Here is a 110,329-nt window from a genome sequence, read left to right on the forward strand (position 1 = left end):
AGCACCAGCGGCCCGGCGGCCGGCCCCGACCGGCGGCCCGGCGCCGCGGGCGCACCGCACCGTGCAGGTGGGCTCCGGCCCAGCCCCGCAGCCGAGTGCGGCAACCACCGCGACCGGGAGTGTCCGCCTCGTCCTCAGGAACCGGCAGCGCGGCGAGCGGGGCCTCCTCGGCCTCGGCGGGTTCGGGTTCGGCGCACAGCGGCCCGTCTTCGCGGTCGTTCATGTGGCCTCCTCTCCTCGCCGGTTGCCCGGTTCCATCGGCACGCTCGGGGCGGTCATGAAGCCTGCCGCCCTGTGATTCAGGTCGACACTGTGCCAGCTCACCGACCGGAATCGCGGCACAGACCCACTGCAATAACGGTCAGATGGTGCAAAAGTTCCCAAACGACACAGCCATCGCGGATAACCGCCGCCCATCCTTGCTCGCTCACTCCATGGTCACCAAATACCAATACGCTCCGTGACGGCCTCCATGAAGCCACCCATGGCACGAAGAAGCATGCTGCCGTGATCGACTACTCCCGCGCAACCCGCGAACGTCTGATTCGCCCGTTACTTCCCCAGCTCAACCGCTATGCACCGTGCGAGATCAGGAAATCCGTCGAGCCGGGGACGTCCTACGGGATCTGGCACGGTCAACATCACCGAGCGTGTCGGCACGGTCATGAAGATCGCGGAAAAAGGATCTTCATCGGCTCGGCCGCAGCTCAGATCCCGCGAAAGGGCACAGGCAGACGCACGTGCACGGCCGCGTCCCGAGCTGTGGGTAAGCCTGTGGATAACTTCGGAAATCGTCGTTCCGGGGCGCTAACGTGACGGCCCACCCAGTGCCGGGGTGGGGGAGGCGGCGGGCGCAGGCGAGGGGGGCCGGCGCGACGCAGGCAACGCAGGCAACGCAGGCAACCCAGTGGTAGCCCTGAGCGGCATCCAAGGCCCGGATGCCGCTCAGGGCTACCACTGGGTTGGGACGCAGGCGACGCAAAATGATGCACCGATCGAGCAGGGGCCGCCGAGAGATCAGCGGGGACGAGCCCGGCCGGCCGGGCTCAGAGGGACCCATCCCCCGGCCAACACCGGCACCACCGCCGCGGAAAGCAGCACCCCACCGATCACCTGAGATGGGTAGTGCGCCAGAAGCAGGACGCGGCTCATCCCGACGAAGACGACGAAGCCGATCGCGCAGCCACGAACGAGCCGGCGTGAACCCAGGAGCCGGACGGCCACGAGGGCGGCCGCGGTGGCGTTGGCGGTGTGGCCGCTCGGGAAACCATAGGAGGTCAGGTGGATGAAGCCGTCCGGTGGGCGGGAGTGCGGCACCAGCCAGTGGGACAGCGACCAGAGGATCGGGATCAGCACGGTGACCGACAGCGTCAGGCCGGCTTCGCGGCGTTTACGGCGTACCAGCAAGGTCGCACCCAGCGTGAGCCCGACGGCGAGGAACGGGATCGTCGAGCCCGCGTCGGTCAGGACCCGGATGATGTCGATCAAAGTCTGATGGGTACGCCCGAAGGTGCGCAGGGCGTCGGACACGGCCCGGTCGGGGGTGCGCGGCCAGCCGAGCAGCACCGCGACGGTGAGCAGGGCGTAGAGGATGGCGGCGATGGCCGGGCAGCGGAGGCGCACACTGATGATCGTCACACGCGAGGCACTTCGGTCGGGGCGGTGCGCCGTGCGAGGCTGGACCCGTGGACGCGGCGCGGGACGGCAAGCCTGACGGCAGGCCCCAAGACGAGCCCGACGACAACGAGCCCGGCGAAAGGCCCGAAGGCCAGCAGCGCGAAGGCAAGCAACCCGAGAGCGAGCAGCCCACGAGCGAGCAGCGCGAAGGCGAGCCGGCGGCGAAGCCGGAGGACAGGACCGCGCGCCCTCGGGCCGGCAAGCGTGAGGCCAGCCCGGACATCAAGCCGCCCCTCGCCGCCACTCTGCGCCGGATCGAGCGGCACGCCGGGAAGCTGGCCACCGCGGCCGTGGCCAAGATGGATGAGACGCTGCCGTGGTTCCGGGCACTGCCGGCCGATCAGCGGTCGTGGGTGATGCTGGTGGCCCAGGCCGGTGTGCGGTCGCTGGTGGAGTGGCTGCGGTCGGGCGGGACGATCGGCGGGGATTCGCAGGAGATCTCGGACGAGGTGTTCGCGGCGGCGCCGCGGGCGCTGGCCCGGTCGATCACGCTGACGCAGACGGTGGCGCTGATCAAGGTGACCATCGATGTGGCCGAGGCCGAGGTGAACGCGCTGGCGGCGGCCGGTGAGGAGGAGGCGCTCAACTCGGCCATCCTCAAGTTCTCGCGGGAGATCGCGTTCTCGGCGGCCCGGGTGTACGCGCGGGCGGCCGAGTCGCGCGGGGCCTGGGACGCGCGGCTGCAGGCGCTGCTGATGGACGCGCTGCTGCGGGGGGACGCACCGGACAGCGTGGCCAGCCGGGCGTCGGCGCTGGGCTGGACCGACAAACCTCCCGTCTCGGTGGTGGTGGGGCGGTCGCCGGGTGGGGACATCACCGCGGTGATGCACGGGGTCTATCGGGCCGCGCGGCGGGCGCGGGTCGAGGTCATCTGCGGCGTACACGGTGAGCGTCTGGTCGTTGTCGTGGGGGGTACGGACGATCCGAAGCTGACCGCGGACCAGTTGCGGGCCTGTTTCGGCGAGGGACCGGTAGTGGTCGGGCCGGCCGTGCCGTCGCTGGATCAGGCGTCCGAGTCGGCGCGGGCGGCGCTGGCGGGGTTCCGCGCGGCGCCGGCCTGGCCGGGGGCGCCGACCCCGGTGGCGGCCGACGATCTTCTGCCCGAGCGGGCGTTGGCCGGTGATCCGGAGGCGCGGCGGGTGCTGCGCCACGACGCGTACGGCGCCCTGGTCAAGGCGGGCGGCGGGTTGCTGGAGACGTTGGACGCGTTCTTCACCACCGGTGGGGTGCTGGAGAGCACGGCCCGCGAGTTGTACGTGCATCCGAACACGGTCCGATACCGGCTGAAGCGGGTGGCCGAGTTGACCGGCCTGTCGCCGCTGGACGGGCGGGAGGGGTTCGCCCTGCGGATGGCGCTGAGCCTGGGGCGGCTCGATCCTGCGACGTGAATCACTCGCAGCTTTGAGAGAACGTTCAGGCGATAAATCACCCTTTTACCGGCGAGTCCGCCTAGCCCTTGTAGGAATCCTCCAACGTCCGTCGTAGGGTTTCGTACAGTGCAGCAGCCGCGCAACGCACCAACATCCGGGAGAGTCAAGACCGTGCTCGCCGTACTCTCCCCCGGCCAAGGCTCCCAGAAGCCCGGCTTCCTCGCCCCCTGGCTCGCGCTCCCCGGCGCCGAGTCCCGCCTCCGCTGGTGGTCCGTCGCCGCCGGGGTCGACCTGATCCACCTGGGCACCGAAGCCGACGCCGAGGAGATCAAAGACACCGCGCGTACGCAACCCCTTCTCGTCGCGGCCGCCCTGCTCGCCGCCGCGCACCTGCCGATGACCGGCGTCGACCTGGTCGCCGGGCACAGCGTCGGCGAGCTCGGAGCCGCCGCCCTGGCCGGGGTGCTCACCCCCGAATCGGCAGTCACCCTGGCCGGTCTGCGCGGCCGCGAGATGGCCGCCGCCTGCGCCCTCGAACCGACCGGGATGAGCGCGGTGCTGGGCGGCGACGCCGACACCGTGGTCGCCGCGATCGAGGAGGCCAAGCTCTACCCGGCCAACCGCAACGGCGCCGGCCAGATCGTCGCCGCCGGCGCCCTGGACGCCCTGGCGCAGCTCGCGCCCGACGGTGCCCGGGTGCGGCCGCTGCCGGTGGCGGGCGCCTTCCACACGCCGTACATGTCCCCGGCCGAGGCCGCCCTGGCGGCGGTGGCGGACGGCGTGACCACGAGCGACCCGGCCCGGACGCTGCTGTCCAACCTCGACGGCACGGCGGTCGGCGACGGGCGCGAGATGCTGGGGCGCCTGGTGCGTCAGGTGACCGCTCCGGTGCGCTGGGACCTGTGCATGCGTACGCTGCGCGACCTCGGCGTGACGGCGATCATCGAACTGCCGCCGGCCGGCACGCTCGCCGGCCTGGTCAAGCGGGAGCTCAAGGGCGACGGCGCCCCCGAGATCCTGACCCTCAACACCCCCGATGACCTGCCCGCCGCCCGCGACCTGGTCGCCCGGCACGGCACGGCGCAGTGACCGCCCCGACCGGCACCGCGAACGAAGGAGCTGCCCGATGAACGCTGGTTCCCGCATCGTCGCGATGGGCCATTACCAACCGTCCCGGATCGTCACCAACAACGACCTGGCCCAGGTCGTCGACACCAACGACGCCTGGATCCGCGACCGGGTCGGCATCGCCGAGCGCCGGCTCGCGGTCAACGAGACGGTCGCCGACATGGCCACCTTCGCCGCCGAGAAGGCACTGGCCAACTCCGGCCTGACCGCGGCCGACATCGACATGGTCGCCGTGGCCACCTGCACCTCGGTCGACCGGTGCCCGAACGTCGCCACCCGGGTCGCGTCCCGGCTCGGCATCGCCGCGCCGGCCGCCTTCGACCTGAACACGGCCTGCTCCGGCTTCTCGTACGCGCTGGGCACGGCCGACCACGCGATCCGGGCCGGCGCCGCGCGCAACGCGATAGTGATCGGCGCCGAGAAGCTCTCCGACTTCACCGACTGGAACGACCGCTCGACCGCGGTGCTGTTCGGCGACGGGGCCGGCGCGGCCGTGGTGACCGGGGTGCCCGAGGGCGAGCAGCCGGGCGTCGGCCCGGTGCTCTGGGGATCCGCCCCGGACAAGGGCGACGTGCTGCGGATCGAGGGCTGGCGCCCGTACATCGAGCAGGAGGGCCAGATCGTCTTCCGCTGGGCCACCACCGCGCTCGCCCCGTTCGCCATCGAGACCTGCGAGCGGGCCGGCATCAAGCCGAGCGAGCTCGCCGCCTTCGTGCCCCACCAGGCCAACACCCGGATCATCGACGGCATCGTGAAGCGGCTCGGGCTCGGCCCCGAGGTCGTCGTGGCCAAGGACCTGGTCGAGTCGGGCAACACCTCCGCGGCGAGCATGCCGCTGGCCCTGTCCAAGCTGATCGAGCGCCGGGAGGTGCCGTCCGGCGCCCCGGTGCTGCTGTTCGGCTTCGGCGGCGGCCTCACCTACGCCGGACAGGTCATCCGCTGTCCGTGAGCGACCCCAACCGATGGAAGGAAACCTTTAACGATGGCAACCCGCGCTGAGATCACCTCCGGCCTCGCCGAGATCCTCGAGGAGGTCGCCGGCGTGAACCCGGACGACGTCGCCGAGGAGAAGTCCTTCACCGACGACCTGGACGTCGACTCGCTCTCCATGGTGGAGGTCGTGGTCGCCGCCGAGGAGAAGTTCGGTGTGAAGATCCCCGACAACGAGGTCCAGAACCTGAAGACCGTCGGCGACGCCGTTTCGTTCATCGAGGCGAACCACTGACATGAGCAACACGGACGTCGTCGTCACCGGGCTCGGCGCGACCACCCCGTTGGGCGGGGACGTCGCGTCCACCTGGGACGCCATGCTCGCCGGCCGCTCCGGGGTGAGTGCTCTCACTCAGGAGTGGGCCGCGCAGCTCACCGTACGCATCGCCGCCCAGCTGGCGGTCGAACCGTCCGAGGTCCTCGAGCGGGTCAAGCTCCGCCGGCTCGACCGGTCCGAGGCGATCGCGCTGATCGCCGCGCACCAGGCCTGGGCCGATTCCGGCCTGGCCGACTCGGGGTTGGACGGGGAGCGGCTGGCGGTCAGCTTCGGCAGCGGCATCGGGGGCGCGCAGACCCTGCTCATCCAGGACGACATCCTGGAGGCCTCCGGGCCACGCAAGGTCAGCCCGCACACCGTGCCGATGCTCATGCCCAACGGCCCGGCCGCGTACGTCGGCATCGAACTGGGCGCCAAGGCCGGCGTGCACTCGATGGCCAGCGCCTGCGCCACCGGCGCCGAGGCCATGTCCCTGGGCCTGGACATCATCCGCTCCGGCCGCGCCGACGTGGTGGTGACCGGCGGCACCGAGGCCGTCGTGCACCCGCTGCCGATGGCCGGCTTCGCCGCGATGCGGGCCATGTCGACACGCAACGACGACCCCGAGCGCGCGTCCCGTCCGTGGGACAAGGGCCGGGACGGGTTCGTGCTCGGCGAGGGCGCCGGGTCGCTGATCCTCGAACGGGCCGACCACGCCGTCGCCCGCGGCGCCAAGATCTACGCCCGGCTCGCCGGGGCCGGCATCACCTCGGACGGCTACGACATCGTCCAGCCGCACCCCAAGGGTGAGGGCGGCATCCGGGCGATGACCCGGGCGATCCAGGACGCCGGCCTGACCAAGGCCGACATCGTGCACATCAACGCCCATGCCACGTCCACCCCGGTCGGTGACATGACCGAGGTGCACGGCATCCGTGCCGCCATCGGTGACCACCCGGTGCTCACCTCGACCAAGAGCATGTCCGGCCACCTGCTGGGTGCGGCGGGCGCGCTCGAGTCGATCGCCACGGTCCTGGCCATCCGCGAGGGTGTCGTCCCGCCCACCATCAACCTGGACGACCCGGACGACGCTCTGGATCTCGATGTGGCGGCCCACAAGGCCCGGCACATGGACATCCCGGCGGCGATCAACAACTCGTTCGGGTTCGGTGGGCACAACGTGGCGCTGGTGTTCACTCGAGTTTGAGGTTGAGCTGGTTGAGGTGGTTGAGCTGGTTGCATACGGCTGCTGAGTTTGCTGGCCTCGCTCCGCTCGGCGGCGATTGCCCCGTTTGAGCAAATGAGATGAGCCGCGTTTTTCGTCGCCCGCAAACCCCGCGGGTGGCGAAAAACGCGGCTCATCTCATTTGCGGGGCAATCGCGGGGACGGAGTCCCGTGGCGGCCTGAGAGTCGGGACGGGAATCCCGTGGCGGCCTGAGAGTCGGGACGGGAATCCCGTGGCAGCCCGAGAGTCGGGACGGGAATCCCGTGGCAGCCCGAGAGTCGGGACGGGAATCCCGTGGCAGCCCGAGAGTCGGGACGGGAATCCCGTGGCAGCCCGAGAGTCGGGACGGGAATCCCGTGGCGGCCTGAGAGTCGGGACGGGAATGCCGTGGCTCTTTGTAGTTGGGTCATCCCACTCGAGTGAGCAGGGTTACCGGGGCGCCGTCGCCGGCGTAGCGGTACGGCTCCAGCTCGGCGTCCCAGGCCGTGCCCAGGGCCTTCTCCAGGGCGTGCGAGAGCGCCTCGGGGGCCCGCGCCGACGCCATGATCGAGCGGAGATGATCCTCGCCGATCTGGATGTCGCCGGACGCGCCCATCGTCCCTCGGAACAGGCCGCGGCCGGGCACGTGCATGAAGCGCTCACCGTCGACGCCCGGGCTGGGCTCCTCGGTGACCTCGAAACGGATCATGGGCCACTGTCTGAGGGCAGCAGCCAGCTCGGCGCCAGTCCCCTGTCGTCCCGACCAGGAACACTGCGCCCGGCGCATGGCCGGATCGACCGGCTGCGCCGTCCAGTGCAGGGTGACCGGCGCGGTGAGGACGCGCGCGATCGCCCACTCGACGTGCTGGCACACGGCGAGTGGGGTCGAGTGGACGTATACGACGCCACACGTTTGCACGGTGACCTCCCGGAGACGAGGTGCGTCTTCCCCTACGACCTCGACCTCGGTTGATCGTGTCCCATGATGCCCAATGCCACGGATGGTGCGCCAGAGAAACCGCAATATCGACTATGGGAACGACCACAGGGGCACACCGGGCCTAACGCCCGGACCTGCTCCGACGGCACGGCGCCGCCGCCCTCGTGTAGGATTACTCCGGACTTTTTTCTGCTCTCGCTTTTCCCTTAGGAGTACCGCCGTGGCGAGCAACACCTCAAAGACCGCCCGCGCATCAGTCCGCGCCGGTGCGGGTTCAGGCGGCGCGCTCAGCGTTCTTGGTGAGTACAAGTACCTGATCCCGCTGGCCGACGGCCGTTTCGCCTACGTGCGCAACCTGACCAACGGCCGCACCAACCACCTCAAGACCGACTCCGACGCCTTCGTCGAGGAGATCCGTGGCCTGGCCGCGGCCGGTCACGGTCCGAAGATCCGCTCGGAGCTCGAGGCCCTCGACGCCGCCAACCCGGGCCATGGCTGGGCCGACACCGAGAAGCGCCTCGCCGCCGCCGGCGTCTTCGAGAGCTGATCCACCCGCACCACGCGCGACGCCCATCCTCCCGCCGAGGGAAGGATGGGCGTTTTCGCATTTCCTGAAGATCAAGACCATTTCCGGGTACGGCCGACGCACGGTCCCGTGGCCCACCCGCCGGCCAGTCGCCGCTCCCCCTCCCTGCCCCACCGCCGGGTCGTCCTGCCCCCTCACCCCATCCGCTCCGCGGATACAACCCGGCCCAGCATCGACAGTGGCCGGCTCACCGGGCTGCCGTCCTTCCCGCTGCGCCACTTCCGCTACGTCACCACCAACGCGGTCGTGGTAGCCCCAGGCGGCTCTTGCCCCGCCCAGGGCGCCCAGGCCTCAGGCACGCCCGGCCACAACTGGGGTTCGCGGTGGTAGGAACGGGCGGTGCTCGCCGGGCCGAAGGCGCGCCGGCTACCACTGGGGTGGGAGGGGCGGGGGCGGTCAGGTGAGAAGTTCGACCCAGCCGGTGTCCAGGTCGTAGACGGCGCCGGCCACGTCTACACGACCGGCGGCGATCGCCTCGGGGATGCCGGGCAGGGTGCGCATCCGCTCGACGGTGGCGGCCACGTGGGCGCGCATCGCCTTGTCGGGAGCATCGGGGTCGTCGGCGCCGACCGCGCGTACCGCAGGGGTGATCTCGTCGACCAGGTAGCCGACGTCACCGCCGGGGTGCTCGCCGGCCCGAAGCGCCTCGACCGTGGCGGTCACCGCGCCGCAGCGGACGTGGCCGAGCACCACGATCAGCGGGACACCGAGGGCGTCCACCGCGAAGCTGACCGAGCCGGCCACCGCCCGGTCGACCACGTGCCCGCCCGAGCGGACCACGCAGATCGAGCCGAACGTCTGGTCGAAGATCGCCTCCAGCGGCACACGGGAGTCGATGCAGCCCAGCACGACGGCGTGCGGCTGCTGGCCACCGGACACGGAGGCGGCGGCGGAGACGTCGTGACCGTTCTGGGGGCGGCCGCCGACGAAGCGGCGGTTGCCGGCGACCAGGGCGGCCAGCGCGCTGGCAGGGGTGACCGTTGCGGAGGGCGAAGGGGCCGTCATACAGGCATTCTCGCCGAGTGAAACGACTCAGACACGTGGTGCGACGCAGGTCACGTCGGTCGGGAAACCGCCTTTGCAATTTGCAGCTGCAGGCGTGATGCTTATTACCCGTGGGTACGACGGGGGTGTGCGACTCACGGAGGTGCCCATGCCCGAGCGCTCGGAAGTGACCCTTCCGGACGGCGTACGGCTGCATGTCGAGACGTCCGGCCCGGCCGACGCACCGGTGACCGTCATCCTGCTGCACGGCTGGTGCCTCGACCGCCGCATCTGGCACCGCCAGCTCGAAGCGCTCGGTGACGTGCGGATGGTCGCCTACGACGCCCGGGGCCACGGCCGCTCCTCGTCCACCGTTCTCGAGTCCGCCACCCTGCCGCAGCTCGGCGCCGACCTGGCCGAGGTGATCCGGGTGACCGCCCCGGACGGGCCGATCGTGCTGGCCGGGCACTCCCTCGGTGGCATGACGATCATGGAGTACGCCGCCGGCCACCCGGACGAGTTCGCCGACCGGGTCGCCGGGCTGGTCCTGGTCTCGACCACCGCTGAGGGTCACACGCACACCCGCTACGGGCTGCCGGCCCAGGTGGCGTCGCTGTTCCGGTACTACGAGACGATCGGTGCGGGCGTGCTGGCCCGCTGCGGCACGTGGCGGCCGCACCGGATGATGACGCCGGTGCTGCGGCCGACCGTCCGCTGGCTGCTGTTCGGCGACGAGTGCGACGACGCCGCGCTGACCGTGACGATGAGCGGGGTGGGACGCGCCTCGCTGCGGTCGATCGGTGCCTTCCGGTCGTCGATCGGGGCCCAGCAGCGGTTGGAGACGCTGGCCGCCTGGCACGGCGTACCCACCGCGGTTCTGGTCGGTGACAGTGACCGGCTCACTCCCCCGGCCTGCGCGGAGTCGATCGCCGGGGCCATTCCGGGCGCGGAGCTGAGCCTCCTGCCGGGCGCCGGGCACATGCTGATGCTGGAGCGGCCGCGCGCGGTGACCAAGGCGATCCGCGACGTGACCGCCCGGGCGGCCGGCGCGACGCGGCTGAAGCATGGCCGCCGCGGGCCGGCAAACGGTCTCGGCGAAGCCGCTTAGCGTGCCGTAATCGACGCGGGGCGTTGCTCAGGAGTAGGTTCGACTGTCCCTCTTTCGCAGCCGCTCGCGGTCGCGGTGAGGTCGCGGCCGGTCGTTGGCCGCGGCGGAACCGCAGCCGCACGCGCGCCGGCGGTGAGGTCGCGGCCGGTCGCCGGTCGCGGCGGAACCGACGCCGCACGCGGTCGCGGGGAGGGGACGGACCACGAGGGAGCAGAACGAACTTGAGCGACGCCACCATCCTTCAGCAGGAGATCGCCGTCGAGCAGGAGCACGTCGACCGGGTCTACGCCCGGCTCGCGGAGCTGCGGCGGAACGCCTCCCGGGCGGAGAAGGAGGGCTACCGCCTGGCCGGGGTCGGCACGTACGGCGCGCTGGTCGAGCGGGACGCGATGGTGTTCCACGCGGCCCGGCGGCGGCACGCGCTGGACACCGAGTACGAGGGCCTGGTCTTCGGCCGCCTCGACCTGAACACCGGCGCGGTGCATTACGTGGGCCGGATGGGCATCCGCGACGACGACTCGCAGCCGCTGGTGGTCGACTGGCGGGCGCCGGCCGCGGCCGCGTTCTACCGGGCCACCCCGGCCGACCCGATGGGCGTGGTCCGGCGACGGATGATCCAGTCCAGCCGCGAGAAGGTCACCGGCATCGAGGACGACCTGCTCGACCCGGACGCGGCGCCGGCGGACATGCGCGTCGTCGGTGACGGCGCCCTGCTGGCCAGCCTGTCCAAGGCGACCGGGGCGGGCATGCGCGACATCGTCGCCACCATCCAGCGCGAGCAGGACGAGGCGATCCGCTCCCCCGCCTCCGGTGTGACGATCGTGACCGGCGGGCCGGGCACCGGCAAGACCGCGGTGGCGCTGCACCGGGCGGCGTACCTGCTGTACTCGGACCGGAGCCGGTTCGCCGGGGGCGGCATCCTGGTCGTCGGGCCGTCGGGGGTGTTCGTCAACTACATCGCCACGGTGCTGCCGTCGCTGGGCGAGGACACGGCCACCCTGCGGTCGCTGGGGTCGCTGGTGGCGGGGTATTCGGCCGAGCGCACCGACCCGACCGACGTGGCCGCGATCAAGGGCTCGCTGCGGATGCGCAAGGTGCTGGAGCGAGCCTCGCACGACGCGGTGCCGGGCGCGCCGGAGGAGTTGCGGCTGCTCTACCGGGGGACGCTGCTGCGGCTGGGGCAGGCCGATCTGGAGAAGGTCCGGCGGCGGGCGCTGCCGCGGGGGGCCCGGCGCAACGAGGTACGCGGGGCGGGCTTCGACGGCATCTTCGACGCGTTGTGGGCGCAGGCGCGGCAGCTCAAGGTGACCGGCCTGCCGGAGAAGAGGGACTTCGAGGCCGAGCTGGCCGACCGGGGCGACTTCCGGGACTTCCTCAAGGCGTGGTGGCCCCGGCTCACCCCGGCGCGCGTCCTGAGCTGGCTGCGGGAGGCGGCGCGGCTCCGGGCGTACGCGACGGGGATCTTGAGTCGCACCGAGATCGCGACCTTGGAGGGCAGCTTCGGCGCCGAGCCCACGATCGCCGACGTGGCCCTGCTGGACGAGCTGGACGAGCTGATGGGCCGGCCCCGCAAGCCGCAGCGGAAGAAGGTCAACCCGTTCCACGTACGCGACGGCATCCAGGAGGTCACCACCCAGTCGGACCGGATGGCCGCGGCCCGGGCTCAGGCGGTCGAGCGGGACGAGGACTACCGCGACTACGCCCACGTGGTGGTGGACGAGTCGCAGGACGTGTCGCCGATGCAGTGGCGGATGATCGGCCGCCGCGGGCAGTACGCGTCCTGGACGGTGGTCGGTGACCCGGCGCAGACGGCCTGGTCGGGTGACCCGGCCGAGCTGGACCGGGCCCGGGAGAAGGCGCTGGGCTCGCGCAAGCGCAACACGTACGCGCTGACCACGAACTACCGCAACTCGTCGGAGATCTTCGCGGTGGCCGCCTCGGTGATCCGCACGATCATGCCGGATCTGCCGCTGCCGACCGCGGTCCGCAGCACCGGCGTGGAGCCGGTCGACCTGGTGGTGGCGGCCGCGCAGCTGCCCGACGCGGTCCGTGATCTGGCCGAGAAGCAGCTCAGCGAGGTGGATGGCACGATCGGGGTGATCGCCCCGGTGCCACGCCGCGACGAGGTGGCGTCCTGGCTGCCCGGTCTGCCCGAGCGGGTGCAGGTGGTGACCGCTCTGGAGGCCAAGGGCATGGAGTACGACGCGGTGGTGCTGGTCGGCCCGGGAGAGATCGCGGTCGACCCGTCCGGCGTACGGACGCTCTATGTCGCGCTCTCCCGGGCCACTCAGCGCCTCACCACCGTGGGCACCGATCCGGGCTGGCTGCCGTCACGGAATGCGGACTGAGGTGACGTTGTAGGGCGTGGTCGGCTCGGCCGGCGTGGTGAATCGGGCGTTGGGCAGGTAGAGCCGCCCGGCGTACTCGGCGATCGTGGTCGGCACGTCGAAGGCGTCCGAGGTCGTGGTCGACACGACGGTGCCCCGGGTGGCCGCGCTGTCCAGCTTGATCTCGGTGATCTTGTTGTCGCGGTTCTGCACGACGTACAGCGACCGGCCGCGCAGCCACAGCCCGTCGCCGTTGGTGACCAGCACGCCGCCGGTGTCGATCTTCCGGGTGACGCCGGTCCAGCTGGTCCGGAAGAGCAGGCCGGTGTTGGACTGGACGATGATCAGCCCGCGGCCGTCCGGTGTCGGCGCGATGCCGTTGGCGTTGTTGCCGGTCTGGTAGACGATGTCGCCGGTCAGCGGCACCGCTTTGGCCACGCCGGGCAGTGCGCCGTGCCGGCCGAACTTGACCCGGTGCAGGTTGGGGTTGGCCGAGTCGGTGAACCAGGCCGAGCCGCCGGCCAGCGTGACGTCGTTGATGAAGGCGGTGCCGGTCTGCAGCGTGTACGACTTGAGCACGCGGCCGCTGCGTGAGTCGATGACGCGGGCGTCGCCGCCGGTGCCGCCGGCCACGAAGAGCCGGCCGTCCCGGTCGAGTTTGAAGCCGAGCGACGGGGTGCCCGGGCCCTCCGAGACGACCTTGCCGCGGCCCGACTCGAGGTTCACGCGGTAGATGTCGCCGTCGGCCCGGGAGCCGAGGTACGCGTACGGAGCCTTACCGATCGCGATGCCTTCGGGCTGGAACCCGGCGGGCAGGTCGAAGGCGGTCCGGAGATGTCCCTGCGACGCCGAGGCGGGTACGGCGCCCGCGGTGACGGCCAGGGCGGCCATGGTCGCGATCGCGAGAGTTCGCTTGAACACTGGTGACGTTCCTTCCCGATGGGAGCGGTGGTCATCCGGGCGTACCCCGGCAATGGCAATCAGGTTCAAATTGCACACATAGCAATACGAACATATATTGGTTGGGGTCTGCCGCCGCGTCGGAGGGTTGTGTCATGGGAGCCGGTCACGACCACGGGAGCGCGGTCCAGCACGCCGGTGGGCGGCACCGCACCCGGCTGTGGTGGGCGGGCGGCCTGCTGGCGGCGTTCATGCTGGTCGAGGCCGCGGCCGCCTGGGCCACCGGGTCCCTCGCCCTGCTCTCCGACGCCGGCCACATGTTCACCGACGTGCTCGGCATCGGGATGGCCCTGGCCGCGATCACCGCCGCCGCCCGGCCGCCGGGCGCCGACTCGCAACGCACCTTCGGGCTCTACCGCCTCGAGGTGCTCGCCGCGCTGGCCAACGCGCTGCTGCTCACCGGCGTCTCGATCTACGTGCTGATCGAGGCGGTCCGCCGGTTCACCGACCCGCCCGACGTGCCGGCCGGCTGGATGTTCCTGGTCGCCACCGGCGGGCTGATCGTCAACATCGTGGCGTTCCTGCTGCTCCGGGCGGGCGCGGCCGAGAGCATCAACGTGCGCGGGGCGTACCTCGAGGTGATCGGTGACCTGCTCGGCTCGGCCGGGGTGATCGTCGCCGCCGTGGTGATCGCACTGACCGGGTGGTCGTACGCCGACCCGATCGTCGCCGTGCTGGTGGCGCTGATGATCCTGCCGCGGACCCTGGCGCTGGCCCGGTCGGCCGTACGCATCCTGGTCCAGGCCGCGCCCAAACACCTGGACGTGACCGTCGTGCGCGACCGGCTCGCCGCCGTGCCCGGCGTCTGCGACGTGCACGACCTGCACGTCTGGACGCTGACCTCGGGCATGGACGTGGCGTCGGCCCACCTCAGCCTGGAACCCGCCGCCGAACTGGGCCAGGTGCTGGCCGGGGCGCGCGAGGCGCTGCACGACGACTTCGCCATCGAGCACGCCACGCTGCAGGTCGAGCCGGTGGGCGCCGGGGGCGGGTGCACACCGGCCGGCTGGTGACCCTTCCAGTGGTACACATATCGGGCCTCCGCCACGCGGATGCCCGATATGCCGACCACTGAGGTCACCCGGTTGTGGCGGCCGTCACAGCGGGCGCATCATGAGGGGCATGACCACGGTCACGCACCAGCCCCGCGTCATCTGGAACGCGGCCCGGGCCTTCGTCGTCATGGCGGAGGCGCCCTACTACCAGGACTTCGCCGAGCAGGTGAGGCGGCGGCTCGGCCCGGACGTGCACGACGCGCTGTCCACGACCCGGGAACGGCTGCTGGACAACCAGGTACGCACCGGCGGCGACCGGCGGGTGGCCGACATCGAGCGCGGCGCCTGGCGCGTACGGCTGGAAGAGCTGTTGCGGTCCCGCCCCGATCTCGCCGACGTGCTCCTCGAACTCTCCACCACGGTGCTGCGTTACTGATCTTCCGTTCGCCCGGCGCTCCGCACGGACATCCGTGACAATTGGGGCATGAGCCGGGTCATGGTGTTCGACACATGAGCGAACGCATCCTGATCACCAACGACGACGGCATCGACGCGCCCGGCCTCCGCTGGCTGGCCAAGGCCGCGCAGCGGGCCGGGCACGACGTCGTGGTGGCCGCGCCGATGACCGAGGCCAGCGGCAGCAGCGCGTCGATGACCGCGATCGAGGAGGACGGCAAGATCGTCGTCGAGCCGCGTGAGCTGGCCGGCGCCCGGAACGTGCCCGCGTACGGGGTGGCCGCCTCGCCCGCCTTCATCGTGCTGCTGGCGCTGCGCGACGCCTTCGGCGCGGCGCCCGCGGTGGTGCTCTCCGGGATCAACCGCGGCGCCAACGCGGGGGCGGCCGTCGTGCACTCGGGCACGGTCGGGGCCACGCTCACCGCGGCTCACGCCGGTCTGCGCGGGCTGGCCGTCTCGCTCGACGTGCTCACCCCGGCGGCGGCCGGCGGCGGCGCACCCGACGCGATCGACCAGGCCGACGACGAGAAGCGACACTGGGGCAGCGCGGCCGGCCTGGCCGTGCAGCTGCTGCCGGTGCTGGCCCACACGCCGGCCGGCACGATCCTCAACCTCAACGTGCCCGACCTGCACGTCGACGGGATCCGGGGGCTGCGGCGGACGGCGCTGGCCCGGTTCGGGCAGGTGCAGGTGAGCATCGCGGAGCGGTCCGAGGGTTTCGTGCGCACGGCGGTGCAGGCGGCGCAGGAAAACCTCGAGCCGGGTACGGATCTGGCCGCGCTGGCCGAGGGGTACGCCTCCGTGACGCCGCTGCGGTCCCCCTCGGAAAATCGTGACGTGCGACTCAACCTCGAGTCGATCCGCGTCCAGACTCCCGCCTTCTGACCCACCACCCACCGCCCCGTCCCACTAGAGGCGGGGGTGCTAGGGCCGGGCGGTGGCGCGGGGCGGGACGGCGCGCGGGGCTACCACTGGGTTTAGGCAAGGGGGGCGGTTTTGGGGGTGTCGAGGAGGGACCAGAGGTCGCGGGCCGCCTCGCGGGCCGTGGGGCGCAGGCGCGGCGTCTTGGCCATGCAGTCGCGGACCAGGTCGCGCAGGCGGGACGGCAGCCCGGGCACGGCCAGGACCGGCGTCGGCGCCAGGTGGGCGGTCCGGCCGGCGACCCGGATGGTGGCGGCCACGGCCGGCGGGTACGGCGAACGCCCGGTCACCATCTCGTAGAGGAGCACGCCCAGCGTGTAGACGTCGTCGGCGACCGGGCCGGGCCAGTCGCCCAGCCGGGTCCGCCCGAACCCGTCGGCGACCGGGTCGGGCCAGTCGACCGGCCCGACCCGCCCTGACCCGTCGGTAGCCGGGCCGGGTGAGTCGACCGGCCGGGCCAGCCCGAAGTCGATGATCTTGGGGCCGGTGGGGGTCAGCATCACGTTGCGGGCCGAGAGGTCGCGATGGGCCACGCCGCGGCGGTGGGCCACGGCCAGGACGTCGGCGGTGGCGGCGGCGATCCGGGCGGCGCTCCGCCATGGCAGCGGGCCGCCGGTCAGGCGTTCGGTCAACGGCCGGCCGCGCAGCAGTTCGAGCACGAGGTAGGGGGCCACGGTGCCGTCCGGCAGCGGTGCCTGGCCGTAGGCGAAGACCCGGGGCACGCTCGGGTGCCGCAGCCGGTCGGTGAGCACGGCCTCGCGGCGGGCGTCGCTGCCGGATCCGAGGATCTTGACGGCGCGCTCACGGCCGTCGGCGGCGTCCACCGCGGCATAGACGGTGGAGACGCCGCCCTGGCCGATGGCGCGGACGAGCACGTACCGCCGGTCGATGCTCGTCCCAAACAGAAGTCGCGCCACGGGAGCGGATCTTTCCGCAACTCCTGTGGCGCGACCACGGTGCAAAAGGAAGCTTAAAGGTGTCAGGTTCCCGACACCGCTGGGTGGCTCGCCCCCTCGCCGTGCGGAGCCGGGTTGCCGAACAACCCCAGCAGCCCGGTCACCCACAGTTGTCGATGGGCGAACCGGCTCGGCCGCGTGACCACGACCTTTACCCCCGAGATGCCGGCCACCTGATGTGCGCTCACCAGAGCGCTGATTCCCACCGAGTCGATGAACGTCACATCCTGCATGTTGAGCTCGATGCGCTTCGGCGTCCCCTCCGCCATCGCGGCCGCCACCGCGTCTTTGATCATGTACGCGTTCTCCACGTCGATCTCCCCCGCGGGTGCCACCTCGACCGTCTGGTCGGTGGCCGTCCGTGTTATCGACAGCGTCACGCCTCAACCTCCACCCACCCGGGTTGCCCGCGGGCGTCTGCTCCAAAAGCCGGGGTCGGTTACCCCCGAAGAGTCCGGTGAAACTGCCCCGCCAGGCTATGCACCGAACCTGTTAGCCACCTGAGTGCCGGCCATGCAAACGCGTCCAACCCTACTCAGCCCGGTCCAGTTCTTTTCCGGTGGTGACGATCTATTGACAACATCACTGCGGAGGGTTGCCACCGCTGCCTGATGCAGCATGCAGAAGATCGTGCCGGTTGCGAGGACGTGGCATGTTTGCGCGGGCGTGACGCGCGTGGTGTTTGCCCGCCGCGCGCGTTGGGCACGGTGGGATGAACCTGGCGGACCGGAAGGCGGGACAGGCGATGTCGAGGAAGAACAAGGCTGAGCAGACGGCTGCTCAGGCGTGGGAATATCTGTCGTCCGCGGTCGCCACGGCCGGTGACGCGGGCGTGCACGCGGTCGATGTGACCAGCTCCGGGGCGTCCAAGCTGGCGCACCGGGCGGCGAAGAAGTCGTCCAAGCTGGCCGACAAGGCCGCGCGGCGATCGGCCAAGTTCGCCGACCGGGCGTCGCGCACGTCCTCGCGGGTCGCCGACCGGGCGGCGCAGAAATCAGCGCGGTTCGCCGACCAGGCGGCCGAGTTCGCGGCCCAGGCCCAGAGCTCGGGGCTCAAGCTGGCCGGCACCGCCGGTGACCGGGTCGCGGCGGCCAAGGACGAGGCCTGGACCAGGGCCGCGCTGGCCGCCGACGCCCTGGCCGGGCGGCGTCGGGGCCTGCCCTGGGGGCTGCTGATCGGGGCCGGCCTGATCGGCGTGGCGGTCGGCTGGGCGGCGGCCAACGCGGCCCGGGCGGCGGCCGAGCGGCAGGCCTTCGAGGAGGAGCAGGAACTGGCCGACTCGGCGGCGATCGTGACACCCGAGACGCGCGGCTACCACGAGTCCTGAGCGACCCGCCGCCGGTCGGAGCGCCGTTCCGCCCGGCGGCCTTACGCTGTGCTGACGAGTGGTTCTCGGCACAGTCCCCGGGTCACCACCGGCCGGCGATCCGGCGGGTGGTCGTCACCGAACGGGAAGACACCAGGTCAGGGCGTCGGGCCGAGCTGATCGCCGGCACGGCGGCGGGCCGCCGCGTACCACCGCTGGTCCGTCGTCGATCGCGCGGGCCGGTTAGCATGGTCCGTCGGTCACACCTGCCCCACCTGCACCGCGTCCCCTCCACCACCCCACACAGATAGGTCCGCCTGGTGCTCGATGTCGGTCATCTCCTCGACAACCGTTACCGGTTGGACGAGCGCATCGCCACGGGCGGGATGGGTGACGTCTGGAAGGGCACCGACGTCGTGCTCGGCCGGACCATCGCGGTCAAGGTGCTCCGCGACAGCATGATGTCCGACCCGGAGTTCTCGGCCCGGTTCTACGGCGAGGCCCGGATGATGGCGGCGTTCCGGCACCCGGGCGTGGTCGAGGTGTTCGACTACGCCAGCTCCACCGGCGACGGCGACGACCAGTGCGCCTACCTGGTCATGGCCTATGTCGAGGGCGAGCCGTTGTCCACCCGGCTCAAGGAGGTCGGCCGCCTCGACGTCACCGAGACCATGTCGATCGTGTCCCAGGCGGCCGACGCCCTGCACGCCGCGCACGAGAACGGCACCGTCCACCGCGACGTGAAGCCGGGCAACCTGATGATCCGGCCGACCGGCGCGGTCATCCTGGTCGACTTCGGCGTGGCCCGGTCCAACGCGGTGACCAGCGTGACCGGGGTCAACTCGATCGTCGGCACCGCCCTCTACATGGCCCCCGAGCAGGTCGCCAAGGGCAAGGTGAGCCCGGCCACCGACATCTACGCGCTCGGCGCGGTGGCCTACCACTGCCTGGCCGGCCGGCCCCCGTTCGACGGCGACAACGCCCTCCAGGTCGCGCTGATGCACCTCGAGGACGAGCCGCCGCCACTGCCCGACGACGTGCCCGGGCCGGTCCGCGAGCTGATCAGCCGCGCGATGGCCAAGCACCCGGACGACCGTTTCACCAGCGCCGCCGAGTTCGCCGAGGCCGCCCTGGCCGCGACGCGCCCGCTCGACTACCGGGCGCTGACCGGCACCTCACTGACCGGCACGTCGCTGACCGCGCCGATGAGCCCGGCGGCGATGGCCTCCGCTCCCCCGACCCGGGCGGTGCCGACGCCGCGCGACATCCCGATGGCCCCGCCCCCGCCACCGCGCCGCAAGGGCTCGCGCGGGCAGCTGGCCGTGCTCGTCATGGTCATCGCCCTCGGGCTGGCCGCGGCCGGCCTGGCGCTGGCGCTGGCACTGCGGCCCACCAACGGTGAGACCGCCGAACTCAAGCCCACGCCGACGCCGTCGGTCAAGGACACCGAGAGCGAGGAGCCAGAGGCTCCGGCCACGCCGGTCGAGACCCGCAACGCCGACGACAATGACGACAGCGGTCCCAACCTCCCGCAGCTGCCGACCAAGAAGGCGACGCCGAGCAAGTCGTCCTCGCCGACCCCGTCGAAGACGACCAAGCCGCCGGTGGAGGACAGCAAGCCACCGGACACCCCGCCGGACGACGGCGATCCCCCGCCCGGCGACGGCGAGAGCACCCCGCCCGGCGGCGGCGAGAACCCGGGCGGCGGCACCGAGGGTGGCACCAACCAGGGGCAGGGTGCCGGCGCCGGCGGCACGCAGCCCTGACCCGTCGTGTTCGGCATCGGGGAGTTCGCCAACCTCGGCCGGGTGTCGGTGCGGATGCTGCGGCACTACGACGCCATCGGGCTGCTGCGGCCGGCCCGGGTCGACCGGTCCAGCGGCTACCGCTACTACACCGCGGCCCAGCTCAACCCCCTCAACCGGATCGTCGCGCTGAAAGAGCTGGGCTTCACGCTGGAGCAGGTCCAGACCATGATCGGTGAGAAGGTGGACCCGGCCGAGCTGCGCGGCATGCTGCGGTTGCGGCGGGCCCAGCTGGCCGAGCAGGTGGCCGCCGACAACACGCGCCTGGCCCAGGTGGACGCACGGCTGCGGATGATCGAGACGGCCGGGGTGCTGGACACCGCTGAGGTCGTACTCAAATCCGTGCCCGCGCAGCGTGTCGCCCAGCTGAGCGCACCCATCGCCAACTACCTGGCGGCCGACATCGCGCCGGCCCTCACACCGCTCTATCCGCAGCTGATAAACCGGATGGAGCAGGCCGGGGTACGCATGACCGGCGCGCCACTGGCCTGGTACGAGCGTGATTTCAGCGCGGCCCGGGACGAGGCGGCCATCGTGTACGCCGCGTTCCCGATCGCCGGCGAGCCGCCACCCGACCCCGGTTTCGAGGTGTACGAGCTGCCGGCGCTGGACCATGCGGCCACGTTGCTGCACCACGGGCACATGGATCTCTCGTTCCGCACCGGTCAGACGATCGCCGCCTGGATCGACGCCAACGGCTACCGCACGGTCGGCGAGGGTTACGCCCGCGAGATCTACCTCGACTGCCCGCCCGGCGAGTACGCCGCCTGGGTGACCGAGCTCCAGGTGGAGATCGCCGTTCCTCGAATGTGACGGGGAGTGGCTCAGGTCCCGGCATCGGCCGCCGATGACTGCTACCGAGCCGAAACCGGAAAGGCCCCCGCCAATGACGACTCAACTCCCGTACCCGCCGCAGCAGCCGCACCAGCAGCAGAGCCCGCCGGCGTACCCGACCGCCCCGCCGTGGGCCAGCCCGCCGCCGGCGGCCGCCGCGGAGCCGCCGCCCGCCCCGGGAACGCCGTGGGAGGCGCCCTACCCGCAGACCGGGCAGCTGCTGGTGCCCTACCCGGAGGAGATGCGCAACGCCGCCCGGCCCACCCCGCCGGCGTGGTGGCCGGTCGCGATCTGGACCTTCTTCTTCGGCATCCTCGGCACGATCTCGGCGGCCCGCCGCGCCGACCAGGCCCGGCGCGGCGGCAACGGCACGGCGCCGTACTGGATCACCTGGGCGGCGACCATGGCGTTGTCGGCGGTGCTGACGGCAATCCTGGTGTTCGTCGCCTACCCGGCGATCTACAGCGGCGCCGAGCAGAAGGTCACCACCGAGGTCGAGGCCAAGATGCGCACCGACGGCCAGCTCAAGACCATGCTCGGCGTCGGCGCGACCGCGGTGAACTGTGACCCGATCGGCTCGCGGGACCGCACCGGGATCCGGACCTACGACTGTGCGCTGACCCTGGAGGACGAGCGGACCGGCACGCTGACCGTCACCGCGGACACCAACGCCAACTGGAGCGTCGTCCGCCGGAAGTGAGACCCGCGGCGCACCCCCCGGCGGGGAGGGGTGCGCCGCGTACTTCACTCAGGCCGGGAAGACCGGCTCGCCCGCCCGGACCAGCCGCCAGTTGGGCTCGAAGAAGTCGGCCGGGTCGATCACGCCGCGCTGCTGCGCCCGGTCGATGAGCAACTGCCGGATCTCCTGCTGGGCGTTGTAGACCTGGGCCTTCACGATGCCCGGGAAGTTGCCGCCGCCGCTGCGCCGGTAGTTGTTGACGGCCACCACGAACCGCGCGGCCGGGTCGATGTCCAGCACGATCCGCTGCCCCACCGGCCGGCTGATGTCGATGTCGTAGCCGACACCGGAGATCACGTCGTAGTTGTAGTCCGGTACGGCCGGGTCGCTGATCGTGGCCGGGTCGACCGGCGCGCCCGGGGCGAGCGTGACGAAGTACTTGGCTGAATACTCCAGGTAGGCCTTCACCTCAGCGCCGGTGAGGACCACCGCCTCCAGGGTGTTGTCGTAGATGTAGAGCCCGGCCACATCCTTGATCTTCACGTCGCCGCGCGGGAAGACGGCGGTCCGGCTGAACGGCGCCGCGATGGAGAGCACCGGCAGGGCGGCGTACTCGGTCCCGGCCAGCGCGGCGGTCACCGTGTCGGTCTGCACGCGGTTGATGAAGTCCAGGATCGGGGTGTCCCGGTACCGCGACTCGGCCGCGCTCAGCTCCACCGTCGAGGTGGCGACGACCTGGTTCACGTACGCCACGGTCGTGTTGTGCTGTTTGCGGACGGCCTTGAGCACCGCCGGGTCCTCGGCCACCGTGTTGGTGTTGAGCGTGGTCGCCTGCTTGCCGGTGATCGACCAGCGGCCGCGCTCCCGGGTCAGCGTGAAGTCCATCCGGGTCAGCCGCTGCCCCCACTTCGACGGCTCGGACAGCAGCACCTGGTCGCCGGTCGCGCGGTTGGTCACGAAGCGCTGCGGCACGTCGTTGTGGGCGTGGCCGAACAGGATCGCGTCGATGCCCGGCACCTGCTCGGCGATCAGCGCGCTCGGGTTCTCGTTGGGCAGCTCGGGCCCGTAGCTGGAGGTGCCGCTGTCCCCGCCGTGCGCCGACACGAGCACGATGTCGGCCCCGTTACGGCGCATGATCGGCACATACCGGGCCGCGGTCGTGACCAGGTCCTCGAAGCGCAGCAGCCCCTCGACGTTGGCCCGGTCCCAGATGGCCACGCCCGGGTTGGTCAGGCCGAGGATCCCCACCCGCAGCGTCGCGCCACCCACGATCAACTTCTTGATGTGGTACGGGCGGAAGGCCGGCCGCCCCGTCGCCACGTTCACCGCGTTGGCCGCCAGCGCCGGAAACCCCAGCTGATCGATCCACAGATTGAGCAGCGGCAACCCGTAGTTGAACTCGTGATTGCCCAGCGTGACGGCGTCGTAGTGCAGCACGTTCATAGCTCTGGCCATCGGATGCTTGGCACCGGTCTCGGTGATCGGCTCCTGCTTGGCGTAGTAGGTCGCCAGGGGCGTCCCCTGGATCGTGTCACCGGCGTCGAGCACCAGCGTGGTGGTGCCGCGCTCGCCCCGGATCTGGTTGATCAGGGCGGCCAGCTTGGCCACCCCCACATCGTTGTGGGCGCTGTCGTCGTACTCCGCGTCCCGGTAGTAGTCCCAGTTGTAGACGTTGCCGTGGGTGTCCGAGGTGCCGAGCACGGAAAACTTGAACGAGCGGGCGGCGGCGGTGGCCGGCCCACCCGTACCGAACGGCACCACGGCCGCGGCGGCGGTGGCCGCCGAGGCGGTGAGCACGCCGCGCCGAGTCATGCGATAGGTCACCTGAGCACCATAACCATCGATGGGCCAGGGACGCGGCGGCGGCCGGTGACGGGGTGAAATAGGATTCGCCGCATGTCTGGGCAGCCGGAGCTTCCGCTGCGCCCGATGACGCTCGGCGAGCTGCTGGACGCGGCTGTGGCGCTGTTGCGGCGCCGGGCGCTGCCGCTGTTCGGCGCCGCGCTGGTGCTGGCGGCGGCCGAGCAGGCCGGGCTCGGGCTGTTGCGGGCCTGGGCCCACCTCGAACCGCCCTGGTACGGGCCGGCGCAGGAATACCTCATCCCGTGGTGGATCACCGTCGCCGCCGGGTTCGGTACCGAGCTGTTCATTCTCACGCTGCTCGGGGCGTACGCCGCGGCCGCCGCCGGGCCGGCCCTGCTCGGGCAGGAGGTGCGGCACCGGGAGCTGTGGCGGCGGGCCCGCCTGCCGGCCGCGCTCGGGCTGGCGTTCTGGCTGGGGGCGGTCGGCGCGGTGGGCGCGCTGATCGTGGTCATCCCCTGGGCCGTGTTCTACGGGTTCTTCGTGATGACCGCGCCGGCGCTGGTCATCGACCGGGCGCGCAATCCGCTCGGGCGGGCGATGCGGCTGGCCGGGCGGCAGACCGCGCGCGGCTTCTGGATCCTGATCGTCGCCTACCTGAGCTGGGCCGCGGTGCGGGGGGCGCTGGGTGTGGGCTGGACCGAGCTGGTCCGGCTGGTCAGCGGCGCGGAACCGGAATATCAGACCTGGGTGGTGCCGGCGGCGCGGGCGGTCGGCAACGCGGTCGCGTACGCGGCTCTGGCCTGCGTCTCGGCGGTGCTGCTGCTGGACGTACGCATCCGCACCGAAGGTCTCGACATCCTGATCAACCGGACCCGGAGCCTCGGCGGCGACACCGGCACGACCCTGGTGCACGTGCCGTGAGCCGCGCCTGGGACGAGGCCGCCGCCGGCCTCTTCGACGTGATTCCGGCCGGCACCGCGATCCTGCTGCTGCTCTTCCTCGGGGCGCTGGCCGGTGCGCTGTGGTATTTCTGGCCCCGCTGGCTGCCCCGACGTCTCGCCTGGCCCGATTGGCTGCGCCGCCGGCCCCGCAACGAGAAGAAGCCGAAGCCGGTCCCGGTGGCCGACGACGAGGCCCCCGCGCCGGTGATCACGCCGGCCGAACCCGAGAGGGTGGTCGCCGACCTCACGCTGGCCGACCGGCTGGCCGCCGAGGGCCGGTACGCCGAAGCGCTCCGCCAGCGCCTGCGGGTGACGTTGAGCGAGCTGGTGGCCGCCCGCCTGGTCCCGTCCCAGCCGGGCTGGACGGCGGCCGAGCTGGCCGCGATGGCCGGCGGGCAGCGGCCGTCGGTGGCCGGCCCGCTGGGTGGCGCGACCGAGCTGTTCGCCGAGGTCTGGTACGGCCGCCGCACCGCCGCCCAGGCCCACGACCAGCACATGCGCGCCCTGACCGAGCAGATCCGGGCGGCGATATGAGGACGAGGTGGCTGAGGGCGGCGGTCCCCCCGGCCGTGGCGGTGGCGATCGTGGCCACCACGCTGATCACGCACGCCGTACAACAGCCGGATCCGTCCGAACCCACGTACCTCTCGCCCGTGGCCCGCACCGGCGACGGCGCCGCCACCCTGGCCGACCGCCTGACCCAGCAGGGTGTGAAGGTGGAACGGCGGACCAGCACACCGGAGGCGATCGCCGCGGCCACCGCCTCGGGCAGCGCCACCATCTTCGTGCCCGCCCCGGAACTGATGCAGCCGCGCTACCTGAACGACTTCCGGATCATTCCGCAGACGGTACGGCTGGTGCTGGTCGCGCCCAACCGGGCGGTGCTGTCGCGGCTCGGCGCGTACGTGCCGCAGGCCGGCCCACGGTGGACGGCCGCCGCGCCCGGGCCGGGCTGCGACCAGAAGTTCGCCACCGGGCGGGCCGCGGTGCTGCGCTGGCAGTACGCCCCGGTCGAGGGCGAGCTGCTGCGCTGCTACGACGGCGCGGTGGTCGAGGTCGACCGCGAAGGTCCGGCGATCACGCTGGTCGGCGCGCCCGACGCGTTCCGCAACGACCGGCAGGACGAGTGGTCGAACAGCGACTTCGCGGCCGGGCTGCTCGGCCGCGGCAACCGGGTGGTGTGGCTCGACCTGCACGAGCCCGAACCCGAACCGCCACCGGACCCGGTGCAGGAGCAGGCACCGGACGACCCCGACGACACGGACCGGGGCCAGACCGGCAGCGGCGACCAGACCGGCGAGGACAGCGGGTCCGACCAGGGGTCGAGCGACGACAACGGCGGCGGCCAGGCCCAGGCGCCGCAAGAAAAGACGGTCCTCGACGCGTTCCCGCAGTCGTTCTGGGCGGCGGTGCTGCTGCTGATCCTGGCGCTGATCGCGTTCGCGGCCGCGTCCGCGCGCCGGCTCGGGGCGCCGGTCAGCGAGCCGCTGCCGGCCCGGGTGCGCGCGGCTGAGACCGTACGCGGGCTGGGTGGCCTCTATCGCCGGTCCGCCGCGCGCGACGCCTCGCTGGCCACCGTCCAGGCCGCGGCCCTGCGCCGGCTGGCCGCGCATTTCGACCTGCCGCCGAACGACCTCGACGCGGTGTCCGAGCGGGTCGCCGCGCAGCTGAACCTGCCGCCGCACGAGGTGCGGGCAACCCTCGGTGGCGGCACCGACGACACGGACGAGGACATGGCCGCGCGAGCCGCCGCCGTGCAGAGAATGACGCGAGCGGTGCTCGGGGATAGCAAGGGGATGATGTGACGTCTTCGGTGGAGGCGCTCGGCCGGCTGCGCGCCGAGGTCGGCAAGGCCGTGGTCGGCCAGGACGCGGTGGTCGGCGGGGTGGTGATCGCGCTGCTCTGCGGCGGCCACGTGCTGCTCGAGGGCGTACCCGGGGTGGCCAAGACGCTGCTGGTGCGGGCCCTGGCGGCCTCGCTCGACCTGCAGACCAAGCGGGTGCAGTTCACGCCCGACCTGATGCCCGGCGACGTGACCGGCTCGCTGGTGTACGACGCCCGGACGGCCGCGTTCAACTTCCGGGCCGGCCCGATCTTCACCAACCTGCTGCTCGCCGACGAGATCAACCGCACGCCGCCGAAGACGCAGGCCGCCCTGTTGGAGGCCATGGAGGAGCGGACGGTCAGCATCGACGGCGAGTCCCGCCGGCTGCCCGAGCCGTTCATCGTGGCGGCCACCCAGAACCCGATCGAGTACGAGGGCACCTACCCGCTGCCGGAGGCGCAACTGGACCGCTTCCTGCTCAAACTCTCGGTGCCGCTGCCCGAACGGCACGACGAGCTGAACGTGCTGCGCGCCCACCACCACGGTTTCGACCCGCGCGACCTGAAGGCGGCCGGGGTGAGCGCGGTCGCCACCGCCGAAGATCTGGCCGCCGGCCGGGCCGCGGTCCGCCGGGTCGGGGTGACCGACCAGGTCCTGGAGTACATAGTGGACCTGACCCGGGCCACCCGGCAGGCGCCGTCGCTGGAGCTGGGCGCGTCCCCGCGCGGCACCACCGCCCTGCTCGCGGTGGCCAAGGCGCGGGCCTGGCTGAGCGGCCGCGACTACGTGACACCGGACGACGTGAAGGCGTTCGCCCTGCCCACACTCAGGCATCGGGTCCGGTTGAAGGCGGAGGCCGAACTGGACGGCATCACCGTCGACGCGGTGCTGCGCCAGGTGCTGTCGGCCGTGCCCGCGCCGCGCTGATGGTCACTCGCCGGTTCGCGCTGCTGGTCGCCGCGGGTGCGGTCGTCGTCGCGGTGGTGCCCGCGCCGTGGCTGGTGCTGGGCGGCGTGCTGGTGCTGCTGGCCGGCATCGCCGTGCTGGACGCGCTGGCGGCCGGGCCGCTGACCGGCGTCCGGCTCGGCCGCGAGGGTGACACCACGGTGTGGCTGGGCCGGTCGGCGACGGTCACGCTGACCGTCGGCAATGCCTCCGGCAAGCCGATGCGCCTCTCGCTGCGGGACACCTGGGTGCCGTCGGCGGGTGCCGGCCACGAGGAGCACAAACTCTTTCTGGAGCCGGGTACGCAGCAGAGCGTCGTGACCGCGCTGGTGCCGACCCGGCACGGTGACCGGCCGGCCGTGCGCGTGACGCTGCGGTCGTACGGGCCGCTGCACCTCGCCTACCGTCAGCGCCCGGCCGCGTGGAACTCGGCCAACACCCCGGGTTGGACGCTGCGGGTCCTCCCCCGCTTCCCGTCCCGTCGCCTGTTGCCCGAGAAGCTGGCCAAGCTGCGCGTTTTCGACGGCGCGGTGGTGACCCGCGGGCGCGGCCAGGGCACCGAGTTCGACAACCTGCGCGAGTACGTGATCGGTGACGACGTCCGCTCGATCGACTGGCGGGCCAGCGCCCGCGCCCAGGACGTGGTCGTGCGAACCTGGCGCCCCGAACGCGACCGCCGCGTGCTGTGCCTGCTGGACACCGGCCGGACGGCGGCGGCCCGGATCGGCGACGAGCCCCGGCTGGACGCCTGCATCGACGCCGCCCTGCTGCTGTCGGTGCTGGCCACCCGGGCCGACGACCGGGTCGACCTGCTGGCCGTGGACACGGCCGTGCGGGCCCGGGTCGAGGGTGGCGGCCACCGCACCAAGCTGGCCCGCCTGATCGCCGGCCTCGCCGCGCTGGAACCGGCCCTGGTCGAGACCGACTTCGGCCTGGCCGTGGCCGAGCTGCTGCGCCGCGACCACAAGCGCGCCCTGGTGGTCATCTTCACCGCCCTCGACCCGGCCCCGATCATCGAGGGCCTGCTCCCGGTGATGGCCAAGCTGGCCACCCGCCACCGCGTGGTCGTCGCCGGCGTCCGCGACCCCGAGACCGCCCGCCTGGCCCGCCTCCCCGACACCGGCGTGACGGCCGACGACGTCCACGTGGCGGCGGCCGCCGAACTGGCCCTCGACGAACGCGACCGGGTCCGTGCGGTGCTGTCCCAGCTCGGCGTGACGGTCATCGACGAGACCCGCGACCAGTTCGCCTCGAAGGTCGCCGACGTCTACCTGACCCTCAAGGCCGCCGGCCGCCTCTGACGGTTCCCCGCGATCCTGGGAGGCTCTCGCAGTACCTGTATCGCCAGGCTCTCCCCGACATCCGAAACGCCTGCCAGCGTGGTGGAGTCGGAACTCGTCGGAGACGGAGAAAAATGGCGGACAACCAATTCACCCCGCACACCGGACTTTTCGATCTGAGTGGGAAGTACGCCCTGGTCACCGGGGGCACCAAGGGCATCGGAATGATGATCGCGCGCGGCCTTCTCCAGGCGGGCGCCCGCGTCGTCGTCAGCTCACGCGGGGCCGACACGTGCGCGGAGGCACAGCGCCGCTTGTCCGAATTCGGCGACGTCCGGGCGATCCCCGCCGACCTGTCCCGGCACGACGAGTGCCGGCGCCTCGCCGACCTTGTCACGGCCGGCTCGGAACGCCTGGACATCCTGGTCAACAACGCCGGGGCGATGTGGCGCGAGCCGCTGGCGACGTTCCCCGACGAGGCCTGGGACACGGTGCTCGACCTCAACCTCAAGTCGCCGTTCTGGCTGGTGCAGGCCCTGCTTCCGGCACTGCGCCGGGCGGCCACCGCCGACGATCCGGCGCGGGTCATCAACATCGGCAGCATCGCCGCCATCCACGTCGCCCAGGCGCCCAACTATTCGTACGCGAGCAGCAAAGCGGCCCTCCATCAGCTCACCCGGGTGCTGGCCCGGGAACTAGGCCCCCAGCACGTCACCGTGAACGCGGTCGCACCGGGAGTGTTCCCGTCTCGGATGATGGCGTCCACGCTCGACGCCATCGGCGACACGATCGCGGCGGCGGCCCCGCTACGCCGGCTCGGCCGCGACGACGACATGGCCGGTGCGGCGGTGTTTCTCGCCAGCCGGGCCGGGTCCTACCTCACGGGCGCCGTCATCCCGGTGGACGGCGGCATCGCGACGACGGCGACGGGTACCCCCTGAGTCGTGTTCTTGGTGGCCGGGCCGGGCTGCGGCCTCGCCTCGCTCCCGGCCCGGCCACCTCGCAAGGCTCCCTCCCTACCTACCGGGGGAGGGCTTACGGTGAGGGGATGGCGTCGATGGATCTACGCACCGAGATTCGGGAGTTTCTCAGCTCGCGTCGCGCCCGCATCGCACCCGAGCAGGCGGGTCTGCCCGCTTACGGCGGTAATCGTCGGGTCAAGGGTCTGCGCCGCGAGGAGGTGGCGCTGCTGGCCGGAGTGTCAGTCGACTACTACGTACGCCTGGAGCGCGGCAGCCTCGCCGGTGCCTCCGACGGCGTACTCGACGCCCTGGCCTCGGCCCTGCGACTCGACGAGGCCGAACGCGATCACCTGTTCCACCTCGCGCGCCGATCCGGGACGCCCGGCGGCCCACGCCGGCGCAGACCCGCTGCGACGGTGCGTTCGACACTGCGGCAGGTGCTCGACGCCATCTCCGACGCACCGGCCTGGATCTGCAACGGACGCTACGACGTACTCGCCACGAACCAACTCGCCCGTGCGCTGTTCTCGCCGGTGCTGGCCGACCCGCGAAGGCCCGCGAACACGGCACGGTTCGTCTACCTGACTCCCGAGGTGGCCAGAGAATTCTTCGTCGACTATGCGCGGATCGCCGGGGACGTGGCCGCGAAGCTACGCATGGAAGCCGGCCGCGATCCACACGACGAGGAGCTGATCGCCCTGGTCGGCGAACTGTCGACCCGCAGCGAGCTGTTCCGGCAGCGGTGGGCTTCCCGGGACGTGCGGCTGCGCCGATCCGGGCGCAAACGGCTGCACCATCCGATCGTCGGCCGCCTCGACCTGGACGTCGAGTCCCTCGAACTGCCGGCCGAACCCGGCCTGCACCTCACCGTCTACACCGCACCCCCCGGCACGCCGACCGCCGACAATCTGTCGCTCCTGGCGTCGTGGGCCGCGACCCGGCAAACCCCGGCGCCCGACCTCGAAGCCCGCAACGGGTAGCCCACCCCGCGCCGAAAACACTTCCGGACAACCTCACCATCGCGTACGGTCGCACCGTGATCCCCGCCGCCGCCTTCGCCGCGTGGATCACCCCTGACCTGCCGCTGTACGGCAACGATCACGACCGCGGCGACTTCGCTCCCTGAGTTCGTACCTTCCCCCGCGTCCGCGAACGGGAACGTCCGAAACAGGGAAGGGCCATGATTCGTGCTGTCCTGCGTACCCCGCAGGTTCTTCGTGTTCTGATCTCCAGCCAGGTCGGGCGCCTGCCGATGGCGTCGGCCCCGCTGGCACTGCTGATCTTCGCCCGGCAGGCGCACAGCCTCGCGCTGGCCGGGCTCATCGTCGCCACCTACACCGCCGGGATGGCGATCAGCGCGCCGCTGCTGGCCCGGGCCGTCGACCGACGGCGGCAACCTCCGGTGCTGTGGGGCTCGGCCGGGCTGTCAGCGATCGGTTTCGTGCTGGTCGCGTACGGCGGAGACGCTCTCGGCCCGACAGTGGTGGGCGCCCTGGTCGCCGGTCTGGGCTGCCCGCCCCTGGAGGCCTGCCTGCGCGCGCTATGGCCGGCCCTGGTGCGGCCGGCGCTGGTCCCGGTGGCGTACACGCTGGACATCGCCGTACAGGAGATCATCTTCGTCGTGGGGCCGCTGATCACGCTGGCCGCGGTGGCCGTCGCCGGACCGCCGGCGGGGCTGCTGGCCGCGGCGGTGCTGCAGCTGACCGGGGTGGCCGCGTTCGCGACGGCCCCGGTCGTACGCGAATGGCGTGGCATCCCGGCCCGCCGGCACTGGGCCGGACCACTGCGGGTGCGGCGCTTCGCGATCATGGTCGCGGGCGTGGTCTGTGCGGGCGCGGCGGTCGGCAGCCTCCCGGTGGGTCTGACCGGGTACGCCGAAGCCGCCGGCGATCGGTCACTGACCGGCTGGCTGCTCGCCGCGCAGGCCGGCGGCGCGCTGATCGGGGGCCTGCTCTACACCCGTGCGACGCCCGGTGACGCCCGCCGGCTGCCTCGGCTCGCGGCCGCGTTCACGGTGGTCTACCTGCCGCTGCTGACGATGCCGGGCCCGGCGTTGATGGCCGTGCTGGTGGCGGTCAGCGGGCTCGCGTTGCCACCGCTGCTGACCGCGGTGTTCCTGGCCGCCGACCGGCTGGCGCCGCGCGGGACGGCGGTCGAGGCCTTCGCGTGGATCATGACCGCGTTCACCGTCGGTAGCGCGCTCGGTGCGGCGCTGACCGGCCCGTTGGTGCAGAGCCAGCTGCGGTACGGGTTCGCCTTCGCGCCCGCGATCGGCCTGGTCGCGGTGCTCTGCATGGCCCTGGTGTCCGGGCGCCGGACACCGGTGGAGGCGGCCCGATGATCGAGTGTCGCCTCGTCCTCGACCGACCTGTTCACCGCGTGGGTCGTGACGTCCAGGGTGCGGCCGGTGGAGCAGACGAGGTGACCTATTCGCCGTGGGACAGGAAACCCAGCAACGCCTCGGCCACCGCTGCGGGCGCCTGCTCCGCCTGATGGTGCCCGGAGTCGATGACGCGGTGGCGAAGGGAGTTGGCGATCCAGGGGGCCCAGATCGCCGCCGGGTCCCCGTGGAGATCCAGGTCGTCGTGTGCGGATTCCAGAAGCAACGTGGGGCACATGACCTGCCGTCCGGCGGACCGGTCGGCGTCTTCGTGGTCTCGGTCGATGCCCAGGCCGGCCCGGTAGTCCTCACACATTCCGTGTACGACCGCCGGGTCGTGCAGGGCCGTCACGACGTCGGCGTGATTGCCCTCTCCCAGTGCGGCTGGCTCGCCGATGCGGTACCAGGCGTCGGGGTCGGCGCAGATCACCCGCTCCGGTGTGTCGGCCTGCGCGAGGAACCACCAGTGCCAATAGGCCAGGGCGAAGGTGGCGTCGGTACGCTCGAGTTGCTCGATGACCGGCAGGCCGTCCATGACGATCAGGTGCGACACCAGCTCGGGGTGGTCCATGGCCGTGCGAAACGCGACCAGGGCGCCTCGATCGTGCCCGGCCACGGCGAAGCGGTCGTGGCCGAGGTGCGCCATCAGGCGCACCACGTCACCGGCCATCGCTCGCTTGCTCGACTGGGCGTGCCCGGCCGCGTCCGGGGGAAGGGCCGACCCGCCGTACCCGCGCAGGTCGGGAGCCACCACGAAGTGATGCTCGGCGAGCCTCGGGGCGACCGCGTGCCACGTCGTGTGGGTGCGCGGGTGACCGTGCAACAGCACAATCGGCGTGCCGGCGCCCGCGTACCTGACCCGTGTGGTCACCTCACCGACGTCGATGTGGTCGAGCTGGAAGCCGTCGAACATCGAACGGACGCTACCAGCTGACAGCCGGGAGAGGCCCCGGAGCGGTGGACGAGGGGCCGTGGTCACCAGGGGGCGACGGTGCCGTCCCAGGAGAAGAAGGTGCCGGTCGGGCCGTCGGGTGGGAGCAGGGCCAGGCGGACCACCCCGGTGGCGGCCTCGGCCGGGTCCTCGCCGAGTTCGGCCGCGCGCGGGTTGAGGTTGGTGGCGCGCAGGCCGGGGGCCAGGGCGTTGACCTTGATGTTGTCGTCGGCCAGGGCCTGGGCGTAGTAGACGGTCAGGGCGTTCAGGGCGGTCTTGGACGAGCGGTACGCCGCGGCCGCGCCGCCGCCCAGGCGGAAGTCGAACTGCGGGTTGGGGCCGGTGCTCCAGCCCAGCGACCCGGTGCCGCTGGAGACGTTGACGATGCGCGGGCGGGCCGAGTGGCGCAGCACGGGCAGGAACGCGTTGGTGACGGCGACGACGCCGAAGACGTTGGTCTCGTAGACCCGGCGCAGGGTGTCGGCGTCGAGGTCGGGTGCGCGGTGGCCGGCGTCGCTGATGCCGGCGTTGTTGACGAGGATATCGAGCTGGTCGACGTGCTCGGCCGCGGCCGCTATCGACTTCTCGTCGGTGACGTCGAGGACCAGCATCCGTGCGCCGGGGCCGAGTTCGTCCACGGCGGCCTGGCCGCGGGCGGCGTCGCGGGCGCCGACGTGGACGACGAACCCTTCCGCCAGCAGCTGCCGGGCCACCTCTTTACCGATTCCGCTGTTCGCCCCGGTGATGAGGGCGTGTCCCAGCTCTGCCATAGCGGCCTCCCAAACTCCAACGCTTCCGTTGGAATGAGACTACAACGCCTCCGTTGGAATTTGGTAATGTCGGCCATGGCCTGGGACACCGAGGGAACGCGACGCCGGCTCAAGGAGGCGGCGACGGCCGAGTTCGCCGAGTACGGGCTGGACGGCACCAACATGACGCGCATCGCCGCGCGGGCCGGCATCAACAAGGAACGGCTGTACTCGTACTTCGGCGACAAGAACGCCCTCTGGGATGTCGTCCTGGCCGACGAGCTCGACCGGCTGGCCGCGAGCGTCGGCACGGCCGGCACGATGACCGAGAAGATGGGCGACATCGGCGAGTTCGCCGGCGCGACCTACGACTATCACGCCACGCACCCCGAGCTGGGCCGCCTGCTGCAGTGGGAAGGCCTGACCCGCAGGCCCGCCGCCCTGGCCGAGCAGCGGTCGGCGCACTACCGCGAAAAGGTCGACCGCGTCCGGGCGGCCCAGCGCTCCGGCCTGCTCGACGACGGCCTCGACGCCGCCATGCTGATCTTCTCGATGATCGCCCTGGCGGCCTGGTGGCAGACGGTTCCCCAGCTCGCCGAGATGATCACCGGCGGCAACGGCGACGACCAGGCCGAACGCGCCCGCCGCCGGGAGTTCGTGGTGGCCGCCGCCCGCCGCCTGGCCGCACCCCGCTGAGGCTCACGGGGCCGGGGCGTCACGGCTTGCGGCCGACGCCTCCGTAGAGCCAGCCGGTCGGTGCCGGCGTCGGGTCCTGGGCGTCCGGGCGCCAGGTGTCGATCGTCACCAGGCCCGGCTCGACCAGGTCGAAACCGGTGAAGAAGGGCGCGATCTCGGCGTGCGTACGGAAGAAGATCGGGGTCGGCGTACGACGATAGGCGGCCTCGACCCCCTCGGAGGCCTCGCGCGGGTGGTTGTCCACCGTGACGTGCGTGGCGGCGAGGAAGCTGCCGGCCGCGATCCGGTCGCGGAGCACCCGCATGACCGGCTCCTGCTCGTCGTCGCGCAGGAAGTGGGTCATGGCGATCAGCAGGACACCGACCGGGCGGCTGAAGTCGATCAGCTTGCGGACGTCGTCGTGGGCGAAGACGCTCTCGGGGTCGCGCAGGTCGGCGGTGACGACGGTGGTCAGGTCGTCGGTGGCCAGCAGGGCGCGGCCGTGGGTGAGCACGATCGGATCGTTGTCGACGTACGCGACCCGCGCGTCGGGCGCCGCCTTCTGCGCGACCTCGTGGGTGTTGCCGGCGGTCGGCAGCCCGGCGCCGATGTCGACGAACTGGCGGATGCCCTGGCCGACCATGAACCGCACGGCCCGCCGGAGGAAGGCGCGGTTTTCCAGGGCCAGCTGCCGGACCTCGGGCATGGCCTGCTCGACGGCGGCGACGGCCTCCCGGTCGACGGCGAAATTGTCCTTGCCGCCCAGGTAGAAGTCGTACATGCGCGCGACGTGCGGCCGGGTGGTGTCGATACCGAGATCGCTCACAGTGGTACCCCCGAAACCGAAAAGTCCTCTTTGGAGTGATCGTACGTCCGAGCTCCTCAATCAATAACGGCGGGATCCCACCAAGGTTCATGACGTAGGCTGGCCGTCGTGAACAGCGTGCGACGTGACCGACGCCGGGCTCGCCCCGACCGTCCGCGCTGACCCATGTCTCCCGCCGGCGGGTTCGTCCTCGCCGGTCGCGTTGGCTGAACCCTCGGCTCTCTATCCCGAGGATCGCCATGAATCTGGAAGCACTGCTCGCCGATCGGCTGGCCGCCGCGTTCGCCGCGGTCGCCGGGCACCCGCTGGACCCGGCGGTACGCCGCTCGCCGCACGCCGACTTCGCCACCGGCGCCGCCCTCCAGCTGGCCCGCGACCTCGGACGCGATCCCCGCGCGGTCGCGGCGGCCGTACGGGAAAAGGCCGACCTGACCGGCATCGCCACCGCCGAGATCTCGGGTCCTGGGTTCATCAACCTGACAGTGGACGACCGGCTGCTGACCGACGCGAAGCCGGCCATCGGCACGGCCGAGCCACGCACCGTCGTGATCGACTACTCGGCACCCAACGTCGCCAAGGAACTGCAGGTCCACCATCTGCGGTCGACAGTGATCGGGGACGCGGTGGCCCGGCTGCTGACCCGGCTCGGCCATGACGTGCGGCGAGCCAACCACCTCGGCGACTGGGGTACGCCGTTCGGCCTGCTGGTCGAGCACCTGCTCGACGGCGGCGAGCTGAGCATGGACGACCTGACCGGCTTCTATCAGGCGGCGCGGGCCCGGTTCGACAACGACGACGACTTCAAGCGGCGGGCCCGGCTGCGGGTGGTGGCGCTGCAGAACGGGGACGAGCGGACGCTGGCCACCTGGCGGCAGCTGGTCGACGTGTCCGAGAAGCACTTCATGGAGGTGTACGCGCGGCTGGGCGTCACGCTGACCGAGGGCGACTTCGCCGGCGAGAGCTCGTACAACGACGACCTGCCCCGGATCGTCGAGGAACTGGACGCCAAGGGGCTGCTGCGGGTCAGCGACGGCGCCCTGTGCGCGTTCCCGGAGGGTTTCACCGGCCGGGACGGCGAACCGGTCCCGTTGATCGTGCGCAAGAGCGACGGCGGTTTCGGGTACGCGGCCACCGACCTGGCCGCCGTCCGGCACCGGGTGGGCGTGCTCGGGGCCGACCGGCTGCTCTACGTGGTCGGCGCGCCGCAGCGTACCCACTTCCAGATGGTCTGGGCGGTGGCCCGGGCGGCGGGCTGGCTACCCGATCACGTCGAGGTCGAGCACGTCGCGTTCGGGTCGATCCTGGGCACCGACGGCAAGATGCTCAAGAGCCGGTCGGGCGGCACGTTGCGGCTGTCGGCGCTGCTCGATGAGGCTCACCGGCGGGCGGCCGAGCTGACCGGCGGCGACGAGAACGCGGACGCGGTCGGTATCGGCGCGATCAAGTACGCCGACCTGTCCACCGATCGGCGGTCGGACTACGTGTTCGACTGGGACCGGATGCTCGCGCTGACCGGCAACAGCGGACCCTACCTGCAGATGGCGTACGCGCGGATCCGCTCGATCCTGGCCAAGGCCGGCGACTCCGAGCCGGGTCCGGTGACCATCGGGCACCCGAGGGAGCGGGCGCTGGCGCTGGAACTGGCCGCCTTCGAACCCGCCGTCGCCACTGTCGCCGGCACGCTCGAGTTCCACCGGCTCACCGCCTACCTGTACGGGCTGGCCAGCGCCTTCTCCAGCTTCTCGGAGGCCTGCCCGGTGCTGCGGGCCGAGCCCGGCGTACGCGCGAGCCGTCTTGCTCTGTGTGAGCGGACCGCCGAGACGTTACGGCAGGGGCTGGACCTCCTGGGTATCCGCACTCCCGAGCGCCTGTGAGCGGGTGAAACGCTCGATCCGGCCGAAGCCGGGCCAGATTCGCTCGGTCAGCGCGCGGGTGGTCAGCTGCTGGCCGCTCGCGCGCCGGCGCCGCTCGGCCAGCACCGCCGCCAGCAGCATCCACGACGGCGTGCCGGACGGTGGCGGCTGCGGGATCCGGGCCGTCATCTCGTCGGCCAGGCCGTCGGCGAAGCGGTGCGCGTACACCGGCAGAATGTCGCGCGACCGGGCCAGGAAGTGCCGGGCGGCCAGGGCCAGATCGTCGTCGACGCTGTTCAGGTCGGCGGTGGACGCCCACCCGGCCAGCGGCGTCGGCATCGCCGGCATCCAGCCCCACTCGGCCGCCGACCGCTCGTGCACCACGAACGTGCCCGCGGCCAGGTCACCGAGCCGCCGGCCGTGCGGCGACAGGATCATCGTGGTCATGCTGACCACCCACGTGACGAACGGCATGATCAGCCCCGGCCACTCCAGGGTCAGCCCGACCAGCGCGCGGGTCAGCGCGTGCCGCAGCCGGATCGGCCCGCCGTCGGCGCGGACCACCCGCAGGCCGAGGGCGCGTTTGCCCGGGCTTCGGCCGTTGGTCACGGTTTCCACCACCGTCGGGTACGCCAGGACGACGACCACCACGATGACGACCGACATGGCCTGGGTCAGCGCCCCGTCGGCCAGGTCACCGAACGCGAACGGCGCGATCGAGAACACCACCAGGAAGAGGAAGAACGCCAGCACCACCTGGATCGCGGCGTCGATCAGCAGGGCCAGCGCGCGCGAGCCCAGCCGGGCGTACCGGATGTCGACCTCGACGGCTTCACCGTTGACGAGGCGGTCCGGGGTGCTCTGTTCGGTGCCGGGCACGCACCCAGTCAACACCACGGCGGATAACATGCGGCGGTGGACCTCGATGCCTACGTCGCCGAGCGTCGCGGCGAGTGGAATCGCCTCGAGGCGCTGACCCGCCGGCGCAAGCTGCGGCCCGACGAGGCCGACGAGCTGGTGCTGCTCTATCAGCGCGCGGCCACCCATCTGTCGGTGGTGCGCAGCCGCTCCCCCGACCCGGTGCTGGTGGCCGGCCTGTCCCGGCTGGTGCTCGCGGCCCGCGCCACGATCACCGGCACCCGGAAGTTCTCGTGGACGCCGGTGGCCCGGTTCTTCACCACCACGCTGCCCGGTGAGCTCTACCGCACCCGGTGGTGGTGGATCACCGTCGGCGTGCTCTTCATGGTGGCCGCCACGGCGATGGTCCAGTACGTCGCCGGGCATCCCGAGGTGGCCGGCGTCTTCATGAGCGACACCGAGATGAACGACCTGGTCAGCAAGGACTTCGTCAGCTACTACAGCGAGTACCAGGCCCAGAACTTCGCGGCCCGGGTGTGGACGAACAATGCCTGGCTGACGGCACAGTGCCTGGCTTCCGGCGTACTCATCGTGCCGGTCTTCTATCTCCTCGTGCAGAACCTGCTCAACCTGGGCGTGATCGGCGGCGTGATGGTCGGCTCGGGCGCCGGCGACACCTTCCTGACCTATCTCGCCCCGCACGGCTTCCTCGAACTGACCTGCGTCTTCGTCGGCGCCGGGGTGGGCCTGCGGATCGGCTGGGCATGGATCGCGCCGGGCCCGCACCGCACCCGCGCGCAGGCGCTGGGCGAACGCGCCCGCAGCGGCATGCTGGTCGCGCTCGGCCTGGCCCTCGCGCTGTTCGTGTCCGGCCTGCTCGAGGCCTACCTGACCCCGTCGCCGCTGCCCGCCGCCGTGCGCATCGCCATCGGCGTGCTGGTCTGGCTCGGCTTCCTGGCCTACGCCCTCCTTCTCGGCCACTTCGCGCACCACCGGCAGGGGTCGGCCGACCTCGACGAGGACCTGGGCGAAGCGGCGGTGCCGACCCGATGAGCACCTGGGATCCGTCCGGCGCCGGGGTGGTGACGCTGCCGTCCGGGCTGCTGGTCCGCGGCCGGGGCCTGCGCGAGCCGATGCCCGGCGGCCACCCGCCGACGTTCGGGGCCTACCTGCTGGGTCGCCCGCCACCGGAGTTCGGCTGGCCGAGCCGGTGGGTGACCTGGCCCGACTTCCGGTTGCCGCGCGATCCGGCGTACCTCCGGACGGTCCTACGAGAGATCCTCGACCACGCGCGTTCCGGCCGCGCCGAGCTGGCCTGCGGCGGCGGTCGTGGCCGGACCGGCACGGCGCTGGCCTGCCTGGCCATCCTCGACGGCGTCCCTTCGTCACAAGCGGTGCGCTGGGTACGCGAGAACTATCACCCCCGAGCTGTGGAGACCCCGTGGCAGAAGCGTTTCGCCGCCCGATGGACCTCCGGCGCCGCCTGACCGCCCTGGCCGCGGTGGCCGCCTGCCTGGCCGCCGCCCTGGGCATCCGCCTGCTGGCCGGCACGAGCGTCCTGGACAGCGCGGGCACGCTCGCCCAATACTCCGGCACCGCGCTCTACGCCTCGATGATCTACGCGGGCCTGTTCGTGCTGGCTCCCGCACTGCGCCCGGCGATGGCGGCCGCCGTGGCGATCGCGTTCTGCTGGGCGGTCGAACTGTTCCAGCTGACCGGCGTCCCGGCCGGCCTCTCCGCGCACAGCGTCCTGGCCCGCCTCGCCCTTGGCGTCGCCTTCGACCCCGCCGACCTGCTCTGGTACCCCGTCGGAGTCCTCCCCCTCCTGGCCGCCCACGCCTATTTCTCCCATCACTGCCGGCTGATCCGGGGAACCAGCCCGCGGAGGTAGGCGGCCTGGCCGACGTGCTGGGCGCTGTCGTTGAAGACGCTGATCAGGCGCACACCCAGGGTCACCGGCGGATCCCAGCGGGTGTCCACGACCCGGTCCAGATCACCGTCGGACAGCGGCGAGATCCAGCCGATCGCCCGGTCGTGCACGGCCGTGAAGTAGTCGAGGAGCGCCCGCCCATCGCGCGGCCGTACCGCGGCGACATCGTCGGGGCCGTGCCCGAAGCCGGAGTTGCCGTGGTCCGGGGCCAGGCCGAACGTCTCGGCGAAGGCGCCGGTCACCCACAGCTGTTCGGTGTCCATCGATTCGGCCAGGTGGTCCTCGATCCGGCTCAGGTGCCACACCAGCCACCCGACGCTGTTCGCCCCCTCGGCCGGAGCCCAGCGCAACTCCTCCGGTGTCAGCCCGTCGACCGCGGCCTCGACCAGCGCGGGCAGCCGTCCGTACGCATCCAACAGCACATCAGTGGCACGCATGACCGTAACGACGTGCGAATGGCCGGCGGGTTCAGGAGTCCCGGGCGTCGTGATCGGCCCGGGCCGCGTCGATGGCCGGCAGGGTCTCGGCACCCCATTCCGACAATGGCCGGGCCGCGGCCAGCGGGCCCTTTCCGGTCGGCGTGAGCTGGTAGCTGACGCTCGGCGGCATGACGTCGGGCACGGTCCGGGGTGGGCGATCAGCCGGTCAGGGAGGCGATGTGGTCCTCGATCTTCCGGGCCTGCTCGTCGTCGGCGAAGAGGAACTGCAGGCCCAGCTGCTCGCCCTCCATGTTGGCCAGCCTGGTCCGCACCGGGAACCCGGCCACCGTCGTGTCGATCACGTCGCCCAGTCCGACGCCGCTCAGGTGGGCCGGATCCACCTGGACGCGCACGCCACCCACGCCCACGTTGATCAGCGTGGCCGGGATCGGCTCGGGCCGGCCGGCCTGGCGCAGCTCGATCGAGCCGGTGGCGGCGACCCGGTCGGACCGGCGGCGTTCCAGCTGCGCCGCCAGCCCGGACATCTCCTCGACCTTCTCGATCGTGGTCGACATCCGGTCGGCCAGCCGGGTCACCACCGCGCCCTGGTCGGACGCGGTCGCCCGCAGGGAGGTGGCGGCGTCGCCGACGCTGCCGATGCCGGTCACCATGGCCGAGATCGTGCCGGACATCTCGGACGTGGCCCGTTCGAGCTCCTCGATGGTCTCGGCGATCTGCTCGGTGGACTGGGTGGTCGTGGTGGCCAGTTCCTTCACTTCGTCGGCGACGACGGTGAAGCCGAGGCCGAGTTCCCCCGCCCGGGCCGCCTCGATGGTGGCGTTCAGGGCGAGCAGCCGGGTCTGGCCGGCGATGCCCTTGACCAGGGCCGCGGTGGCCGCCACCCGGCGCAGTGACCCTTCCAGGGTGGAGATCACCTCCTCGGCGTGGCGGGCGTGTTCGACCACCGCGTTGGTTGCGGCGTCGGTGGCCGAGATCTCCGAGTCGATCGTGTCGGAGGCGTGGCGTACGTCGCCGACCTGGGCGGTCACCTGGCGCAGTTCCTCGGCGATCACGGTGGTCGACTCGTCGATGATCGCCTGGGCCCGGTCGCGCAGCCGCATCTCGGCCTGCCGCTGGTGCAGGAAGCTGACCCGCAGCTGCTCCTCGCGCACCGACTGGGCCACTCTGAGCTCCTCCTCCTGCTGGATCAGCCGGTCGCGGGCGATGGTCAGGGCCTGGCCGATGTCGCCGAGCTCGTCCCGCCCGGAGGGCAGGGGGCGGCCGGTGAAGTCGCCGTCGGCGATCGCGCGCACCCCGGTCACGGCCAGAGCGACATCATGGCGGGTACGCCAGAGCACGCCGGCCGCGAACCAGGCCGCGAGCACGAACCCGCCGAGCGTCACGATCAGCACGATCAGCCGGCTCGAGGTGAAGCCGCCGATCCGGGTGGCGAGCAGTCCACGCAGCGCGTCGACCAGCGCCGGGGTGGCCGCCTTGATCGCGTCGGCGGGTGCCGTGACGTCGGCCGGCCCGGGACTCTCCAGGGCGCCGGTCAGGGTGTCGGCCAGGGCGCCGGTGGCGTCGGCGGCCGCGCTCAGCGTGGTGAGCTCGCCGGCCAGCCCGTCCCGGGCGGTGCTGTCGACGGCGGTCTTGATGTCGGTCCGCAGGCTGTCCGCCGCCCCGGCCAGGGTGCCAGCCCGCACGGCCTGGGCGGCGACCGCGTCGCTGCTGCCGGCCCGTTCCGCGGTAGCCGCCTCGTACGCCGCCAGCAGCGCCTTGGGCAGCTGCACGATCTGCGCGTCCATCACATAGAAGGAGTCGAGGTCGGGGTCGAGGATCAGGTTGGAGGTGTTGCCGGTCTCGGTGATCAGGGCGCCGAGCGCGGCGACCAGACCGGCCCGGTCGGTGGCGGCGGGCAGTCGCGTGGTCAGCTTCAGGTCGGGGTGGTCGGCCATCGCGGCCTCCACCGGCTTCAGGTCGGGGGCACGCCCGGCGACCGTGTCGGCCAGCGCGACCAGCGCCGCCTCGACCACGTCGGTGCCCTGCTCCTCCATCGTGCTGAACTCGATCTTCGAGTTGACCTCGCCGGTGTACGCCCACGTGGCTACCGCCCCGGGCACCATCAACACCAGGACGAGCGCGCCGAGGCGCAGACTGGTCCGCATCCGGTCGGCGGCGACCAGGACGGGACGCAGCAGCACCGGAGCGTGAGCGGCCGACATGTCCCGATTCCACCACGTTGCGGCGGGTTGTGAGTCCGATCTGGCGAGGACCGCGATCAGACGTATTCATGAACGACGGCCGGCGACCGGACCGTACCCTTGGGCGATGAGCATCGTCGTCGTGCGGTCCTTCGGCGTGAGTGCGACGGCTGAGGCGGTGCTCGACTATCTCCGCGACTTCGGCCACACCGAGGAGTGGGACCCGGCGACCCGGCGCAGCGAACGGATCGACTCCGGCCCGATCGCGGTCGGCAGCGCCTGGCGCAACGAGTCGCGGGTGCTGGGCCTGACCGCCGAACTCACCTACACCCTGTGCCGGGCCGAGACAGACCGGCTGGTCTTCGTCGGCCGCAGCGAGACCGCCACCGCGACCGGCACGTTCACGGTGATCCCGATCCCGCCGGGCAGCCAGGTCACCTACCACCTCGACGTGGAGATGCACGGTGTGGCCAAGCTGGCCACCCCGGTGATGAAGGCGGAGTTCGAGAAGCTGGGCACGCAGAGCGCGGCCCGCCTGGCCGAGGTGCTCCAGCCCGCCCTGGAGATTTAGTCAGTATCCGGGTGCGGCGTGCGTAGTTAGGCCCTGCGTGAGAATGCGACCCGGCTGGCGGCTGACCGGTCCGCGCCGGCGCACCGGGGGCCGGCCGCACGCCTACTATCTGGCCATCGGTTTCCCGCCGGCGGCCAAGAGCTGCGCGTACCGGATGCGGGAGACGGCCAACCAGCTGTACGCGCACGGCTGGGACGTCACCGTGATCACGATCCGGCAGGAGTCCTGGGAGCGCGAGTTCGGGCTGGACCACACGCTGTCCGAGGCGGTGCACCCGGCGGTCCGGATCGTCGAGCTGCCGCTGGTCCGTGACGACCTGCTGACCGACGTCCGGCGGTACTCCGAGGCCCGGTCGCTGGATCCGGCCCGCTGGATCCGGGAGTCGCGGGCGGCCGACCTGAGGAGCTTCCCGGAGCCGGTGTTCGGCGGCTGGCGCCCGGTGCTGGAGGACGCGCTGCTGCGCCTGCACCGCATGGACCCGGCCGATCTGCTGGTCACCACCTGCGTCCCGTACGTGAACCTGGCCGCCACCGGTCGCCTGCACGAGGTGGCCGGCGTCCCGTACGCGGTGGACTTCCGGGACGGCTGGTCGATCGATGTGATCGGGGGCGGCGAGGCGTTCCCGCCCGACTCGGAGGCCGGGCGCTGGGAGTCCCGGCTGCTGCGCGGCGCGGTCCGGTTCTGGTGCGTGAACGAGCCGATCGCCGAGCACTACCGGCGGCGCTATCCGGACCTGGTGGACCGGATCGAGGTGGTGCGCAACGGGTTCGACGCGGACAGCGTGCCGGCTGCCGCGCGTACCCCGGACCCGAAGAATTTGATCTTCGGCTATCTGGGGTCGGTCAACTTCAAGGCCGACTTCCTGGCCGAGATGCTGGACGCGTGGCGGGCCGCGCGGGCCGTCGACGAGCTGATCGCCCGGGCCACGCTGGACTTCCGCGGGCACATCGGCGCGGGCGCGACCCGGGAGGACACCACGCACGTCGAGCTGTTGCGGGCGGCCGCGGGCGACGGGGTCCGGTTCGGCGGCGCGGTGCCCAAGGCGCGGGTGGCGGAGACCTACGGCGGCTGGGACGTGTCGGTGCTGATGCTGGTCGGCGGCCGGTTCGTCACCTCCGGCAAGGTGTACGAGGTGCTGGCCAGCGGCCTGCCGGTGCTGTCGGTGCACGAGCCCGACCACGACGCGTGCACGGTGCTGGCCGGCAACCCGCTGTGGACCGGCACTGATACATCGGTGTGCTCAGAGCGCTCTGAGCACACCGATGCATCAGTGGGCGGCTCGCTTGTCGACCGGATCCGGCGGGCGGCGCGGCTGGCCCTGGCGGCCACCCCGGACCAGCGGGCCGCGGCCCGGGAGCTCGGCGCCCGCTACGCCCGCGCGGCCCAGATCGCGCCCGCGGTGGCCCGCCTGACCGAGGCCGTACGCGGACCGGCCGCCGCATGATCATGTCACGGACGTCGGACGCCGCCATGGGTGCCGAGGTGATCAACGTGCTGGTGGTGGCCGCGACCACGCCGGGGCGCCCGGCCGCCTTCGCCGAGTCGATGCGCCGGCTGGCCGACGCGGGCGCGGACGTCACGCTCATCGTCGGCGACGAGTTCCCGTTGTCCCGGCGGTACCGCGCGATGACCGGCACCAAGGGCCAGAAGCTGTGGTGGCGGGCCGCGGCCGACGCCCGGTTGCGGACGGCCGCGGCCCGGGCCGACGTGCTGGTGGCGCTGGACGCGGCCGCGGTGCACACGGTGTGGCAGCTGGCCCGCCGGCACCGGGGTACGGACGCGGTGCTCGGCCTCACCCCGGCGCTGCGCCGGGTCGAGGCCCTCGCGGCCCAGGGGATGCGCCTGCGGGTGCGGCGGTTGCTGGTGCGCGGGCCGTCCTTCGGGTACGCCCGGGAGGCGGTCCTCCGGCGGATCAAGGGGTACGGCCGGGCCGCCGCCCGCCACGCCACCGGCGCCTCCGTGCAGGGCACCCGGCTCGGCCGCGCGGCCTGGCAGAGCGCCCTGGCCGGCCTGCCGATGCCCGCCCGGGCCCGGTTGCCGCTGGCCCGCCGGGTGGCCGACGGGATGGCCCGGGCCGGGTACGCCGCCGAGGCCGGCAGCACGCTGACCGCCGCCGTCCGCCGGGTCCCGCAGCCGCGGCGCCGGGCCCGGTTCCTCAGCACCCCGGCCCTGACCGAGCTGACCGCCGGGCGCATCCCCCCGTACCTGGAGGAGGCCGCCGCCGCCGAACTCGCCTGCGCCGACGCCCAGCTGGCGCACAGCCCGGGACCGGCCGCGGCGGCCGCGCACCGGGCCGCCAAGCTGTTGTTCCACCGGGTCCTGCACTACGACTCGCTGACCTCGCCGGCCGCGCCGGACCCGGGTGCGTTCTTCGCACCGTGGCACCGCAGCGCCACCGGCCGCGCGCTGGCCGCACCCCGGGGCCGGTCGGTCCCGGCCGCTCCCCCACCGGCCGGGCGCCCGGTCCGCCTGCTGTTCCTGTACCGCATCAACGACAACTTCCTCAGCGTGCTGCGGGACCGTTACGCCGCCCGGGACGACGTCGAGGTGCGGTCGGTCAACGTCCACGACGACGACCGGCTGGAGAGCGCGGCGATCGAGCCGCAGCACTACACCGAGCATGTGCTGGGCGGCTCGCCGGACTACGCCGGGCCGGTCGCCGAGGTGCTGCGGCCGCACCTGGACTGGGCCGACACCGTGTTCGTGGACTGGTTCTCGCCCGCCGCCGGGCTGCTCACGCTGCTCGACCCGGGCCGCACCCGGGTGGTGGTGCGGCTGCACAGCTTCGAGGTGTTCGACATCTGGCCGCACCTGGCCGACCTGAGCCGGGTCGACGACCTGGTCTTCGTCTCCGAGCATCTGCGGGCCTACGCGCGGGCGATCCTGCCGGGGCTGGGCGGGCCGGGCCGGCCGCGTACCCATGTGCTGCCGCACCCGGCCGACCTGAGCGGCTTCGACCGGCCCAAGCCGCCGGAGGCCCGGTTCGCGCTGGGCCTGATCGGGGTGAGCGCGGTGGCCAAGGACCCGCGCTGGGCGTTCGAGGTGCTGCGGTTGCTGCGGGCCGGGGACGAGCGCTACCACCTGCGGCTGATCGGGGCCGACGTACGCGGGGACACGAGCGCGGCGGCCCGGCGCTACCGGCGGGCGTACGAGGAGGATCTGGCCGCGTTCCCACCCGGTGCGGTGCGGCGGCTGGGGCAGACCGACGACGTGCCGGCGGCGCTGACCGCGGTGGGGACGATCCTGAGCAGTTCGGTGCGGGAGAGCTTCCACTGGGGACTGGCCGAGGGCGCGGCCAGTCACGCCGTACCCGTGGTCCGGGACTGGCCGTTCTTCCCGGGCGCGGCGGCCCAGCTCTTCCCGCCGGAGTGGGTGGTGAGCGACCCGGCCGCGGCGGCGGCCCGGATTGTGGCGGCCACCGCGACCGAGGAGGTGTGGCGCAAGGCCGGGGCCGAGGCGGCGGCGCACGCACGGGTCACCTGGGACCACGCGGTGGCGGCCGAGCCCTACGACCGGCTGTTCGGGATCAGGTCGCGGTAGACCTGGTCGAGGACGGCGGCCTGGGCGCGCCAGGTCCACTGCTCGAGCAGGCCCGGTCGCGCGTACGCGGCCCGGTACCGCGCCGGGTCGGCCAGCACGGCACCGGCCGCCCGGACGTAGTCGTGCACGTCGTCGGCCGCGTACACCTCGCCCTGGCCGGTCGCCCGGACCGTGGCCGCCATCGCCCGCACGTCGCTGACCACCAGCGGCAGCCGCGCCTGGGAGTACTCGAAGAACTTGTTGCTCAGCGCGATCTCGTGGTTGGGCAGGTGGCGCAGCGGGCTGACGGCCGCGTCGGCCGCGCTCAGGTAGGACACCAGTTCGTCGTGGGGCACGTACGGCAGCAGGTGCACCCGGTCGCGTACCCCCAACCGGGTGGCCAGGTCCTCGATCGGGTCGGCGCCGCCCCGGTTCCCGTTGGGGTGCAGCGAGATCAGGGCCAGGTGCAGCTCGGGCAGGAACGGCAGGGCCTCGACGATCAGGTCGACGCCGCGGACCGGGGTGATGCCGCCGCAGTAGGCCATCAGCGGTGTGCCCGGGCCGACGCCGCAGTCGGCCCGCAGCTTCCCGCCGCCGGTGGCCGGGGCGTCGGGAGCGTTGAGCACCACGGCCGGTTTCCGGGCCAGACCGTGCCGCTCCTGGAGCCGGTCGGCCAGCATCGGTGACACCGTGACGACGGCGTCGGCGTACCGGGCGAACTCCCGCTCGTGCGCGATCTGGGCCGGCAGCCAGCGCGGGACGCCCGGCCGGCCCGGCATCCCGGCCACGTCCTCGTGCGCGTCCCAGACCAGCGCGACAGTGCGGCCGCGGGCGGCGGCGCGCAGCTTGGCCCGGGCGCCGACGCCGATCATCCGGTAGTCGTTGGCGTGGATCAGGTCGGGGTCGAGCGCGTCCACGACCGGTCCGAGGGACAACTCGTAGTCCCAGAGCGCCGGGTCGAGCCGCCGCCAGGCGCGCCGCCCGCGGGTCGCGGTCCACCAGCGCACGTTGGCGCGGGTCCAGAACGAGCGCTCGTTCTCCCGGGCCGCGGTCAGCCGGACCAGCTCGGCGTTCCGGAACCGGGTCCAGCGCTTGGCCACCCGCAGCGCCGCCTGGCCGGGCAGCAGACCGGCCCGCCGGGCGAGCAGCCGCCACCTCGGCACGCCGGCGCGGCGGGCGGCGGCCAGCTCACCGAAGCGGGCGATCAGCTCGGCCCGCCGGGCCCGGACCAGCTGCAGCCGGTAGCCCGCGGCGCGACCGGGCGGGTACGCGAGCGGCCGGCGCAGCGAGCGCTGGAACGTCGACCGGTGGTGCCGCAGCGGCGAGCGGATCCCGTACAGCCGTACCTGGGCCGGGCCGATCGACCAGGCCTCGCGCGGGCTGCCGGGGGTCAGCAGCCCGATCAGCGTGACGTCCCAGCCCGCCGCGGCCATCGAGCGGGCCTGTTTCTGCACCCGGGAGTCGCCGACCACACCGTTGTCGACGAGCATCACCACCCGGGTCACCTACCTCTCAACTGGCGGACCCCGGGCGAAGTTGCGTGCCGATCGGCATCCGGGCCCGCGGTGGCGCCGGGGCGACCGGCAGCACGGAGTCGTAGACGGTGTCGAGCACCGCCGCCTGGCGTTCCCAGGTCCACTCGTCGAGCCGGCCCGGCCGGTCGTAGGCGGACCGGTAGCGATCCGGGTCGGAGAGCACCGCGCGCACCGCCCGCAGGTAGCCGTCGAGGTCGCCGGCCGGGTACACCTCACCCTGCCCGGTCTCGGTGACCGTGGCCGCCATCGTGCGCGTGTCGCTGACCACGATCGGCAGCCGGGCCTGGGCGTACTCGAAGAACTTGTTGCTCAGCGCGATCTCGTGGTTGGGCAGGTGCAGCAGCGGGCTGACGGCCACGTCGGCCGCCGACAGGTAGCTCACCACCTGGTCGTGCGGGACGTAGGGCAGCACGTGGACCCGGTCGGCCACGCCCAGTTCGCGCGCGCGGGCGAGGTGCTCGTCGGCGGCGGCGCGGCGTTCGCTCGGCGGCACACAGACCAGGGCCAGATGTACGCCGGGCAGCTCGGTCAGCGCCTCGACCAGCAGGATCGTGTTCCGGGCGACGGACAGCCCGCCCCCGTACGCGATCAGCGGGGTGGCCCGGTCGATCTCGCAGTCGGCGCGCAGTTCCCGCGGCGGCTCGTCGTCCACCGCGGACTGCACCGGAATCATGGTCGGGCAGTTCATCACCACGGCCGGCAGCTCGCGCAGCCGGTGCTCCGCCCGCAGCAGCTCGGCCAGCGCGGGCGAGACCGTGACGACGGCGTCGGCGTGCGGCGCGTACTCCCGCTCGTAGCCGACCTGGGCCGGCAGCCAGCCCGGCCAGCCCGGGAACGGCGCCAGCCCGGGCACGTACTCGTGGGCGTCCCAGACCAGCTTGACCGTGCGGCCGCGGGCGGCGGCGCGCACCTTGGCCCGGGCGCCGACGCCGAGCATCTTGTAGTCGTGGGCATGGATGATGTCCGGTTCCAGGCCGTCGATCACCGCCGACATGGACAGCTCGAAGTCCCAGAGGCTCGGGTCCAGCCGGCGCCACGAGCGGCGGCCGCGCAGGATCCGCCAGATGCCGTTGCCGGCCCAGGTCAGCGGGGCGTGCGGGTTGCCCCGGGCCTCGGTCAGGCGCCGCAGCTCGCCGGTGCGCAGGCGTACCCACCGGCTCTGGATCTTGAGTAGGGCCCGGCCCGGCAGCAACCGCAGCAGACCGGCCAGCTCGGCCCCGCGCCCGGCCCCGGCCCGCCGCGCCGCCGCCAGCTCGGCGATCCGGAAGTGGACGTCGTTGTAGCGGCCGGCGACGGTCTGCCGGCGGTTGGCGGCCAGCGCGGTGCTCGAGTAGGCCAGTGGCCGGCGCGGCGACCAGCGCAGCTTGGAGTGGTGGGTGAACAGTGGGCGCCTGGTCCGGACCAGCTTGACCTCGGCCTGGCCGAGCCGCCAGGAGACCCGCCGCGCGTTCGGGTGGGCCACGCCGAGCAGCGTCACTTCCCAGCCCGCGGCGGCGGCCGACCGGGCCGCCTTCTGCACCCGGGAGTCCCCGTCGACGCCGTTGTCGACCAGCATGACGACCCGGCCGCGCGTCGCCTCGGGCGGATCGCTGATCCCGCCGAGGGGCTCGTCCATCGTCACCGTCATTGCTCACTCCCAGGGATCGGTGGCCCACGGTTCAGCAGGCATGCTCATCCCAACGGGTTCAACCGATCACAGGAAACGCCGCAAATCACCTCATCGTGGCTGTGTCGCCCGGCCGCTCGCATCGTCGTCCGCGGCGTGACGGGCAGCCACCACCCGCGCAGCGAACCGGCCGAGACGAGGACCGCGAACCGGCCGTCGATCCAGCCCACCTTGGCCACGCCGGTCTGGCTGGCCGCCGACACCTGGGCCACGCTCGGCCCGCTGATGGCATAGACCAGGTGCGACCCCTTGGCCAGGATCACGCTGCGCCGGCCGAAGTACGGCACGACCGAGACCGGCGTGGTGGTGGACTGCCGGCCCGGGTACTCCCGCACCCAGAACCCGGCCAGCGCACCCTTGGTGACGTGGTACCAGAAGCCCGGCTGCCCGCTGATCCGCCGCCGCTGGTCGACCGGGGCCGAGGACGCCGCGCTCAGCGTGACCGTGCGCCGGGCCCGCACCCGCCCGTCGGTGACAGCGCGGAAGGTCACGCCGACGTGCGCGCCGCGGTTGAACCGGATCGTGGCGGTGACCTTGGGCATGGTGAAGTCGCCGTGCAGGATCTCGGCCATCCCGGCGAAGACCGGCTGACCGGAGAGCGCCTGCAGATGCAGCAGCTGATTGACGTGGATGTTGTGGTATTTCTCGCTGGGCACGTCGCCACGCAGGCTGTAACTGGAGGCCCAGCCCGGGTTCCGGAAATACCGCAGCAGGTAGGTGTAGACGGTCAGGGTGGCCTGGCCGAAGAGCGCGGCGGCGGCCGGCGAGCGGGTCGCGTTCCAGTAGTCCCAGACGCCGTAGAGCGCGAAGATGTGCCCGTTCAGCACCCGGGCCGAGGTGGCCGGGGCCGGGCCCGGGTACTCCTCCAGCCACAGCCGCCCGGCGGCGTCCTTGTGGGTCACCCACGGCACGCCCGGCGCGTAGTCCAGCCGCAGCGACGCGAACGACCGGTCGGCCGCCCGCCGCCACTCGGCCGAGCCGGTCGCCTTGGCCAGCCGGATGAACAGCGACGTGGCCTGCCCCTGGGCCATGCCCGAGTACCACGGCGCCCGCATGGTCAGATTGATGCCGGAGCTGAGCGGGAAGTCGAAGCGGTACGGGAAGAACCAGGCGCCGCGCGACTCGACGTGGGTGTCGACCAGCCGCCGGGCCTGGCGCTGGGCCAGGTCGAGATACCAGGTGTCGTGGGTCCGCCGGTAGTTGTTGACCAGGGCCAGGCCGTACTGCGCCTGGGCCACCGGGTGGTTCATCTTCCGGCCGCCGGTGATCTGCGGGCTGCTGAACATCCGCACGCCCTGCCCGTCGATCACCCCGGTGTTCCGCTTGGGCAGGTCACCGCCGTCGTGGTAGGGCCACGAGTTGACCGCGACCACCCGCGGACCGAACGCCGCGGTGGCCGCCTCCGCCGGCGCCGGGCTGATCAACATCGACAGAACGGCCACCAGCGCCACGATTGGTCTCACCCGTACAAACTCGTGGCCTCCGGCGTTTTAAACCGGCGAACGAGACGCGGTAATCCGTTAGAGGGACGGCCCGGCCGCCCGGTCCCATTCGATCTCGCGGATGCGCGATCATCACTCCAGAGTGGACCCGGGGCGGGCCGGTAGGGCCAGCCCTACCCGACTCCACCATCCAGGCCCAGTGCGTCGAAGTCAGCCGATTTCTACCGTCGATGCCATGCCAACTCTCGCCGCCGTTCTACTGACCGTCGTGTCGCTCTTCTCGCCGCCGGCCCCGGCCCCGCTCGCCTGGGGGTCCTGCGTGCAGGGTCCGGACGACGTCCTCGGCGCCTACCTCGACCAGGCCGGGGCCACCTGCGCCACGCTGCAGGTGCCGGTCGACTACGCGCATCCGTCGGCCCGGACGTCGGTCGCGGTGACCCGGCTCAAGGCGACCGATCCGGCCCACCGGCGCGGTTCGCTGCTGCTCAACCCGGGCGGCCCGGGTACGAGCGGGCTCGAACTGGCCGCGGCGGCACCGCAGTACTTCGGCGAGCTGCTGGCCCGGTACGACATCATCGGGATGGACCCGCGCTTCACCGGGCGCAGCGACCCGATCGAGTGCGACTGGACGACCAACACCTTTCTGCGCTCGGCCGGGCCCGATCGGCGGACGTTCGACCGGAACGCCGCTCTGATGCGTACCCTCGCCGACGGTTGTGTCAAAGCCGGCCGCGACCGCCTCCCGCACGCCACCACCCGCAACACCGCGCGCGACATCGACCGCCTCCGGATCGCCCTCGGCGAAGACAAGATCAACTACTTGGGCTACTCGTACGGGACCTACCTCGGCGCCGTCTACCTGCAGATGTTCGGTGACCGCGCCGGCCGGTTCGTGCTCGACAGCGCGGTCGACCCGGACTTCTACGGCCCCCGGCTCTTCACCCGCAACGCGCCCGCCATGGAGGACGCCCTGCTGCGGTTCGCCGGCTGGGCCGCGGAGCGCGACGCCACCTACCACCTCGGCGCCTCCCCGGCCGCGGTCCTGGCCACCGTCGACCGCCGGCAGCGGGAACAGTCGATCGGCTCGTACCGGGTGGACGCCGGCTTCCTGCCCGGCTACCTGTTCAAACGGCTGGCCACGGCCGAGTACGAGACGATGGCCACCGAGCTCGGCTTCTTCGGCCAGGCCGGCCCGCTCCCGGAGTCGCTCGAGAACTACCTGCGCGGGCTGTTCACCGGCGACTACGACGCCTCCGACCGGTCCGGGACGCCGATCCTGTGCGCGGACCGGCCGGTCACCGGCGACGCGTCGTCCTACTACCGCGACATCGAGCGGCACCGCCGCGACGAACCGCTGTTCGGGCCGTTCACCCGCAACATCTCGCCGTGCGCCTACTGGCCGGTCCGAGGCACCGAGGCGCCGACCGAGATCGGCAACGACCGGCCGGTGCTGGTCGTCGGGGCCGACCACGACCCGATCACGCCGTACGCGGGCCAGCTGGCCATGCGGAAGCGGCTGACCGGCTCGTCGTCGGTCACCGCCCACGACACCTACCGGCACACGGTCTACAAGGCCGCCGGTAACCCCTGCGTCGACCGTGTGGTCACGAAGTACCTGCTGGGGGAGACCGTCCCGGTCACGACCGACTGTCCGGTTTCGTGAACCACTCCGTCGGAGGCCGCGCCTGCCGATAGGGAGGAGGTGAAGCGCCTGCCGACCGCCGCGGTGCCCGCGATCGCCGTGATCGCGGGCCTGCCGACGGTGCTGGGCTCCGGGCTGGCCGAGGCGGCGTACACCCTCGCCTTCGTCTTCTTCGTGGTGCTGGCCTGGCTGGGCGTGCGGCGGCAGACCGGGCCGGCCCGGGCCGCGTACGCCCTGATCGCCTCGGCCCTGACCAGCTGGCTGGCCGGTGACCTGCTCCACTCGGTCCTGGACCGGGTCTTCGACCGGCCCGCCGAACTCACCGCGGCCGACGTCTTCTGGGTCGCCGGCTACCCGCTGCTCACCGTCGGCTTGCTCCAGCTGGTCCGGCTGCGTGCGCCCGGCCGGCTGCGCGAGGCGGTGCTGGACGGGCTGGCCATGACCGTCGTGGTCACCGCGCTGTTCTGGCAGTTCCTGATCAGCCCGGCCGTCGCCGACCACGAGTTCGGCCTGCCCGAGCTGTTCGGCATCCTCTACCCCTTCGGCGACGTGCTGTTCTTCGTCGCCGGGGCGCTGCTCGTCCTCGCTCCCGGCCGCCGCAGCGGGCCGATCCGCTACCTCATCGCCGCGATGGCGCTGACCTTCGGCGGCGACGTCACCATCTCGCTCACGCCGTACTGGTTCCCCGGCTTCGACGACACCCGGCTGGACGCGCTGCTCCTGCTGGCCAACAGCCTGATCGCCGCGGCATTGTGGCATCCCCGGGCGGCTCGCCTGGCCGAACCGGCCGGCGCCCACCACGACGAACGGCTGCACCCCGGCCGCGTCGTCTTCCTCGGCATCGCGCTGCTGGCCCTGCCCGCCCTGGCCGACACCCAGGTCAACGACGTGACCCTGGGCCGGGCGACCATCCTGATCGCGATGGTGCTGCTGACCATGATCGTGCTGACCCGCTTCACGCTGGTCGTCCGGGCCCAGGAACGTGGCCGCTCGATCCTGGCCCACCGCGCCGCCCATGACCAGCTGACCGGGCTGGTCAACCGGCAGGAGCTGCACCACCGTCTGACCGCGGCCCTGGCCCGGGGCAGCGACGGGGGCCCGGTCGTGCACTTCCTCGACCTCAACGGCTTCAAGCCCATCAACGACCGGTACGGCCACGCGGCCGGCGACCAGGTGCTGGTGGAGGTGGCGGGCCGGCTGCGGGCGACGGTGCGCGCCACCGAGACGGTGGCCCGGCTCGGCGGCGACGAGTTCGTGGTGGTGTCGCCGACGGTCGCCGACGCGGCCGGCCTGACGGAACGTCTGCGGACGACGATCGGCGAACCCATCGCGCTGGATCAGGAGAGCTCGGTCCAGGTCGCGGTGAGCATCGGGGTGGCCTTCGCCGGGGCGCTGGAGCAGCCGACGTCCGACGCGCTGCTCGCCGCCGCCGACGCGGCGATGTACTACGAGAAGGCGTTGACCTCGACATATTGATGGGCTTGACATTTACAACGTTGGACGCGGATGCTCGGGAAAGCTCCTCCCGGATCCCCCACGCCACCGTTGGAGTGATCATGAAGCTGCCCCGCGTACCCGTCGTCATCGCTCTTGTCGCCGTCGCGGCGCTCGCCGCCGTCCGGTCCGCACCACCGGCCGAGGCCGCGCAGGTGATGCGCGCCGCCGATCCCAGCATTCTCCGCGTCGACAGCACCTACCACTCGGTCCAGTCCTGGAACGGCGGCATCGCCGTACGCACCGCCTCCTCCCCCGAAGGCATGGCCGGCGCGCCCGTGCACCAGGTGTGGACCGACACCCGCAACCTGGGCGAGATCTGGGCGCCCGAGTTCTCGATGGAGGGCGGCCGCTTCTACATCCACTTCTCGGCCGGCCGCGGCGCCGCCCACCGGATGTACGTGATCAGCTCGGCCCGCCCCAACAGTGACTACGGCGCCGAGACGAAGGTCAACCTGCCCGACGACAAGTGGGCCATCGACGGCACCATGTTCACCTTCAACAGCCAGCGCTGGTTCGTCTGGTCCGGCTGGGCCGCCGACACCAACGTCGAGCAGAACCTCTACATCGCCCGGATGAGCAGCCCGAGCCAGTCCACCGGCGGCCGCTCCATCATCAGCCAGCCCCGTGAGGGCTGGGAACGGGTGGTCGGCAACCCGTACATCAACGAGGGCCCCGAACCGATCAAGGACCCCAACGGCCAGCTGCACATCGTCTACTCCGCCAACGGCTCCTGGAGCGACCAGTACTGCCTGGCCGACCTGCGGCTGCGGGCCGGCGGCGACCCGACCTACGTGTGGGACTGGTACAAGTCCAACGGCTGCCTCTTCGGCTCCAACCGCGCCACGATGATGGCCGGCTGGGACCCGACGCTGAACGTCAACGGCCCCGGCCACCACAGCTTCGTCCTGCTCTACGGCGACATCGCCACCAGCCCGCCGGCCGGCCCGCGCTTCCCCCTGATGTTCCACGCGGTCCCCAAGGGCACGCCGTACTCCTGGGAGAACCGCTACTGGTACACGGGCAGCTTCTGCTGGTGGGGCAGCGTCACCTACAGCCGCGCGAACGTACCCGGCCCGAACACGGACACCGGCTGGGGTCTCAAGTTCTTCGAGTGACCGGCCCCGTGGTCAGGACAGATCACCGTAACGGCGCAGGAGCATGTTCAGCTTTCGCAGCTTCTCGATCGTGCCCTCCGGCGGCGGATCCGGCTTGAAGTGCATCACGTCGTTGCGGATCCGCCTGATCTCGTCCAGCCGCTCGATGAACGTGACCCGATCCAGCGGCCAGCCCAGCGCCGCCCACACCCCGCCGTCGCTGAGCACACGCTGATATTCACCCATGGAGAGCTCGTCGAACGAACGGACGGCCTTGCCACAGATCTCGGCCACCTGATCCAGTCCGACGTTGCGGGAGATGACCCGGCGCAGACTTCGATCGAGTTCGCCGATCTGAAAGAACGGCAGGGCCATCTCCCCGTACGCCCGCACCACGTCGGCCGTGGTGACGATGCCGGCGATGGTGTTGTCCTGGTCGCGTACGAACACGAACCCGGTGCGCTGCAGCTCGGGCAGCACGTCGATGAGTTCCTTGTCGTACCGCACGGCGACGACGTCCGCTTCGATCGCGTCGGACAGCCGCGCGTCGAGGTTGGCGTGGCGGGCGTGCGCGATCGACGTCCAGGTGACCGCACCGCGCAGGTTGCGGGGGCCGTTCAGGACGGCCAGCTGCGAGAAGTCGTTCAGCAGGAGCTTGGTGATGGCCTCGTCGAAGGTCGCGTTGGGCGCCACGAACTTCAGGCCGCCGAGCGCGGACGGCAGGTTGCCCACGGTGAGACCGATCGGATCGCCGTCGCCGTCGCCCTCGTCGACGTCGGCCGGGGCGACTTGCGCCGGCGCCGCGGCCCGCTCGTCGGCGTACGCCGGGGCCACCACCAGACGCACTGTCGCGTCCAGGGTGACCTTGCGGAAACTGGGCGAGGTCACGAGGCCGTGGTTGGCCAGGTCGGCCTCGATCCGGATGATCTGCTCGCCACGATCGCGAGCGCCCCAGAGCGACAGCAGTTCCCGCACCGAGAACTCCTCCGGGGCGTTGTCCTCGGCTCGTTTGCGGGCCTCGCGAAGCCGCTCGTGGACACGGACCTCGAACGTCTCCACCCGGGCCTGGTCCCCGGCCGTGGCCACCGCCCGGTCCAGCAGCTCCTGCCGAAGCGCGTCCAGCGGCTTGCCGGTCTTCACCACGACCCAGGCCAGCCAGCCGTCCACGGCCCGCATGCCGGCGGCGACCTGCGCCGCGCGCGAAGGCGTGGGGAACTCCTGGCCGTCGGGCAGAAGCCGCACCCGGCCGCTCCCGGTGACCTCGGCGTGATGGATCGCGCCGACCCGGCGACGCCGGAACCGCAGCTGGGCGCCCGGTTCCAGGAGCTGGGCGTCGAGCAGATCGCGGACCTGGACCCGACGGCCGCCCAGCAGGTACATGGACCGCTGGGGTGCGGTCATCGTCTCCTCGGTCATGGCCGACGTCATCCCTGCCGCAGAAGCGCGTGCTTGGCCCGGCCGAGAGCGAGACCGAGAATCTTCTTGACCGTGTCGTCCTTGGACCGGCCCGGCGTCACGTTGAACTGCCGGGCGAGAGCCTTGAGGTCGTCGAATCGCACATCCCGGAGAAGTTCGGCGCCGTCCTCGCGGGTCTCGCAGCCCCGGAGCCGTTCCGCCATGGCCCCGGTGTCGAACGGAGTGCCGGCGAGTGCGGTCTTCGATCGGGCGGTTCGCTTCGGGGCGGGCCGCGCGGGGGCCGGCGGGGTTTCCGCCTTCGCGATGACGACCGGCGGCGCGGGCCGCGCCGGTGCCTCGTCGACGACCGCCAGCGTGGCACGGCCCTCGGCGAGCGCGCGCAGCCGGTCCACCGGCAGTCCCGACAGAAGCTCGAACACCCGGGCCTGAAGACGGAGCAGTAGTCCGATGTCGCTCACCGCTTGGACCCCACACCGGCGCCCTCGAGCACCTCGGTCGTCAGTCTGCGGAACTCCACCGCGACCTCATCGGTGACCGGCGCCCGCAGCACCGCGGGCACGCCGCTCTCACCGGCGTCACCGAAATGGCGCGGGCTGTCGCGCATCATGCCGGTGAGGACATTCATCTCCGCGTTGAGACGTACGTCCTCCATGTAGTACTGCTGTGTTCCGATCGGCTTGCCGGCATAAATCTTGACCATGGTGAAGACGACACCCAGGAAACGCGTCTCGATTGTCCGGTCGTGCCCGCGGGCGCCGTGGTTGACATAGTCGTTGTACTCGGCGACCAGGCCGTCGCAGTTGCCGGCCAGGTATTGAATTCCCAGGGTGGAGAGATAGTCGGCCTTGGCCGGAACAAGAACGTGATCACTGGCCACGATCGCGGTCTTGGTGACGAGTCCGAAATTCGGCGCGCAGTCGATCAAGACGAGATCATATTCCTGGAACGCATCGTCCTGGAGCGCACGGGCGAGGCAACCATGCAGGTCGAGGAACTTCTTCTTGGACTCGCCCAGTGTCGTCCCGCCGCCCAGCCGGGCCGCCAGCCGCAGGTCGATGTCGATCAGCTTGAGGTGCGAGGAGATCAGGTCGAGACGGCCGCCGGTCACCGCCACCTGCTCGTTCATCACCGGTGGCGTCACCACCAGCCGGTGCAGGTCGACCTCGCGGCCGGGCGCGTCGCCCTCGTACCACCGCATGATCGTCGTGTCCTTGCGCAGGTCTTCCCGCCACTGCTCGACGCTGTAGAACGAGAAGGTGAGATTGGCCTGCGGGTCGAGGTCGATCAAAAGCACACGGAGACCACGATTCGCCGCCTCGGCCCCGAGATTCGCGGTGAGCGTCGTCTTACCGACCCCACCTTTGTAATTCATGATCGCGATGACCTTCACGCTGCTTCTCCCCGCGGTCGACGATCCGACGTTTGCGACCCTAGCGAGGATCCGGCACGGCCTGAATGCGTGTCACGGTCGCCACATTCCCCGATCGTGCGAACTTCACCCGACCGGAGATCGACTCGGGCGCAGGGGCGGCGTGACTACTCAGCGGAGTGAACTGCGGGTTGATACAGGTGTCGGAACGACGCCGTCACACCCGCCGACCCGACAGCATTACACGACTCGCGGGCACAGGTCCACCGGCGACGATCGGGCCGAAAATTCAGTCTTCCGGGTCGATGCCGTCCGGCTATGGGCGCGAGGCGATCGCCTTGCGGAGGGCGGCTATGAAGTCGTCGCGGAAGGCGATCATGGACTCGGCGCGGTCGGCCAGGAAGGCGTCGGCGCCGTGGTACATGCCGGGGACGACGACCAGGTCGGTGGGTACGCCGGCCAGGGTCAGGCGGCCCGCGTACTCGACGTCCTCGGCGTGGAAGAGGTCCAGGTCACCGACGCCGATCCAGGCGGGGGCCAGGCCCGTCAGGTCGTCACGGCGGGCCGGGACCGCGTACGCTCGCGGCTCCGCCTCGCCCGGCCGGTGCCCGAGATACGACGTCCAGCCGAAACGGTTCGAGGCCGGCGTCCACACCAGCTCGCCGGTGCCCAGGTGGTCGTCGCGCAGCGCGGTCCGGTCGTCCAGCATCGGGTAGATCAAGCCCTGGAAGCACAACGGCACGTCCCGGTCGTACGCCATCTGGGCCAGCGCCGCGGCCAATCCCCCACCCGCGCTGTCACCGGCGACCGCGATCCGCGCCGGGTCGATCCCCAGCGCCGACGCCTGCTCGTGGATCCAGGTCAGCGCCCGGAAGCAGTCATCCAGCCCGGCCGGGAACGGGTCGCCCACCGCCTTGCGGTAGTTGACGCTGACCACCAGCACGCCCAGCTCGGCGGCGATCCGGCTGCAGATCGGGTGGTAGGTCGACGGGTGGCCGATGACGTACCCGCCGCCGTGGATGTAGAGCAGGGCGCCCGAGGGCAGAGCGCGCGCCTTGGGCTGGTAGACGAACACCTCGGGCGGGAGGTCACGCTGGTCGAGGGTGACGCCGGGGGCCACCGGGCCGGGCCGGACCGGCACCCGCGCGAGGGCGCGCACCACCAGCCGGGACGTGATCTGGAATGGCGCGTAGAGGACCGGGTGCCGCAGTTCCTCGGGCACCATGGCGATCGCCCGCCGCTTGCCCAGGTACGACCGCACACCCACGGCCACCGCGGCCGCCCCCGCCGCCAGCGCGACACCGCGCATCAGCCGCTTCACAGCGCGAACCCTATCGCCGGGCCGGGAGGAGCGGGCGGCAACGGTGCCTCGTTGTCCGTTATGACGGGTAGAGTCCCGTCGGTCGTTTTGGCAGGGAAAACGTGAAAGGCGAGATTATGACGAGCGCGCCTCGACTTCTGGTGGTCGTCGCCAACGGCATCACGGGTGACTCCCGGGTGCAGAAGACGGCGATCGCCGCGGCCCGCGCGGGCTGGGACGTCACCCTGCTCGGCGCCGGCGGGCGCAACGGCCACCGGTCCGAGACCGTGATGGGCCCGGTGCGCGTGGTGCGCCTGCCGATGACATCGAAGTTCGCCGCCCTGCAGACCCCGGGACCACGCGCCCTGCCGCTGCTGCTGGGCGGAAAACGGGAGAACAACCGGGTGGCCCACCAGGCCTGGCTGCGGCAGGCCACCGCCCGAATCGGCACGCTGCGCACCGGCGGTCGCGGCCCCAGCGTGGCGGTGCGCCTGCCGCTCAGCAAGGCGCTCGGCGCGGTCGTCCGCGGCCGCCGCGCGATCCACCGGATCCAGATGAAGGCCTACCACTGGCAGGCCGGGCGGGCCGGCCGCCCGACCGGCGACTGGCGCCGCGACTGCCCCTCGCTGGTCGACCTCGACCTGGTCTTCGGTCCGGTGATCGAGGAACTCGAACCGGACGTCATCCACGCCAACGACATCACGATGATCCACACCGTGGCGATGAGCGTGGCCCGGATGCGGGCACGCGGCGAGCAGGTCGCCTGGCTCTACGACGCCCACGAGTACGTGCCCGGCATCGACTCGTGGAAGCCGGCCGCGGCCCGCGCGTACCAGGAGATCGAACGCCGTTTCATCCGCCAGGCCGACGCGGTCGTTACGGTGTCCCCCGAGATCGCCGACCTGCTGCGCAAGGACTACCGGCTGCCGGAAACCCCGGTGGTGGTCCGGAACACGCCGATCCGCGAGACCATCGGGGTGGCCAACCCCAAGCCCTCGGTACGCGCGAACTGCGGCCTCGCCGACGACGTACCGCTGCTGGTCTACTCCGGCTGGCTCGCGCCCGAACGCGGGCTCGGCACCGCGATCACCGCCCTGCCCGAACTGCCCGGCGTGCATCTGGCCATCGTCTCCGGCCACAAGTCGGCCGAACGCGAGAAGCTGCTGGCCCGGGCCGAACAGCTCGGCGTCCTGGACCGCGTGCACGTGGTGCCCTACGTGCCGCAGTACGCCGTACCCGACTATCTCTCCTCGGCCGACCTCGGCCTGATCTGCTCGCAGCGCACCCTCAACTACGAGATCTCACTGCCCACCAAACTGGCCGAATACCTGCACGCCGGCGTGCCCATCGTGGCCAGCGACGTGCGGACGCTGGGCGAGTTCGTCCGCGGCCACGACGTCGGCCAGGTGTTCACCGCCGACGACCCGGTGACCTTCGCCGAGGCGGTCCGCACGGCCCTGGACCGGCGGGCCGAACTGGCCGGCAACATCACCGGCGAGCTGCTCACCGAGATGTCCTGGGAGGAGCAGATCAAGGGCCTGACCACGACGTACGCCCGGATCGCCCCGAAGAAACCGGAGTCGGCGCGCACGGACGTCTCGTGGGCGGTCGACGAGAACGGCCGGCGCCCGGCGGCCCTGCCCGCGGCGGTCACGTCGGCCGCGCTCCCCCGGTGGCGCCCACTCAGCGTCACCTCGAAGATCCGGCTGGGCCTGGGCACCGCCAACTACGCCGGCCAGCTGGCCGCCTTCGCGCAGGCGATCTGCCGCGACCACCCCGACGTCTCCGCCGAGGTGTCGATGCGCCAGCACAGCGGCAGTTTCACCTTCCCGGCCGACGTCTACCTGGACACCGACCGGCAGAACGAGCTGCCCACCCAGATCGCCCAGATGCAGCGCATCATCGGCCGTTACACCCACCTCGTCGCCGACGCCTTCCTGCCGGTCTTCGGCCTGCTCAACGGCAACACCATCGAGGGCGACCTGCCGGCCCTGCGCCGCGCCGGCATCAAGGTGGCGTTGCTGGCCCACGGCAGCGAGATCCGCCACCCCGCCCGCCACATGCGCGTCCACAAGTACTCGCTGTTCCACGACGCGCCGGAAGGCCGCGTCCGCCAGTACACCGCCCACGCCGACCGCAACAAGCGCATCGCCGAGTCGAGCGGCCAGCCACTGTTCGTGACCACCCCCGATCTGCTCGACGACCTGCCCACCGCCACCTGGGCGCCGCTGGTGGTCGACGTCGACGCCTGGTCCAGCGACGTGCCCGTGATGGAACGCCCCCGCCCCAAGGTCCTGCACGGCCCGTCCCAGCGCTGGACCAAGGGCACCGAACGCATCCTGCCCACGCTGCAGCGCCTGCACGACAAGAACGCCATCGAGTTGGTGCTGGCCGAGCGGGTGAGCTGGGACGAGATCCGCGAGCTGGTCCGCTCCTGCGACATCGTGGTCGACCAGTTCGCCGTCGGCTCCTACGGCACCCTGGCCGTCGAGGCCATGGCCGCCGGCCGCCCGGTCGTCGGCTACCTCGACGACCGGGTCCACGCGGCGGCCGGCGTCCACCCGCCGATCGTCAACGCCACCCCCGACACCCTGGGCGCGGCGCTGGAGTCCCTCCTGGACGATCCGTCCCGCACGGCCAAAATCGGCTTCGAGTCAGCCGCGTACGCCCGCGACACCCACGACGGCCGCCGCACCGCCCAGGCCTTCGCCGCCTTCCTCGAGTAGCCGACACCCATCACCGACCACGCTCGACTCGTGGCGTTCGGCCCGCGCTAGGTGCGTTTCGCAGCCCGGCCCGGGGCTGCGGCACGGCCTAACCGAGGCGGGCGACCGTTCCGATCTCCAGCGCGACCCACACCGCGCCGTCCGGGCCGACCGTCAGCCCGTGCGGCTCGGAGTTCGGGACCGGCAGGTCGTGGTGCGAGACGGCGCCGTCGGGGGTGATGTGGCCGATGCGGCCGGCCGACCACTCGGTGAACCAGCAGCCGCCGGACGGGTCGGCGGCGATCGCGTGCGGGCGGGCGGCGCGGTCGGGCAGGGGGAACTCCTCGATGGCGCCGCCGGGGGTCAGGCGGCCGATCTGGCCGGCGCCGATCTCCACGAACCAGAGGGACTCGGCGTCGGCCGTGATGCCGACGGGAGCGCCGCCGGCCGTCGGCAGTGGATGGAGGTCGATTTTGCCGTCGAGGGTGATGCGGCCGAGGGCGTTGCCCTGGTTGAGGGTGAACCACAGGGCGCCGTCGGGGCCGGGGACGATCATCGACGGGAAGGCGCCGCGGGACGGCAGCGGGAACTCGGTGACCTCGCCGTCGAGGTCGAGGCGGCCGATCGCATCAGTGTTCATGAGGGTGAACCAGAGGGCGCCGTCGAGGCCCGCGGTCAGGCCGAACGGGCCGCCGGCGGGAACCGGGTAGGAGGTGGCCGCGCCGGCGGGGGTGATGCGGCCGATGCGGTTGTCGCGGTTGCGGGTGAACCACAGGGCGCCGTCGGGGCCGGTGGTGATCTGGGACGGGCCGCATTCGGGGGCGTCCAGATCATGGACGGTGACGTCGCCGTCGAGGGTCAGGCGGGCGATGCGCCCGCCGTGGACCAGGGTCAGCCAGAGCGCGGCGTCGGGGCCGGTGGTGATCGCGTACGGGCCGGTCGGCTCCACGTCGTACGAGGTGATGGTCATCGGCTCGCCGCCAGTCCGGCGATGACCAGGTCGACGAGGTGGCGCGCGTCGTAGCGGGGGTCGTTCTCGGCGCCGATGCACAGGTTGCCGATGCCGCGCATGAGCTGGAGCGCGTCCTCGCCGGCGGGGATCTCGCCGGCCGCGCCGGCGGCCTCGAGCAGTTGGGCGCAGACCGGCACCAGGCGGTCGATGAAGTAGGCGTGCAGGCGCTGGAACGCCGCGTCGTCGGATCGCAGGGCGTGGGCCAGGCCATGCTTGGTGACCAGGAAGTCGACGAACTGGTGGACCCACCGGCCCAGGGCCTCGTGCGGGGATTCGGACGAGGCCAGCAGGACCGGACCGGCCGCGGCGCACGCCTCCACCTGGTGGCGGTAGACGGCGATGATCAGGTCGGCGCGGGTCGGGAAGTGGCGGTAGATGGTGGCCACGCCGACGCCGGCCCGGGCGGCGATGTCGCGTACGGCCACGTCGACGCCCGAGGCCGTGAAGGCCGTGGCCGCCGCATCCAGCAGGACCTCCTCGTTGCGCCGCGCATCGGCACGCTTCCGCGTCTCCACCACCGCGCTGTTACCTCCCACACATTGCAAACGGAACACGGTTCCGTATGATGGCAACGGAACCGTGTTCCGCTTCGGCTTTCCAAGGATAGGACACCCCATGCGATACCGCACCCTTGGCCGCACCGGCGTGCAGGTGAGCAACCTCGTACTCGGCGCGATGAACTTCGGCGGCCTCGGCCGCACCAGCCAGGACGACGTCGACGCCATCGTCGGCACCGCCCTGGACGCGGGCGTCAACCTGATCGACACCGCCGACTGGTACGGCCGCGGCGAGTCCGAGGAGATGGTCGGCAAGGCCATCGCCGGGCGCCGCGACGACGTCATCCTGGCCACGAAGGCCGGCCTGCCGATGAGCGACGACCCCAACCACCAGGGCAACTCCACGCGCTGGTTGGTCCGGGCGCTGGACGACAGCCTGCGCCGGCTCGGCGTCGACCACATCGACCTCTACCAGATGCACCGGTGGGACCCGCGCACCAGCGACGAGGAGACCCTGTCGGCGCTCACCGACCTGCGGCGGGCCGGCAAGATCCGGTACTTCGGCTCGTCGGCCTTCCCGGCCTACCGCACCGTCCAGGCGCAGTGGGCAGCCCGCGAGCATCACCTCGGCCGGTACGTCACCGAGCAGCCCACCTACTCGATCCTGCAACGCGGCGCCGAGGCCCACGTCCTGCCGGTCGCGCAGGACCACGGGCTCGGCGTACTCGTCTACTCGCCACTGAACGGCGGCTGGCTCAGCGGCGCCATCCGGGACGGGGAGGAGATCACCACCAACCGGTCGGCGGTCATGGCCGCGCGCTTCGACACCACGACACCGAGCAACCGGGCCAAGCTGGAGGCGATCGAGCAGCTGGTGCCGGTGGCCGAGCGGGCCGGCCTGACGCTGATCCAGCTGGCGCTCGGTTTCGTCACCGCGCACCCGGCCGTGACCAGCGCGATCATCGGGCCGCGGACTCTGGACCACCTGGCGTCGCAGCTCGCCGCGGCCGACACCGTGCTGTCGGCCGACGTGCTCGACGCGATCGACGCCATCGTGCGGCCCGGGGTCGACCTGGCGCCGGACGAGAAGATGGACGCGACGCCGGCCCTGCTCGACCCGTCCCTGCGGCGGCGATGACCATGCTCAGCTTCGGGATCATGACCGCGCCGATGAACGTCGGCTACCAGGACATGCTGCGGGTGTGGCGGGAGGCCGACGAGGTGCCGGCGATCGGGCACGCCTGGCTCTTCGACCACCTGATGCCGATCGGCGGCGATCCGGACGGTCCGGCGTACGAGGGATGGACTCTGCTCTCGGCCCTCGCCGCACAGACCCGGCGCCTACGCGTCGGCCTGCTGGTCACCAGCAACCGCTTCCGGCCGCCGGCCGTGCTGGCCAAGATCGCCACCACGGTCGACATCGTCGCGGACGGCCGGCTGGATTTCGGGATCGGCGCCGGCTCACGGCCGAGTCACCCACTGGCCCGGCGGGAATACGACGCCCACGGGCTGCCCTACGACGACTTCGCGGACTCGGTGGCCGGCCTGGCCGAGGCGTGCACGGTCATCCGTCGGCTGTGGACAGAGGACAAACCCTTTGACTTCGAGGGTACGCACGTGAAACTGCGTGGCGCGTTCGGCAACCCGAAGCCGGTGCAGCGACCGTACCCACCGATCGTGATCGGCGGCCGTTCCGCCGCCACACTGCGGGTGGCGGCCGAGCACGCCGACGTATGGAACATCCCGGGCGGCGACCTCGACGACGCGATCGGCCGCAGCGCGTTGCTCGACCGCTACTGCGCCGAGATCGGGCGGGACCCGGCGGCGATCACCCGCTCGATGCACCTGCCGGTCGCGTACGACCGCCCGGCCGACACCCGCGACGCGATCGACGCCGCCGCCGACGCCGGCTTCGAGCACTTCGTTCTCAGCGTGGCGCCGCCGTTCCCGGACGGGGTCGCGCACTGGCTGGCCGAGCAGGTGCTCCCGGCCCGGTAGATTTCCGGTGTGGACGAACGGGTCGTCGCCGGCCGCTACCGGCTGCTGCGGCGGCTGGGCAGCGGCGGCATGGGCACGGTCTGGCAGGCGCACGACGCGCTGCTGGACCGGCCCGTCGCGATCAAGGAGATCCGGCGGCCGCACTCCGGCGACGACGACCCGATCGTCAAGCGGGCCCTGCGCGAGGCCCAGGCGGCGGCCCGGCTCAAGCATCCCGGCATCGTCACCGTCCACGACGTGGTGACCGAGGACGACCGGCCCTGGATCGTGATGGAGCTGGTCGGCGGCGGGTCGCTGGCCGATGCGATCAGGGCCGGGGGCCGGCTGACCGAGCGGCGTACGGCCGAGATCGGGTTGCGTGTCCTGGCCGCCCTGCACGCCGCGCACCGCGGCGGCATCCTGCACCGCGACGTCAAACCGGCGAACATCCTGCTGGGCGAGGACGACCTCGCGGTACTGACCGACTTCGGCATCGCCACCATCGACGACGCCACCGCCCTCACCCGCACCGGGCAGCTGGTGGGCTCGCCCGCCTACATGGCACCGGAACGCCTGAACGGCCGGCCGGCGACCGCCGCCACCGACCTGTGGGCGCTGGGCGTGACCTTGTACGCGGCGGTGACCGGCCGGTCGCCGTTCCAGCGCGACGACACCGGCGCGACGATCGCCGCGATCCTGACCGCGAAGCCCACGCCGCCGCCAGACGCGGGCCGGCTCTGGCCGGTCCTCAAGGGACTGCTGGCCAAAGACCCGGCCAAGCGCCTTACCGCCGAGCAGACCCGCACGCTCCTGGCCGGGGTCACGACGGCGGCGCCGGCACCCACCGACCCGGTTGTGGCCGAGAGCCCCGAAGCGCCACGGTGGCCGGTGGCTGTGGTCGCGATCGTCGCCCTGGTGGTCCTGGCCGCCGTGGCCGTATTCGCGGTCCTGCGATCCGGCGGCGCGACCCCCGGAGCGTCGCCGTCGCCGTCGCTCTCGTCGTCGGCGCCGGTCCGGGCCGCCATCCACGGATCGTTGAGGGGGCATTCGGGGAAAGGCGGCATCCAGGGCCTGGATGCCGCCTTGGGCGCGTCAGGCTGGGAAGCGGTCCCAGACGCGGTGGGTGGCCAGCAGCTGGGAGGCCGCGGCGAAGGCCTCGCCACCGGACTCGGCCGTGACCACGCCCGGACCGGCGGCGCCGACCTCGGTCAGCACCGAGGCGCCGGCACCCCAGGCGGCGATCGCCTTGGCGTGCCGCCAGCACTCCTCGACCAGCAGGCGCACCCGCGGGTCGACAACCGACGCGACGCCGGCCTTGGCGTCCAGGCCGGGCACCGCGTCGGGGGCGGGAACCGGGGCGCCGGCCAACAGCAGGGCGTCGAACTCGACCGACCGCGCCGTGGCGAAGGTCCGCTGCACCGGCCGGTCGCCGATCATGCCGCCGTGCGGGGCGATCAGCAGCGGCACCATGCCGGCGGCGAAGACGGCGTCCCGCACCTCGTCGAGGTCGCCGTCGATCGCGTCCGGGTCGACGACGATGCCGATGATCCGGCCGTCCGGCGGCCACTCGCCGCCGAGCTGGGACAGCGCCGGGCTGGGCTCGACCGTCGCCGGGTCGAGGGCCGGCGACGGCACCGGCCGGCCGAGACCGGTCGCCACCTTCTCGACCAGCACCGGGTCGATGTTGGCCAGGCATTGCAGCTGACGTTCCTTGATCGCCTGCTCGTAGCACTTACCCAGCTCGAACGTGTACGCCTGCACGATGTGGTCCTTCTCGACCGGCGTCATGCTGGCCCAGAACAGCCGCACCTGGCTGTAGTGGTCGTCGAAGGTGACCGGGTTGGCCCGGATCTTCGGCGCCTCGGCCACGGTCACCGGGATGTCCTCGAAGGAGTCCTCGGTGGTCGGAAACGGGTTGCCGCCGTCCAGCGAGTTCGGCCGGTACGGTGCCACGCCGCCGTGCACGGCCTGCTGGTGGAAGCCGTCGCGGAGCATGTCGTTGACCGGCGCGTGCGGGCGGTTGATCGGGATCTGCTGGAAGTTCGGGCCGGCCAGCCGGGTGAGCTGGGTGTCCACGTACGAGAACAGGCGGCCCTGCAGCAGCGGGTCGTTGGTGACGTCGATGCCGGGCGGGAGGTTGCCCAGGTGGAAGGCGACCTGCTCGGTCTCGGCGAAGAAGTTGGTGGGCGTACGGTTCAGCACCAGCTTGCCGACCCGCTGCACCGGCGCCAGCTCCTCCGGCACCATCTTGGTCGGGTCGAGCAGGTCGATGCCGGCGAAGGTCTCGTCCGGCGTGTCCGGGAAGACCTGGATGCCCAGCTCCCACTCGGGGTAGGCGCCGGCCTCGATGGCGTCGTAGAGGTCGCGGCGGTGGTAATCGGGGTCGATGCCGGCCAGCAGCTGCGCCTCCTCCCAGGTCAGCGAGTGCACACCGAGCTTGGGCTTCCAGTGGAACTTGGCCAGCGACGTCTCCCCGGCCGCGTTCACCAGCCGGAAGGTGTGAACCCCAAAACCTTCCATCATCCGGTACGAGCGGGGAATGCCGCGATCCGACATGTTCCAGATGGTGTGGTGCTGGGCCTCGGTGTGCAGCGACACGAAGTCCCAGAAGGTGTCGTGCGCGCTCTGCGCCTGCGGGATCTCCCGGTCGGGATGCGGCTTGCCAGCGTGGATGATGTCCGGGAACTTGATCGCGTCCTGGATGAAGAACACCGGGATGTTGTTGCCGACCAGGTCAAACGTACCCTCGTCGGTGTAGAACTTGGTGGCGAAGCCACGGGTGTCACGGGCGGTGTCGGCCGATCCGCGCGAGCCGAGCACGGTCGAGAAGCGTACGAAGACGTCGGTCTCCTTGCCCTTGGCCAGGAACCCGGCCCGGCTGACCCCGTCGGCGTTGCCGTACCCGGTAAAGACGCCGTGCGCGCCGGCGCCACGGGCGTGCACCACCCGTTCGGGGATCCGCTCGTGATCGAAGTGGGTGATCTTCTCGCGGAAGTGGTGGTCCTGGAGCAGGATCGGGCCACGGGGGCCGGCCTTGAGCGAGTGGTCGGTGTCGCGCAGCCGGGTGCCACCGGCCGTGGTCAGGTATTCGCCCTGCTGGGAGTGGGTGGTCGGGTCGAGGCCGGTCGCGGCGCCGGTGGGCGTACGCGGATCCGGCGTGCCCTGCTCGTTCTTGGGCGGCAACGGCTCGTGCGGCGTGGTCGGCTCCTCCAGGGGCGCCGGGGCGCTGCCCGGCGAGCCGGGGATCTTGTCGCCGGCCGCGTCGACCACCTTCTCGACGGCTTGCTTGATCTTTCGCGCCGGCTTCGAGCTGTCCATCTGGTGGTGCCTCCTGGTGCTTCAACGGGCCTGAGTGCGCCGACTACCCGACCGGCGAGCGGGTATGCGCGTTTCCGCGAGTTACGCAGACCGGATAAAAGGCCCGTCGCGGCCTAACCCGCGGCCGGCACCCGGGACTCGCCGGGCACAGTGGTCACGGCCGTCGGCCGGGGCGGCGTGGTCGCCGTCCGGCTCTCGCGCCTCGTTCCGTACCAGGCCGTACCGGACATCAGCTCCCCGGATGAGCGAGTGTTGCGGGGCCGTTCGTCGGCGGGGGCGGCGTTGGGCATCGGTGGTGCCTCCTTGCAAACGCTTGCCTACGAACAACGATTTTTCCCGGGTTCGGCCGGGTCAAACCGGACGCACCGTCCGATCCGGCGCTGAGGTGAGCGTCTCGGCCGTCCGGTCGATGTGCACCCGCAGCAGATCGGCGGCCCGGTCGGCGTCCCGGGCCAGGGTCGCCTCCTCGATCGCGAGGTGTTCGGCGGCGGCGTCGCGATGCGGCCCGCTGCGGGCCGACCAGCGCATGGCCAGCTCACTGTCGATGCGGAGCCGGTCGAAGATGCCCAGCAGCACCTCGTTGCCGCTTCCCTCGACCAGCGCGCGGTGGAAGCGGCGGTGCGCCTCGGACCAGGCCTCGCTGATCACGCCCGGGGCGGACGCCTCGGCCACCGGGGTGCCGGCCAGGCGGTGGTGGGCCGCGCGCACCGACGCCTCCCACTCCAGGTCACCGCGCTCGACAGCCAGCCGCAGCATGATCGGCTCGAGGGCGGCCCGCGCCTCGGCGATCTGGTGCCACCGCTCGACGCCGGTGGCCGGCACCGCGAAGCCCCTATTGGGCAGCCGCTCGGCCAGGCCGTCGGCGACCAGTCGCAGCAGCGCCTCGCGGGCCACGGCCAGGCTGACGCCATGCCGATTGGCCAGCTCCTGGGGTTTCAACGCCTGCCGCGGGGCAAACTCACCGTGCAGCACGGCCGTGCGCAGCGACAGGTACAGCCGGTCGGTCTTCTCTGTCACGCCTGTCACCCTAGACGAGATAATCGATTATTGCTACGGTCATCGATTATGAGCCAGAACAACCCGTTCGAGCGCCTCCCCGAGGTGCCCAGCTTCACGGTGACCAGCACGACGGTGGAAGACGGCAAGCCGTTCCCCGCAGCACAGATGTCCGGCGCGTTCGGCGTTCCCGGCGGCCGGGACGTCTCGCCCCAGCTCTCCTGGAACGGCGCCCCCGAGGGCACCCGCGGCTACGCCGTGACCGTCTACGACCCCGACGCACCGACCCAGTCCGGCTTCTGGCACTGGTCGGTCGCCAACATCCCGGCCGATGTCACGTCGCTGCCCGAGGGCGCCGGCGACGACAACGGCTCCGGCCTGCCCGACGGCGCCTACCAGCTGCGCAACGACGCCGGCACGGCCCGCTTCATCGGCGCCGCCCCGCCCGCCGGGCACGGGCCGCACCGCTACTTCATCACCGTCCACGCCCTCGACACCGACGACATCGGTGTGCCGGCCGAGGGCTCCAACGCGTACCTCGGATTCACCATGACCGGCCACATCCTGGCCCGCGCCACCATCGTCGCGACGGCTGAGATCCCCGCGCAGGGCTGAGCCCCGATCCGCCGGGTCGGGTACGCCGTCCGGCCACCGGCCGCGACGCGTACCCACCCGCCGGAATAGGCACTCGCGAGGCTTTCCCACCCGGCGTACCTGTATAGGCTGACCTGGTGGCGGATGTCGAAACCAGGGCCTCCGAGGAACGGCTGCGTCGTCTGGAGGCAGTGACCGACGCTGCGCTCAGCCACCTCGACGCCGCCGACCTGCTCGACGAACTCCTCGACCGGGTCCGTGACCTGCTCGAAGCCGACACCGTGGCCCTGCTCCTGCTCGACCCGCACGCCCAGCAGCTGGTGGCGACCGCGGCCAAAGGCCTCGAGGACGAGGTACGCCAGGGATACCGGACGGCCGTCGGCAAAGGTTTCGCCGGCCAGGTGGCGGCGACCCGGCGCCCGCTCACACTGTCCGAGGTCGGCGCGAGCGACGTGATCAACCCGCTGCTGCTCGAGAAGGGCGTCCGCTCGCTGCTCGGCGTGCCCATGATGGCCGGCGGCGACCTGGTCGGGGTCCTGCACGTCGGCAGCTGCACGCCACGCACCTTCACCGACGACGACGTACGGCTGCTGCAGCTGGTGGCCGACCGTGCGGCCGCCGCCGGCGAGATCCGCGCGCACCGGGTCGAACAGACCGCCGCCCTGGCCCTGCAGCGCAGCCTCCTGCCGGCCACCCTGCCCCGCCCGACCGGCCTCGACCTGGCCGCACGGTTCGTGCCCGGTCACGAGTTCGGCGTCGGCGGCGACTGGTACGACGTGTTCACCCTCCCGACCGGGTGGGTCGGCGTGGTGATCGGCGACGTGTCCGGCCACGGTTTGCAGGCGGCCGTGGTGATGGGGCGGATCCGCAGCGCGCTCCGGGCGTACGCGCTGATCAGCGACGACCCCGCGGAAGCACTGACCCTGCTCGATCGCAAGGTCCGGCACTTCGAGACGGCCAGCCTGGCGACAGTCCTCTACGCGATGATCGCGCCCGAGCGCGACCGGGTGATGGTCTCGCTGGCCGGCCACTTCCCGCCGGTGCTGGCCGCCCCCGGCCGGCCCGCCGCCCTGGCCGACGTGCCGGTCGACCCGCCGGCCGGCATCACCGGCTCGCCCCGCCGCTCGACGACAGTGCCGCTGCCGCCCGGAGCGGTGCTCGCCGGCTTCACCGACGGCCTGGTCGAGCGGCGCGGCCAGGTCATCGACGAGGGCCTCGACGCACTGGTCGCCGCCGTGCGGCCGGCCCCGACGGCCGAACTGGTCTGCGCCGCGGTGGTGGCGGCCATCGACACCGAGACCCCGGTCGACGACGTCGCTCTCCTGGTCATCCGCCGCTCCTGAGCCCCGCCCCCCCGAGACGACGTCGCCCTCCCGGTCACCCGCCGCTCCTGAGCGCGGCCCGCCGGCGGGTGGCGATCATGATGCCGCTGCCCGCGCCCAGCTCACACGTGACCAGGCGCGGGTCGGTGTGGAGGGTGTCACGGACCAGGCCGACGGCCGCGACATGCGCGGGGTCGGTGTAGCGAGCCGGATCCATGTCGTCGACGACCAGCACACCACCGGGCCGCAGGGCGTCCAGGGTCAGGTCGAGGCCGGACCACTTCCCGCCCTCGGCGTCGGCGAAGATCAGGTCGAAGGTGCCGAGCCCCGGCAGCAGCGCCTCGGCGTCACCCACCCGCACCTCGAACGGCGGTCGCCATGAGAGCACCCGGTCGACGGTGACCAGCCGGACGTCGTCGCGACCGGCCAGGCCGTGAAACAACCACGCCGTGCCCACGCCGAATCCCGTGCCGAGTTCCAGGACCCGCCCGTCGAGCGGCACCGCGGCGGCCAGGGTGGCGAGCAAACGTCCGACGACCGGGTCACAGGAGTACGCGAACCCGTGCTCCCCGGCCCGGCGCCGAGCGGCCGTGACACCGGCCGGCTGGTCAGGCACGGGTGAGCCCGTCGCGTACGCGCGGCCAGTCGTCGTCGACGATCGCGTAGAGGACCGTGTCGCGCCACGAGCCGTCGGCGCGGCGGCGGTGCTTGCGCAGGACACCCTCCCGGGTCGCGCCGAGACGTTCGATCGCGGCCTGGGCCCGGAGGTTGCGGACGTCGGTGACGAGCGAGACGCGTACGGTGCGCAGGGTCTCGAAGGCGTAGGTCAGCAGGAGCAGCTTGGCGGCGGCGTTGAAGCCGGTGCCCTGCCAGGACCGGCCCAGCCAGGTGTGGCCGACGGTCAACGAGCGCTGGCGCGGGTCGGGGTCGGCGATCGACGTGGTCCCGGCGACCCGGCCGGTCACCGGGTCGATCTGCGCGTAGGGCAGCCGCACCCCGCGGGCCCGGCCGGCCAGCGCGGCCAGGATGTGCCGCCGCGCGTCCTCCACTGTGGCCGGAACGGTCAGCACCCCGCCGACCGGGCTCTGCCAGCGGAAGATCTCGGCCGCCTCGGCCGGCGTCCCCGTGGCGGCGAGGTAGCCGGCGGCGTGCTCGACGGTCAGCGGTTCGAGGCGTACGGATGGCCCGGCCAGCACCGGCATCGCATACCACGGATCGTCGTCGGCCACGGATCGATCATCGCACCCGACCGGCCAACCGCACGACCATCGCCCCGACCACCAGCCCGCTCATCGCACCCGACCGGCCAACCGCACGACCATCGCCCCGACCACCAGCCCGCTCATCGCACCCGACCGGCCAACTGCACGACCATCGCTCCGGCGACGGCGGCGAGGAAGGCGCCGGCGACACCGAGGGGTACGAGCAGGACGGCCAGCACGAAGGAGAACGCGGCGAAGGCGGGCAGGCCCCGGGTCACGCCGGCCAGCGTGCGTACCGTCGCCGCCGGCCCCTGGTGGGCGCGGACGAAGGCGGCGATCACGCTGGACGCGATCGGGAAGGGCGCCAGGATGCCGGTCACCGCCGGCCCGACCGTGGCCGAGACGCCGGTCACCGTGAGCACCAGCGCCGCCGTGGCCGCCGCCCGGGCCGGCAGATCCCACCACGGCAGAGCCACCCCGACCGGCCCGGTCACCTCGTCGTCGACCCGCCCGACCAGACGGTCGGCCACCACGGCGACAACCAGCACCAGGGTGACAGTCCAGTATGGATCGAACGGCCACCGGGACAGCAGAATGTCGACCGCGATCGTGGTCGCCCACGACACGGCCAGCGCCGGCAGCCAGTCGAGGCGGCGCCCCGCGTAGGCGAAGGACACCACGAAGACGGCCAGCGACACCAGGCCCAGCAGCGACCCCGCCGCCGCCCCGGCACCGAACCCAGGCCCGTGCTCCAGCGCGGTGATCAGCAGAATCGGGCCGGCCACGATCGGCAGCGCCGCCAGCATCCCGGCCACGCGGTCGCCCCAGCGCCGGCCGGCCAGCGACGAGCCGACCACCAGCAGCGGCGCCAGCACCAGTTTCAGCAGCAGCGTCACCGGGAAACCGTACTGGCGACATCCTTCGGCCCGCTGTCGCGTAGCCCACCGGCCGGGAACCAGGCGATGGGGCGGTCGGCGATTTCTAGGGTGGGGTCATGGCCGGAGACTTCGACTACGAAACCCACGGCGACGGGTACGCGCTACGACGGCGCCCCGATCCCCGGATCGCCGCCCTGGTCCACACCGCCTTCGGTGACGCCCGGACCGTACTCAACGTGGGCGCCGGCGCTGGTTCCTACGAGCCGGTCGACCGCCATGTCGTAGCGGTCGAGCCGTCCGCGGCGATGCGCGCCCAGCGCCCGCCCCGCGCGGTCCCGGCGATCGACGCGGCCGCCGAGTCCCTGCCGTTCGACGAGAACGCCTTCGACGCGGCGCTGGCCTCGGTCACCGTGCACCAGTGGGCGGACACCGCGAAGGGTTTGGCCGAGCTGCGCCGGGTCACCCGCGGCCCCGTGGTGGTGCTGACCTTCGACGGCGACGCCCTCGACACACACTGGCTGGCCGCGTACTTTCCCGAGCTGATCACCGCCGAGCGGCACCGCTACCCCGCGATCCGCGACATCGCTGCCGCGATCGGCCGCCACGCCGAGGTCCGCCCCGTACCCATCCCGATAGATTGTGCTGACGGTTTCACCGAGGCCTATTACGCGCGACCGGACAGGTTCCTCGACCCCGCGGTGCGCGCCGCCCAGTCCGCGTGGGGTTTCGTCGACCCCGCCGCCATCGACCGCGGCCTCCACCGGTTGCGCGCCGATCTGGCCTCGGGCGCCTGGGACGCCCGGTACGGCGCCTTCCGCACCCAACCCGAGTTCACCGGCTCAATGCGACTGATCGTCGGACACCCGTGACGACCGACTCCCGCGTTCCTCGCCCACGCACCGCCCACGCCAGCACCGCCCACGCCACCCGCACCGCCCACGCCACCCGCACCGCCCGCGCCCGCACCGCCCGCGCCGCCCGCGCCCGCGCCGCCCGCGCCGCCCGCGCCCTCAGCGTCCTGCCCGTCTTTGCCGCTCCGATGCGACTGATCGTGGGGTTCCCGTGACGACCGACTTCCGCGCCTACCTGCGCTCGCTGCCGGTGTTCGCCGGCGAGCTGCCGCGCTTCGACCCCGACGCCGCGCCGGACAAACCCGACGATCTGTTCCGCGAGTGGTTGGTCGAGGCCGTCGAGGCCGGGGTACGCGAACCGCACGCCATGACACTGTCGACGACCGCCTCGGACGGCGCCCCGGCGGCACGTGTGCTCATCGTCAAGAACGTCGACGAGCACGGCTGGCAGTTCGCCGCGCACGACACCAGCCCGAAGGGACGCGACCTGACCGCGCACAGGGCTGCAGCACTGACCTTCTACTGGCCGGCGCGGGCGAGGCAGGTGCGGGTCCGAGGCCCGGTAGTTCCCGAGCCGCCCGAGCGCAGTGCCGCCGACTTCCTGGCCCGGCCGCCGGGCTCCCGTGCGGAGGCGTCGATCGGCCGGCAGAGCCAGGTGCTGCACGATCCGGCCGACCTGGACCGGGCGATCAAGCTGGCCCGCGACCGCCTCGACGACCAGCCCAGCCTGGTCGTACCCGAATGGACCCTCCACACCCTGCGCCCAGCCGAGGTCGAGTTCTGGCAGGGCGACGCCGGCCGCCGCCACACCCGCCTGCGCTACACCCGCCCCAACTCAACCTGGCAGCGCGACATCCTCTGGCCGTAACGCCGCTTCCCCGCCACGCCCTCCCGGGTCGCGCCTTCACCTCCGCACCGCGCCCCGAACCTCCGCACCGCGCCCCGAACCTCCGCGCCGCGCCCCGTCCTTGCCGGGCCGTGCCCGTCACCCAATGGGCCGGAAATCCCGCGAGCCGCGCCTTTCCCCAGGCCGCGCCCACTCTCGCGCGCCGCTCCTGATCAGGCGCGGTCGCCGTCGGCCTCGACGTCGATGCTGTCCACACGGCTGGGGTAGAACGCGACATGCCCCTTGATGGCGGCCACCGCGTCACGCGGGTCCTGGTATTCCCACACCGCGTCGACCGACTTGTCGCCGCCGTCGGTGATCGAGTAGTAGCTGGCGTCGCCCTTGTAGGGGCAGTAGGTCTCGGTCGAGGTCCGCTCAAGGGCGGACTGGTCGACGTCGGTCAGTGGCACGTACTGCACCGGCGGGTAATCAGCCTCCTGCAGGGTGAGCGCGCTGCGGGTGTCGGCGATCACCTTGCCGGCGACGGTGACGATGACGCGGTTGCCGTTCGGCGTGACGGTGATCGGGTGGTCGGGGCCGGGTTCCAGGACAGGCTTGTCGGTCATGAGCTCGACTCTACGTCGCTCCGAGCGTACCCCCAAGAAAGCTTTATCCCCACCATTCTTAATAGCAATTGGGGGACCGCCCCCAAGCAACCACCCGGCGATCCCCTAATCCCCTAATCTCCCCGCCCCCGACCCCCCAACAAAACCAAGAAACACCTGTTCAACATGGGTACGCCAAACCGGTCATCCCATATCCAGAGAAAGGCCAGCTGGACATTCGTTCATAGCGAACTACAGTAAGCGTGCCTCCACAACCGGACATTTTCGCGCTTCTTCCAGTTGCCCTGTCGAATGAGGATGCACATGCCCGACACAGCACCTTCCGACAAGCGACGGGGTCATCCGGCGGTGGCTCCGGCATCCGACCACGAACCCCTGCCCAGCCAGCTGATCTGGCTGATCGCGCTGCCGTCGGTGGCCGCGGTGACGCTGTTCGCCGTCACGATGGGCTACCTGCGCGGGCGGGCCGAGCAGTCCACCTTCTACGTGCCCTACCTGGTGGCGATCGCCTCCATCCTGATCGCGGCGGCGTTCGCCATCCGACTCGCCCGCCGGGCCTTCCGCCGGGCCACCGAGCTGCGCGTGGCCGCCGTCGCGGCCAACTCCGCGCTGGCCGGCGCGCACGCCGAGCTGGCCGCCGCACAGTCCGAGTTGGACCAGCTGGAGCAGTCCCTGCACGAGGCCGAGGGCCGGCCGGCCAAGGCCGCCGCGGCGCAGAGCCAGGCCGCCGGCCGCCAGGTCGAGGTCTTCGTCAACCTCTCCCGGCGGCTGCAGTCGCTGGTGCATCGCGAGATCAAGCTGCTCGACGCGCTGGAGAACGAGGTCGAGGACCCCGACCTGCTCAAGGGCCTGTTCCAGGTCGACCACCTGGCCACCCGCATCCGGCGGCACGCGGAAAACCTGGCCGTGCTGGGCGGGTCGGTCTCCCGTCGGCAGTGGAGCCGCCCGGTCGCCCTGACCGAGGTGCTGCGCTCGGCAATCGCCGAGGTGGAGCACTATTCGCGGGTCAAGCTGGTGCCGCCGATCGAGGGCACGATCCCCGGGCACGCCGTGGCCAGCGTCATCCACCTGGTCGCCGAGCTGATCGAGAACGCGACCATGTTCGCGCCGCCGCAGACCAATGTGGTGCTGCGCGTCGAGCAGGTGGCGGTCGGCCTGGCCATCGAGGTCGAGGACCGCGGGCTCGGCATCCAGCGCGCCGACCAGGACCGCCTCAACCAGTTGCTCACCAACCCCGAGGACATCAACCTCGACGATCTGCTGCGTGACGGCCGGATCGGGCTCTTCGTGGTGTCCATGATCGCCCGGCAGCACGGCATTCTGGTGCGTCTGCAAAACAACATCTACGGGGGTACGCAGGCCGTCGTCATTCTGCCGCAGGTGCTGCTCGGCTCGGCGTCCGAGCCGGAGCCGGAGCCCGAGCGCCCCGCCCGGCCACACAGCCTGTCCGATCACACCATCGAGTTCGCCCAGCACGGCAGCTGGCCGGCGTTCGAGCCGGCCACCGGCACCCCGCGCCCGCGGATGATCAACGGCAGCCAGCCCAGCCTGGACGCGGTCAACGGCAGCGGGCCCGGCCCGGCCCAGGTCAACGGCGGCCAGCCGGGCCTGGACGGGCGCAACGGCGGCCAGCCCGGCCCGCGCTCGGTGAACGGCAGCCTGGCCGGTCCCAACCCGGTACGCGGCAGCCAGGCCGGTCCCAACCCGGTGAACGGCAGCCTGACAGGCCCCAATCCGGTGAACGGCAACCAGGCCGGTCCGTACCCGGCCAACGGCAACCAGCCCGCCCCCTACTCAGCCAACGGCAACCAGATCGGCCCGCCCGCGGTCAACGGCAACCAGACCGGGCTGCACGCCGTCAACGGCCGCCGACGCGACCACCAGCCCCGGCAGACGCCTCCGCACGTCGCGGAGCAGCCTCCGGTCCAGCCGCCGGCACAGCGCCCGGCCCTGCCCCAGCAACCCCAGTCGCCCATGGTGCCGCCGATGGCCGGGCGTCCCCCGCTCCCCCGCCGCCGCAGCCAAACCCACATGGCCCCGCAACTCCAGCAGGGTCCGCCACGGCCTCCGCAGGATCCGGCCGGGGAGCACGACACGGGCCTGATGGCGTCGTTCATGAACGGCGTCTCGATGGGTGAGGCGGACGACCCGCAGCACCCTGATTACCACGGCTGACCAGCGCATCCCCGATGAAGGAAGGGTTCGGCACCCATGTCGAGCATTGATCCGGTACGCCCGTCGCAGGACCTCGTCTGGCTCCTCTCCGGGCTCGTCGACCGCGTTCCGGACACCCGCAGCGCCCTGCTCCTATCCTCCGACGGACTACGCAAGGCGGCCCACGGGCTCGACACCGACGGCGCCGACCACTTGGCCGCCGTCGCCTCCGGCATGTTCTCGCTGGCCCGCAGCGCCGGGGTCCGGTTCGGCGGCAGCGAGGTGGTTCGGCAGGTGGTGGCCGAGCTCGCCGACTCGCTGCTGTTCGTGTCGGCGGCCGGCTCCGGCGCGGTGCTGGCGGTGATCGCCGGCAAGCAGGCCGACCCGGGCGTGCTCGGGTACGAGATGGCACAGCTCGTGAAGAGCGTCCGGCCGTTCCTCGCCACCCCCACCCGGCACGAGGCCGACTTCCCGGTCGTGGTTCCCGGCCGGTGATCGTGACCGGCTCGGACGACGAGCAGTGGTTCGACGACGCCGCGGGGCGGCTGATCCGGCCGTACACCGTGAGCAACGGCCGGACCGAGCCCGCCCTGCGGATGGAGCTGCTGTCGATGGTGATCGCCACCGGGCGGCCGGTGCACAACCAGCTCGGCCCGGACCACGCACTGGCGCTGGGCCTGTGCGACGAGGCGACCTCGGTCGCCGAGATCGCCGCCCGGCTGCGGTTGCCCGCCGTCGTCACCAAGATCCTGCTTTCCGACCTCGTCGACTGCGGTGCCGTGGACACCCGTGCGCCCGACCCGTTGGCCGACGCCACCAACCCGGCGGTACTGGAGACCATCCTCGATGCCCTACAACGACGGCTCTGAGCATTTCCCGGCCGCGCTCAAACTGCTCATCGCGGGCGGTTTCGGCGTCGGCAAGACCACGTTCGTCGGCGCGGTCAGCGAGATCGCGCCGCTGCGTACCGAAGAACTGCTCACCATGGCGAGCGTCGGCACGGACGATCTCTCCGGTGTGGAGCGCAAGTCGACGACCACCGTCGCGATGGACTTCGGCCGGATCACGATCAGCGCCGACTACGTGCTGTACCTCTTCGGCACGCCCGGGCAGGAACGCTTCTGGTTCATGTGGGACGAGCTGTGCAACGGCGCGATGGGTGCGGTGGTGCTGGCCGACACCCGGCGCCTCGAGGACTGCTTCGCGGCCGTGGACTTCTTCGAGTCCCGGGGGATCGACTTCCTGGTCGCGGTGAACCAGTTCGAGACCGCTTTCCGGTACGACGCCGGCGACATACGCGGCGCGCTCGACCTCAAGCCGCAGATCCCGGTCATCTTCTGTGACGCCCGGGACCGCAAGTCCGCCGTCGGCGTGCTGATCAGCCTGATCCGCTATCTGCTCGACACCCGGGCCGACGAGCCGAGCCCGCCGGTCGCGGCGCTGTCCGACCGCCCATCCCTCGACAACGGAGCGCCCGCATGATTTATGAATTCTCCGGCCACCAGCCCCTGACCCCCGTCGACCCCGAGGTCACCAAGCGGCTGCAGCGGCTCCACGAGCTCGGCCTGGGCGAGCAGCCGGTCCCCGAGTTCGACGAGTTCGCGCGCCGGATCGGCGAGGTGACCCGGGCCCCGTACGCGATGGTGAACTTCATCCGCGAGGACCGGCAGTATTTCGCCGGGCTGCATGTCGCCGACGCTCCCGCCGGGGCGGGCAGCACCGCGCAGCCCGGCCGGGTGATGAGTCGCGACCACGGCTACTGCCCGCACGTGGTGGTACGCCGCAAGGCGCTGGTCCTCGACGACGTCTGCGATTACCCGCGGTTCGCGGGCAACCCGGTGGTCGACGAGATCGGCATCCGGTCGTACCTCGGCGCGCCGTTGATCGACCGCACCGGCACCGCACTCGGCACGATCTGCGTGGTCGACGTCGAGCCACGCCCGTGGGGCCGGGCCGGCCTGGAGACCATCAAGTCACTGGCCGCCGACCTCGTCGACCAGATCAACTCGCTGCAGCGCTGACCGGCCGGCGAGTTGCCACTCTTCGCGCCCGGGCCAACTCGCTCGCGCGTCGGCCAGCCGCTCGGGCCAGAGCCTCTGCCATCGCGCGGATCAGCTCGCCCGCGCACCGGCCAGCCGCCCGGACCAGAGCCTCTGCTGCTGGCGCCCGGATCAGCTCGCCAGCGCACCGGCCAGCGGTTCGCGCCGCTGTCCCTGCTGACGCCCGGATCAGCTCGCCAGCGCACCGGCCAGTGGTTCGGAGCGCTGGCCGGATCAACTCGCTCGCGCGTTGATCTGGGCGGCCAGTCGCTCGGACCATTGGCCCTTGCCCTGGCCCAGGGCCATCTCGGCGAGGCGGAGGAGCTGGACGTCGGAGGTGCCGGCGGGCGCGAAGATGTGGTGCGCGTCCCGCAGGTACCGTTCGACCGGCCGGTCCAGGTAGAGCCCGCTGGCGCCGTGCACCTCCATCGCGTTGCGGGCCGTGTCGAGCGCGTACTCCACGTTGATGAGCTTGGCGTTCATCAGCTCGGCGTCGCACGGCAGCCCCTGGTCGAGCAGGTGCACGGCGTGGTACGCGGCCAGGCGCGCGGTCATCAGCCGGGACTGCATCTGCCCGATCTTCAGCTTGATCGACGGCAGGGCGGCCAGCGGCCCGCCGTACCGCTGGCGCTCGGCGGCGAACCGGGTGGTCTCCTCGACCAGCGCCTGGTGGATGCCGAGCGAAACCGCGGTCAGGTTGGGCCGTCCATAAAGGATGCTCGACGAGTACGCCACCGCCAGCCCCTGGCCTTCCGCACCGAGCCGGTTGGCCGCCGGCACCCGGCAGTCCTCCATGATCAGCTCGCCGAAGCTGAACCCGTGCAACCCCATCGACGGCCGGTGCTCGCCCAGCCGGAACCCGGGCCGGTCGCTCTCGACCAGGAACGCCGACAGTCCGGTCGAGCCGTCACCGGTCCGCACCACCACCCCGTGCACGTCCCCCACGTGGCTGTTGCCGACGAACACCTTGCGCCCGTTGAGAACGTAGTCGTCGCCGTCGCGGACCGCCGTGGCCGACATCCCGAGCACGTGACCGCCGGACTCGTCCTCGGTCACCGCGATGGTCGGCAGGCTGTCGCCGGCGGCGATCGCGGGCAACCAGGCGGCCTTCTGCTCCTCGGTGCCGAAGTGCAGAATCTTGGCCACGCCGAGCTGGGAAGCCTGGGCCATCGCGCCCATCGCGCCGCTGACCCGGGCCAGTTCCTCGATGATGATCGTCTTGGCCAGGTGCCCGAGACCCAGGCCGCCGTGCTCACGCCCGATGGTCACGCCGATCCAGCCCTGCTTGGCGATCAGCCGCGAAAGTTCACTTTGGACCGTACGCGACTGCTCCATGTCAACCAGCCGCCCGCGCACCTCGGTCTCCGCGAATTCCCTTACCTCCCGGCGCAATCCCTCATGGCGTTCGGTCAGGAAGTAGGCGTCCACAGAAACTCCTCGCAACGGGGGACCGGGGAACGGACCGTGGCCCTCCGTGGCCGTCTCTGTCCACTGAGTACAGTACGTTTTGTGGCTTAAAAAGACAATTGCCTGACCTATTACGGTCCAGAAACTTGGACACGACCGATCCGGCCCCCGCCCAGCGATTTGGGCGGGGGCCGGATCTCGTCGCGGCAGGGGGCGAGGCGCGAAACGAAACAGTTTCGTTCACTCGGCGGTCGGCGCCCGCCCACCGGCGAACCTGAACGAAACTGTTTCGTTCACACAGCACCCAACGCCCGCCCACCGGCAAGCCCGAACGAAACTGTTTCGTTCACACAGCACCCAACGCCCGCCCACCGGCAAGCCCGAACGAAACTGTTTCGTTCACACAGCACCCAACGCCCGGCCATCCACCCACTGACCCTGAACGAAACGAAACAGTTTCGCTCACTCGACGACCGGCCAGACCAAGGCGCCGGTCGCGACAGCGCGGTGCGGCGTCGGACCGGAGGAGGCGGGTGCTCTACTCCTTCGCCGCGTGGCGGGGCACGGCTCCGGCCCGGCTGCGGGCGACCGTTCCGACCAGCTTGGCCGCGTCGGTGCGGCGCCGGCCGGCGACCGGGCGGGCGGTCGACTGCGGCGGCGGGGCCAGCTCAGTGGGAACGGTCACGGTCGCGGTGACCCCTTGGCCTTCGGAGGATGCGAGTACGACCCGGATGCCGCGCTGGGCCGCCAGCAGCGCGACGACGAAGAGTCCGAGCCGCGCGCTCTCGGCCGGGTCGAATCCCTGCGGTTCGGCCAGGCGGCGGTTCGCCTCGTCCAGGGCGGACGGTGTCATTCCCAGTCCCTGGTCCTCGATCTCGATGACGACGCCGTGGGTGACGCGCTGGGCCGAGACCCGCACGGAAGTGTCCGGCGCGGAGAAGGTGGTCGCGTTCTCCAGCAGTTCGGCCACGAGGTGGCCGATGTCGGTCACGGCCCGCTCCGGGATTTCGGCGTCGGCCACCGTGCCGGTCACGATCCGGCCGGCGTGCTCGACCTCGCCGACCGCCCGGGCGATGATCCGGTCGAGCGGTTCGGGGCCGTTGCTGCGCCGGGTGCGCGCCGAACCGGCCAGGATCACGAGGTGTTCGGCGTTCCGGCGCATCCGGGCGGCCAGCTGCTGGGCCTTCACGACCGCGGGCTCGCCCTCGGCCGTGTCGGGCTGGGCCAGGGCTTCGAGCTGCCGGCCGACCAGGGTCTGGTTACGGCGGGCGATGTTGAGCAGAACCTTGTTCATGCCGGTACGCAGCTCCGCTTCGACCGCCGCGGAACTGATCGCGCTCTGGCGTACCTCGCCCAGGGCCGCCCCGACGTCGGCGATCTCGTCGTCCCCGAGTGCCAAGGGCGGCGTACCCCCGTCGAATTTTTCCCCCGCCCGTGATCGCCGCACCATCTCCGGCAGCTGACGGTGGGCGAGGTCGTTGGCCGCCGCGCGGAGCACCGACAGCCGCCGGACGACCGAGCCGCCGACCCGGGCCGACAGCAGCAGTGACGCCAGGATGGCGAGCAGGCCGAGCAGCCCGGAGACGGTGAACCGGAGCACGAGGCGGTCGCGGGCCGCGGTGGCGAACTCGACGGCCTTGTCGTAGCCGTCGGCGAGGAACGCGTACAGCCCCTGGACCGCCGGGGTGAACGTGGCCCGCCACACCTCGCGGGTGATCCGCACCGGCTCGCCGGGGCCGCCCTCGCCGATGATCCGGTCCTCGGCGCTGTGCAACGCGTTGAAGGCCGGTCCGGTGAGCATGCTCTTGAACATCGCCTGGTCGGGTGCGGGCAGGGTGGAGGCGGCGGCCGGGAACTGGAAGCGCAGCCCGCCGACGATCTCGATCAGCTGCCGGTACTCCCCCGGGCCGAACCGGCCGGCGGTGATGGCCCCGGTCAGCAGTGCGTCCTCCTGGTAGAGGAGCTCGCCGGCCCGGCGCAGGCCCACGGAGGTACGCATCACCCGTTCCACCAGCGGATCGCTGGAGACGGCGGCCGCCGTGGACACGCTGAAGGCGTACCCGATGATGCCGTTGAATCCGCTGAGCGCCACGGCCCGGGTGATGTCGCGGGTGTCGACGCCGGCCCGCAGCAGCACCAGCGAATCCCAGGTCTTGACCATGTCGGCGATCCGGGCCCGGGTGATGTCGGCCGAAACCCCGCTGCCCCGATAGTCGCGCGACAACCGCCGGAATTCGTCGAAGGCGGCGTCGGTCGCCCGGCGCCGGTCGCGCAGCGCGACGATGTCTCCGCCGGGCACGGCCAACATCTCGACCGACTGGCTGCGCTCGGTCTGCAACGCGGCCACCAGCCGATCACCGGGCACGATGACGTTCCCCCGGTTGTCGTACGTGGCCATCAACGCCGTCGCGTCCGCCACCGAGCCCTTGACCTCCCACGTCCACAGAGCTGTGAGCGCAACCACGGGCGCCAACAGGACGAGGATGATCTTCGAACGGATGGATCGAGGTTTGCTCCGCATTGAGACCCTCACTCCGGCCAGGTTGTGATCTGGGATCGCTCCCAGAAGTACTTACCGGCCACTGACCTCGGATCAAAACCTTTCAATAGTGTCCGAAACCCGACAGTGCGTCGTTCGCCCCCGGATTCTCGTCCCGCCCGACGAGGCAACGACGACGAAGGCCGTGGCGCTGAACGTCCACAGGGGCCCGCACCCGGCGTAGCGTGCCCCGGAGGCATGAGCATCGATGGAGGTGGGCGTTGACTCCGAGATCTCGCGGTCACGGAGGCGGCGGCAACGACGAACCGCCGTCCGGCGGCCGCGGACGCCGGGGCCGGGGTGGTCGGCCGGGCAGCGTGCAGCGGGGCGAGGCCGAGGCCCGCGAAGCGTTCCAGGCCGGGCGGCCCACGGCCGAGGGCGGCGGAACCTCCGGGTCGCGATCGGCGGCCACCGGACAGCCGCGAGGCGTGCCGCACGGATTCCGCGACTTCGGTGAGTTCCGGGACTTTTCGAGCCGGTTCCGGGACCGGATGCGTGCCGTCTACCCCGACCTGGACATGGGGTTCCAGGGCAGTTCGGTCACCGGACGGAGCGCGGAGACCGGCGACCCGTTCGACCAGGACCGGGTCAGTGATTACGACATCGCGATCAGCGGCGACTCAGTCAATCGAGCGGCTCGTGAGCACGGCGTGGAGTTCCGCGGCGACGACGTCTCGACCGGGCCGCTGCAGGAGCATGAACTCGAACGCCTCGGGCTTGACGACATTGTCGACGATGCGTCGGCCGAGGCGGGTCGTACGGTGCACGTCATGATCTTCCGTACGATCGAAGAAGCCGCAGGCCGCAAGCCGACCATCAAGGTCTGGTTCTGAACGGGAAGCCACCATGATCTACGACGTTTACGGATACGCCGAGCCCAGCCTCGGCGACCAGCCCGGCCGGCTCGCCCGAGCCCTCGGCGTGGAGTGGGTCAAGCACGAAAGCGACTATCGCGGTGTCTACTTCGCGGCCCGCCCCGCGACCGGCACCGGCAAGCTCCGGCTGCAGTCCAACGACCTGCGCGACGGCGACGTCGAATATTACGAGAAGCCCGACTTCCCCGAGTGCCGCTACCTGCTGTTCGTCGACAAATTCGAACGGCCCGATGAGGTACGGGCGCAGCTGGCCCCTCTCCCGCAGTGGCGGTTCCTCCAGCGCCACGTCGTCGGATAGCGGCCGATGCGGCTGGTCAACACTCGAACGCAACGCTTGGCCACGGTCCCGTACCGGGCGGCCGGCGCGGGCGGCGTCCCGCAGAACGTGCGGCTGTGCGTCGAGCGGCTGACGGTCGACCAGCTCCCGGCCGGCTGTGACGCGCTGCTCGCCGCCGGTGACCTGCAGGGTGTCGCTTCGTCTCCGCTCGGCGGGGAACCGGTGTTGCTCGGGATCGCGCTGGCCGACTATCTGCAGGTGTGGGCGGAGAGCGGGCTGCTGCCGCCGGTGGATCGGGTCGGCGTGCTGCTCACCGGCGATCTGTATTCCGCGCCCGGCGCCGACCGGCGCGGCGCTTCGGGCGCGGTCCTCGACGTGTGGCTCGCCTTCGCGGCCGCGGGCTGCCCGATGGTGTACGGAGTGGCCGGCAACCACGACGAGGTGACCGCCGGGCAGGTGGCGGAGCTCGGCCCGGACGTCGCACTGCTCGACGGCGACCGTCGTGCCTTCGGCGGCGTCACCGTCGCCGGGATCTCCGGGATCGTCGGCGACCCCGGGCGTGCTCTGAGGCGTACGGAAGAGGATTTCGTCTCTCTCATCGGGAAAGTCATCACGTCGCCGCCGGATGTCCTGCTCCTGCACGAGGGGCCGGTCGGCGACCGCATGGGCCAGCTCGGCCGGGACGCCGTGCGCAGAGCACTGGAACGGCGGGCGCCGGCCTTGACGCTGTGCGGGCACGTGCACTGGGAAGAACCGGTTGCCGCCCTCGGCGACGGACACATCGTCAACGTGGACGCCCGGGTGGCCGTACTCACTGTCTGATCCATTTGTCCTGGTCGTTGTACACTCCGGCGCATGTCCGAGGTTTCCGACACCCAGGCCTTCCTGGATCCGGACGCGTCCCGCGAGTACCTGCGCTCGTGGAAAGAGAACATCGACCGCACCGCCGCTCGGGCTGCCGAGATGAGCGAGCAGATGGAACGGCTGCGCGTCACCACGCGGGATCGGAACGGCCTGGCCGAGGTCACCATCGACTCCGCCGGGGTGCTGGTCGGTCTGAAGCTCACCGACCGCATCCGCGGTTTCGAACCGGCGGTGGTAGCGCGGGCGGTGATGAGCGCGCTGCGCGAGGCGCGAGCCACGGCGGCCGACCGGGCCCACGACATCGCGGTCGAGACGATGGGCGCGGACTCGCTGTCGGCGCGCACCACGGCCGATCGGATGCGGCAGACGCTGGAGCGGCCGGACGGCGACAACGATCCGGGCGAGCGGGGTGACTGAGGTGCCGGACGCCTTCCAGGTCGACTCGTCGCAGCTGGCCCGGCACGCCGCCAACGTTCGCGCGGTGCGTGACCAGCTCTCGGCGATCAAGAGCGCGAGCAGTGCGATAACCCAGGACGACAGCGCGTACGGTCTGCTCTGCGGCTGGATCTCGGCGATTCTCGAGCGCCGGCACGCCGGTCAGGACGAGCTTTACGCGTACGTCGAGGAGAACCTCGACCTGCTGGCCGACGCCGTCGAGGCCACCGGCCGCGACTATGACACCGTCGACGGCGACGCGCAGAAGTCGATCCGGGCCGCCGGCGGACGGCTCTGACCATGGTGTCGAATTCCTCGCTGGTGGCGACGTCGACGACCACCCGGACCGCGTACACCGGCATCTCGCTCGCCGACGGTTTCCAGGGTCTCCACCAGTCGGTGCGGAGCGGCAGCTGGGTCGACGGCGTTCTGGCCGGCGGCTCCCTCGTGGCCGACGCCGCAGCGACCGTGATCGACCCGTTCAGCGCCCTGCTGGCCAACGGTCTGGGCTGGGCCATGGAGCACTTCGATCCGCTGCGCGACGTGCTCGACAAGCTGTCCGGCATGCCGGACAAGGTCGCCGCCCACGCACAGACGTGGGGCAACATGGCCGGCGCGCTGCGGACCATGGCCGCGGACCTCCACTCGAGCCTGGCCGCCGACCTGCCCGACTGGGACGGCGTCGCCTCCGAGTCCTACCGCTCGATGATGGCCAACAATGTGGACGGGCTGGGCGGTCTGGCCGTGCTGGCCGACACCATGTCCGCGGCCACCCAGGCGGCCGGCAACCTGGTCCAGTTCACCCGCGACATCGTCCGCGACCTGATCTGCGACCTGGTCGCCCGCGTGATCGTGTGGGCGGCCGAGGCCATCTTCGTGGTCACCATCCCGGTGGTGACCGCCCAGATCATCGCGGCGGTGGCCAAGTGGGGCGCCCGGATCTTCGGCTACACGGGCGCGCTGATCAGCAGCCTGGAGAACCTGACCGCCCTGATGGAGGGTTGAGCTTCCCTGCCCTCGCCATGGGGCAATGGTGATCAAAGGCCTTCGCACGCCTCAGCCGGCCTGCGGGCGGATGGTGCGGGGTCAGCGCCCACGCAGGTGATCGGCCAGGTCGGTCAGCTCCGGCACCTCGCGGGCCTCCTCGAGCGCCTCCTGCAAGATCTTGTCGTGCACCGGGGCGGCGGACGCCAGCAGTGTGCGGCCCTGCGTGGTCAGCTCGGTGTAGATACCGCGCCGGTCGTCGGGGCAGATGCAGCGGACCAGCAGGTTCCTGTTCTCCAGCCGGGTCACCAGCCGTGTGATGGCGCTCGGGCTGAGGGCCGCCGCGCGTCCGACCTGCTGCATACGCATGTGCCAGCCCTTTTGGCGGCTGAGCGCGTCCAGCACCGTGTATTCCACTACGGAGAGCTCGAACTGAGCACTGAGAGCCTTTTCCAGGGCCGTCTCGATGCGGCCGTGCAGGGCGGCCAGCCGACGCCAGCCCTGCGCCCTGATCTCGACGGCGGCGTCGTCCGCGACTCCCATGCCGCTCCCCTCCCCGGGCTCGCACGCAATTGCCCGCGTGTGCAATCAGTGTACGAGATGACCGTGGTGGCGCTACCACCACGGCGGGAAGGCCGGCCCGCCCGGCGTTCCACATCATGAGACGCGGGAGGGTGTCGAGACTCACAGGAGGCGGGGATGATCAATCACTGACGTGGCAAGTCATCTTCCTGTCATACGGCGGTAATGCCATTGCGGTCAGGCTGCACGGAAAGGCATTGCGACGCCAGTCCGGCCCGGCCTATTTTCGCTGCTAGGGCAAAGGCAATTCCGATTGCCGGACGGGGGCTCGGCCGCATTCATGAACGGGACGCCATTCCTGGCTCGGTGCGTCAATGCTGCAAACATCCGCATCACGTCGCGCGTCGGAAGGATGCGTCATGAATCATGACGGCTGGGCCGCCGCCGTGTCCGAAGACGCGCGAACGGTACCGACGGAATCGTTGAGTGGAGCCTTCTCGCCGCGCTCCGGCGGTGAGAACGAAGCGCACATCCGAATGCTGGCCGAATCGGAGACCGAGCTGCCGCCCATTCTGGTCCACCGGCCGACGGGGCGCGTGATCGACGGCATGCACCGGCTGCGCGCGGCCCGGCTGCGGGGGCTCCGCCACATCCCCGCCCGCTTCTTCGACGGGACCGAGAGCGAGGCGTTCGTCCTGGCGGTCCGCAGCAACGTCACCCATGGGCTGCCGCTGTCGACGGCCGACCGCCGGCAGGCGGCGCGCCGGATTCTCGCGTCCCACCCGCAATGGTCCGACCGTGCGGTGGCCGAGGTGGCGGGCCTGTCGGCGAAATCCGTGGCGGCGCTGCGGCCCGCGCTACCGGTGGTGACGGACGAGCCGGTGGCGCGGCTGGGCCGCGACGGCCGCGCCCGGCCACTGAGTACGGTTGAGGCCCGGGAGCGGGCAGGCCGGTTGCTTCTCGACAATCCGGACGCCTCTTTGCGCGAGGTCGCCCGCCGCACCGGCATCTCGCCGGGAACGGTCCGAGACGTCCGGCGACGCCTGAAGCAGGGCGAGGACCCGGTGCCCGCACGCCAGCGGGCCGGGGCCGGCGAACCTACGCCGGAATACGTCCCCCGGACGGGCGGCGCGAGCTCGGTGCGCAATGTCGTCGACGAGCTCTCGGTGTCGCTCGATTTCCTTGCGGCGGACCCGGCGCTGCGCTACAGCGACAGTGGCCGCGTCCTGCTCCGCCTGCTCGGCGCTCACCTGACCCTCGGCCGGCGCCGGACGGACCTCACCGCCGCGGTACCGACGCACTGCCGCCCCGCCCTGGCTCGAGCCGCGCGGGCTTGCGCGCACCTGCTGACGACACTGGCCGACGGCTTGGCGGAGAGCCCGCCACTCTGATGCCTCCGGGCACCGGGTGTGCAACTGCGGAACGGAAGCACTCGCCGTACGTCAGGTTTGCTTGCGCCGGAATCCAGCGTGCGCAATGATTGTGCGCGACGTATAACGGCGCACACATACCCACGGAGGTACGACATGCCCCTCGGGCTTCTCGCCTTGGCGTTGGGCGGGTTCGGCATCGGGCTCACCGAGTTCGGGATCGTCGGCCTGCTACCCGAAGTGGCCGCGGACTTCGACGTCAGCAGTCAGGTGGCCGGCTACCTCGTGTCGGGCTACGCGCTGAGCGTGGCGGTCGGGGCACTCGCGCTGACGGCAGCGATCACCCGCTTCGACCGCAAGAAGGCGCTCCTGGGCCTGATGTTGCTGTTCATCGCCGGCAACCTGATCTCCGCTGTCGCCCCCACCTACTCGGTGCTGTTGACCGGCCGGATCGTCGCCGCGCTGTGCCACGGCGCGTTCTTCGGTGTCGGTGCGGTCGTCGCGGCCGAGATGGTGCAGGCCAACCGCAAGGCCGGCGCCATCTCGCTCATGTTCGGCGGCCTCACGCTGGCCAACGTGCTCGGCGTCCCGCTCGGCACCTTCCTCGGCCAACAGCTCGGCTGGCGTTCCACCTTCTGGGCGATCACAGTCATCGGGGTGGTCGCGATCGCCGGCATCGCGCTGCTCGTACCGACCACGGCGGACATGCCCGAGACCAGCCTGCGCAACGAACTCGGCGTCTTCGCCCGGCCACAGGTGTGGGTGTCGGTGGCGATCAGCGTCCTGGCCTTCGGTGGCGTGATCGGCGGCTTCACCTACATCGCCTTCACGCTCACCGAGGTGACGGGCTTCGCCACCGGCACGGTGCCCTGGCTGCTCGTGCTGTTCGGCGCCGGCACCTTCGCCGGGAACTACGTCGGCGGCAAGGCGGCCGACCGTGCCCTGAACAAGTCACTGATCATCAACCTCGCACTGCTCGCCGTGGTCCTCGGCGGCTTCGCGCTGACCGCGGAGAGCAAGGTCGCCACGATTCTGTGGCTGTTCCTGATGGGTGCGGTCGGGCTCGCCACGGCGCCCGGTCTGCAGCTTCGCACCATGCGGTACGCCCAGGACGCGCCCACGATGGCCTCCGGCGCGAACATCGCCGCTTTCAACGTCGGCAACGCCCTCGGCGCCTGGCTCGGCGGCCTGGCGATCGGCGCCGGCTTCGGCTATGTGTCCCCGCTCTGGGTGGGCGCGGGCGTCGTGGCGGCCGGGCTCGTCGTTCTTGCGGGCGGCACGATGGCGCCACAGCGCCGCACCGCGGACGTCGAAGCCGTACCGTCCGGCGCCGTGAACTGACACCCGGCCCCACGCGGCCGCCCTTGGGGCGGTAGTTCACGCGCAGCGCCCGAAAAGGCGTCGGTAACGCATACCCGGGAAACAATTCCGGGAATGCATTGCCGACGCCTTTTATTTTCTCGGCGACTCGGCGCGGCGCGGAGACTCAGGTCACATCATTGCGCCACTCACGCCGGACAAAGCACATTGACCATTTCGCCGTTCACCTCTTCAATGGAAATGCGGGCGACGTCGCCCACATCTTCCCGGTCCATTTTCCGATTGCGTCAGCCTGCGTCGATCACGCGGGCTGAATCGCACTTTCCTGGAGGACCAGTTGAATCGGCGCGAAGAATTCTCCGCGAAAACCCCGCAGCCAAACCCGGACCAGGACGTCCCGGAGTCGCTGCGCCGCGCGTATCCCCGCGGGCATGCCGTCATCGCGCAGGCCGCGGGCGTTCTACGGGACCTGTCCGAGCTCACTGACATCGAGATTCACGCCGACCGCCTGCACCTCGTCCCCCGCGACAACGGGCCGGCGGTGGACGTCCCGTTCGACATCACGGACATCACACCCCGCGGCGGCACGTTCGACCTGCTGCTCGACCACGACCGGCAGACCGTCTTGAGCGTCGGAGTCACCTCCGGCGGAGACACAGCCGGCGACCGGCAAGCTCTGGACGCGCTACGTCCCTGGTACCAGCTCGTCGAGGGGACTCCGGAACCAGCGGCCGGCGCCCAGGTGCTGGGCTCCCGGCGTACCCAGAGTTTCCTGCGGAACATCCTTGACCGGCCCGGCCTGAGCGTGATCCACCCGCCGGTGCGTGCGGCGGCTCGCGCCGCCGCGCGCTCGCAGGGCGGCGACCCGGCGGCGCTGCGCCACCTCCGGCAGGCGGCCTGGGAACTGCGGCGCTGCGGCCTGGATCCCGCCCTGCTGGCCGAGCTGGAGGAGATCACGGAGCTGGCACAACGGCTGCGGCGTGGTGCCCGGCCCGTGCTGGCCCTGCGCCGGGCACCACGCGCCACGATCCTGACCGGGTTGGGCCGCGACGACATCGAATCGCTGCGCCGCGTCTTCGCCGACCCTGCGACGCTGGCCCAGCTGAACCCCGCGCATGCGATCGACGTGGCGGCGGTGCCCGTCCTCCCCCGCGAAGAGCTGCTGCGGCTGGCCGAGGAACTGCGGGAGCACGAGTTCGTCGCCGCCTTCCTCACGGCCGGGCCGGCGGGCTCGCCGGTGCTGGTGCCCACCAGCCTCGAGGACACGGCCCAGCTGATCCGCTCCCTCTCGCGGGCGAACGCCTTCCTGTTCACGCGGGAACAGGCCAGACGGATGGATCTCGCGGTGCCGGAGTACCTGCCGCAGACGCAGAGCGGCCGGGTGGCCGGTTTCTTCCCGGGGCTGGGCAGCCGGGCCGCGCACCGCGACCTGGGCCGGGCTCTGCTCGACACCGGCCTGGCCGAGGTCACCGCCGTCTACGAGCAGGCTGCCCGGGCGCTCGGCCTGGACCGGCCGGAGCAACTGCTGCCGGAACCGCGGAACCTGCCCGGAAGCCGGATGGCGAGGCAGGGCTTCCTCGGCGCCGCGATGCTCGTGCACGGCCTGGCCCTTGACGCGTGTCTGCGTGCCCGGGCGGCCCGCGACGGCGTGCCGCTGCACTTCGCGGCATACACCGGGGAAAGCTTCGGCATCATCACCGCCGCGGTGGCCGGCGGCGCCCTCACCGTCGCGGACGGAGCCCGGCTCGCGCAGGCGTTCACCCCGCTGATGCTGCAGGCGGCCGAGGGGGTCACCGACGGTGGCCCGGTCGAGCGCGAGATCGCGTCGTATCTGCCCGAGGCGGTCCGGGGACGCCCGCTGGTCCCCGAGCCATACCACGTGCTCGGCCTGACCGCTGACCCGGACCACCTCGGCGCGCTGATCGACGACATCGAGGCGGTCTATCCCCGCACCGATGTGGAGCTGCACAAGACGTACTCATGGCGGCAGGTCAACGTCTATGTCCGCGCCGGGGCCCGGGAATCGTTCGGAGTCTTCGTACGCAGATTCCCCTCCGCACGATTGCGGGAACTCAAGGAACCGACGACTTTCCTGGCGCACGCACAACGAATGCGGCCCGCCCGGCAGGCACTGGAACGATGCCTCGAGGTCTACGGCATCGAGTTCCGCCGGCCGCGCGTGCCGATCGTGTCCAACAGCGGCGCAGGGCTGCTGACCACCGCCGCGGAGGTGCGTGCCGGCGTCCTTGCCATCACCGACGAGGTCATGGCCTCGCGAACGACCGTGCAGACCCTGAGCGACCTGCGCCCCGACCTGATCATCGAGCTGGGGCCCGGCGGCAAGTCGTTGCAACTGCTGGCCGACAACGACGTCGACCTACCCCTGCTGGCCTGGACGGGCGCCGCAGACCAGGCCGACCTGCTGCTGTCCTCGGTCCGGCTCGTGCACGAGGTCCTCGCCGAGCTGGAAAAGCTCTACAGCACCGGCGACCAGCTCAACGAGCGCCACCACGAGCTGCTGCGCGAGCTGTTCCGGCTGGCGGCGAAGGACGAGTTCAGCGAGCGCTATCTGGTGCGGACCGTGGGCCGCGTGATCACCAACGAGATGCTGCATCCGCACCGCGACGGCGCCTCGGCGTTCTACCGCTTCCTGGAGGTCTTCCAGCACACCCGCCAGCATCGCGGCGACGTGGACGCCAGCGGTGGCGAACTGGTGCTGCACGCGCGGATGAAGAAGGACATGACCGCCGGAGCCGGCGCCGCGCCGAGCTATGCCGAACTCACCGTCCTGGATGCCACCGGCGCTGTCACCGACCGCCGCACCACCGACGCGCCGCAGCCCGAGGCTCTGGTCTTCCACTTCGACCGGCTCTCCGGAGTCGGCTTCGCCGAACTCGCCCGCCAAACCCGCACGCTGCTCGACGGCCAGCCGCTCGCCCGGCAGATCTACGACCGCGAGCTCAGCCGGCTCGGGATCGACGACGACAGCTTCCTCACTGAGCCCGGCGCGCCGGCGCCCACCCTCGATCAGCTCGCGGTCGCCTACCTGCTTTACCAGTACGTCCTGTTCCAGGTGCTGCGCCTGCACCGGCCGGCGATCTTCGCGCACGACTTCTACATCGAAGGCAGCGACCCGATGGGCTGGCTCGTCGCCCTCGCCGTGGCCGACGCGGTCACGGTTCGGGACGCGGTCGCCCTCTACCGGTCGTACCTACGTGGTGACGGCCCCGGCCCGGACCTGGACCGGGTGCTGACCGGGCTGCGCCGGCCCGGTCGCCCCGTCATCTCGCTGGATGGCGTTCCCCTGCAGTCGACGAAGGATCTGGAGGCAGCCACCCGTGTCGTCCTCGCTCGCTGACGCGCTCCCCACCATCAACCTCAACGGCAAGTGCCAGGTCGTCTCGCTCGGGTCCGCCCTGGAGCCCGGGACGACGCATGCGGGCCCACACCAAGTGAAGATCATTTCAGTACGGGACCCGGCCGGCATCTGGCGCAAACGCGTCAATCCCGCCCTCGACGATTTCGAGGAACGCTCGACGCTGATCCTCACCGAGGAGCACGAGAACGTGTTGCGGCAGGCGCAGGGCCGCCGGCTGCTGAGCAGCACGGTCAACGCGTACGTACACGCACGCGAACGGATCGTCGGCTTCGGCCAGGGCGGCAGCGAATCCATGACGATCTTCATCCGCAAGGACGGCCACGACGCCATCACGGTACGCAAGATTCTCAGCGAGGCCCTGACCACCGCACGCTGGGATCCGGCCGGTACCGGCGTCATGTTGCCGCCGTTCGCCAAGGCCCGCAAACAGGCGGAGTTTCTGCAGGGCCTGCCCGAGCCGGTGCGGCACAACTTCCCTCTGGTGTACGACGTCGAGGAACGCCGGATCCCGTCCACGGACGGCACCCATCGCGAAGTGATCTACGAGATGAGCTATGTGGACGGCGAGGAGGTCAGCCGGTTCATCGAGCGGAACTCGCCGCCGGCCGCGGTGACCGCCCGGCTCTACGAGGTGATCATCCGGACGCTGCACGAGAACATCCACACGGTCCACCGCCTCCCCGCGCCCGGCGACACCCTGGAGACGTCCTACTTCGCCAAGATCGAGGAGCGGCTGAATCTGTGCCGCCGGACCGCCCCGGCCACCTTCAACGGGGATCTGCTCGACACCGAGGAGATCGTCATCGACGGGCGTCCGTACCGCAACGCCGGACCGCTGCTTCGCGCCTTCCGCGCCCGCGCCGACTACCGGCGGATCCTGGAACCCCGGTATCACTCGCTGGTGATGGGCGACACCAACACGGAGAACATCAAGGTCGCCGACACCGGACCTCTGCTGCGGGCCCAACGACTCATCGAAGCCGGCGCCCCCGCCGACGAGGTGACGCAGGCGCTGGAAGCCATCACCGCGCACAGCGTGGGCATCAAGTTCCTCGATCCTCGAGCGATCGGATACCAGGGCGAGGGCAAACAGACCCGCGACGATCCCATGTACGACAACAAGCCCTGGCACAACTCGATCGGCCACTACGACGAGATCCACTACGAGCAGTTCGACCTGCGGGTACGGACGGGCGGCGGCCGCACACCCGACGTCAGCATCATCTTCCGCGACGGCAATCCGTACCAGCGCGCCTACCGGATCCGGGACGTCACCGAGGCCGACGAGCCCGTCGACCAGGCCCGGCCCGACGGGATGGAGGACCACTTCGCCGGCGTGATGACGCGGGCGTACGGGCTGGACCGGCCGCATCCGCCGTTCCTCGACCAGGATCCGTACTGGCTGATCCGATTCGTGTTCATGATGGGCACCCACTTCACGGCCATGCCGCCGTTCCACTTCCAGGCCGAACTGGACGGGACGCTGATCGACACCTTCCAGACCCAGCGCCGGCCGGTGGCCATCTACTGCATGGGGATCAAGTGGCTCAACTGGGCCCTGCAGATGCTCGAAGGCACCCGCACGACGTTCCTCGGCCTGCCCGTGCCGCCACTGCCATGGCACAACGACGGAAGGACATCGCGATGATCCGCCCCGGCCTGACCGTGGAGTCCCGCATGATCGCGACGCCGTGGAGCCGCATCGTCCGCGGCATCGGCCTGGGCCAGTACCCGATCGACCACGACCCGGTGCTCGCCGCCCGGCTCCGCGAGACCGTCGACCAACTGGCCGCGCGTGTTCCCGGTGACGCCTACACCAGCTTCGCGCGGCGTACGACCAACCTCATCCTGAACGTCACCGAAGCCGGCGGCCGCCTCCCGTTCCCGCGGCTCGAGGCCGATCTCGACGCGGTCCTCGCCGAGCTACGCACGGTGCGAAACCCCTACTACCGCGTCACGGGTGGCGCCATCCTGCTCGATGCCCTGGCCAAACTGGAGGTACCGCGGCGCCTGATCATCGGCGGCGGCCGCGATCTGCCCGCCGAGGTCCTGGCCGGCGTCGACGAGATCGAACCGGACCGGATCGAGGACGAGAACAGCGGGCGGCACGGCGACTACGAGAGGCTGTCCGCGTACACGGCCGCCTTCCTCGCCCACGGGCAGTGGGACCTCGCCGGCCGGCTGACGGAAGGACGCAACTACGTCAGCGAGGCCCTGCATCTTCTGGACAGCGTGCCGGCGCCGTTCTTCCGCGGCCGGGGCGGATCGATGCTGCTGTCCGTGGCTTATCTGCTCGGGTACGGCGAATTGGTCAAGGCCGGCGGCCGTGACTGGATCGCGGAGACCCTCGACCACCTGGACCGCGCGGACGAACTGAACCTGCCACCGGCATTCCCGCAGCCCATGTCGCCGGCCTTCGGCAAGATCTATCCCCTGTTGACGATGCTGAACACCGTCGCCATGAGTGGCATCGGAGCCCATCTGACCCACCGGCACGACCGCCTCGCCGAGCTACGGGCATTGTGGGGACAGATCACCCCGGTCGAGCGTACGCACATGGGCCTCTATTACCTCGTCGCTCTGCACAACCTGGGCCGCCTGCGCGACGAGATCCCGGACGTCCGCGCTTTCGTTACCGCCCTCGTCGGCCAATGGCGTGACATCGACCCCGGTGAGAACTACTTCCTGCACGGCATCGCCTACCCGTACCTGATCATGACGGCCCTGTTCACCGGCCAGCGCGAGCTGATCACCGAGAGCATGGTGGACCGCTTGGTGGATTCCTTTCCCAGCCTGGACCGGACCGACACGGACCGGATCAATCGACCGTACCCATTCGCCTATGCCATAACCGCGTTGAGCGAGCTCGGCGCGACCGACCGGCTCTTCGCCCCGCACCCCCGTTACGGCGGCAGCACCCCGATGGCCTGGGTCATCGGCCAGCTGCCGGCGCAGCCGAGCAGCCGGCTCTACATGCTCGACCACGCGCTGATCAGCTCGGCCCTGCGAATGCGGGGCGCCGCCGCGGGGCAGACCGGCCTCTATCAACGGTTCCGCTTCGATCGTGGCCTCTTCTCGGTGAGCTGAGGCGGCGTTGATCCCCCGGTCGTCCGCGCGGGCGACCCGCGCCCGCTCCGATCCGAGCTTCTCCCCGATCTCGAGTGATTGCCGGTACGCATTCAGCGCGGGCCCGGACCGCCCTTCTTTCCGCAATCCGCAACGCATCGCCCATCCGGTGCAGGGTCGCAGCCTCGGCGAAGGCGCATCCCAGCCGTTGGAACGCCTCCCGCGCCGCGCGGAACAGGGCGATCGCGCGGCCGGTCTCGCCGAGGTTCAAATAGGCACAGCCCAAATGGTGATGCACAGATTCTCGGCGTCCTCGTTCGCGGACTCGGCCGCAGGTGCTCGGCCGGTGCGCCGCGCAGGTCGGCGAGGGCCGTCGCGCCACAACTCGATCGCCCGTTCGAGGCCGGGCACCGCCCCACAACACTGTCGTCCAACGCCCCTCCAGCATGACGGAAGCCTAATCCTCGGTCGGCGCCAATCGCGTGCACCGGACGCCGGCCGAGCGGACTCACCGTGCAAGCGACTGCTCGCACACCGTGTCCGAGAGCGGGCGGGCCGCTGACGGTATGGTGGCCGGGTGCCGGGATCACGCACGGGGTCGTTCGGACTCGACGATTTCGGGGTCGACGATCGCCTCCGGCTTTTCAGTTACGTCAATGCCGACAACCGGCTCACCTACCTGTGGCTCCTCCGCGCCTTCGACGCCGCCCGTTCCAGTTATCACGTCGTCCTGCACACCTCGGACGTTCAGGCGACACTGGCCGGTCTGGCCGAGAGCCACCGCGACTGCCCCGATCCGGCCGGGCTCGATCTGCCCCGGCTGCTGGACGCCCTCGTCGACTGGGGCGTGCTGGACCGCGGCCAGGACGGCGCCCGGGCCGCCAGCCTCGCCGAGTACCGTAAGCGGCATTCGGTCTACCAGTTCACCGAAGCCGGTTACCGCGCCCACCGTGCGGTCGAGTCCGTCCTCGCCGCCGGGTTGGAGGACAGCACACTGTCGCGGCTGGTCTTCGCCGACCTGCTCGCCGACCTCGAGGCCCTCGCCGCGGCGAACCAGAACGGTGACGCCGACGAGGTCTACCGCAAGCTCAACCGTCTGGACCGGGCATTGGCCGACGTCGCGGAACGCGCCGCCCGCTTTTATCACATGCTCGGCGATCTGAGCCGGACCCATGACGTACGCCCGGAGGTCTTCCTCACCCACAAGGATGCCCTGCTCGTTCACCTGCGGGACTTCCACGACGAGTTGCAGCGGTACACGCCGCGCCTGCGTGAAGCCGTGCACGAGGCCGAGGCGACCGGCCTGGAACGAATGATCGAGGCAGCGGCCGAGGCCGACGAGCGGCTCTTCGCCACGCCGGCCGAACGGATCGAGGACTGGCGCCGCCGCTGGCGCGGACTGCGCTCGTGGCTGGCGCCGGAGACCGACCAGCCCAGTGAGGCCGACCGGCTCTCCGGCGCGACGGTGGCGGCGATCGGGGACGTGCTCGCTCTGCTGCGGCGTGTCACCGAGGCGCGCCGGGGTGGGGTGAGCCGGGAGTCGCAGTTGCGGCATCTGGCGGCCTGGTTCACCGGCGCCGGCTCCGAGGAGGCGGCGCACGCCATCTTCGACGTGGTGTTCGGGTTGGGTGCGCCTCGGCACGTCGGGGTGGCGTACCCTGATCCGGCTGCGATCCCGGGACGATTGTCCTGGTGGGAGGCGCCGGCGGTGGAGTTGTCCCGCACGCTGGTGCAGAGCGGCCGAATGCCGGGGCAGGGCAACGGCCGGATCGCCCGGATCGAACGATCGGAGTCGTCCCGCCGGGCGATGCGGGAACGGCAGGTCGCCGAGGAGCGCCGACAGGCGGACGCGGCCACCAGCCTGATCGACGCCGAGACCCTCACCGACGCGCAAGCCGGCGCGCTGCGCCGACTTCTCGACATCGCCTTGGCGACGCGGCAGGCGGGCCGTCGGGAGGCCCCTCTCGCGGCCGCTGCGTTTGGGGTACGGCTGACGCTGACCCCCTGCCCCGGCCGTTTCACGACGGTGCCCACCCAGTCGGGCCGGCTGCACATCGACGGCTTCGAGCTGTCCGTGACCGCGGCTGCGCACACCGCGGCGCGCCGAACCGAACCGGCGGCCACATGAGGTTCGCTGCCGAGGTCTCCGATCTGGAGCTCGCCGATTACCAGCGCGCGGTGCGGCTCCTGCTGCGGCATCCGCTGATCACCGCGACCTGGCCGGACGAGAAGGCACTGCCGCGGATCCGCCGGTTCGCCGCCGAGCTGCGCGGCGACCTGTCCGAGGCGTTCGGTTACCGGCTGGAGTTGCACGGCGGCACCGCGCGGCTGGTTCGCACCGCCGACCAGCTGGCGACCGACCGGCCGGCAACCTCACGGACCGGCCGCCCGTTCGACCGGCAACGCTACGCCTACCTGTCGCTGTGCCTGGCGGCGCTGGGCCGCGCCGGCATTCAGATCACGCTGAGCGAGCTGGCCGGGGCGGTCGCCGCCGACGCCGGCCGGGTCACCGGTCTCGGGCTGGACCCGGATTCCGGTGCGGACCGGCGGGCGTTCGTCGACGCGGTCGGCTGGTTGGAGGAGCGGGGTGTGCTGCGGCTGGCCGACGGCTCCAGTTCGGCGTGGGCAAGCGATCCCGACGCGGGCGAGGCGCTGTACGACGTCGCCCGCGACGCCGTGCTGGCGCTGTTCCGGCCGCCCCGGGTGCTGCAGCACATCGACTCGGCGACCGACCTGCTGGACCGCTCGCTGAGCGGTAGCGGCAACGCCGAGCGGCGGGCCACGGCACAGGCCGCCCGGCGCGCGACGCTGGAGCGGCCGGTCGTCTACTACGACGACGTCTCCTCAGAGGTCGGCCACCATCTGCGCGGGCAGGCCTTGTCCGCCGACCTGTACCGGCTCACCGGGTTGCGCCTGGAACGGCGGAACGAGGGTGTACTGCTGGTCGATACGGCCGGCTGGTCGGCGGAGCGGTTCCCGGGGACCGGCTCGGTGGCGCAGGCGGCACTGCTGCTTGCGGTGGCGATCGCGGAACGGGTGACCGACCCGGACGGCCGCAGGACGCGCCGCATTCCGGTGCCGGATCCGGCGGAGGCCCAGGAGAAGTTGATCGGCCAGGTCGACGCCGGGTTGCCGGCGGGCGTCCCGCTCGGCCTCGACACCCATGAGACGACAGCGGACGTGCCGGCGAAGGTGGAGGACGCCGAGCGGCGACTGCCGCTGATCACCGACAGCTTCCTGCGGGAGGCGACGGCGGAGATCCTGCACCGGTACGGGCCGGCCTTCGGCGCCGCCTGGCACGCCGATCCCGATCGGCTGCGCACCGAGGCGATCGAGCTGCTCACCCGGTTCGGGGCGGTGCTACCCGTACCCGGCGGTGTGCTGGGCCGCCCATTGCTCGGACGCTATCGCAGCACCGTGGCCCAGGTCAGACAACGCACCCTCTACTAGCTCGAGGAATCCGCCTTGGCTCGATTCGCCCCCACGCGCGCCGGCATCATCAACCTGTGGGACTACCGGGACGAGGAGTTCCTGTTCGTCGACGGGTGGCTCGTGCTGCGTGGCCCGAACGGCTCCGGCAAGACGAAGGCCCTGGAGGTGTTGTTCCCGTTCGTCCTGGACGGGCGGATCGAACCGCGCCGGCTGAATCCGTTCGCCGGCGAGGACCGGACGATGAAGTCGAACCTGCTCTACCGTGGGCAGGAAACGGCATACGCGTACGTCTGGCTGGAATTCTCCGACGGTGACCGGTTCGCGACGATCGGGATCGGGCTGCGGGCCCACCGGCACAACGACCGGGTGACTCGCTGGCACTTCGTCGCCGACGGCCGGGTCGGGGTGGACCTGTCGCTGCTGGACGCCGACGATCGGCCAGTGTCACGGCGGGACCTGATCGACCGGCTCGGCGCGGAGGCGGTGCGCGACTCGGCCGAGGAATACCGGCATCTGGTCGACGCGAGACTCTTCGGGCTGGGCCCGGCACGCTACGAGCAACTCCTCGATCTGGTCCTGACCCTGCGCAAGCCGCAACTGGCGAAAGACCTCAACCCGGTGGAGCTGTCCCGCACCCTGCAGCGGGGCCTGCGGCCGGTGGAAGACCACCTGCTGGTGGAGGCGGCGCGCTCGTTCGACGACATGGAAGCGGTCGCCCGTACCCTCGAGGGTCTGGTCGCGGCTGATGCCGCGACCGCGGCCTTCCTGGCCGTCTACGCCACCTACCTGCGGACTCACGCGAGAGCGGCGGCCGATGCGCTCACCGCACGCGGGAACAACGTGGGCGTACGCCGGGAAGCGCTGACCGCGGCCCGTGACGAGGCCGAGGCGGCACATCAGCGGGCGGCGGAGGCGGAGCAGTGGCTACGTGCGATCGAAGGTGAGCCCGGCCGGCTGCGGGCGCATCTGGACCGCTTGAAGAACTCCGCCGCCTACCGGTCGCACGAACAACTGGCCGACCTGGAACGGCATGTGCACGACCTGGCGGACGCCGCCCGCCGCGCCGACCGGCAGGTCGAGGCGGAGCGCGACACCGCCGGCCGACGGCGGGCGGAGTCCGAGCGGTCTGCCGCGGCGCTGCACGAGGCACGCGCCAAGGTCGGCCGGGTGACGGCCGAATTGGCCTCGGAAGCGACCGCCGGCGGCGTCGAATGGCAGGCCGGGGATGCGGACGCCGACGGGCTGGCGACACGGCTGGCATCCCGGTCAGCGGCGCGCCGTGCCGACGTGCGGGCGATCCGGGAGTTGGCGGACCGCGCGGCCGAGGCGGAACGTGAACATGTGCGGGCCGCGGATGCCGACCGTGCGGCCCGCGCCGCCTCGGAGGACGCCTCCGCGGCGGAGGAACAGACCGGCGCTGCCCTCGATGTGGCCCGGGAGCACACCGCCGAGGCGGTACGAGTCTGGGGAACCGCGCACGCCGGACTGCTCGCCACCCTGAACGTCTCCGATCTGCCGGACACTCTCGCCGAGGCGGTGACCAGCCCCTCCCTGCGGGATCTCTACCACGACCGGATGGTCGCCCCGGTCGGCGCGATCCGGGACGAGTTGGCCGCACTCGGCTCCCGATCCGACCGGCTCGCCACCGAACGCCGGACGGTGGTGGAGGAGCGGGCGCTGATCGCGGCCGAGCACGACGACTCGCCGCCGCTGTCACCGACCCGCCCGGCCGTACGGGAAAACCGGGCCGGCGCGCCGTTGTGGCGTCTCGTCCGGTTCGCCGACGGAACACCGGAGACGAAGGCGGCCGGCATCGAGGCCGCCCTGCACGCGGCCGGTCTGCTGGACGCCTGGGTGCACCCGTCCGCCGACGACGACGGCGAACAGGACGCCTACCTACGGGCCGGCGTGCGGACCGGCGGCGAGACGCTGGCCGACGTGCTCGTACCCGAGGATCAGGAACTCGTGCCGGCCGAACGGATCACCGCCGTGCTCCGCGGCATCGCGCTCGGCGACATCACCGGTCCTTCCGGAGTGACCGGCGACGGCCGATGGGCCCAGGGCTCCGGCGTCGGCCGCTTCGCCAAGGACCGCTGTGAGTACATCGGGGCGACCGCCCGCGCGGCACGCCGGGCCGCCCGGATCGCCGGCTGCAACCGCCGGATCGCCGCCTTGGAACGCGACATCGACGAGGCCGAGGCCGCCCGCGGGTCCCGGCGGGAGATGCTGGGCGCAGTGGAGCGGGCGGGCGCGGCGCTGCCGCCGCGCACCGCGATCACCCAGGCCGAACGTGATTTGGACCGGGCCGCGGCCCTTCTGCGGGTACGCCGTGAGGCGGCTCTCGACGCTGCGGGCCGGCTTGACGCGGCCGTGGCCGGCCAGGCCGCCGCCGACACCGCACTGCGCCGGGCCGGCGCGGACCGGTCGTTGCGGGTGGACCGACTCGACTCAACCGCTGTGGCGCTGGACCGGTTCGACCGGCTCGGAGTGGAGCTCCGGCACGCCCATGACAGTGTGGACGGCGCCGACCTGATCGCCGGGGAGGCCGCCGAGCGGCATGCCGAGGCGGAGGAACGGTGTGCGGCGACGGATCAGGCCGCGCGGGCAGCGCACGCTCGACACACCGAAAAGGACCAGGAACTGCGCACCCTGTCGGCGGCCATCGGGGCCGACGCGACCCGGGTGCTGGCCGAGGTAGCCGAGACCGAGGACGCGGTCGCCGGCGCGGAGCAGGCTCTGGAGCAAGCCCGGGCCGCTCACAGTGCGGCGTTGCAGAGCCGGGCCGGCGCGGTGGCGCGAGTCGAGGTCGGGGAGCAGTCCATGGCCGAGGCGATCGTCGAGGCGCGGCGGGAGGCGGTGCGGCTCCGGCCGTACGCCCAAAGTGATCTTCTGGGTCTGATGCGCTGCCCGCCGCACCTGCGGTGGCCGGCCGCCGACACCGCGGAAAACGATCTCGATCCGGCGGTCATGGCACTGCACGAGGCGATCTTGACCGCCACCCGCGAGCTGAGCCCGACCGAGACCTCACTGAAGCAGAGCGCGACCCGGCTGAGCAGCGCCCTCACCGATCTGCAGGCTCAGCTTCCGGCCGCCGGGCTCGACCACCGACCGGAATGGGACACCGACGAGGGCGTCATCGTCGTGCGGGTCGCCGACGAGCAGGGACTGACACCGGTCGCGCATTTCGCCCAACGGATCGCCGAGGAACGTCGTGACCAGGAACAACTGCTCACCGACGCTGAGCAGCGGGTCTTCGAGGACGCGCTGCTCGGCCAGTTGGCCGGGCAGATCCACCGCCGTACGATCGAGGCCCGCGACCTGGTCGACGCGATGGACCAGCAGATGCGGGCCCGGCGGATGTCGTCCGGCCTGACCGTCGGCGTGGGCTGGCGGCTCTCCGACGACCTCGACCCGGAGCAGCGTGAGGTGTGCAAACTGCTGGAACGCGATCCGGCCCGACTCGGGCCGGGCCAGCTGACCACCTTGCGCCGCCACTTCGCGGCCCGGATCAAGTCGGCCCGTGCGCAGGCCCCGGAGAAGCCGTACCGGGAATTGCTGGCTGAGGTGCTCGACTATCGGCAGTGGCGAGTCTTCGCATTCACCCTGCATCGCCCCGGCGGGGTCAGCGAGCCGCTCACCAGGGCACGGCACAGCCAGCTCTCCGGTGGTGAGCAGTCGGTGTCGCTGCACCTGCCGCTGTTCGCGGCGGCCAACGCCTTGTTCGGCTCGGCGCGCCCGGACGCGCCCCGTCTGCTCGGGCTCGACGAGGCGTTCGCCGGCGTCGACGACAACGGACGCGGCGAGCTGATGTCCCTGGCCAAACAGTTCGATCTGGATCTGTTCATGACCGGGTACGACCTGTGGGCCACCCATCCGGCGGTGACCGGGTGCGCACACTACGACCTGTCACATTCCGCGGTCGAGCACGCCGTGTCGACGGTCCTGCTCGTCTGGGACGGTACCGTGAACGTGGCCGATTTCGACGGGACCCTCGCCGCGGCGCTCGGCTCGCCGTCCACCCGTACTGCCGCGTCGCATGCCTGATCTCACCGCCGATCCGGGCTGGCGACGGCTGTTGGCAGCAGCCCGGCGAAGCTTGGAACGCACCGGCGGCAGCCTTGCCGGATCTGTCTCGCTGTCCACGCCGGACGAGGCGGAACGGCACGTCGTCATCGGCGTGACCGGGGTGCACCGGCCCGCCGGCGTCGGCCGGGTCACCGTTCGCCTGAGCGAGATCGACGCCTTCCTGCGAGATGCTCACAACACCGGCCTGCTGGCCGTAATGGGCTCGTTCCGCGACCGCCCCGGTGAACGCGCGGTCCTCGCCGAGGCCCGGGAGTCGGTGCTCGCGCTGGCTGCGACGAGCCGTCACGCCGGCGAGCCCTGGTTCGACGACTGGCTCGGGAACCTGCGCCGAGATGGAACCCTCACCCGGATAACCAGAGGCGGGCTGCCGTTCACGCGGGTCCTGGCGGTGCTGAACGCGCTTCCGGCCGCCGACGAGCCGATGCCGGTGTTCGCCGAACGAGTCCTCGGCGATACCAAGGCACTGGCCGACGGCCCGATCCGCGGGTTGATCCTGCGGGCGCTGGCGGCCTGGCACGAAACCGGAGCCCCCGAGGCTGCCGAACAGGAACGGGCGTTGTGGGAACTGGCCGGCGTGGTGCCCGACGACCTCGCCAGCCAGGTGCTGGTTCTGAACCTGCCGGCCGTGGGCGGCCTGCTCGGCGAATGGCTGTCCGCTGCCGCGGATGCTCACCTGCCGTTCCGCATCACCCTGCACCAATTGCGGCTCGCGCCACTATCGCTGCCGGTCCCGGAGATCTTCGTGTGTGAGAACCCGGCCGTTCTGCGAGCCGCCGCCGGCCGCGTCACCGCACCACTCATCTGCACCGAGGGAGTGCCGTCGGCTGCGGTTCACACCCTTCTGGGCTTCCGGCCTCCGGATTCCGTGATCCGATGGCGCAACGACTTCGACTGGACCGGCGTACGACTGACCTCCGCCGCGCTGGCCCGCTACCCCGGCGCCGTAGCGTGGCGCATGTCCGCCGCCGACTACCGGACCGCCGACCGGACGGGGCTTCCCCTGAACGGCCCAGCCACGGCCACTCCGTGGGACCCGTCACTTGCGGAGGCGATGACCGGCGCCGGCCGGTCGGTGATGGAAGAACGCTTCATCGGCACGCTCCTGGCCGATCTCGCGCACGGCAGCGAGACATCTGACCGAGACTCACGGACGCCCGCAGTCCGGCTCGACCACGGCGCGGTGACCCCTCAGGCTTGACTTTCATCGACTTTGGGCGGACCTCTCTCGCCGCGTTGCTCCTGACGCCGAGAACTGATCAGATCGGAGAATGGATGTCGTCGTGATGCTCCGCCGGCGGGCCACGGCGTAACAAGCGGCATCTCGTGACTGGGCGCGTCAGCGGAAGCCGACGCGCCCAGTCAGCGTCGATTCGCCGAGGAACTGTTCATCTCGCACCACCTGGCCGCGTGCGTAGGGCAAGACCTTCTTCCCTGTCGTACCGTCGCCCGCCGTTTCGGTGGAACCTCACACTGATGTCAGGTCCTACCTTTCCCCCGTAGCAGAGCCAAGCCGGCCCTGCGGACGACGGGAAGGAAGATCGATGACTTCGCCACTGACGTACTCGGCCGAGGCCCACAATGGACGGACGAAAATCATCCTCGCCGGACGCGTATTCGTCCCTCCGAAGCTCGCGGAGGAGTTTCTCGACGAGATCCAGGCGACCTACCCGATCGCCGAGGCGAACCCGGGAAACCTGCTCATCGCCTTCAGCCTGGAGGACCCGGAGATCGGCTCGCTCACGGCGATCGAGCAGTGGGAGTCCCAGGAGGCGCTCGACGAGCATCTGGCCACGCCCGAGGTCTCGAAGCTCTACGCCAAGTGGCTGCCGCTCATGCGCAACGAGGTACGCCAGTTCGGCATCGTCGACGAGTCCCCGATGACGTACACGACCGGGAGGTGACGGCGATAATGAGCGACAACAAGAGCAAGATCACCGACGTGTACGAGAAGGCCGCCGCCGGTGCCGTCGAAGAGTCGTTCCGCCTGCTGCTCGACCTCTTCGACCCCGACGTCGACATCCACGAAACCCCGATCACCCCGTGGGGCGGCGAATTCCACGGGCGGGACGAGATGATCGAAATGTTCTCCAAGCTCAGCACGTATCTGGGCCCGGAGCCCATCAAGATCCGCGGCATCTTCGGCGAGGAAGACAGCGTCGTGGTCCGCTTCCTCGGCAACTTCAAAGCCGACCCGGACGCGGAACCCGTGTCCATCGACGTCGTCGAGTGGTACACCTTCCGCGACGGCCTGATCGTCGACCTCCGCGTGTTCTACTGGGAGCCGATCAGAGCCCAGTGAACGCCGCACCAGGCTGGACGATCGTGAGCCGGCCTGAGGGGTGAAGCCGGTCCGGCTCGCATGAGACGGCGAGGGGAGAACCGGTCAGCGGCTTGGGTCTCGACGTGCGATGGGACCCGCAAGGCAGGATGAGTGGACAGAGGCGGACGGTCCATCCAGAGGCCACGGGCATCGCAGCATGACGGCGCGCGACAAGGTGCCAATGTCTCTAGATCACACACTGGTCATATTCGCGTCCACCACGGACCCCGAAGTGGCCCTGACCAGATAAAAGCAACTGGTCAGGGCCATGATCACCCAAACGCTGCGTAGAACTGAACGTACGACCCGGCCGCGTCCTTGGTTGTGGCCATCGACAAATCCTCAAGCGCGCGGGGCAGCCCAGCCATTTCCCGACTCGGTCCTTAGTGACGGCCAGTTGGCCGCTTCAACTAAAGTGCGCGTCACCAAATTCACGGCACGACCTCTATTCTCCACGCTCCACCAGGCTTCACTAGAGTGCCCGATGGAAACTGCGATGGATCGTAGGTTTCCTGGCAACGGTGGCAAATTGGGACTTGCCTTCCGGCCCGGGGCCTAATCGCTTCGGTAAATTGTACCGACTGTGGATCAACACCGAGTTGACGTAGCACGTCAGACTCCGCGCACCCCGTTGGATTACCGTTGCATCCCGCCGCCACGCGACCTGTCGCCGGATCCACACACAGTCACCGTTGCCTGGACCTCGACAACGCCATCCTCATCGCCATCTGCGCTATGTCGGCGACGACACGATCCGTCGAGCCGCTGAGTCGGCCGCGATTCAGCCTGCCTGCGCTGCGGCCTGCGTCGATGCTGCCCCGGGACCGGCACGACGGGCGCTGCGCAGCATGCTGACGCTCACTGCGAGCGTCCAGATGCTCCACACCGCACCCATGCTGGCCGTGGTCCCCCAGCCCTGGGCGCTGTAGAAGTCCGCCGGATCGTCACCGAAATACACTGCCGGCACGAAGGCCAGGTTGACGGCGGCGAGCACATATGCCGAGCGGCCCACCCACTTGGGCAACAAGCGCAGCCGAGTCACGCAGATGCCGAAGGCGATCAGGAACAGGCCCATCAGCAGCCGGGAAACGGCGCCCTGCAGCAGGTACTGCGCTGCGGCGAACGGCCCTTCCTTGGTGGTGTCGATGTCGTGGTCGACCGAGATCGCGGCGCCGACTTCCATGGATTGCGGCACGAAGACCACGGCCACCCACAACAGCCCGGCCATATGCGTAACGGTGGCCGGCCAGTCGTAGGCCGGATCGACCCTGGCGATGAGCTGACGGAGTCCGGTGAAGTAGACGATGAACAGGGTGCAACCGGTGGCGCCGATGAGGCTTCGGGTGATGATGTTCCAGTCGGGCGGTGTCTCGTACACGAAATAGAGCGGAACCTGGGCGATGATGAGCAGGCTGGAGATGAGGCCGAAAAGGCCGGTGCGTTTCCTGATGGTCGCCTCGGTCATGGTTACTTCAACCCCGGGTGCGTCTGCGGTAGTTGAGCAGGAGGCAACCGCCTGAGCGGTCGGCATTGACGAGCTCGAAGAGCTGTGAACCACCGATGTCTTCGAACAGCCGATGGCCACCGCCGGCCAGGCCCGGTGAAACGACGAGGCGCATTTCGTCGACGAGGTGTTCGCGCAACAGGGATCCGGCCAAGGCCAAGCTGCCGTGGATGCCGATGTCGCCACCGCTCTGACGCTTCAAGTCGGCGACGTACGCGGCTGCGGGACCGGTGACATGGGTGGTCGCCGACCAAAGGTGGCGGGGAGCAGCCGACGAGAACAGAATCTTCGGGGTGTTGTTGATGAAGTCGGCGAACGGCTGCATCGTGGAGCCGGGCCAGTGTGGGGCCCACTTCTCATATGTTCGCCGGCCCAACAACACGGTGTCCTGGCGTGCGATCACCTGAGCGAGATTGCCCATGAGTCGCTCGTCCGCGTCAACGAACCAATCGCTCTCTCCGGGTTCTTCCGCTACACCGTCGAGGGAGATCAATTCGTACAGCACCACATTGCGCATCACGTTCCTCCGTTCGCGATTGACGAGTATGTCTCAGCGCCGTGTGGAGGGTCAGGCGCTGCCCGAGCTTGCAGCCGCCAGTCTGCTGGGGTGGCCATCGAGGTTGTCCGGCAACGAGGGTGCGTCATGCCATGGCAGGAATCGCTTATCCTTCCGATCTCCGGGCTCACCAACCGGCGGAAGCGGCAACGAATCAAGCGGCTCGCCTTGCGCCGCGGCGGAGAAGTCATGTCTCAACCGTAGAAATGTGCGGGGTCGGGTACATCCGACGTGAGACGGGTCCTGCATCTCCGACTTTAGGATGAGGACAGGGCGACGGACCCGGGCCGGACCGCCCCGCGGGCGAGCGGTTTCCGCGCGCGTCAAGCAACAAGTTCCGAGGACCAGGGCCGGACATTTCGATGGCGTGAGCGATACGCTGACCGACAAAGACCCGAAGCGCGAGAGCCGATAGCCATCGGACCTCAGCCGACGCGCGGCGCGACATGCGCGCGCGGCGCGCCCCACCGTGAGGTCCGGGGGTCGCCCCCGGAGCAGGCATCGTGGACCGGACGTTGCACCATGCGAACCGCCAGGTCACTCTCACCGGCAACCCGCTTTCGGGACGTTTTACCAGCTCACGCATCATCCGCTAACGCTCGGTGCCGTCGGTGGCGCCTGCAACGGGCCGCGCTTTCATTGTCGAAGTGGTCCGTATCCGGTACAACAACGGGAGGCGTCGTGACGTCAGCGATCAGTGCCAGCGAGGCGCGCAAATCTCTGTTCCCGCTCATCGAGCGGGTCAACGAGGACCACACCCCGATCGAGATCGTCTCCAAGCGCGGTAACGCTGTCCTGGTGAGTAAGGAGGACTGGGACGCGATCGTGGAAACGAACTACTTGCTCCGGTCCCCCGCCAACGCCAAGCGCCTCGTCGAGAGCGTCGAGCAGTGGCGATCCGGCCGAGCCACCGAGCGCGATTTCGGCCCCGAGGAGTGAAGCTCAGCTGGACCGACCACGCCTGGGACGACTACCTCTACTGGCAGACCCAGGACCGCAAGACCCTCAAACGCATCGACACACTGATCGCCGACATCAAACGCGATCCCGACGGACCAGGCATCGGCAAACCGGAGATCCTCCGAAACAACCTCGCCGGACTCCGGTCCCGCCGCGTCGACGACGAACACCGCTTGGTGTACGCCGTCGAAACCAGCGAGATCACCATCATCTCCTGCCGATACAACTATGAGCGCTTTTCAACTGCCGTGGATCGGGTTCTCGATGTGGTGCAGGGCCAGGATGGCCTGCACGATGGCGGTGGCGCGGCGTGGGCAGCAGCGC

The 110,329-nt window shown here is 71.3% G+C and carries 100 protein-coding genes and 3 pseudogenes; 67 read left to right on the forward strand and 36 right to left on the reverse strand.

Annotation, left to right across the window (positions count from 1 at the left end):
• Window positions 1-223, reverse strand: a pseudogene (locus ACGFIO_RS30895) (hypothetical protein); the annotation flags it as partial.
• Window positions 224-1,017: 794 nt separating this feature from the next.
• Window positions 1,018-1,638: a phosphatase PAP2 family protein gene (locus ACGFIO_RS30900; protein WP_392831332.1), complete on the reverse strand. Its 621-nt coding sequence runs from the start codon at window positions 1,636-1,638 to the stop codon at window positions 1,018-1,020.
• Window positions 1,639-1,898: 260 nt separating this feature from the next.
• Here ACGFIO_RS30900 and ACGFIO_RS30905 point away from each other — a divergent pair, with 260 nt between their 5' ends.
• The 5 genes from ACGFIO_RS30905 to fabF all read left to right on the forward strand — a co-directional run bounded on the left by ACGFIO_RS30905 (window position 1,899) and on the right by fabF (window position 6,628).
• Window positions 1,899-3,065 carry a PucR family transcriptional regulator gene (locus ACGFIO_RS30905; protein ID WP_392831562.1) on the forward strand — a complete coding sequence of 389 codons (1,167 nt, stop codon included), beginning with the start codon at window positions 1,899-1,901 and terminating at the stop codon, window positions 3,063-3,065.
• Between the two features lie 153 nt (window positions 3,066-3,218).
• Window positions 3,219-4,136 (forward strand): ACP S-malonyltransferase, encoded by a 918-nt coding sequence (locus tag ACGFIO_RS30910; RefSeq protein ID WP_392831334.1) that lies wholly within the window; start codon window positions 3,219-3,221, stop codon window positions 4,134-4,136.
• Window positions 4,137-4,173: 37 nt separating this feature from the next.
• Window positions 4,174-5,124 carry a beta-ketoacyl-ACP synthase III gene (locus ACGFIO_RS30915; RefSeq protein WP_392831336.1) on the forward strand — a complete coding sequence of 317 codons (951 nt, stop codon included), beginning with the start codon at window positions 4,174-4,176 and terminating at the stop codon, window positions 5,122-5,124.
• Window positions 5,125-5,157: 33 nt separating this feature from the next.
• A complete protein-coding gene (locus ACGFIO_RS30920; RefSeq protein WP_023359558.1) occupies window positions 5,158-5,400 on the forward strand; it encodes an acyl carrier protein in 243 nt (80 codons plus the stop codon).
• A 1-nt stretch (window position 5,401) separates the two neighbouring features.
• Window positions 5,402-6,628 carry a beta-ketoacyl-ACP synthase II gene (gene fabF, locus ACGFIO_RS30925; RefSeq protein WP_392831340.1) on the forward strand — a complete coding sequence of 409 codons (1,227 nt, stop codon included), beginning with the start codon at window positions 5,402-5,404 and terminating at the stop codon, window positions 6,626-6,628.
• 425 nt (window positions 6,629-7,053) lie between these two features.
• Here the strand turns inward: fabF and ACGFIO_RS30930 are convergent, their stop codons facing one another.
• Window positions 7,054-7,545 (reverse strand): DUF3145 domain-containing protein, encoded by a 492-nt coding sequence (locus ACGFIO_RS30930; protein WP_392831342.1) that lies wholly within the window; start codon window positions 7,543-7,545, stop codon window positions 7,054-7,056.
• 241 nt (window positions 7,546-7,786) lie between these two features.
• Between ACGFIO_RS30930 and ACGFIO_RS30935 the strand changes: the two genes are divergently transcribed.
• Window positions 7,787-8,113: a hypothetical protein gene (locus ACGFIO_RS30935; protein WP_392831344.1), complete on the forward strand. Its 327-nt coding sequence runs from the start codon at window positions 7,787-7,789 to the stop codon at window positions 8,111-8,113.
• A gap of 435 nt (window positions 8,114-8,548) precedes the next feature.
• Here ACGFIO_RS30935 and ACGFIO_RS30940 read toward each other — a convergent pair whose 3' ends face one another.
• Window positions 8,549-9,157 (reverse strand): carbonic anhydrase, encoded by a 609-nt coding sequence (locus ACGFIO_RS30940; protein WP_392831346.1) that lies wholly within the window; start codon window positions 9,155-9,157, stop codon window positions 8,549-8,551.
• 148 nt (window positions 9,158-9,305) lie between these two features.
• On the opposite strand from ACGFIO_RS30940, the gene ACGFIO_RS30945 reads away from it, so the two are divergent.
• The gene (locus ACGFIO_RS30945; RefSeq protein WP_392831348.1) at window positions 9,306-10,244 is read left to right on the forward strand and encodes an alpha/beta fold hydrolase; all 939 of its coding nucleotides are present in this window, start codon (window positions 9,306-9,308) and stop codon (window positions 10,242-10,244) included.
• Between the two features lie 221 nt (window positions 10,245-10,465).
• Complete coding sequence (locus ACGFIO_RS30950) at window positions 10,466-12,592, forward strand: HelD family protein (RefSeq protein ID WP_392831351.1); 2,127 nt, start codon at window positions 10,466-10,468, stop codon at window positions 12,590-12,592.
• On the opposite strand, the gene ACGFIO_RS30955 is transcribed toward ACGFIO_RS30950, so the two are convergent.
• Window positions 12,575-13,492: an SMP-30/gluconolactonase/LRE family protein gene (locus ACGFIO_RS30955; protein ID WP_392831354.1), complete on the reverse strand. Its 918-nt coding sequence runs from the start codon at window positions 13,490-13,492 to the stop codon at window positions 12,575-12,577. The genes ACGFIO_RS30950 and ACGFIO_RS30955 overlap by 18 nt on opposite strands.
• 134 nt (window positions 13,493-13,626) lie before the next feature.
• On the opposite strand from ACGFIO_RS30955, the gene ACGFIO_RS30960 reads away from it, so the two are divergent.
• From ACGFIO_RS30960 to surE, 3 genes are all read left to right on the forward strand, one after another.
• The gene (locus ACGFIO_RS30960; protein ID WP_392831357.1) at window positions 13,627-14,544 is read left to right on the forward strand and encodes a cation diffusion facilitator family transporter; all 918 of its coding nucleotides are present in this window, start codon (window positions 13,627-13,629) and stop codon (window positions 14,542-14,544) included.
• 109 nt (window positions 14,545-14,653) lie between these two features.
• Window positions 14,654-14,962 (forward strand): hypothetical protein, encoded by a 309-nt coding sequence (locus ACGFIO_RS30965; RefSeq protein WP_392831359.1) that lies wholly within the window; start codon window positions 14,654-14,656, stop codon window positions 14,960-14,962.
• Between the two features lie 74 nt (window positions 14,963-15,036).
• Entirely contained in the window at window positions 15,037-15,867 is an 831-nt protein-coding gene (gene surE / locus ACGFIO_RS30970) for a 5'/3'-nucleotidase SurE (protein ID WP_392831362.1), read from the forward strand.
• A 92-nt stretch (window positions 15,868-15,959) separates the two neighbouring features.
• Here the strand turns inward: surE and ACGFIO_RS30975 are convergent, their stop codons facing one another.
• Together ACGFIO_RS30975 and ACGFIO_RS30980 are read right to left on the reverse strand one after the other, a co-directional pair.
• The gene (locus ACGFIO_RS30975) at window positions 15,960-16,820 is read right to left on the reverse strand and encodes a serine/threonine-protein kinase (protein ID WP_392831365.1); all 861 of its coding nucleotides are present in this window, start codon (window positions 16,818-16,820) and stop codon (window positions 15,960-15,962) included.
• Between the two features lie 62 nt (window positions 16,821-16,882).
• Window positions 16,883-17,239, reverse strand: coding sequence for an STAS domain-containing protein (locus tag ACGFIO_RS30980; protein ID WP_392831367.1), 357 nt, complete (start codon window positions 17,237-17,239; stop codon window positions 16,883-16,885).
• A gap of 365 nt (window positions 17,240-17,604) precedes the next feature.
• Here ACGFIO_RS30980 and ACGFIO_RS30985 point away from each other — a divergent pair, with 365 nt between their 5' ends.
• The 4 genes from ACGFIO_RS30985 (at window position 17,605) to ACGFIO_RS31000 (ending at window position 21,504) form a co-directional block, all read left to right on the forward strand.
• Complete coding sequence (locus ACGFIO_RS30985; RefSeq protein WP_392831369.1) at window positions 17,605-18,186, forward strand: hypothetical protein; 582 nt, start codon at window positions 17,605-17,607, stop codon at window positions 18,184-18,186.
• Window positions 18,187-18,485: 299 nt separating this feature from the next.
• Entirely contained in the window at window positions 18,486-19,931 is a 1,446-nt protein-coding gene (locus tag ACGFIO_RS30990; RefSeq protein ID WP_392831371.1) for a serine/threonine-protein kinase, read from the forward strand.
• 6 nt (window positions 19,932-19,937) lie between these two features.
• Entirely contained in the window at window positions 19,938-20,783 is an 846-nt protein-coding gene (locus tag ACGFIO_RS30995) for a MerR family transcriptional regulator (RefSeq protein WP_392831374.1), read from the forward strand.
• Window positions 20,784-20,856: 73 nt separating this feature from the next.
• Window positions 20,857-21,504 (forward strand): hypothetical protein, encoded by a 648-nt coding sequence (locus ACGFIO_RS31000; RefSeq protein WP_392831376.1) that lies wholly within the window; start codon window positions 20,857-20,859, stop codon window positions 21,502-21,504.
• Between the two features lie 48 nt (window positions 21,505-21,552).
• Here the strand turns inward: ACGFIO_RS31000 and ACGFIO_RS31005 are convergent, their stop codons facing one another.
• Window positions 21,553-23,295, reverse strand: coding sequence for a bifunctional metallophosphatase/5'-nucleotidase (locus ACGFIO_RS31005; RefSeq protein WP_392831564.1), 1,743 nt, complete (start codon window positions 23,293-23,295; stop codon window positions 21,553-21,555).
• A gap of 84 nt (window positions 23,296-23,379) precedes the next feature.
• On the opposite strand from ACGFIO_RS31005, the gene ACGFIO_RS31010 reads away from it, so the two are divergent.
• From ACGFIO_RS31010 to ACGFIO_RS31045, 8 genes are all read left to right on the forward strand, one after another.
• The gene (locus ACGFIO_RS31010) at window positions 23,380-24,207 is read left to right on the forward strand and encodes a hypothetical protein (protein ID WP_392831379.1); all 828 of its coding nucleotides are present in this window, start codon (window positions 23,380-23,382) and stop codon (window positions 24,205-24,207) included.
• Window positions 24,204-24,761: a DUF4129 domain-containing protein gene (locus tag ACGFIO_RS31015; RefSeq protein ID WP_392831381.1), complete on the forward strand. Its 558-nt coding sequence runs from the start codon at window positions 24,204-24,206 to the stop codon at window positions 24,759-24,761. The genes ACGFIO_RS31010 and ACGFIO_RS31015 overlap by 4 nt, the downstream gene beginning before the upstream one ends.
• Window positions 24,762-24,811: 50 nt before the next feature.
• Window positions 24,812-26,032: a DUF4350 domain-containing protein gene (locus ACGFIO_RS31020; protein WP_392831383.1), complete on the forward strand. Its 1,221-nt coding sequence runs from the start codon at window positions 24,812-24,814 to the stop codon at window positions 26,030-26,032.
• Window positions 26,029-26,979: an AAA family ATPase gene (locus ACGFIO_RS31025; protein WP_392831385.1), complete on the forward strand. Its 951-nt coding sequence runs from the start codon at window positions 26,029-26,031 to the stop codon at window positions 26,977-26,979. Before ACGFIO_RS31020 ends, ACGFIO_RS31025 begins: the two co-directional genes overlap by 4 nt.
• Window positions 26,979-28,298 (forward strand): DUF58 domain-containing protein, encoded by a 1,320-nt coding sequence (locus ACGFIO_RS31030; RefSeq protein ID WP_392831387.1) that lies wholly within the window; start codon window positions 26,979-26,981, stop codon window positions 28,296-28,298. Before ACGFIO_RS31025 ends, ACGFIO_RS31030 begins: the two co-directional genes overlap by 1 nt.
• 113 nt (window positions 28,299-28,411) lie before the next feature.
• A complete protein-coding gene (locus tag ACGFIO_RS31035) occupies window positions 28,412-29,218 on the forward strand; it encodes an SDR family oxidoreductase (protein ID WP_392831389.1) in 807 nt (268 codons plus the stop codon).
• A gap of 107 nt (window positions 29,219-29,325) precedes the next feature.
• Window positions 29,326-30,219: a helix-turn-helix transcriptional regulator gene (locus ACGFIO_RS31040; protein ID WP_392831392.1), complete on the forward strand. Its 894-nt coding sequence runs from the start codon at window positions 29,326-29,328 to the stop codon at window positions 30,217-30,219.
• Between the two features lie 200 nt (window positions 30,220-30,419).
• Window positions 30,420-31,580, forward strand: a complete 1,161-nt coding sequence (locus ACGFIO_RS31045; RefSeq protein WP_392831393.1) for an MFS transporter — start codon at window positions 30,420-30,422, stop codon at window positions 31,578-31,580.
• Window positions 31,581-31,665: 85 nt separating this feature from the next.
• On the opposite strand, the gene ACGFIO_RS31050 is transcribed toward ACGFIO_RS31045, so the two are convergent.
• Together ACGFIO_RS31050 and ACGFIO_RS31055 are read right to left on the reverse strand one after the other, a co-directional pair.
• Window positions 31,666-32,532 carry an alpha/beta fold hydrolase gene (locus ACGFIO_RS31050; protein ID WP_392831395.1) on the reverse strand — a complete coding sequence of 289 codons (867 nt, stop codon included), beginning with the start codon at window positions 32,530-32,532 and terminating at the stop codon, window positions 31,666-31,668.
• A gap of 62 nt (window positions 32,533-32,594) precedes the next feature.
• Window positions 32,595-33,320, reverse strand: coding sequence for an SDR family oxidoreductase (locus tag ACGFIO_RS31055; RefSeq protein ID WP_392831397.1), 726 nt, complete (start codon window positions 33,318-33,320; stop codon window positions 32,595-32,597).
• Between the two features lie 66 nt (window positions 33,321-33,386).
• On the opposite strand from ACGFIO_RS31055, the gene ACGFIO_RS31060 reads away from it, so the two are divergent.
• Window positions 33,387-33,995, forward strand: coding sequence for a TetR family transcriptional regulator (locus ACGFIO_RS31060; RefSeq protein WP_392831399.1), 609 nt, complete (start codon window positions 33,387-33,389; stop codon window positions 33,993-33,995).
• A 19-nt stretch (window positions 33,996-34,014) separates the two neighbouring features.
• On the opposite strand, the gene ACGFIO_RS31065 is transcribed toward ACGFIO_RS31060, so the two are convergent.
• Complete coding sequence (locus ACGFIO_RS31065) at window positions 34,015-34,800, reverse strand: SAM-dependent methyltransferase (protein WP_392831401.1); 786 nt, start codon at window positions 34,798-34,800, stop codon at window positions 34,015-34,017.
• A gap of 239 nt (window positions 34,801-35,039) precedes the next feature.
• Here ACGFIO_RS31065 and argS point away from each other — a divergent pair, with 239 nt between their 5' ends.
• On the forward strand, window positions 35,040-36,674 hold the full coding sequence (gene argS, locus ACGFIO_RS31070; protein ID WP_392831403.1) for an arginine--tRNA ligase: 1,635 nt from the start codon (window positions 35,040-35,042) through the stop codon (window positions 36,672-36,674).
• Here argS and ACGFIO_RS31075 read toward each other — a convergent pair.
• Entirely contained in the window at window positions 36,624-37,532 is a 909-nt protein-coding gene (locus ACGFIO_RS31075) for an RDD family protein (protein WP_392831406.1), read from the reverse strand. The genes argS and ACGFIO_RS31075 overlap by 51 nt on opposite strands.
• Before the next feature lie 36 nt (window positions 37,533-37,568).
• Here ACGFIO_RS31075 and ACGFIO_RS31080 point away from each other — a divergent pair, with 36 nt between their 5' ends.
• The 3 genes from ACGFIO_RS31080 to ACGFIO_RS31090 are packed head-to-tail and all read left to right on the forward strand — an operon-like array spanning window position 37,569 to window position 39,402.
• The gene (locus ACGFIO_RS31080; protein ID WP_392831408.1) at window positions 37,569-38,564 is read left to right on the forward strand and encodes a stage II sporulation protein M; all 996 of its coding nucleotides are present in this window, start codon (window positions 37,569-37,571) and stop codon (window positions 38,562-38,564) included.
• Entirely contained in the window at window positions 38,561-38,998 is a 438-nt protein-coding gene (locus ACGFIO_RS31085; RefSeq protein WP_392831411.1) for a protein-tyrosine phosphatase family protein, read from the forward strand. Before ACGFIO_RS31080 ends, ACGFIO_RS31085 begins: the two co-directional genes overlap by 4 nt.
• Complete coding sequence (locus tag ACGFIO_RS31090) at window positions 38,953-39,402, forward strand: DUF2809 domain-containing protein (protein ID WP_392831413.1); 450 nt, start codon at window positions 38,953-38,955, stop codon at window positions 39,400-39,402. Before ACGFIO_RS31085 ends, ACGFIO_RS31090 begins: the two co-directional genes overlap by 46 nt.
• Here ACGFIO_RS31090 and ACGFIO_RS31095 read toward each other — a convergent pair.
• Genes ACGFIO_RS31095 through ACGFIO_RS31105 form a run of 3 tightly spaced genes read right to left on the reverse strand, consistent with a single transcriptional unit; the run spans window position 39,363 to window position 42,082 of the window.
• Window positions 39,363-39,878 (reverse strand): DinB family protein, encoded by a 516-nt coding sequence (locus ACGFIO_RS31095; protein ID WP_392831415.1) that lies wholly within the window; start codon window positions 39,876-39,878, stop codon window positions 39,363-39,365. The two genes, ACGFIO_RS31090 and ACGFIO_RS31095, sit on opposite strands and share 40 nt — an antisense overlap.
• Before the next feature lie 31 nt (window positions 39,879-39,909).
• Complete coding sequence (locus tag ACGFIO_RS31100; protein WP_392831417.1) at window positions 39,910-40,050, reverse strand: hypothetical protein; 141 nt, start codon at window positions 40,048-40,050, stop codon at window positions 39,910-39,912.
• Window positions 40,051-40,078: 28 nt separating this feature from the next.
• On the reverse strand, window positions 40,079-42,082 hold the full coding sequence (locus ACGFIO_RS31105) for a methyl-accepting chemotaxis protein (protein ID WP_392831420.1): 2,004 nt from the start codon (window positions 42,080-42,082) through the stop codon (window positions 40,079-40,081).
• A 106-nt stretch (window positions 42,083-42,188) separates the two neighbouring features.
• Here ACGFIO_RS31105 and ACGFIO_RS31110 point away from each other — a divergent pair, with 106 nt between their 5' ends.
• The 3 genes from ACGFIO_RS31110 to ACGFIO_RS31120 are packed head-to-tail and all read left to right on the forward strand — an operon-like array spanning window position 42,189 to window position 46,172.
• Entirely contained in the window at window positions 42,189-42,632 is a 444-nt protein-coding gene (locus tag ACGFIO_RS31110; protein WP_392831421.1) for an SRPBCC family protein, read from the forward strand.
• 43 nt (window positions 42,633-42,675) lie between these two features.
• Window positions 42,676-44,076 (forward strand): glycosyltransferase, encoded by a 1,401-nt coding sequence (locus tag ACGFIO_RS31115; protein ID WP_392831567.1) that lies wholly within the window; start codon window positions 42,676-42,678, stop codon window positions 44,074-44,076.
• Window positions 44,073-46,172, forward strand: coding sequence for a glycosyltransferase family 1 protein (locus ACGFIO_RS31120; RefSeq protein WP_392831423.1), 2,100 nt, complete (start codon window positions 44,073-44,075; stop codon window positions 46,170-46,172). The genes ACGFIO_RS31115 and ACGFIO_RS31120 overlap by 4 nt, the downstream gene beginning before the upstream one ends.
• Here ACGFIO_RS31120 and ACGFIO_RS31125 read toward each other — a convergent pair.
• Genes ACGFIO_RS31125 through ACGFIO_RS31135 form a run of 3 tightly spaced genes read right to left on the reverse strand, consistent with a single transcriptional unit; the run spans window position 46,139 to window position 50,815 of the window.
• Window positions 46,139-47,656: a glycosyltransferase family 4 protein gene (locus ACGFIO_RS31125; protein WP_392831425.1), complete on the reverse strand. Its 1,518-nt coding sequence runs from the start codon at window positions 47,654-47,656 to the stop codon at window positions 46,139-46,141. The genes ACGFIO_RS31120 and ACGFIO_RS31125 overlap by 34 nt on opposite strands.
• A 7-nt stretch (window positions 47,657-47,663) precedes the next feature.
• Window positions 47,664-49,313: a glycosyltransferase family 4 protein gene (locus ACGFIO_RS31130; RefSeq protein WP_392831428.1), complete on the reverse strand. Its 1,650-nt coding sequence runs from the start codon at window positions 49,311-49,313 to the stop codon at window positions 47,664-47,666.
• Between the two features lie 44 nt (window positions 49,314-49,357).
• Window positions 49,358-50,815, reverse strand: coding sequence for a D-glucuronyl C5-epimerase family protein (locus ACGFIO_RS31135; protein ID WP_392831430.1), 1,458 nt, complete (start codon window positions 50,813-50,815; stop codon window positions 49,358-49,360).
• A 214-nt stretch (window positions 50,816-51,029) separates the two neighbouring features.
• Between ACGFIO_RS31135 and ACGFIO_RS31140 the strand changes: the two genes are divergently transcribed.
• The 3 genes from ACGFIO_RS31140 (at window position 51,030) to ACGFIO_RS31150 (ending at window position 55,048) form a co-directional block, all read left to right on the forward strand.
• The gene (locus tag ACGFIO_RS31140) at window positions 51,030-52,457 is read left to right on the forward strand and encodes an alpha/beta hydrolase (protein ID WP_392831431.1); all 1,428 of its coding nucleotides are present in this window, start codon (window positions 51,030-51,032) and stop codon (window positions 52,455-52,457) included.
• Window positions 52,458-52,496: 39 nt separating this feature from the next.
• On the forward strand, window positions 52,497-53,912 hold the full coding sequence (locus ACGFIO_RS31145; protein WP_392831434.1) for a diguanylate cyclase domain-containing protein: 1,416 nt from the start codon (window positions 52,497-52,499) through the stop codon (window positions 53,910-53,912).
• Between the two features lie 80 nt (window positions 53,913-53,992).
• A complete protein-coding gene (locus ACGFIO_RS31150) occupies window positions 53,993-55,048 on the forward strand; it encodes a glycoside hydrolase family 43 protein (RefSeq protein ID WP_392831437.1) in 1,056 nt (351 codons plus the stop codon).
• A 12-nt stretch (window positions 55,049-55,060) separates the two neighbouring features.
• Here the strand turns inward: ACGFIO_RS31150 and ACGFIO_RS31155 are convergent, their stop codons facing one another.
• The 4 genes from ACGFIO_RS31155 to ACGFIO_RS31170 all read right to left on the reverse strand — a co-directional run bounded on the left by ACGFIO_RS31155 (window position 55,061) and on the right by ACGFIO_RS31170 (window position 59,133).
• Window positions 55,061-56,443 (reverse strand): CBS domain-containing protein, encoded by a 1,383-nt coding sequence (locus ACGFIO_RS31155; RefSeq protein WP_392831440.1) that lies wholly within the window; start codon window positions 56,441-56,443, stop codon window positions 55,061-55,063.
• Between the two features lie 8 nt (window positions 56,444-56,451).
• The gene (locus ACGFIO_RS31160) at window positions 56,452-56,901 is read right to left on the reverse strand and encodes a hypothetical protein (RefSeq protein ID WP_392831442.1); all 450 of its coding nucleotides are present in this window, start codon (window positions 56,899-56,901) and stop codon (window positions 56,452-56,454) included.
• Window positions 56,898-57,833, reverse strand: coding sequence for a ParA family protein (locus tag ACGFIO_RS31165; RefSeq protein ID WP_392831444.1), 936 nt, complete (start codon window positions 57,831-57,833; stop codon window positions 56,898-56,900). Before ACGFIO_RS31165 ends, ACGFIO_RS31160 begins: the two co-directional genes overlap by 4 nt.
• Before the next feature lie 295 nt (window positions 57,834-58,128).
• Window positions 58,129-59,133: an alpha/beta hydrolase gene (locus ACGFIO_RS31170; RefSeq protein WP_392831447.1), complete on the reverse strand. Its 1,005-nt coding sequence runs from the start codon at window positions 59,131-59,133 to the stop codon at window positions 58,129-58,131.
• Window positions 59,134-59,249: 116 nt separating this feature from the next.
• Between ACGFIO_RS31170 and ACGFIO_RS31175 the strand changes: the two genes are divergently transcribed.
• Window positions 59,250-61,838: a glycosyltransferase gene (locus ACGFIO_RS31175; protein ID WP_392831450.1), complete on the forward strand. Its 2,589-nt coding sequence runs from the start codon at window positions 59,250-59,252 to the stop codon at window positions 61,836-61,838.
• Window positions 61,839-61,926: 88 nt separating this feature from the next.
• Here ACGFIO_RS31175 and ACGFIO_RS31180 read toward each other — a convergent pair whose 3' ends face one another.
• Window positions 61,927-62,787 (reverse strand): virginiamycin B lyase, encoded by an 861-nt coding sequence (locus ACGFIO_RS31180; RefSeq protein WP_392831452.1) that lies wholly within the window; start codon window positions 62,785-62,787, stop codon window positions 61,927-61,929.
• Entirely contained in the window at window positions 62,784-63,344 is a 561-nt protein-coding gene (locus ACGFIO_RS31185) for a TetR/AcrR family transcriptional regulator (protein WP_392831455.1), read from the reverse strand. The genes ACGFIO_RS31180 and ACGFIO_RS31185 overlap by 4 nt, the downstream gene beginning before the upstream one ends.
• A gap of 100 nt (window positions 63,345-63,444) precedes the next feature.
• Between ACGFIO_RS31185 and ACGFIO_RS31190 the strand changes: the two genes are divergently transcribed.
• From ACGFIO_RS31190 to ACGFIO_RS31200, 3 genes and pseudogenes are all read left to right on the forward strand, one after another.
• Window positions 63,445-64,464, forward strand: a complete 1,020-nt coding sequence (locus ACGFIO_RS31190; RefSeq protein WP_392831457.1) for an aldo/keto reductase — start codon at window positions 63,445-63,447, stop codon at window positions 64,462-64,464.
• 20 nt (window positions 64,465-64,484) lie between these two features.
• Window positions 64,485-65,324 (forward strand): LLM class flavin-dependent oxidoreductase, encoded by an 840-nt coding sequence (locus ACGFIO_RS31195; protein WP_392831460.1) that lies wholly within the window; start codon window positions 64,485-64,487, stop codon window positions 65,322-65,324.
• 69 nt (window positions 65,325-65,393) lie between these two features.
• Window positions 65,394-66,044 (forward strand): annotated as a pseudogene (locus tag ACGFIO_RS31200) (serine/threonine-protein kinase); the annotation flags it as partial.
• A 351-nt stretch (window positions 66,045-66,395) separates the two neighbouring features.
• Here ACGFIO_RS31200 and ACGFIO_RS31205 read toward each other — a convergent pair.
• The 3 genes from ACGFIO_RS31205 to ACGFIO_RS31215 form a co-directional block, all read right to left on the reverse strand.
• Window positions 66,396-68,621: a catalase gene (locus ACGFIO_RS31205; protein ID WP_392831462.1), complete on the reverse strand. Its 2,226-nt coding sequence runs from the start codon at window positions 68,619-68,621 to the stop codon at window positions 66,396-66,398.
• Between the two features lie 113 nt (window positions 68,622-68,734).
• On the reverse strand, window positions 68,735-68,911 hold the full coding sequence (locus ACGFIO_RS31210; protein WP_392831464.1) for a hypothetical protein: 177 nt from the start codon (window positions 68,909-68,911) through the stop codon (window positions 68,735-68,737).
• A 61-nt stretch (window positions 68,912-68,972) separates the two neighbouring features.
• Window positions 68,973-69,638, reverse strand: coding sequence for a GntR family transcriptional regulator (locus tag ACGFIO_RS31215; RefSeq protein WP_392831466.1), 666 nt, complete (start codon window positions 69,636-69,638; stop codon window positions 68,973-68,975).
• A 48-nt stretch (window positions 69,639-69,686) separates the two neighbouring features.
• Between ACGFIO_RS31215 and ACGFIO_RS31220 the strand changes: the two genes are divergently transcribed.
• Together ACGFIO_RS31220 and ACGFIO_RS31225 are read left to right on the forward strand one after the other, a co-directional pair.
• Window positions 69,687-70,232, forward strand: coding sequence for a YbhB/YbcL family Raf kinase inhibitor-like protein (locus tag ACGFIO_RS31220; protein ID WP_392831468.1), 546 nt, complete (start codon window positions 69,687-69,689; stop codon window positions 70,230-70,232).
• A gap of 116 nt (window positions 70,233-70,348) precedes the next feature.
• A complete protein-coding gene (locus ACGFIO_RS31225; protein WP_392831469.1) occupies window positions 70,349-71,554 on the forward strand; it encodes a PP2C family protein-serine/threonine phosphatase in 1,206 nt (401 codons plus the stop codon).
• A gap of 34 nt (window positions 71,555-71,588) precedes the next feature.
• Here ACGFIO_RS31225 and ACGFIO_RS31230 read toward each other — a convergent pair whose 3' ends face one another.
• The 3 genes from ACGFIO_RS31230 to ACGFIO_RS31240 all read right to left on the reverse strand — a co-directional run bounded on the left by ACGFIO_RS31230 (window position 71,589) and on the right by ACGFIO_RS31240 (window position 73,631).
• Window positions 71,589-72,149 carry an O-methyltransferase gene (locus ACGFIO_RS31230; protein WP_392831471.1) on the reverse strand — a complete coding sequence of 187 codons (561 nt, stop codon included), beginning with the start codon at window positions 72,147-72,149 and terminating at the stop codon, window positions 71,589-71,591.
• Window positions 72,142-72,762, reverse strand: a complete 621-nt coding sequence (locus tag ACGFIO_RS31235) for a GNAT family N-acetyltransferase (RefSeq protein WP_392831472.1) — start codon at window positions 72,760-72,762, stop codon at window positions 72,142-72,144. Before ACGFIO_RS31235 ends, ACGFIO_RS31230 begins: the two co-directional genes overlap by 8 nt.
• A 113-nt stretch (window positions 72,763-72,875) precedes the next feature.
• Window positions 72,876-73,631 (reverse strand): hypothetical protein, encoded by a 756-nt coding sequence (locus tag ACGFIO_RS31240; RefSeq protein ID WP_392831475.1) that lies wholly within the window; start codon window positions 73,629-73,631, stop codon window positions 72,876-72,878.
• Window positions 73,632-73,729: 98 nt separating this feature from the next.
• Between ACGFIO_RS31240 and ACGFIO_RS31245 the strand changes: the two genes are divergently transcribed.
• Genes ACGFIO_RS31245 through ACGFIO_RS31255 form a run of 3 tightly spaced genes read left to right on the forward strand, consistent with a single transcriptional unit; the run spans window position 73,730 to window position 75,332 of the window.
• Window positions 73,730-74,482: a class I SAM-dependent methyltransferase gene (locus tag ACGFIO_RS31245; protein ID WP_392831477.1), complete on the forward strand. Its 753-nt coding sequence runs from the start codon at window positions 73,730-73,732 to the stop codon at window positions 74,480-74,482.
• Complete coding sequence (locus tag ACGFIO_RS31250; RefSeq protein WP_392831480.1) at window positions 74,479-74,679, forward strand: hypothetical protein; 201 nt, start codon at window positions 74,479-74,481, stop codon at window positions 74,677-74,679. The genes ACGFIO_RS31245 and ACGFIO_RS31250 overlap by 4 nt, the downstream gene beginning before the upstream one ends.
• Window positions 74,676-75,332: a pyridoxal 5'-phosphate synthase gene (locus ACGFIO_RS31255; protein WP_392831483.1), complete on the forward strand. Its 657-nt coding sequence runs from the start codon at window positions 74,676-74,678 to the stop codon at window positions 75,330-75,332. The genes ACGFIO_RS31250 and ACGFIO_RS31255 overlap by 4 nt, the downstream gene beginning before the upstream one ends.
• Before the next feature lie 191 nt (window positions 75,333-75,523).
• Here ACGFIO_RS31255 and ACGFIO_RS31260 read toward each other — a convergent pair whose 3' ends face one another.
• Entirely contained in the window at window positions 75,524-75,916 is a 393-nt protein-coding gene (locus ACGFIO_RS31260) for a DUF427 domain-containing protein (protein ID WP_392831485.1), read from the reverse strand.
• A gap of 348 nt (window positions 75,917-76,264) precedes the next feature.
• Between ACGFIO_RS31260 and ACGFIO_RS31265 the strand changes: the two genes are divergently transcribed.
• Genes ACGFIO_RS31265 through ACGFIO_RS31285 form a run of 5 tightly spaced genes read left to right on the forward strand, consistent with a single transcriptional unit; the run spans window position 76,265 to window position 80,091 of the window.
• Window positions 76,265-78,091 carry an ATP-binding protein gene (locus ACGFIO_RS31265; protein ID WP_392831488.1) on the forward strand — a complete coding sequence of 609 codons (1,827 nt, stop codon included), beginning with the start codon at window positions 76,265-76,267 and terminating at the stop codon, window positions 78,089-78,091.
• Between the two features lie 36 nt (window positions 78,092-78,127).
• Window positions 78,128-78,565, forward strand: coding sequence for a roadblock/LC7 domain-containing protein (locus ACGFIO_RS31270; protein WP_392831491.1), 438 nt, complete (start codon window positions 78,128-78,130; stop codon window positions 78,563-78,565).
• Window positions 78,562-78,939, forward strand: coding sequence for a DUF742 domain-containing protein (locus ACGFIO_RS31275; protein WP_392831493.1), 378 nt, complete (start codon window positions 78,562-78,564; stop codon window positions 78,937-78,939). The genes ACGFIO_RS31270 and ACGFIO_RS31275 overlap by 4 nt, the downstream gene beginning before the upstream one ends.
• Window positions 78,917-79,552 (forward strand): ATP/GTP-binding protein, encoded by a 636-nt coding sequence (locus ACGFIO_RS31280; protein WP_392831496.1) that lies wholly within the window; start codon window positions 78,917-78,919, stop codon window positions 79,550-79,552. Before ACGFIO_RS31275 ends, ACGFIO_RS31280 begins: the two co-directional genes overlap by 23 nt.
• Complete coding sequence (locus tag ACGFIO_RS31285; protein WP_392831498.1) at window positions 79,549-80,091, forward strand: GAF domain-containing protein; 543 nt, start codon at window positions 79,549-79,551, stop codon at window positions 80,089-80,091. Before ACGFIO_RS31280 ends, ACGFIO_RS31285 begins: the two co-directional genes overlap by 4 nt.
• 252 nt (window positions 80,092-80,343) lie before the next feature.
• On the opposite strand, the gene ACGFIO_RS31290 is transcribed toward ACGFIO_RS31285, so the two are convergent.
• Window positions 80,344-81,537, reverse strand: a complete 1,194-nt coding sequence (locus tag ACGFIO_RS31290; protein ID WP_392831501.1) for an acyl-CoA dehydrogenase family protein — start codon at window positions 81,535-81,537, stop codon at window positions 80,344-80,346.
• 517 nt (window positions 81,538-82,054) lie between these two features.
• On the reverse strand, window positions 82,055-83,980 hold the full coding sequence (locus ACGFIO_RS31295; RefSeq protein ID WP_392831568.1) for a nitrate- and nitrite sensing domain-containing protein: 1,926 nt from the start codon (window positions 83,978-83,980) through the stop codon (window positions 82,055-82,057).
• Between the two features lie 296 nt (window positions 83,981-84,276).
• Here ACGFIO_RS31295 and ACGFIO_RS31300 point away from each other — a divergent pair, with 296 nt between their 5' ends.
• Genes ACGFIO_RS31300 through ACGFIO_RS31325 form a run of 6 tightly spaced genes read left to right on the forward strand, consistent with a single transcriptional unit; the run spans window position 84,277 to window position 87,511 of the window.
• Window positions 84,277-84,888 carry a hypothetical protein gene (locus ACGFIO_RS31300; RefSeq protein ID WP_392831503.1) on the forward strand — a complete coding sequence of 204 codons (612 nt, stop codon included), beginning with the start codon at window positions 84,277-84,279 and terminating at the stop codon, window positions 84,886-84,888.
• Window positions 84,889-84,901: 13 nt separating this feature from the next.
• A complete protein-coding gene (locus ACGFIO_RS31305) occupies window positions 84,902-85,228 on the forward strand; it encodes a hypothetical protein (protein ID WP_392831505.1) in 327 nt (108 codons plus the stop codon).
• 6 nt (window positions 85,229-85,234) lie between these two features.
• Window positions 85,235-86,029: a metallophosphoesterase gene (locus tag ACGFIO_RS31310; RefSeq protein ID WP_392831508.1), complete on the forward strand. Its 795-nt coding sequence runs from the start codon at window positions 85,235-85,237 to the stop codon at window positions 86,027-86,029.
• 33 nt (window positions 86,030-86,062) lie between these two features.
• A complete protein-coding gene (locus tag ACGFIO_RS31315) occupies window positions 86,063-86,488 on the forward strand; it encodes a YbaB/EbfC family nucleoid-associated protein (RefSeq protein ID WP_392831511.1) in 426 nt (141 codons plus the stop codon).
• Window positions 86,481-86,804, forward strand: coding sequence for a hypothetical protein (locus ACGFIO_RS31320; protein ID WP_392831514.1), 324 nt, complete (start codon window positions 86,481-86,483; stop codon window positions 86,802-86,804). The genes ACGFIO_RS31315 and ACGFIO_RS31320 overlap by 8 nt, the downstream gene beginning before the upstream one ends.
• A 2-nt stretch (window positions 86,805-86,806) precedes the next feature.
• The gene (locus ACGFIO_RS31325) at window positions 86,807-87,511 is read left to right on the forward strand and encodes a WXG100 family type VII secretion target (protein ID WP_392831516.1); all 705 of its coding nucleotides are present in this window, start codon (window positions 86,807-86,809) and stop codon (window positions 87,509-87,511) included.
• 81 nt (window positions 87,512-87,592) lie between these two features.
• Here ACGFIO_RS31325 and ACGFIO_RS31330 read toward each other — a convergent pair whose 3' ends face one another.
• On the reverse strand, window positions 87,593-88,033 hold the full coding sequence (locus ACGFIO_RS31330; protein ID WP_392831519.1) for a MarR family winged helix-turn-helix transcriptional regulator: 441 nt from the start codon (window positions 88,031-88,033) through the stop codon (window positions 87,593-87,595).
• Window positions 88,034-88,431: 398 nt separating this feature from the next.
• Between ACGFIO_RS31330 and ACGFIO_RS31335 the strand changes: the two genes are divergently transcribed.
• The 11 genes from ACGFIO_RS31335 to ACGFIO_RS31385 all read left to right on the forward strand — a co-directional run bounded on the left by ACGFIO_RS31335 (window position 88,432) and on the right by ACGFIO_RS31385 (window position 106,964).
• The gene (locus ACGFIO_RS31335) at window positions 88,432-89,403 is read left to right on the forward strand and encodes a ParB/RepB/Spo0J family partition protein (RefSeq protein WP_392831521.1); all 972 of its coding nucleotides are present in this window, start codon (window positions 88,432-88,434) and stop codon (window positions 89,401-89,403) included.
• A 135-nt stretch (window positions 89,404-89,538) separates the two neighbouring features.
• Window positions 89,539-90,723 carry an MFS transporter gene (locus tag ACGFIO_RS31340; RefSeq protein ID WP_392831524.1) on the forward strand — a complete coding sequence of 395 codons (1,185 nt, stop codon included), beginning with the start codon at window positions 89,539-89,541 and terminating at the stop codon, window positions 90,721-90,723.
• 316 nt (window positions 90,724-91,039) lie between these two features.
• On the forward strand, window positions 91,040-94,060 hold the full coding sequence (locus tag ACGFIO_RS31345; RefSeq protein WP_392831527.1) for a hypothetical protein: 3,021 nt from the start codon (window positions 91,040-91,042) through the stop codon (window positions 94,058-94,060).
• A 94-nt stretch (window positions 94,061-94,154) separates the two neighbouring features.
• Window positions 94,155-95,729: a hypothetical protein gene (locus ACGFIO_RS31350; protein WP_392831529.1), complete on the forward strand. Its 1,575-nt coding sequence runs from the start codon at window positions 94,155-94,157 to the stop codon at window positions 95,727-95,729.
• Window positions 95,726-97,168: a hypothetical protein gene (locus ACGFIO_RS31355; protein ID WP_392831532.1), complete on the forward strand. Its 1,443-nt coding sequence runs from the start codon at window positions 95,726-95,728 to the stop codon at window positions 97,166-97,168. Before ACGFIO_RS31350 ends, ACGFIO_RS31355 begins: the two co-directional genes overlap by 4 nt.
• A gap of 556 nt (window positions 97,169-97,724) precedes the next feature.
• The gene (locus tag ACGFIO_RS31360) at window positions 97,725-99,275 is read left to right on the forward strand and encodes a TIGR02677 family protein (RefSeq protein WP_392831535.1); all 1,551 of its coding nucleotides are present in this window, start codon (window positions 97,725-97,727) and stop codon (window positions 99,273-99,275) included.
• On the forward strand, window positions 99,272-100,597 hold the full coding sequence (locus ACGFIO_RS31365) for a TIGR02678 family protein (RefSeq protein ID WP_392831537.1): 1,326 nt from the start codon (window positions 99,272-99,274) through the stop codon (window positions 100,595-100,597). Before ACGFIO_RS31360 ends, ACGFIO_RS31365 begins: the two co-directional genes overlap by 4 nt.
• 15 nt (window positions 100,598-100,612) lie before the next feature.
• Window positions 100,613-104,623 (forward strand): TIGR02680 family protein, encoded by a 4,011-nt coding sequence (locus ACGFIO_RS31370; protein ID WP_392831540.1) that lies wholly within the window; start codon window positions 100,613-100,615, stop codon window positions 104,621-104,623.
• Window positions 104,616-105,863, forward strand: coding sequence for a TIGR02679 family protein (locus ACGFIO_RS31375; protein ID WP_392831542.1), 1,248 nt, complete (start codon window positions 104,616-104,618; stop codon window positions 105,861-105,863). Before ACGFIO_RS31370 ends, ACGFIO_RS31375 begins: the two co-directional genes overlap by 8 nt.
• A gap of 343 nt (window positions 105,864-106,206) precedes the next feature.
• Entirely contained in the window at window positions 106,207-106,566 is a 360-nt protein-coding gene (locus ACGFIO_RS31380; RefSeq protein WP_392831544.1) for a putative quinol monooxygenase, read from the forward strand.
• A gap of 8 nt (window positions 106,567-106,574) precedes the next feature.
• Window positions 106,575-106,964: a nuclear transport factor 2 family protein gene (locus ACGFIO_RS31385; protein ID WP_392831547.1), complete on the forward strand. Its 390-nt coding sequence runs from the start codon at window positions 106,575-106,577 to the stop codon at window positions 106,962-106,964.
• 802 nt (window positions 106,965-107,766) lie between these two features.
• On the opposite strand, the gene ACGFIO_RS31390 is transcribed toward ACGFIO_RS31385, so the two are convergent.
• Complete coding sequence (locus ACGFIO_RS31390) at window positions 107,767-108,450, reverse strand: hypothetical protein (protein ID WP_392831548.1); 684 nt, start codon at window positions 108,448-108,450, stop codon at window positions 107,767-107,769.
• A gap of 7 nt (window positions 108,451-108,457) precedes the next feature.
• Window positions 108,458-109,006, reverse strand: a complete 549-nt coding sequence (locus tag ACGFIO_RS31395) for a dihydrofolate reductase family protein (protein ID WP_392831551.1) — start codon at window positions 109,004-109,006, stop codon at window positions 108,458-108,460.
• 720 nt (window positions 109,007-109,726) lie between these two features.
• Here ACGFIO_RS31395 and ACGFIO_RS31400 point away from each other — a divergent pair.
• Window positions 109,727-109,984: a type II toxin-antitoxin system Phd/YefM family antitoxin gene (locus ACGFIO_RS31400; RefSeq protein WP_392831553.1), complete on the forward strand. Its 258-nt coding sequence runs from the start codon at window positions 109,727-109,729 to the stop codon at window positions 109,982-109,984.
• A pseudogene (locus ACGFIO_RS31405) lies at window positions 109,981-110,235 on the forward strand (Txe/YoeB family addiction module toxin); the annotation flags it as partial. The gene ACGFIO_RS31400 and the pseudogene ACGFIO_RS31405, both read left to right, overlap by 4 nt.
• Between the last annotated feature and the right edge of the window lie 94 nt (window positions 110,236-110,329).

Source organism: Actinoplanes sp. NPDC049265 (genome assembly GCF_043197135.1).
Taxonomy (GTDB): domain Bacteria; phylum Actinomycetota; class Actinomycetes; order Mycobacteriales; family Micromonosporaceae; genus Actinoplanes.

Coding starts and splice junctions, on each gene's coding strand:
- argS (WP_392831403.1), top strand. CDS start 35,040: ATGAATCTGGAAGCACTGCTCGCCGATCGGCTGGCCGCCGCGTTCGCC.
- fabF (WP_392831340.1), top strand. CDS start 5,402: ATGAGCAACACGGACGTCGTCGTCACCGGGCTCGGCGCGACCACCCCG.
- ACGFIO_RS31035 (WP_392831389.1), top strand. CDS start 28,412: ATGGCGGACAACCAATTCACCCCGCACACCGGACTTTTCGATCTGAGT.
- ACGFIO_RS31105 (WP_392831420.1), bottom strand. CDS start 42,082: ATGTCGGCCGCTCACGCTCCGGTGCTGCTGCGTCCCGTCCTGGTCGCC.
- ACGFIO_RS31010 (WP_392831379.1), top strand. CDS start 23,380: ATGTCTGGGCAGCCGGAGCTTCCGCTGCGCCCGATGACGCTCGGCGAG.
- ACGFIO_RS31190 (WP_392831457.1), top strand. CDS start 63,445: ATGCGATACCGCACCCTTGGCCGCACCGGCGTGCAGGTGAGCAACCTC.
- ACGFIO_RS31335 (WP_392831521.1), top strand. CDS start 88,432: ATGAATCATGACGGCTGGGCCGCCGCCGTGTCCGAAGACGCGCGAACG.
- ACGFIO_RS31045 (WP_392831393.1), top strand. CDS start 30,420: ATGATTCGTGCTGTCCTGCGTACCCCGCAGGTTCTTCGTGTTCTGATC.
- ACGFIO_RS31155 (WP_392831440.1), bottom strand. CDS start 56,443: ATGACCGAGGAGACGATGACCGCACCCCAGCGGTCCATGTACCTGCTG.
- ACGFIO_RS31385 (WP_392831547.1), top strand. CDS start 106,575: ATGAGCGACAACAAGAGCAAGATCACCGACGTGTACGAGAAGGCCGCC.
- ACGFIO_RS30985 (WP_392831369.1), top strand. CDS start 17,605: ATGTCGAGGAAGAACAAGGCTGAGCAGACGGCTGCTCAGGCGTGGGAA.
- ACGFIO_RS31115 (WP_392831567.1), top strand. CDS start 42,676: ATGCGACCCGGCTGGCGGCTGACCGGTCCGCGCCGGCGCACCGGGGGC.
- ACGFIO_RS31220 (WP_392831468.1), top strand. CDS start 69,687: ATGAGCCAGAACAACCCGTTCGAGCGCCTCCCCGAGGTGCCCAGCTTC.
- ACGFIO_RS30920 (WP_023359558.1), top strand. CDS start 5,158: ATGGCAACCCGCGCTGAGATCACCTCCGGCCTCGCCGAGATCCTCGAG.
- ACGFIO_RS31040 (WP_392831392.1), top strand. CDS start 29,326: ATGGCGTCGATGGATCTACGCACCGAGATTCGGGAGTTTCTCAGCTCG.
- ACGFIO_RS31000 (WP_392831376.1), top strand. CDS start 20,857: ATGACGACTCAACTCCCGTACCCGCCGCAGCAGCCGCACCAGCAGCAG.
- ACGFIO_RS30965 (WP_392831359.1), top strand. CDS start 14,654: ATGACCACGGTCACGCACCAGCCCCGCGTCATCTGGAACGCGGCCCGG.
- ACGFIO_RS31310 (WP_392831508.1), top strand. CDS start 85,235: ATGCGGCTGGTCAACACTCGAACGCAACGCTTGGCCACGGTCCCGTAC.
- ACGFIO_RS31195 (WP_392831460.1), top strand. CDS start 64,485: ATGACCGCGCCGATGAACGTCGGCTACCAGGACATGCTGCGGGTGTGG.
- ACGFIO_RS31390 (WP_392831548.1), bottom strand. CDS start 108,450: ATGACCGAGGCGACCATCAGGAAACGCACCGGCCTTTTCGGCCTCATC.
- ACGFIO_RS31375 (WP_392831542.1), top strand. CDS start 104,616: ATGCCTGATCTCACCGCCGATCCGGGCTGGCGACGGCTGTTGGCAGCA.
- ACGFIO_RS31305 (WP_392831505.1), top strand. CDS start 84,902: ATGATCTACGACGTTTACGGATACGCCGAGCCCAGCCTCGGCGACCAG.
- ACGFIO_RS31315 (WP_392831511.1), top strand. CDS start 86,063: ATGTCCGAGGTTTCCGACACCCAGGCCTTCCTGGATCCGGACGCGTCC.
- ACGFIO_RS31280 (WP_392831496.1), top strand. CDS start 78,917: ATGCCCTACAACGACGGCTCTGAGCATTTCCCGGCCGCGCTCAAACTG.
- ACGFIO_RS31055 (WP_392831397.1), bottom strand. CDS start 33,320: ATGGCAGAGCTGGGACACGCCCTCATCACCGGGGCGAACAGCGGAATC.
- ACGFIO_RS31050 (WP_392831395.1), bottom strand. CDS start 32,532: ATGTTCGACGGCTTCCAGCTCGACCACATCGACGTCGGTGAGGTGACC.
- ACGFIO_RS30945 (WP_392831348.1), top strand. CDS start 9,306: ATGCCCGAGCGCTCGGAAGTGACCCTTCCGGACGGCGTACGGCTGCAT.
- ACGFIO_RS30960 (WP_392831357.1), top strand. CDS start 13,627: ATGGGAGCCGGTCACGACCACGGGAGCGCGGTCCAGCACGCCGGTGGG.
- ACGFIO_RS31270 (WP_392831491.1), top strand. CDS start 78,128: ATGTCGAGCATTGATCCGGTACGCCCGTCGCAGGACCTCGTCTGGCTC.
- ACGFIO_RS31100 (WP_392831417.1), bottom strand. CDS start 40,050: ATGCCGCCGAGCGTCAGCTACCAGCTCACGCCGACCGGAAAGGGCCCG.
- ACGFIO_RS31285 (WP_392831498.1), top strand. CDS start 79,549: ATGATTTATGAATTCTCCGGCCACCAGCCCCTGACCCCCGTCGACCCC.
- ACGFIO_RS31355 (WP_392831532.1), top strand. CDS start 95,726: ATGATCCGCCCCGGCCTGACCGTGGAGTCCCGCATGATCGCGACGCCG.
- ACGFIO_RS31325 (WP_392831516.1), top strand. CDS start 86,807: ATGGTGTCGAATTCCTCGCTGGTGGCGACGTCGACGACCACCCGGACC.
- ACGFIO_RS31260 (WP_392831485.1), bottom strand. CDS start 75,916: ATGACCGACAAGCCTGTCCTGGAACCCGGCCCCGACCACCCGATCACC.
- ACGFIO_RS31210 (WP_392831464.1), bottom strand. CDS start 68,911: ATGCCCAACGCCGCCCCCGCCGACGAACGGCCCCGCAACACTCGCTCA.
- ACGFIO_RS31005 (WP_392831564.1), bottom strand. CDS start 23,295: ATGACTCGGCGCGGCGTGCTCACCGCCTCGGCGGCCACCGCCGCCGCG.
- ACGFIO_RS31330 (WP_392831519.1), bottom strand. CDS start 88,033: ATGGGAGTCGCGGACGACGCCGCCGTCGAGATCAGGGCGCAGGGCTGG.
- ACGFIO_RS31110 (WP_392831421.1), top strand. CDS start 42,189: ATGAGCATCGTCGTCGTGCGGTCCTTCGGCGTGAGTGCGACGGCTGAG.
- ACGFIO_RS31060 (WP_392831399.1), top strand. CDS start 33,387: ATGTCGGCCATGGCCTGGGACACCGAGGGAACGCGACGCCGGCTCAAG.
- ACGFIO_RS31140 (WP_392831431.1), top strand. CDS start 51,030: ATGCCAACTCTCGCCGCCGTTCTACTGACCGTCGTGTCGCTCTTCTCG.
- ACGFIO_RS31180 (WP_392831452.1), bottom strand. CDS start 62,787: ATGACCATCACCTCGTACGACGTGGAGCCGACCGGCCCGTACGCGATC.
- ACGFIO_RS31120 (WP_392831423.1), top strand. CDS start 44,073: ATGATCATGTCACGGACGTCGGACGCCGCCATGGGTGCCGAGGTGATC.
- surE (WP_392831362.1), top strand. CDS start 15,037: ATGAGCGAACGCATCCTGATCACCAACGACGACGGCATCGACGCGCCC.
- ACGFIO_RS30915 (WP_392831336.1), top strand. CDS start 4,174: ATGAACGCTGGTTCCCGCATCGTCGCGATGGGCCATTACCAACCGTCC.
- ACGFIO_RS31245 (WP_392831477.1), top strand. CDS start 73,730: ATGGCCGGAGACTTCGACTACGAAACCCACGGCGACGGGTACGCGCTA.
- ACGFIO_RS31365 (WP_392831537.1), top strand. CDS start 99,272: ATGAGGTTCGCTGCCGAGGTCTCCGATCTGGAGCTCGCCGATTACCAG.
- ACGFIO_RS31130 (WP_392831428.1), bottom strand. CDS start 49,313: ATGACGGTGACGATGGACGAGCCCCTCGGCGGGATCAGCGATCCGCCC.
- ACGFIO_RS31395 (WP_392831551.1), bottom strand. CDS start 109,006: ATGCGCAATGTGGTGCTGTACGAATTGATCTCCCTCGACGGTGTAGCG.
- ACGFIO_RS31095 (WP_392831415.1), bottom strand. CDS start 39,878: ATGCGTGCCACTGATGTGCTGTTGGATGCGTACGGACGGCTGCCCGCG.
- ACGFIO_RS31340 (WP_392831524.1), top strand. CDS start 89,539: ATGCCCCTCGGGCTTCTCGCCTTGGCGTTGGGCGGGTTCGGCATCGGG.
- ACGFIO_RS31380 (WP_392831544.1), top strand. CDS start 106,207: ATGACTTCGCCACTGACGTACTCGGCCGAGGCCCACAATGGACGGACG.
- ACGFIO_RS31205 (WP_392831462.1), bottom strand. CDS start 68,621: ATGGACAGCTCGAAGCCGGCGCGAAAGATCAAGCAAGCCGTCGAGAAG.
- ACGFIO_RS31030 (WP_392831387.1), top strand. CDS start 26,979: ATGGTCACTCGCCGGTTCGCGCTGCTGGTCGCCGCGGGTGCGGTCGTC.
- ACGFIO_RS31175 (WP_392831450.1), top strand. CDS start 59,250: ATGACGAGCGCGCCTCGACTTCTGGTGGTCGTCGCCAACGGCATCACG.
- ACGFIO_RS30940 (WP_392831346.1), bottom strand. CDS start 9,157: ATGACGGCCCCTTCGCCCTCCGCAACGGTCACCCCTGCCAGCGCGCTG.
- ACGFIO_RS31150 (WP_392831437.1), top strand. CDS start 53,993: ATGAAGCTGCCCCGCGTACCCGTCGTCATCGCTCTTGTCGCCGTCGCG.
- ACGFIO_RS31085 (WP_392831411.1), top strand. CDS start 38,561: ATGAGCACCTGGGATCCGTCCGGCGCCGGGGTGGTGACGCTGCCGTCC.